We start from the raw sequence: 115,343 nt of genomic DNA, 5'->3' as shown, positions 1-115,343 counted from the left end.
CGCTGCACCAAGAGCGTCCGCGTCGAGCACATCACCTTCGACGACGCGGGCCCCGTCGGGAGCATCGACTTTGGAAGCGTTGCGGGCAAACAGTGTGAGGCTATCCCCGTGGTCGGCCTGGTCCGCGATCATGGGGATGGCGTGGCGGGCGATCTGGCCGCTGGCGCCTAGAACGATAACGTTGGTCATGCTAACTCCTTTGTTGTCTTGCTTTGTTGTGACATAGCAACGCTGACTTTGCAACGTCTTTGTGCTCGAGGGTATCGACGATTCCGAGTGGTATCCAGGGGTTGACAGTGCCTGTCCGAGGAGCTGTATTATCAACAGCATCAACCCCAGCCGTTGACCCTCCACCATACGGAGAGCGCCGATGACTGGGGTTTCGTCGTCGCAAAGGGTTTCTCCGTCCCAGGGGGCTTTGACAGAAAACGACCTGCAGTATTTTCGCTCTCTGGAATCCGTGCTCGAGCGGCCAACGTCATAGAGTGGTACGGACGATAACTCGCGGCACACAACGGCTCGCGGTATGTAACGCACACAGAGCCAAGAAAGAGGACCACATGACGTCTGCTGAATCCGACGGCAACTACCCCGTCATCGCAGTGGTTGCCGGTGAAGGGCCCACCGCAGTGTGGCATATCGACACCGACCCGCTAGCCAAAACAGGGCAGTTCGTCGGTGCGTGGATCGTCGGCACGGGGAAAACAAGCATCCAGCCTGGTCAAACGAATAATTTGTCCTGGGCGGGAGCTAAACTCGATCAATCCGTTCTTCCCATGCTTATCGACGGGCACCCTGTTGTGGCGACCGATAGCGGGGAAAAAGCACTCGCCGCCATTGAAGCCGATGACGAAGGAAGCGCGATCTCCGATAAGGGGAGTGCGACGTGGAGCGTCGTCAATGTTGATGACACCGTCGCCGCGATCAAGGAAGCAGTGACCTCGTATAAAGAGGCGTTGAAGGACGAAAATGCGCGGCGGAAAGCGGACGGCAAGAGCACCTTGAAGGGGCAAACGTACCCCGACGTCGCAGACGTGGAACCTGCTTATGATGCCGCGGACGCGCTCGGCGTCGACAACCCGCTGGCCAAAGAGTGCTGGGCCTGGGCGGAGGGAATTCGGAGGTTAGTGGACACCTGGAACGGCATCGATGCCCAGCGCCGGGCCAAAGCCACCGATTATTTGCAGCACTTTGGCAGCAAGGAGCCACAGCCGATTCCCCTGGTCACGCGCACAACTGAAGGCTAGCAGGCGGCCCGACGAACCCAAAGTAGGGAACAATTGGCGCACCAGCCCCGGGATTTGTGTCTACCCTGGGTTTTATGAGCACAAACACCGCCCGCGACGATGACAACGTCATCGAACTGAGCGACTATGCCAGTCGCGCGCGCGGCGGTGACGGTAGCCATTTTTCTCAGAGCCAACGCGAACCCGTCCTCGATGGGAATGAACCTGTCGCGCGGGAAGCCGCCAGCCTGGTGCTCTCCGTTCACCAAAGCGGTGGCGATGGCCCTCAGTACCGAATTATCGGGATTAACGACGCTCTCCACGTCGCAGATTTCTTCACCGTGCTGGACACGTGCTTCGGGTGTGATGGTGACGCAGAATGGACAGTTCATGGGGGCGACGGGGCAGAGGGAGAACGCGAGTCCGTCGTTGGTGACCAGTCGCTGTATGAGCTGCTCAACGCCCCCGGCGACACGCTCGATGTGACCCGCCGCCAACGCTCGGATACGGATGCGAATACTGGAGGCACGAACGTCGGCGAAGCGAGCACCGGGGACGCAAACGCCGGCGTGGGGAGCAGTGAGGATGTTAACGCCGGCGAGGGGAGCGTCGATAAGAACGCCGATGACCCCGATGACCTGCACTTTCATATCGACGTTGCCGAGTGCTATTTACGCGACCATGGGACTCCCGACGCGTTGTGTGTCGGTGGGGACGAGCACGCTGATTTAGACAGCATCAATGCAGAGCTAACGGGTGCGGCGACGACGCAGCACATTTTGCACGCGACGAAACCCATCATCCGCTCGGCCATCGAACGAAGTGGCATCTTTGACTTCATTCCGCTGCTCCAGGCCTTGGACTTAGGCCGAGAAACGAATGTGGATGCGGACACGCTGGCGCTATGCCGATGTCTCCCTAAAGAAAAAGACCCGGCCGGCCGCGATGCGGCGGTTGCTGAAATCATGGCCCAAGCTGCCCTGGTTGAAGGTCCTCTGCGAGCGGACATTATTGAAACGATGATGGAAGCGATCGGCTGGGTAGCCGACGACGGATCGGAACTGAAACTTCCTGAAATTGACCATCTGGCCAGCGAAACTTTGCAGGCCTTTGAGCATATAGGGCTCACGGGGGATAAGCGATTGTCCTCGCTAGAACGGCTTGAATTGTGCCGCGCGATCATCCGCGCGGACTAGGTATCGGAGGGCGGACTAGGTATAACAGGCCGGCCTAACTATGACGGCGACGAGTCGGCGGGCAACGGACACGAGCCGGGGGAGGACCGCGAAGCGCGTTGAAGAGTAAGCTCCCAGGGCGTGAGTGAAACCAAGCCTGACCACCCAACCGATGATCACGCCGAGCCGGAACTGCTGACACCTAACCTATCGGGGGCTTTAGCTGCCGAGAGTGCCGCGATGGACGACGTTGATGCGGCGACGGAAAGCGGTGCCACAGCCACAGATGCCTCAGCATCAGCCGACACCGCCACCCCCGGAACCGCAGGCGTCGACGCACCGGCTCCGCAGGGAGCGAGCGTCCTCACTCACCTCTATAAATTCGTGATCGCAGGCGGAATCTCCGCTGTCGTGGACTACGGCCTGACCATGATCATTCAGCATGCGTTTGGGCAGTCATACCCGCTGGCGAAGGCCATTGGCTTCATCTTCGGCACCATCACGGCCTACATCATCAACCGACGCTGGACTTTCGAGGCGGAACCGTCGGCAAAGAAGTTCCTCCAAACGATGTCTCTTTACGCGCTGATGTTCGCCGTGCAGTGGGGGCTAGCGGTGTCGGTGAACCACCTCTTGCTTAACGCCGGGGCCAGCGCGTTTATCGCCGGTACCGTCGGTTATGTCATTGGTCAGGGGGTGGCCACCGCCGTGAACTTCGTTGTCCAGCGGTGGGTCATTTTCAAAACCAACTAGGGGGCCGCTCAAGGGGCCGGCTAGCGGGCTTTACCTCATTTCCCCAGCGTGTGACGCAAGGCCTCCTCTAAATCAGTGAAGCGGAACGTGTACCCGTTCTTCTCCAACGCCTCGGGCTCCATCTTGACCGACGAGAGAGCGAGCTGATCTGCGCCCTCCTTACCCATCAGCGCATCTGGCCCCACACGCGGAGTCGGAATAACGGACGGGCGGTGAAGAACTTTCGCCAGCGTGGAGGCGAACTCTTTTTGCTTTACGGTGTTGGGAGCGGCGGCGTTAATCGGCCCCGACACCTCGGGGTTAAAGGCGGACCAAATGTAGATCTGCGCAAGGTCATCAATACCAATCCACGGTTGCCACATCTCACCACCGTTCAGCGGACCGCCTCCACCCATGAGGTACAGCGGGAGTTGCGCGCCCAGAAGTCCTCCGCGGGCGGATAGCACCAGGCCAGTGCGGACGAGAACCACACGAATACCAGCCTCTTCGGCCTTCAGTGCGGCGCTTTCCCAGCGCTGGCAGACGTCGGCGAGGAAGTCATCCCCGGCGGGCGAATCCTCCATGACCGTACCCGCGTCGGCACCATAATATCCGCTGGCAGACGCGTTAATAAGCGTTGTTGGGCCGCCATCCGATGCGGCCTCTTTCATCGCGTCGACAAGAGTTGTAGTGGCGTCGATACGCGAATCAAGGATCGACTTCTTGTGGTCGTCAGTAAAGCGCCCCATGATCGACGTCCCGGCCAGATTGATCACAGCCGACGCACCCTTCAGGAGGGAGGGATCAAGCGAACCCTTGCTGGGATCCCACCGCTTATATGTCACGCCGGGGACCCGCGAGGTGCGCGAACTGCGCGTCAACGCGACAACATTGTGACCAAGCGAGCGGAGGAGCGCCGAAATTGCCTGCCCTACCAGGCCTGTTTCGCCCGCGATGACAAATGTCTGGGCGGTAGTCGGGTCGATGGCCCCATCTTTGTTAGCGCCCCCACCCTTCTCGGCCGCGTCACGCAACTGCTGCTGGAAAGTTAGATCAGCCACAATCTGGCGCGTGCGGAATTCAAATGTCCGCTCCAGTTCCTTATCGATCTTCCGCTTGACCAGCCAATTCTTACCCAGAACCGACGTCTTACCCGGAAGCTCCGCGGTCACCTGATCCTGAACAAGCGAGGACCCACCACCGGAATCGGAAAACGTGTCGTCCGAAAACGTGTGGGTGTGCTCCCACGAATCCAGAGGCCCCTGCACCATCGTGTCCGTAAACGACTCGCCTGGCGTGTACGCGGTGTGGCGCGCTTTCCACTTCACCGTCGTCGAGACCGGCGCTAAGCCATCTAACCAGGGCAAACCCATTTCTAATTCAGTTTCAGAGCCCTCCGCGAGCCCCTTGCTTGGGCCCGACGTGAGCGTCGTCGAAAAGTCAGGGCACAAACGTGCTGCGCCACCAGCTGATTCGTAATACTTAACGACGTCGCGACGGGGGAAGGGGATGCGTGCGGTGTGTGAATATTCGATAGTCATAATTCTGCTCGTCCTCCTCGGTGATTGGGTTATGGACGGTGTGTGGCCCATTGTTGCAGAAACCCAGGACACGCGTTGCCGGTACGACGAGGGAGGGGCCCGCGCGACGACGAGGGCCGTTGCGAGTTAATCGGTAAAAGCTCGGCCGTTGCGGAATACCCATGGGGGGTATAGCGTTGAACCTATCGGATACCCCAGGAGGGTATGTGATCGCCCACGTGCCCGCGTGGACGTCGGTCAATAACAGCAATATCGAGGAGATCGTGATGACCACACGTAAGTACAAGATTTCGGGCATGTCCTGCAGCCACTGCGAACGCGCTGTTCGTGACGAAGTCAGCGAAATTCCTGGCGTTCACGTCGATGAGGTCAGTGCTGAGACTGGCATGTTGACCGTCAGCTCGGATGACGACATTAAAGACATGAAAGTTCTTGAAGCAGTGGAGGAAGCGGGTTACTCGGCCACGCGCCTGTAAAAACTGACCCGCCACACTAAAGGGAAGCGAGAGAAGTGCCACAATCAGTGACGACAAGTCCTGACACCACATCACAAGGTGCCATCGACGGTGTGACCATACCCGAGGGTTCGGTCATCGAACTCGACATCGGTGGAATGACCTGTGCATCGTGCGCAAACCGCGTGGAACGCAAGCTCAACAAGCTCGACGGAGTGCAGGCCACTGTTAACTTGGCGACCGAAAAAGCCAAGGTCACAGCACCACCGACCGTGACCGCTGATGACCTTATCCAGACAGTGGAAAAAGCTGGCTACACAGCGGCGCTCGACCAACCCGCCACGCCTGCTCATGAGAGCATCGACGATTCCACTGCCGACGATGATCGCGCGCCACGCAGCGGGGCCGCTGGATCTGCACAGAGCGAAAGCCCGATTGAGCGAGAGACGGCGAACTTCCGGCAGCGCCTGATTGTGTCCGCATGGCTGGCGATCCCTGTTATCGCTATGGCCATGATCCCTGCCCTGCAGTTCCGAAACTGGCAGTGGCTGTCCCTAACGTTGGCAGCGCCTGTCATCGTGTGGGGAGCGCTTCCCTTCCACAAAGCGGCCTGGACGAACCTTAAACACGGCGCGACCACCATGGATACGCTCATTTCGATGGGCACGCTGGTGGCATTCGCGTGGTCGTTGTACGCCCTGTTCTTCGGCAAAGCCGGCGAACCAGGACTGAAGCACACCTTCACCATGATGGCCTCGCATACCGACGCGTCGGCCAATATCTACTTAGAGGTCGCCTCCGGTGTCACGCTATTTATACTGGCAGGACGCTATTTCGAGAAGAAGTCGAAGCGAGAGTCCGGGGCTGCCCTTCGGGCGCTACTTAATATGGGCGCCAAGGAAGTCACGCTTCTTGACGACGGGCAAGAAAAACGGATTCCCGTCGAACAGCTCCAGGTTGGAGACATGTTCGTGGTCCGGCCCGGTGAAAAGATCGCGACGGATGGCGACATCGTAAGTGGCTCCTCGGCTATCGACGAGTCCATGCTCACCGGAGAGTCCGTTCCCGCGGAAGTTGGCTCTGGCGACCACGTCACTGGTGCGACGGTGAACACCAGCGGGCGGCTCGTAGTTCGTGCAACCCGAGTTGGGTCCGATACCCAGTTGGCGCAGATGGCGCGCATGGTCGAGGACGCGCAAACCGGGAAAGCCCAGGTCCAGCGCTTAGCGGACCGTATCTCCGGTGTTTTCGTCCCCACTGTGATTAGCATCGCCCTGCTCACACTCATCGTCTGGCTCGTATTGGGGCACGGATTCGCTGCCTCCATGACAGCCGCAGTCGCGATCCTCGTTGTGGCGTGCCCCTGCGCCTTGGGACTGGCGACGCCGACAGCGTTGCTGGTTGGTACCGGTCGCGGTGCGCAGATGGGTGTACTGATCAAGGGGCCGGAGGTCCTGGAATCCACCCGGAACATTGACACTGTTGTGCTGGATAAAACAGGCACAGTCACCACAGGAACAATGGCGCTGACCAGTGTTCATGCTGGTAGCACCTCATCCGACGATGAAGTCCTGGCCATCGCCGGCGCAGTGGAAGACTCATCCGAGCACCCCATCGCACAAGCTATCGCACAGGCGGCGAAGTCGAAGGGACTCGAGGCCCACGAGGTCACCGACTTCCAGAACAAGGAAGGCCGTGGCGTGCGGGCAGTCGTGGACGGCCGCGACGTGCTCGTCGGTAAAGAATCCCTGCTCAATGAAGCCGGAGTCCCTTTGGACGATGAACTCCGACGCGCGAAGAACGATGCTGAACACGCTGGGAAAACCGCCGTCGCCATTGCGTGGGACGGTGAAGCACGCGGGATTCTGGTTGTCGCAGACACTGTGAAACCCACCAGTGCCACGGCAATAAGCCAGCTGAAAGGACTCGGCCTCAACCCCGTCTTGCTGACTGGCGACAACAAGGTCGTTGCCCAGCGTATCGCCAAAGAAGTAGGAATAGACGACGTCAAAGCCGACGTTCTTCCCGCCGACAAAGTGCAGGTCATCCGCGGTCTTCAGGACCAAGGGAAAACCGTGGCCATGGTGGGCGATGGCGTCAACGATGCACCGGCGTTAGCTCAAGCAGACCTTGGTCTGGCTATGGGCACCGGTACGGACGTCGCTATCGAAGCCGCCACCATCACACTCGTTCGCGGAGACCTCACCAGCGCCGTTGATGCGGTGCGCCTCTCCCGGGCGACGCTCGCGACCATTAAGACCAACTTGTTCTGGGCCTTCGCCTACAACGTCGCCGCTATTCCGGTGGCAGCGCTGGGGCTTCTCAACCCCATGATTGCGGGAGCGGCCATGGCGTTCTCGAGCGTGTTTGTCGTGGGCAATAGCCTCCGGTTGCGCAGGTTCACCAGCGTTAATAGGAACGTCGGCACTCACGCTGATAAGACTGATAGGAATGCCACTGCACACACTGTCGAGGAGGAGCGGGCGAAATGACAACCTCATCAACCATGGATAGCGCGGCTGAGCAGCAACTATGCCACGAGGCCCACGCCCCCCACGGCTATATCTCGGAAAAAGAGCGGTACCTTCACCGGATGAAGCGAATTGAGGGGCAAGCGCGCGGGATCACAAAAATGATCGAGGATGAGAAATACTGTGTGGACATCCTGACGCAGATCAGCGCGCTCACGAAGGCACTGCAAGCGGTTGGCCTGGGGTTACTCGACGACCACCTCAATCACTGTGTACTCAATGCCGCCCAAGCCGGTGGCGATGAAGCTGAACAGAAACTCCACGAGGCATCACAAGCCATCGCCCGGTTAGTGAAGTCATAACCCCTGGCGTTGTTCCCCTGGGGTTTCCTCGGGCGCGGTCTATTCAAATAGTCGCTGGCCAACCATCGAATCGCCCTCCCTAATCCCACCAGGGACAGCGAATAAAGCAGACGCCTGGTGCTGAAGGTACTCAGTCATGGCGTCCTTTTCCGTCATTTTCTTCAAGATCGGATAGAACCCCTTGCGCGGATCCTTCGAATACGCAATAAAGAACAATCCGGCGTTCAACCTGCCCAAGGAATCATTCCCATCGGTGTAGTTGTATCCACGCCGAAGCATCCGATGGCCTTTGTTGTGTTCCGGGGCAACGACAGCCACATGAGAATCCGCTGGTACAGCCAGCTTCCCGCCGCGCCGGGCAGTGTAATCAACGTCGTCAAACTCGTGATCATCGGAGGGGTCCTCAACAGACAGGGGAGCACCGTAGCGCTTATCACGCCCGATCACATCCTCCTGCTCCTCCAAAATCACGCGATCCCACACCTCGAGATACATATGGATCTTCCGGGCGACGAAGTAACTGCCGCCGGCCATCCACCCATCCGTCACCCACACGTCTTTATCCAGCGCATCGGTTTCGTCGCTCTTGATGTTCTGAGTGCCGTCTTTAAACCCAAACAAGTTCCGGGGAGTGTCCTGATCAGTACTGGTCGACGACGTCCGCCCGTACCCGATTTGCCCCCACCGCAGCCGCACAGTGCCGAAACCGATCCGCGTCAGATTCCGGATCGCATGCACGCACACCTGCGCATCATTGGAGCACACCTGCACCAAAAGATCGCCATCGCTCTGCTCAGAACGCAGCGCCTCATTGGCAAACTTGGGCATCCCCTCCTTGATGACATCCGGCATCTTCGCCTTCAGACCAAAGCGATCCTTACCGTCGTCGTCGACAAAAAGCCCCTTCCCGAAGCCAAAAGTAATGGTCAAACCGCCGACGGGGTAATTCCACGCCTCGCCAGTGTCCCTCGGGACGGCCTTAGGGTTGGCGTTCGGCTCGCCACCAATCAGCTCCCCTGCGCACATTTGCTCCGACGCCGACGTCCACGAGGTCAGCATGTCCTTGAGGTCGTCGACGTCGTCCGTCGTGATGTCGAACGCGGCGGTGTACATGTTGTCTTGCGCAGGAGTTGTTATTCCCTGCTGGTGCTCGCCGCGGAACGGGTAGACGAGCGAGGTTGGGTCGGATTTGTCCTTGTTTTCCGCAGCATGGACGGCTAACCCGCCGATGCCCGCGCCGGCGATTCCGGCGAGGCCAGCAAACCCGGCGGTAGTGAAGAGTTGGCGTCGTGAAATACCCCGCGTACGGCCCTGTTCCTCGGTGCCAGACGTGCTCGACGTGCCGCTTGATGCGTCCGTCGAACCTGCCGGCTCATGCGCTGGACTATCAGGCCCGACGTCACCGCGGCCTTGTCCGGCGACATCGCGGCCCGATTCCTCGCGACCACCACGGTTCGGTTTCGAACCACGCTCAGGGTTGTCCTTGTGGGGTGACACCATTTCCTCCTCATCACGTGCCTATAACCCTTGTCAGGGGTATGCGCGCCCGTTCACATGCGCCCGCTGAGCGGCACCCGCTCAGGCGCGCCCGCTCGTCTGCTAGTGCAGAATCGTGCCCGCAACCTGCGACAATGGCTCAGACAAACCGTTGATCGCGTCAGAGAAGTCGCGCTGTGTGTCAGTGTAATCCGACTCCTTAGGCGCCTCGCCCGCGTCCTTTTGAACGGTGGCGATCTCGTCATACGGCTTGTATGTCGGGTCGCCATCGAATTCGTCGCCCAGGCCAGTAACCTCGCCGGTCTTCTGGTCGTCGATAAGCTTATTGACCTTGTCGAACGCGCGGGTGATCTTCTTGTCCAGGTCCGCGTCCTTCTTCTTCACCAGGTCAGCGACGTTGCCGTAGGCAACCGTGGCACCCTCAACATTCGCTTTGAAGTCGTAGAGGTCGGTGTGCGAGAACGTGTCCTCTTCCCCGACGATCTTCGAGGTGGCCACTTCCTCCATCAAGCTGGATGCGCCGTCAACGACGTCGGAAAGGTCCAGTTTGAACTTGCCGTCGGTTCCCTCAAGGTTGCCGTAGACAAGGTCATACAGCTTCTTCGTGTCCTCATTGAGCTGGTCAGCGGCCTTCTTCCGGTCCTCGTCATTGGCGAAGTGGAAGTCATCCCCGCCCCACAGGTCAGCCTCGATGCGGTGCCAGCCGGTCCACTTCTTGAGTACGTCTTTATCGGTGACATCTTTGCCAGCGTCCGCGGCGAGGTCCTGGATGCGGGCATCGAGCGCGGTGTCGAGGTCGCCCGCTTCCTTGATACCGAAGGACTCCGCGGTGGGCTCGATGCGCTCATAATTCGCGCGGGCGAGCGGGAACAGTTGCTTGGCCTTCTCGGTATCCCCGCTGGTGTAGGCCTCGGTAAACGCCTGCGTCCCGGTGAGCAGCTGCCCGACCTGGTCCTTCACATACGCGGTGTAGTTCGTGATCGCCCGGTCCTCAGCCTCTTTTTCGTCGTCAGTGAGTGTGACTTCTTTGCCCTTGGTGACCGTGAAATCCTTGAGCCCGACAAAATCGCCAACCATGTTCGGCTTGCACGCCGTGTGGTACGACCCCTGCTTCAACGCGGTCGTCAGGTTTGCTGTGGTTCCGGGGCCAATGTTTTCTTGCTCTGATTCAATCTGGAGTTTGTTTTCGGCCAGAATCTCGAGCTCGTTGGGCTTTGTGCCGTTATTAGTGATTTCAAACTTGACGACGCCCGACGGGACTTCCGACGTGGACAGTTCGCACGAATCGTCGGTGATGGTGACCTGGATGGTCTGGTCGGCTTTGGTGTTGTCATCGCTGGACGAGTTCTGGGGATTATCCGTGCACGCGCCGAGCGTGAGAGCGGTGGCGACGGATGCGATGGTCGCGGCGATGATGCGTGGGGAGCGCGAGTGAGATGTCATGATGGCTTTCTCTCGGGGAACGGGGGAACAGTGAACGGTGAGGGAACAGGGCTATTTGTCGGTGGCAGGTGCTGCAGACCGCGCTGAGGCTGAAGAGGTTGAAGGCGCTGAAGGAGCGAAAACCTTGCCCCTGATCTGCAGGATGAACAGCACGAGGACAGGCACCAGGTACACCCACCAGGCAATAACTTGCGCGACGGTGGGCTGCACGTTGATTTGGAACATCGCTTACCCCACCACATAAATCCAGTACAGCGGGGACGTGTTTTCGGGCAGGAGATGGGAAATATTCCATGCGTGGTTCATGACGCCCGGAATGACCCCGGCTTCTTGGAGGTCTCCGATGCCGTAGGAGCAAATACCAGCGGCGACGAAAATGAGGAAAATGCCGGTGACTGCGAAGAACATGCGCATGTTGATGCGAGCTGCACCTTTGTACACTGCCCACCCGAGAATGATGGCGATAATCAGCCCGAGCACGACGCCCGTCGTGGTGGCCGCCACGTTGTTTTCGATCGACGACCTCACGGTGGCCCAGATGAACAGCGCGGTTTCCATGCCTTCGCGGCCGACGGCGAGGACGGCGATCCATACGACGCCCCAGCCGGATTCGTGTTCGCCGAGGGTTTTCGCCATGGAGCCCTCGAGTTCACCTTTCATCTGGCGGGAATTCTTCCCCATCCAAAAAATCATCCAGGTGACCAGAGCTACCGCGACAAGGGAGAGGCCTCCGCCGATGATCTCTTGTGCCTGGAAGGTGAGTGTTTTCGGTCCCCACGTCAGGATGGCGCCGAATGATAGGGGTACCAGGGCTGCAAGACCGATACCTAGCCATAGTTTGGGGTAGACATCTTGCCGGCCAGCTTTTTTAAGGTAGGCGAAAAGGATTCCCACTATAAGGGTTGCCTCAAAGCCTTCTCGGAGAGCAAGCAGGAGATTCGCAATAAGCATGACGTTCCTTTTCTGTCCGTGCATGGTTAATGTACTCGGACAAGATAGGTCAGACAATGCTTAAAGAATGAAGAGGGGGCTATGCACCCCCGCCCTCTGCGCTAAGGGCGAGTGAAGCGCTCATGACGCCCCTGGCGGTGAAGCTTCAACCAGGAGGCAAAACCTTTGGGATCTTTCCGCTGGATAAGGAAGAACCAGGCGAAACGCGCATATTCCTGGGGTATAAGTTTCCTCATGCCGGGCTGGTTCATCAGATAACCACGGTTGCGGTACGTGAAATACCGCTTGTTCTCGTTATCGGGATACTGCGTGTGCATTTTCCCGAAGAAAATGGGTTTGAACTCGTCCGCCCCTGTTGGGTGCAGGTAGGCGGCCTCCAGGGTCGTCCCATAAGGGAGGCCGGACCGGTTGAGCCGACGGTTGTATTCAACCTCGTCGCCACGGATAAACAGGCGAAGGTCGGGCACTCCCAGCTGGTCGACGGCATTCGCGCTGAACAACGCTCCGTTAAACAGCGATGCGATGCCGGGGATGAATGTGCCGTTCTCGGTACCTTCCAGCTCGCTCCGCTTCCGTTTCCATTCGACGGTGCCGGGTAGGCGAACTGGAAACGCCAGCTGGTCGGGGTTCTCAATCCCGGCAACCACGGGGCTGACTTCCTCAAGCCCGTGCTGTTCCGCAACACGCATTAATGTGGCCAGAACCTCGGTGTTTTCCGGCCGGCCGTCGTCGTCGGCGCAGAAGATAGCGTCGGCACCGAGGGCGAGTGCAGTCAAGAATCCGTAGGCGAAACCACCGGCTCCGCCGAGGTTGTGCCGCGAGGGGAGGTAGACGGGCGTCGGCGAGGTCGGGCTGTCGGCGCAGACGCTCTCTACGAGGTCTTTGACTTCGGGCTCATTGCCGTTATCCACCACGACAACCCACTCCGGTGCCAGGGTTTGGCTTGCGACAATGTGCAGCGAGTTAGCCAGCAGGTCACGGCGTTTATGCGTCACGATGACAGCGGCAATGCGGTCCGACGAAGAAAGAGGCATGCGGTTAGTATCGCACATGCCCGCGTGGGCAAGGACAGGCTGCACAATAACCTGCGAAATAACCCGCTAAAAGCCTGCGGAATTGGGCGCCGGATAACGGGTTATAAGGAACGCGTTATAGGGCAGTTTCCGACGACGGGCTCTGCTCGGAGGTCTTCACGTTAGACACCGGCACGCTACCGTTCTTCTGCGCGTGTTCAATGGCCATATCGCGCATCACGTGACGCACCTGTTCAGCGGCTTCGGGCCCTTCGTATTGTTCGACGATATCGTCCACCTGCCCAGCCTGGCGTATTTCCCCGTGGTCCACCCACAACGCGGATGTACACAATTGCGCCAGGAATTCGTCCGAGTGGGAGGCGAACACCAAAATCCCGGAGCGTTCCACCATGTCGCGGAGCCGGTCACGTGCTTTCGCCATGAACGCGGCGTCAACAGCGCCGATGCCCTCGTCGAGAAGAAGAATTTCTGGTTCGATGGACGTCACGACCCCGAGTGCGAGGCGCACGCGCATACCGGTGGAATAGGTGCGCAGCGGCATGTCGAGGTAGTCGCCTAGCTCGGTGAACTCGGCGATCTCATCCATCTTGGCCTGCATTTTCTTGCGCGTCTGCCCCAGGAAAAGGCCGCGAATAATGATGTTTTCGTAGCCGGAGATCTCGGGGTCCATGCCGACGCCCAGGTCAAACACCGGGGCCACGCGCCCGCGAACCTCCGCAGACCCGCGGGTGGGTTCGTAGATCCCCGACAGCAAGCGCAGCAGTGTGGACTTACCAGCACCATTATGGCCGACGAGCCCCACGCGGTCGCCGTCCTGAAGGTGGAGGTTGACGTTTTTTAGCGCTTCCACAACGACGACGTTGTCGGCGTTCCGGCCGATGGCTCCGCCGGCAGCTCCGAGGAACGCTTTCTTCAGCGAGCGTGATTTGGCGTCGAAAATGGGGAAATCGACGCACGCATTGTAGGTATCAATACTGACCATGATTGTGGCTTCTCCTGTCCCCATGATCCGTTGTGTGTACCGCGGAGGCGGCTATGCGTGTATCGGACATCGCGTTTACACCCAGTAGCTCACGCGGCCACGCCATTGCCGCATCGCAATCGTCGTGATGAGCAGGCCAACGACGGTACACAGACCGACGATCACCCAGCTGTACCACATGACCGGAACACCGGTGAGCGGGCCGCGGACGATTTCGAGGTAGTGCATGAGGGGGTTGAGCTCGGCAATGCGGGCGCGCTCACCGGCGGCACCGCCACGATCGCGCAATGTTTGCATCGTCCACACGATCGGCGTGACATAAAACGCCAGCTGAATGAGCGATTCGAGAAGTGGCGCAATATCACGGAAGCGGGTCGAGATAATCCCGAAGAACATGCCAACCCACACACCATTAATGACGATCAGCGCCAGCGCGGGGATGGAGAGGAACCAATCCCACCCCAGCGGACGCGGGAAAATGATCATCAGCAGAACATAGATCACGAGGTTGTGCAGCAAAAAGAGGAACTGTCGCCACACTAACCGGTAGACGTGAACCGATAACGACGCTGGTAGCTGCTTAATTAACCCCTCATTCGCGATGAATGTTTGCGCCCCCTCGATCACGCACCCGGAGATAAAACCCCAGATGATGAGCCCGACGGTCACGTGCGGGAGGAAATCATGCAGCGGAATGTTGAACAGCAATGAATAGAGCAATCCGAGCGCTAAGGCCATGACACCAGTAGCGATCGTGATCCACAGTGGGCCAAGGACTGAGCGACGGTAGCGCTGTTTGATGTCTTGCATCCCCAGCGACAACCACAGCTCGTACGACTGGAAGCCGCGCACAAGGTCGGCCCATGCTGCTCGGAGGGTCTGCGATTGCGACGGCGGTATAGAGCTGGTGGGCTCTTTAATCATCCGATCGATGTCGGCCTGAGGGGCTCGGTGAAGCGCAATTCCCCCGGCTTCAGCGGAACCCGCGCCGGCGTTGTTCGCGGCCGTGCCCTCAGTTGGTTCTATGTCAGCCATAATCCGTACCCTACCTGTGTGATGGGACAAGCAGTTATTAATCCCAGTGGTGTGCCTTGCTGATGTTCATCGTGTCAGCAGCGACGGGTAGATTACCCTGGAGCTACTAAACCGTTATTGTGTGCGGTGGGTCAGTGATCATGACGCGTCGCGGTGTTAAGCGAATAGCGGTAGAGGCCTGCATGAACCGTGTCCCCAGTTCGTCTAAGGAAAGGTGTGCCATGTTCGACGTCGCCCACGCGCGTGGACTCTATGTTTGGTTAGGCGAGGGCTGGGTGTACTTAAACGCGCAGGAACAGGCGCAGATTCCGGAGCGAGTGAACACAGCGGCGACGTATTCGTTCAGGAACGCCCACTTGCGCACGGCCGTTGAGGCAACGTCGGGTAGCCATTCTCAAAGTCAGAAGTCGGGTGCGCCGATTGGCGATTCCTATGTGGCCTCGGCGCGCCGGGCTGTTGCCGACCTGGTCGGTGCCCGGGCCAACCAGGTGGTCCTGGGCCCCTCCCGCGCGGCGCTGCTCCGTAACTTGGCGGACTGCCTGAGCCACCGCGTCGGCATCGGTACCGAGGTTGTACTGGCCCGCAGCAACGCGGATTCGGCCATCGATCCGTGGGTGCGGTCCGCTCATTTGTATGGGGCGACGGTGAAGTGGGCGGAGGCCGATCTCGCATCGGGTGCGCTTCCTGCCTGGCAGTTTACGTCGCTGGTATCGCCGTCGACGGCGATTGTGGCCCTGCCCGCCGCCCATGCGTTGGTGGGTGCGGTCACTGATGTGGAGGCTATTTCTAGCTCGGTGCACCGCATTTCGCCGCGAGCGTGGACCATTGTCGACGCCACCGATGTGCTGCCCTATCGGCATGTGGAGATTCAGTCGTGGGGTGCCGACGTGGTGGCCCTGGATTTGGCTCCGCTGGGCGGGCCTGAGCTCGGCGCACTGGTGTTCCGCGATGAGGCAATGTTTGATCGTCTGCGTCCGCCGCGGCGTCGGGGATGGAGTTCTTCCTTGTCTGTCTCCTCGTCTTCGCTGGGTGTTTCTGCTGTTCAGGGGCATGGCCGTCATGCCGGTGCCGGCCTGGTGGAGTGGGATCCTCCGCAGGCGGCACTGTGCGGGTCCTTGGCGGCGCTGGTTGATCACTGGGCGGGTCTCGACGATTCCGCGACGGGCACGCGGCGCCGACGGTTGCAGTCCACCATGCCGAAGATCGACACCTATCTCGCGGCTCTAGCAGCGCATTTGGTCTACGGGTTGAAGGATTTGGGCGTCTACGTCATCGGTTTTGACGACGAGTCCTCGCATGTTGAACGCGTGCCGCGCATCAGTTTCATCATCCCCGGGATGTCGGCGGAGGCAGCCCAGGCGCGCCTGGCCGATAACGGAGTGATCGTGGGCGTGGCGGACAGTGATTCGCTCTTCGACGCTATGGGTGTCACGGAGTCCGGTGGGGCCTTGACGGTTGGGCTGGCGCCGTACAACACCGCCCACGACGTCGACCATCTGTTGAGATCGGTCTCGGTTCTCCGCTGATCAGGGCTGGCCGGGTCCCACACCCAACCGTCGGGCCCTATTCCACGGTCAACACGATTTTCCCGGTGACCTCACGGGATTTCAGTAGCCGGTGAGCCTCGGCCGCGTCGGCAATAGGAAGTGTTTTCGTGACCTGCGCGGATATGGTTCCATCCTCCAAAAGAGGCCAGACGTGTTTGATCGTGTCCGCCACGACGGCGGCTTTGTCGTCGAGGGAGCGGCCGCGCACATTCGTCGCTGTGATCGACCCTCTCTTGGATAGCAGCCGGCCGATGTTCAGCTCGCCCTTGACGCCGCCCTGCATACCGATGATGACAAGGTGGCCTTTCTCGCCCAACGCTTTTACGTTGCTGTCCAGGTATTTCGCGCCCATGATATCCAGGATGATGTCGGCGCCACCGTGCTCTTTCATCACCGCGACGAAGTCGTCGTCCTTGTAATTGATGAGGATATCCGCGCCCAGCGAACGGCAAAGCTCCAGGTTGTCGGCGTTGCCTGCGGTGGTGGCGACGGTCAGCCCCATCGCGCGAGCCAGCTGAATGGCGAACGTGCCGATGCCGCCCGACCCGCCGTGGATCAGCACGGTCTGGTCTTTCTGCATGTCAGCGACCATGCCCAGGTTCGACCACACCGTTGCGGCAACCTCAATCACCCCCGCCGTGTCGGTGAGTGACCATCCGCGCGGCACGGGAAAGAGTTGGGTTACAGGCACCGCGACACGTTCCGCATATCCGCCGCCAGCCAGGAGCATTCCACATTGATCGCCGACGCTCCACTGTTTGACAGGTTGCGTGCCGGATTGTTCGCCTGCCGACGTCGAGCCTGATTCATGTGACGACTCCACGGGAGGCCCGAACGCTTCGATCGTTCCCGCAGCTTCCAGCCCAATGATGTCCGACGTGCCGGGCGGCGGTGGGTAATGCCCGGCGGCTTGGAGAACATCGCCGCGGTTGACACCGGCGGCGTGGATTCGGACGAGCGCTTCGCCCGGTCTAGGCGTGGGGTCGTCGGTGTCGGTCCACGCCAACGAGGTTGGGTCCGTGGTGTCTTGTTGAATAATTGCCTTCATGACGTCGAGTGTAGAGGCGTGGGTTCGTCGTGCGCAGGCGTATATTTCGATACGCTATAGGTAAGTCGTGCTAAGAGCCAGCTGTGTTGGTTCCGGCAACCGGTACAGCGATGAACAGAAGGAAAGCCCATGCCTCGCTCCTCGGATAACTGGAATAACGATAATTCGACGTCTGATTCGGACGGTTTCGGGTATTCGCACTCGTCAGATGGGAGTGGCGACGCGTGGGGCGATGCGGGGGAGAGCTCCAACGGAGGCGTCCCGCCGAAATACGGTTACGAACCAAATGGCAACTCCCAACAGTCGGGTAGTGGCAATGCAGCAGCCAAGGATGCGAACTACGACCTGACCGAAACGACGGAGTTTCAGCCATCCCCTCCGGGGGCGTCTGCTGCTCAGCAAGGGCAATATGGGCAGAGCTATGGTCAGGCCCAGAATGGCGCCCAAGGATATGGGCAGGGCTACGCGCAGGGGTATGGCACGTCGCAACAGGGTCAGTACCAGCAGCCGAATCAATATTCGACGCAATACGGGCAAGGCCAACAGTACGACCAACAACAGTACGCCGGTAATGCTGCGTATGGATCCCGCGCCGGTCGGAGCGGGTTCGGGGACATCGGGATTTCCGCTCGGAAAAGTTTTAACGCTTATCACCGCGGTGGTCGCGCTTGTGGCCGTGGTGGGTCTGTTCTTCTTCGGGCGTGAACAGGGTTGGTTCAATACGTCGAATAATGAGGCCAGCTCTACCCAATCGCGCGACGCGGGACAGAATAATGGCAATGCTCAACCTCCCGGCAATCAAGGACAAAACACCACCGCGGGTCAGAACGACAGCAATAGTAACGGCGGCCAAACGTCGGGCGGAGATACGAGTAATGGAGTGGACGGTTCGTCGGGACGCCCTCAATACCCCGATTTGCCGTCGGGAGTCTCTCCCGCAAATAATTCGGCGGAAAACGATGAACCAGCCGGGAATTTAAACAATGTGTATGTGATGGGTGGGCGAACAACGGCGCCTTTTGCAAAGAATGTTCGGGATGCATTCGTACGGAATTATCTTTCGACGGGCGAATTGAATGCCTCGCTAAAGGATGTGTATAGCCCAACAACTCACCGCATGTATGACATGGATTGCGTTGATAATGGCCAGTTTGTGCGGTGTGACGGTGGCAATAATGCGATCGTCATTATCTCCTAAAACCTCGCCATTATCGATGGTGGCGATGCCGACGGCTGGACGCGTTTAAAGCTCGCGCTAAGAGCACGCGCTTGGAGCGCCTGTATTGGGATGCTCGATTCGCCTGGGTATAGGCTTGTTTGGAATGCTAATGCGCGTCTGCATTGTATAAATTGCTATAGATTGCGCATAATAAAGCTTTCCGGAAAGGTGACGACCGCGTAGGGCACAGGTGACTCATGGGCAGACATGCGAATAAGCACGCACGTTCTGCTCGTGACGAATCTAACCAACGGTGGTTCACCAACCACATCGAGCAGGCGGATTTCGCGTCACAGAACGACGCTGACCAGGGCGAATCGAAGAAAAATAGCCGACGGTATTCCTCGCATCAGAGCACGTCACGCGGTGGTAGACAGGTCACCGTCGCGGAACTTCTGGCCCGCGGCAAGCAGGGCGCCGAGGCTCCCAGTACGTCTCCCGGCACGTCGTCCACCACGACGACGCGTGGCAAAAAGGACGCGGACGCTCGTGGCAGACACAAGGCGCAGGACAAGTCTGCTCCGCACACTCCCCGCACACTGTCTCCTGAGGAATCAGGGGCACCGCAGCGCTACATCCCGGAGCGGGCCCGCTCGGCGTCGTCGAAGAAATCGACAACAAGCCCGACTTCGTCGAAGAAACCTCCGACGACCCCGGCCTCCACAACTGAACTGGATAAACGGGCACCAACCCCACCCAGCCCGACAAAGCCGGAGACACCGGCAAAACCCAGCCCGACAAAACCCGCGGCATCGAAGAAACCCGACACCTCCGATTCCCACGTCTCTCGTCGGCCTTCTGGCTCGAGACCAGCCAAATCGTCCGTCCCGGTGGGCCCGTCGAAACGGCGTCGGCACTCAGTTGCTGCAGCCTCCATCGGTGTGGGTGTTGTTGCCTGCGCGCTATTCGGCGGAACGTTCGCCGCATGGCAATCAGGCGTTTTAGGGACCCCCGGGGCCTCGAATAGCCACCACACGGCGTCGAATACCGCGGATGACCAGAACGGCGATGAAACCGGCGGCGGCGATGGGAACAAACAAGGCGGTTCCACACACCAACAGGGCGATGGCGAACCGAAAGGCGATCAGGAGGTGCGGCTGTCCACCATCAAGAACCGGCCGACAACAGCTCCGCTCCCCGACGATGCTATCCCCGCCAACGCGGCCGCCATCCAGGATGACGAGGCCGGGCAGTTTAACCTGGCGTACACCGGGTCCGACAGCACGCCCGCAGCGTTTGCGGTGGCGACGCGGAGGGTTTTCGCCCAGCAATACGTCAAAACGCTGAACACAAACATGACGGTGGACGTGAAAAGCCCAGTTAGTGGGCGGAATATCGCCATGAACTGCCGCGATAATGGTGGTTTTGTCACCTGTGAGGGTCCGGACGACGAAAGGGTTTACATTCAATGATGGGCAACTTACCTGGAAGGGCTGCGTCACGCTCGCACCGTCGTCGCCGGTTTCGCATGTGTGTCGCCGGGCTGGTCGCGTCGGGAGTGATGCTCTCATCCTGCACAATCGGTAACCCGGACCGAGCCGATTCCACACCATCATCGGTGCCAGAGAATGCCGATACGTTGCCGCCCAGTGTGCCCGGCCCGCACCCATCCATCGAAAATACGGAGGCAGGCACCCCGGAGTTATCCGGTAAAGCCGACGCACCCATGCAAGAAGCCGTTGACCAGGTCATTAAGAAATACGGGGGAATGGCGGAGTTGGCCGTCTCCGATGGCAAGCAGGTCCGACGTTTCGGGCACGTCGATCCCTACCCCGCGTGGTCATCCATCAAGGTCCCGCTGGCTATCGCTGCCCTCCGCAATAACAATTCCGACGACATCCAGGCGAACGTTCAGGATGCCATTCGTGCTTCCGATAACGACGCCGCCGACGCTTTATGGCGATCCTTGGGCGGCGGAGAGGCTTCCGGACAAGCCGTCCACCAAGTTTTAGCTGACGGTGGTAACCCCAACACAAAGGTGCAGATCGACGCGATCCGTCCGCACTATTCAGGGTTTGGGCAGACACAATGGGCCGTGGAGGACTCTGCTTTGTTTGCAGCGAACCTTCCCTGCGTGTCGGGCGCGGAATTTGTCATCGAACAAATGGGGCAGATTAACCCCGACCAGCGTTGGGGGCTGGGCACTATTCCTGGCGCTCACTTTAAAGGTGGATGGGGGCCAGATGAAGATGGTGCCTATCTGGTCAGGCAGATTGGGTTTTTCGACGGTCCGACGGGACGGATAGCTGTTGCTTTAGCAGCTCACCCGTCGGACGGAACGTATGAGACAGGACAATCTGCTCTGAATGACCTCGCTGCTGTGGTGAAAGCGCATCAGAAAGAGTTCGCGCCTGCTCAGTGTGGCAAGTAGGTGCAACAGAGAGTTCGCGCCTGCTCAATCTGAGCAAGTTATCCCGTCATGTACCACACTGGGAAGGAGCTTCTCCCGAGCTTGGTGTTGCCGGTATGGATGGGCTAACATAGTCACGTTGTGCTGAGAGCACCCCCATGTCATGTCGTTCCTCGACGTTTTCGATGGTGGGGGAGTTGACGTACAGCACATATGTAAACCCTTGGAGGTATGGCAGAGCGGCCGAATGCACTCGCCTTGAAAGCGAGCGTCCCTAACACGGACCGGGGGTTCAAATCCCTCTACCTCCGCAATGATCCCCAGCGTGCGGGCCGGTTATTGGCCTCTACGCTGGGGATATTTTGGGTTATTCTGACTTCATTATGATCAGCCAGCTCGCCACGTTGGTGGCTCGGGCTGATTTTTGTTATGGGGAGAATCGTGATGCCGCGTTATTGCAAACCCCGTTTCAGTATTGAAGGCTAAATTCAGGAATTATTCCACCGGGGGCCTCGTTATCAGTGACGTATTCCGAGCTAGAGAGGGGATTCGCCGGATCGGCTACTATCGTCTGACCGGCTACTTGCATCCTTTTAGGAAGAAAGACGTAAGACGCATGTCGAGCTTGGTTAGTGGGATAAAACAGTCTGGATAGTAAACTGCAGAAGAGTCCTAGTAACTCAGACAGCGACAGGAGTCACGAAATACTGTCTCCCAAGGTTCAGTACGCAATTCAAGCCCGCCTGATCCTCGGAAGCTTGCTGGTCGTCTATATTATTGTCATCGCCGCTGACATAGAGGAAAGCTATAGGAGCCGAGTCCTCCTCTTAGGAGTTACAGTCGGGGCCATCGTCGCGGTTCCCTTCAATCTCGCGGTGGATCGAAAGAGACGTAAAAACTCTCATAATCCGAAGCAGGCAAAGACGGCAATGCTTTAGTAGCGGGCTTATTGGCGTCTTCGGCAAAAGTGCTCCTGTCAGTTATAAAATCTTGACACTAGGAGTACACCATTAAACAGACACTGACCACAGCAGGGAAAAGAGTTCTAATTATTGTGGCATTCGCCCTCATTGGTGTAATCCTTTGTTGGCTGCGCGCTGAATTCAACATCACGCTGACCTATAGAGCGACACAGAGTGATACAGAGGATATCGACTTCACTCTTAAGAGTTGCCTCCTATGGGCAGCGACTGGAGCCTTGATAGGCGCTACATCTGCTTTCTCGATAAAGCCTTCTGAGAAGAAATAGGCGACTGAAGCAAATTATTGGGGGCATCGCACTCTTATGTCGGTTTAACCCCAGAGAGCAAAATATGAATTCACCCGTAAGATCGTGCAATTGAGCAAAGAAGAAAGGCCGACTCATCCAACAACTCACCCAACCAAAATTGCACTGCCTGGCCATGGTGAGTGGATTATCAGGCAGTTGCGGTTGTGTATGCAGTCACCATTTCAGCATTTTTCTTTGGTATTTTCGACGAGATTCTGGATCACGATCAGTCACAAGTAGATTCCAGAGGGAACCCTCTGCCATCGCTCGACACATTAACGGCTTCTACTTGACTGGTAAATTCCCTAGGGACCGTCTCTTCGCCCAAAGCTAAATCACGCCATAGCCGAGATACACTAGCCCCTTCCATGGCGGGTTCGTCAACGTCTTTAGCCACACACGAAAGGCTGTACAAACCCCATTCATCTTCATCAAATGGGTAAGTGCCGAAGTCTCGCATATCCCTACGGAAATCTTGCATCATGACTTCGCGAATTACTTCATCTCCTCCATGTGTAATTTCGTCAGTTACATAGAGTATCTCTGTGATCTCTCGAGCCTTATCTATCCTTTTTAAATACTGTTTATGAAATCTTTCAAGATCAGACTCTCGAGCGAGGAAGTAAGTTGTAAAAAGAAGAGTTTCGCCCAACATATTAAATCGGATCACCGCCTACCGTGAAAGCTTCAGAATTATTTTACCTCGACGGGGTATCACAATGCCTTCAATAGTCAGCAAGCGAGGTAGCCCGTGGACCACCCAATATACCTGGTCAGTGCACTTAGGCAGCGGTCTATTGTTCAAGAATCGAGAAAGCATCTACCGCATAACCTCATCGGGGTTGACACCGTGCCTGGCAGCGTAGGTGCCACGGGCAGTGCTCAGTTCGTCCGGCAGGTGTACCTGTCGGCGTAGGGAGGGCCCTATTTTGTGTTGGCTTCTGTCTTCTAGCCGAGGTCGGCCTGACGAAAAGCCTCAGGGGGTGAACCTTCCCTCGGCAGTATCGCGGGGAGTGGTGCTGTTTTCCAGGGCCTCGATTGCGGCATCAGATTCTGCCCACGCGGAAAGATCGCAGGCGCATTCCTCTCGGTTATTCTTCTGAGTCATGGTTAGTCCCCTCCTTTCTTGACTATCCTTTTGATCTTTGCTCGAGCCTCCATGTAGCGGAAGATACTCACCTGCTCAGCGGGATGGACCACGAGCATCACGCCAATCTCGTCCCCATTCAGGGTAGGACCAATCGCAACATGTGGCGACGGGGTTAATACGACAAAAGGTGGTGCGGACACTTTTTGGACAGGTTATGCCGTCATCATACGGCGGTGTTCCTCGATAGTTAGTCCGCCCAGCATGTTGGTGATGCGATCTTCGTTGTAGAACTTCAGATAGTCTTCGACTGCGGTAACTAACTCGGTCTTATTTTCCCAGCGGTAGTCGTGGAACGTCTCGACCTTCATCCGGCCGAAAAACCTCACATGCAGCGTTATCAGCGCTGCATCCTCTCCGTGACATCGATTTGTGGAAACCCGCTGTCGTGGCAGCATCACATCAGTTCCGACTGAGGTACTGACAACCCCGATCGGAGTGGATCACCATTTGCGATGGATCATCGGGTGGGTTGGCGGTGGACATAGCGAGTGGGTTAATCGGCGGTACTGCACGTTGACGCCTGAATCAAGAGGTCGATCATGGCGTTTATCATATGGATATTTCGTTGAAGTTCTGGATCACGATCAGTCGTCAATGGATTCCAGAGGGAACCCTCTGCCATCGCTCGACACATTAACGGCTCTTACACGACTGTTAAATTCCCTAGGGACCGTCTCTTCGCCCAAAGCTAGGTCATACCATAGCCTAGACACGTTAGACCCTTCACTGGCGGGCTCGTCAACGTCTTTAGCCACACACGAAAGGCTATACAAACCCCATTCATCTTCATCAAATGGGTAAGTGCCGAAGTCTCGCATATCCCTACGGAAATCTAGCATCATGACTTCCCGAATTACTTCATCACCTCCGTGTGTGATTTCGTCAGTTACATAGAGTATCTCTGTAATCTCTCGAGCCTTATCTATCCTTTTTAAATACTGTTTATGAAATCGTTCTAGATCAGACTCTCGAGCGAGGAAATAAGTTGTGAAAAGAAGTGTTTCGCCCAACATAAATCGGATCACCGCCTACCGTGAAAGCTCCAGAATTATTTTACCTCGACGGGGTATCACAATGCCTTCAATGTACATCATTTTCGAACTGTTCCGTGTAAAAATCCGCGCCGGATTTTGACTCTTAACCCGGAGATATTTTCGCACATACCCGCATGGTTTATACAGCAAAAAGGTAACCCGGGCGATGTGACCGTTTTTCAGGTTCAGGGATCGCTCCGGGGCTTTCGTCAAAAACTGTAGCCCGATGAAATGCGTGACCTTCAACGATCTTGAGCAGTGGTCTTCCCACCCAAGTACCCGCACATATGCTCACCATCGTGATCCCGAAGCGTTCTATGTCTGGAACACTCAGCCCACCACAACCTTTTAAGCGGATACCATCCACGTGAAGGTGCTTCTGCGTAACGGGGTTGATACCGCAGTCAGCCCGTCGCTGGAAGATTTTAAGACGGAGTTTGATGAGGTCTATCGCCTGCGAAATCGGTGTGCGCACCATGAACCCCTCGTAAAGCAAGACTAACAAGAGGAATTGGCGGATCTTGACTGCGATGAGACTGCTATCAAGAACGTATCTAACTGGATTGATCCCGCAGCACTCCCGGATCCCTGATATCCGGCTTTCGCACCCAAAGAATATTTGGTTACTCCGGACCTACAGGGGCTTTCAGACGAAGATTGTACTCCGCTACACCGGGTAGGGAGAACGTTGGGGCCCCTCAGGCCTCAGTTGTTGCCCTTAAAAATGAGCGCCAACAGAGGCTGTGTTCGGTCGGCGTGCAGCTACCCTTCGTATGGCTCACTCTCTTGGCGGTGATAAGTATTTAGCCATTTTCTAGAGTCGAAGAACTCGAGGGGATGCCACTCTAAAAGCATTACTCTGCGGAAATAGTCCGATATCAGACAAATTAGCGCCCCAAATTACCCCCTGTATAAGTGAAGAATCCCTTCTAACTAATGCCAGCTAAGTAAACCTATCCTTAAACTGGGTAGTGTCCGAGTGCTTACGACTTTGATAGATTGCGCATTGGCTCGAAGCTGACGTTCAGTCCGGCGTCTCCCATGAGTGGGAAGGGCATTATGGGCGAAGACTGCCTCATGCTTCTGTTCCGTAGTGCATCGAAAGAAAACGTGTGTTCCTATGTAATCCCCACGGTTGGCACCGTACATGAGCTGTTTTGGGCGGACGTTTTATCTATCGCTGCCGTTCACTTGGTCATAGCGGAATTAGCTGCCGTCGGAGAAACCTTCTTTTGGACGTGGGTAGCAAGCCCTGCCATTGAAGCCCTCACGAGAGATTAAGGAGCGGGATATGCCACTATTCGTCGTCTTCATCGTGGTCTTAGCAGGAGGAAGTATCGGGTACGCCCTTGGTCTCATCAAACGAATGAGAGACAACCCCGAGCTTCAAGGAAAAGGTCTAAAAATATTGTTCCAGAAGGACAAGGGTCAGGCCGAGCGCCAATAGTCCTATGATCCGAGCTTATTTACAGAGAGTTCCACGCGGAGCAAAGGGTTAAGATGCCGGGGCGGTGTGGGGTCTTTCTTGTGGCCAGGGTCTTGGATTAATGACTAAAACTTTTCCCCGTCAACCGTTTGTTATTACTTAATAGCTTCTGTGCTGGTTAGTGGTGTTTTCACTTATGTTTGACAGATGTGGGTACTGCGACCTTTCTGTGTGCCCTTGGAGAAACGGTCTCGCGGGAATGAGCAGTAAGCCTGTATTGATAAAAATTCACGATAGTTAAGGAGCAGGCCATGCCTTTATATGCCATTTCCATAATTGTTTTATCAGGAGCCGTTATCGGGAGGATTCTCGGTCTCAGGATAAGAATGCGTGAGAATCCTGAGCTTCAAGAAAAAGGCTTTAAAGCCTTTTTCCAAAGCGGCAAAGAAAAGACCGAGGAAAAATAGCTCTACTTTCCGAGCTTCACGCCAGGGAGCCCACGCTCAGCGAACAAGCATCATTAATTCGCTATTGCAAATCAAACACAAGGTGTTTCGCTGAATGCGCTGATTAGTATCAAGCTCGCATCGGCCTAAATGTCCCTCTATGCCGACAGTGTTGGTTCAAGACAGGGCCTTGGAAAGAGTAGAAGATAGAGTAAACGCCTAGGATCACAGCCCACGGCACGTCGGAACGGTGCCCATTGTAGGCATGATTAATGTGATGGTTATCTAGTCGATCAGTGGTGTTCGTCGTTGTTGGGTCGAATTCTATTCTGACCTGCCTCCCACGCCTCGAGCAGGTCGTGGACGGAAGCATCGCCACCTGGAATGAACGTTTTTATCATGTTCTTTACTTGATTGGCGTCGATTGTTCCTCCGTCTGCATAGTCGTTAAAAAGCGCAACGGTTTCGTGAGGAAATGGCAGTAAACCCTGATTGATGTCAACCTTTTCACCTTTGTTGAAAGCGCTTACCGCTCCTAAGAGTTTGATAGCTAATGTCTCTTGTTCGAAAGTGAGGGCATTTAACATGGCTCTTTTTCGAAACGGTGTCAACGGCGATGGGAAAGGGTTGTGCAGGTCAATGAGGCGTTCGACTTGGATAGATAGATGCTCGATCCTCTGCTCCAACTCGGCAATCTTCTCTGAATCTTCTCCCATTGAAAGAATCTCCTTAACCAAAGACAAGCATCAGCGCTTCACATATGCCGAGAGCTATGTCCGCGGACAAGTACTACACCGGTCACATAAATAAATTTTACCGTGAATCATGAGCTACTTTATTAGCGATAATACCGCTAGCCATTGAAGCTGAGAAGAGCAGCAAAACATAAATTATTTTATTGACGCTTGGTCTCCTAAATTCCGAAGGGACGAGGGCAGAGAAAGTGTAGCAGTAGACGCATATACGATAATTAACACGAGAGTAATAATTTGTGACTTCATTATTCTCCTCAATGCAGTGGGTAGTTGCAGTCATATCTTCCGAATATGTCCGAGAGAACTTTAGATCAACCGAGAGTCGATAATTATTCACCAGGAAAACGGTGAGGTGCACGCTACCGCGGTATCGGCGCACCCTCGTCTCACATCGTCAAACGTCTGTGGTCGCACAGTGACTACCGCCGCATTGGGGACCATCGCCGTAAAATCTCGTCACTACCTTTTGTCAATGACAATCAACGAGTAGGCGGGTGGTAAACAGCATGGATGCAGGAGCGTGGTTTCGGCTCGTGCAACTGTTCATCGCCGCCGGCGGCCTTGTGGCCGTATTCCTCACACTATGGCAAAAATGGCTTAGCGATAACCGAGCTGAGTGGTGGAAACGATTCACCTGGGCAGTAGAAAACGCGAACAATGAAAATCAACACATGAAACGAGGAAAGCAGCTGATATCGAGCTGGGCGATCTCTACGACAGGTCCTTAGCGGGTCAAACCGAACGAGAGCTGATAGACAAGTTTTATCAGTCGCACCATGATTGCACTGAAAGCGATCGTATGAACGGAGAGGATGGTGAAGACAATGATTGATTGGACTGATACCCACCGTAAGGCCATAGCACAATCTGAGAGCCTCGGAGAAACACTACCGCGACAGTCCTACATTTCTGCTGGTCTAACACCCCTGGAGAAAGCGACCGACGAACACCAACCCGCCCCACTGTGGCGACGCTTCATCAATTCCCTAAAACCCGTTTGGTATCCATATAACACCAAATCCCCGCCGTGGTGGCGGGGATTTGGTCCTCCTTGTCTTCGTTTGCTGATTGAACCCGGCCGTCTCGGCCTAGGGACATGGCCTCGGCGGAATCGGCCCACTGTTGGCCCACTGTTATTGTTGCGTCAGACGCGCACCAATCACAGTGCCGCCTTATGCACAGAGTTGGCGCTTTATTTAGGCAGCGTCGAAAGTTCCTGCCGGGGTTATGTCGACAACCTTGTTACCGCCGTCAGCAGTGATGTGGATGGTGCCATCCGTCTCGAAGGAGAAAGTGTAGTGACCGACAGTTTGCGGACTGCTTCCGTCGAGTACGGTGGTGTCTCTCGCGAACCCTTGGTGGGTGCACGATAGCTTCACGGAGTTAGGGTCGCCCTGTTTGGTCTCGAAGGCGGGGCGATCAGCGTTGAGGTCAGGTCCACAGACAGCTCCATCACCAGCTTGCTGTGAGTTCTGGCTTTGCGCGGCAGGTGTGTTGCTTCCGCATGCGATGGAATCTGGATTCTCAGTGACCTGGCAGTCGACTTCGGGGGTATTGAATACGACGTGGTGAACAGCCTGGGCTGCATCTTCCGGAGCGGGAGCTGGAGCTGGTGCGGGTGCTTCTTCCGCCTGGGCAGCAGTTGCACCCATGAGGCTGGCACCGGTCACAATGGCGGCGGCTCCGGCGGCAATACGCCCGACGTGTGGTCGGGTGCTGCGGATTGTGTTGTCGCGATCGATGGAATCGGACGTGACGTTGGCTGGCATGGATAGTCCTTTCTCTGGGGTTGGTGATGGTGCCCTTGAGGGGCTGACCACCTGGGTCGAAAGTGGTTTCCGTGTCGAGGCCAACGGTAGCAATGGTTCTTAGATACTTCAGTAACCGAAATATAATCGAAACTTTTAGTGGAGAAATATCCCCTTTTGTTGGAGGATGTTATCAAAAAGAAACAAGACCACCTTCGACGCCCTAGGTTCCGAGCTTAGCCTTCCGCCTAGTGCGTAACCCCCGGCTTAGTCTGTGTCTGCGCCGGCTTGGCCGTCCAGAGGAGTTCCCGTCGTTGTTTTGGCTTTGCCCGTGTAGCCTGCTCCTTTGCCCATGGTGGCGCTTTGTCCACGCCTGATTTGCTCGGCGTGGACGGAACGTCCCATCACGAAGGATCCCACTGAGGCCACCATCAGACACGCGACGATTGCAATGACGGATTTCACTAGCACGACGTACCATTCGTCGCCGTCGGCAATAGAACGAATCATGTTCGCAATAATTAAGAGGGGAACTCCCACGCCTGTGGCTGGACCTGTGAGGTTGACGCGCGTGAGAGCATCGGGAGCTCGCCACATTTCGATGACTTCGTCAAGAAATGCTATGGCGGCAATCAAGATCAATACAGAAATAATGATATTGATAATCATCGCTGGCCCCCCACCATCATGCGTGAGTTGGCAACTGAACTCAGAACGCTCAGGACCCCGGCGAAGACCGCAACCTCATACGTGATAGTTGTTCGGTTTCCCAGCGAATACACCAGGAATAGTCCGACAGCTCCGAAGAAAATAACATCAGATAACACCGTGCGTGACAGATCATCACATCGTGCCATCAGGAATAACGCCGCTAACAAAGCAGCAGTGATTATCGCGCTCACAAGAATTAAGACGAATGTCATAGTTACCTCTCCTTCTGCGGAGCATCCCTGCGTGAAGACCTGGCCGATTCCCGAACAATGGACTCAACAGAGAATCCGGTGGCATCCGTATCTCCTCCGGCATAACCAGGGGGAATGCTCGGCCCTCCGGGTTTAGTGAAGGACTGCGGTCCAGGGCCGCCATTTGGGGCGTCATCTGAGTAATACAACTTACTGGTGTAGCCATTAGCACACCGGGGGTGTGTACGCCGACAGACTTGTGGGGCAAGCCGCTGTTCCATTTCTGCTAGCTCCTGCATAATGGCCTCCGGGTCGCTACCAAACGCAGCGTGCACCAGAAGAATTCGCCCATCTGGAGCATCTTCTGCCGGCATCGGTTCATGAGGGCCCGGATAATCGGAAACATCCTGGGGCAGGGCATCCCCCACTTCAAGAAGCCCCAACGATAATGTTCCCGGTGTCATGGTGATCGACGTCGTAAACAGGCCGACCTCGCGGTCAGTTTGTACACGCAACGGGTATGCCACAATGATCGGATCAATCTCTGAACGACGCTTGTTGGCATCCACAATGATGGACCACGTTGCTAGTAACACTTGTTCAACGAGCCAGGTACCGTACCGTAGGACATGCAGAGTGAGACGAAGTACTTTCATTCTTGTCCTCCTGTGGGACCCGCGACGCTTGCCGACGCCTGACGGTTATGTGAATCGGTGTGATGGTCAGCCTGAGCAGCGTGGTTGGTGCCCTCATCGGCTGCGTGAGCGTCCTCATCATCGTGATGAACAATCATGTCATCGGGGACGTCGGCCGGATCATGAGAATCACCGGTCAAACCAGCACCACCGGTGTTCGCAACGCCTACGGCGTCGTCGCCAAGAACGGCACTCTGGTAGGCCTTCACGTTGAGCAGCGAATCCGCTGCGTGGTTTGTCGCTGAAATCGCCGGGCCAGCGCCTAGCAGTAACCCAGCCGACATCAGGGCCATCACCGCGGACGGCAAAATGAACCGCACCGGAACAGCCAGTTGGCGGTCAACATACTGCGGGTTCATGGGTTTGCCCCAGAACACTTCGCGCCACAGCCGGAGCATAGAGAGCAGCGCACCCATACCGGCGATGACGATGGCCGCCAACACGATCCACGACTTCACCGAATAGTCACTGGCCACAGCCATAACAACACCTAATTTACCGATCACACCGGAAAATGGGGGCAAACCGACGATTGACAAAGCCCCGGCGACGAACACGGCCGCGACCAACGGGTCACGACGCATCAAGCCGGACAGGCGCTGCAAACGGCCAGTTCCGTACGTTTCCTCAATCGAGCCGATGGATAGCGTCAGCGACGCAATCACCGTCATATGGTGAACCGCGTAAAACACTCCCGCTGCCAGCATCCGACGGGGATCATGGTCCACAAAGGCAAGTCCCACCAGCATAAATGGCATACCGTTGACCATCTGGTAGGCCAAAACTGAACGCATTGTACGTTCACCCAAGCCTGCCCATGACCCAACAAGCATGGCTGCCACACAAATCACCAGAATGAGCCACGACCAGCGGTCATCCAGGCCAAACATGACAGCATAAATACGGAAAATCGCGTAGAACGCCACCTTGGTGTGCAGGCCAGAGAACAAAGCCATGACGGCCGGCGACGTGTTCGGATAGGTGCGCGGCAACCACGTGTGAACAGGGAACAGACCAGCTTTAATAGCCAGCGCCAGAAGAATCAGACCACCGGTCACCACCACTGGCCCATTGCCCCGGGCCGCACTGGCCAGTGCGGGCAGGTTCGACGTCCCCGCTGTCGCGTAGGTGAGCGTGACACCAACAACCAGCACCGCCGACGTAATCAAGTTCACCAGCACAAACAAACGGCCAGAACGGAGACGCTGCAACGTACCCGTCATCGCAAGCAACGCGTACGATGGCAGAAGCATGACCTCAATGCACACGAACAGGTTGAACAAATCCGCGGTGCTCATCGCCCCGTACACGCCCCCCATCAGCATGCACACCAGAGCAGGATAGAACCGCGCATTCATTTCTCCGACAGCCGTCGCAAACCACACAGAGACCAGACACACGATCGAGGTCATCGTGATCATTAACGACGAGAACGAATCTGATGCGAACGGAATCGCGATACCAGCAGCGTAACCGCCGACGTTTTCGGCGATGGCGGGGTGGTTCCAGTGGTAGATCATGAGGCTTAGGCCTGCAGCGAAACCAACGATGGGCACGACGAAAGCCAAAGCAATGCGCAGTACTTTCCACGGCGACATGGCGGCAAGAGCGGCGGCCGCCAACGGCCCGGCAAGGAAGAGCGGCAGCAGCGCCGCAATGGTGGATGTTCCCATTTATTCGATGCCCTCCTCGCGCTCTTGGCGGCGTCGATACTGGTTCGAGTCGGTCGAAATTCGACGCGCACTGCGGCCCATCGTCTGTAGCGCTGTCACCTCGTTGGTGAGGTGATCGGGCAAAACGTAGGCGTCGTCGGTAGGAGTATGGTGCTCCTCCTGCGAATCCTTTGCCTGGTCCTGTGCCACCTTCTCCTTAGCGGGCACGGACTTTTCCTCCGTGCTCCACACCGAGTCCTTAAATGCTGCAAACAAATCGGGGAACTCCTTGACCGGGTCGCTCAACGTGTCATCGGAGCGACCTAATGCGGCCAAGGCCAGCATGAATGCGGTGGTGGCCATCGAAATAACAATTGCCGTCAGCACGAAAGCCTGCGGCAACGGATCGGCTGCATCGTGCGGGTTCGTGCCACTCATAATGGGCTCCGCCCGCCACGCTCCAATGCCGGCAGCCAGGAGCGTCAAGTTGGTGGCGTGGCCAATGAGCGTCATTCCGAGTATCAACCGGACCATTCCCCGTTGTAGAACCAGGAACACACCGCCGGCGGTCAGCACACCAATCGTTATTGCGATAATCATTCTTCCACCTCCACGGTGTCGACGGGTTTCCGGCCGGACGTATCGCCACCACTATCGGACGCCGATTCAGACACGGTATCGCGATCAGTGCCCTGAGTAGACGGTGCATAATCTGGCTCATTAGAGCCGAGGGGAGAGAACCCACCGTGCGAGCGCACAGGCCCTAGCGGCGCTTCCGCGCCGGGGCGGATTGGCCCACCCAATTGCAAGAGTGCGATGGCCACTAAACCAAGGACGGCTAGGTAGACGCCGGCGTCGAAGATTTGGGCCGTCGTCAAAAGTTCGCCACCAACATGGGCATTGAGCGGTTGGAGGAAGGAACCGCGGGAGCCGTGCCCGCCTTCTTCACCAGAGGCATGCCCGAGGTAACCGGCGAGACCTGCAAGGACTGCTAACGAAATACCTGACCCCACAAGGATGTAGGGGAGCCGGTTGTTGGTCGGCGCCTTATCTGCCGGACGGGACAGGTAGTAGAACATCAGCGCGCCACCACCGATCAGGGCCGCGATGAACCCGCCGCCGGGGTGGTTGTGTCCGCGCCAGAACACGGCCGCGCTGATCAGAATGAGGACGGGGATGAGAAGTTTCGCCATCCACCTCATCGGTAACGAGTTCAGCTCCGGGCGCGGGATAGCGGCCAAGGATCCACGGATGTCGTCGCGCACACGCGGCACGGAGAGCACCACCGCGGCGATCGCCACACCACACATACCGAGCACAGAAAGCTCGCCCATGGTATCGAAAGCACGGAACTCCACCAGGATTGTGTTCACGACGTTATTACCGTGCGAAATCGTGGGCCCATTGGTGAGGTACCACTGCGAAATCAACGGCTTTCCGTGGTAGCCGACCAGCGCGATCACGCCGACCGTCGTCGTCAATCCCATGAGAACCGCGATCGTTCCGGCCCAGCGATCGCGCCGTGCGGATCGGGCCTCGAAATCACGCGGTTGCAGCCGGATAACCAGCATGAGGACCACGGTGGTGAGAAGCTCAACCAAAATCTGGGTGAGCGCCACATCCGGGCTGCCTAGGGTAAGAATCTGCAGGGTAACGCCGACACCGGCAGCGCTGACCGCAATGACTGCCGACAAGCGACGTCGCGACAGAACCGCAGTGGCCACACCAATAATGACCGTGACCAGGGCAACGTAATCCAGCGGACGGTCAATTCCGCCCACCCGGGAACCCATATCGACGCCATCGATGGCGCCACCATTAAATAGCGCCCCGACGCCCACGGAACCCGCGAGGGTGATAACCGCTAAGAATGGGAGGGCCAGGTGGCGCGTCGGTGAGACGGAATCCGCCATGGAGCCGGCCAGCTTGCCCCAGCGAGAACCACCGGTAATGACACCTTGGAGCACGTGTGCTCCCGTGAAGGGGGATAGTTCCTTACCGACGAGAACCCGCGCAATAGCCTTACGGAAGACAACACATGTGACACCGACGACGATCACCACGACGCTGATCGTCAGCGGCACGTTGATGCCGTGGAACAGGGCGAGGTGAGTGTGCGTCGCGTGGTGCGTGCTCAACGCAGAATCTGCTGCGGCGTCCACGAAGGAATCCATGAAGCCCGGAACAAAGCCCAGCGGGAGGGACAAGAAACCGGGGATTGCTGCGGGTAACCACAGGGACAGTGGTGCTTCGTGGACGTCGCTGACATCACGTGTGCCGTCGACGAAACCGCCGAAGACGTAACGGTAGGAGTATGCGAACGTCAAAATTGCGCCCACCGTCGCGCAGATGAGCAGTAGTGCGGTAGCGGGCGTGGCCAGTTCGCCCTCTGCCATGGCGTCCAACATTCCTTCTTTAGAGATGAAGCCGAATAGTGGCGGCACTGCGGCCATTGAGGTTGCTGCAATGACAGCCATGCTGAATGTCCAGGGCATTTTCCGCCAGATGGGTCCGAGGCGACGAATGTCGCGAGTTCCCGTTTGGTGGTCTACTACACCGATAAGCATGAACAAGCTGGACTTGAACAGGGCGTGCGCCAGCGTGTGCACCACCGCCGCCGCCATGGCGAGCGGTGTGCCAATACCAATGGTGCACACAATCCAGCCCAGCTGAGACACCGTTGAGTACGCGGTCAGTTTCTTCAGATCATTCTTCTGGAGGGCAAACAGTGCCGCCATAATCGCGGTGAACATACCAACGATAATGAGCAGACCGCGCCACCACGCGTCGTCATGGAAGAGAGCGGAGAAACGTAAGAGCAGGTAAATACCCGCTTTTACGACGGCTGCTGCGTGGAGGAAGGCGGACACCGGAGTATCTGCCGCCATCGCTTCGGGGAGCCAGAAGTGGAAGGGGAACTGCGCCGACTTCGTGCATGCCGACGTCGCAATCAACACGGCAATGACAGATAGCAACGTGGGGTGATGCGCCCATTCTGGCGAATGAATAATCCCCGACAGGCTGGTCGTGCCCGTCACACCAGCGCTAATGCCCAAACTGGTTAGAAGCGTAAGCCCACCGAAGAACGTCAGAATGATCGTGCGCATTGATCCCAGCTCGCCGCCGGGGCCTGACCTCGCGATCAGGAAGAACGACGCCAGTGACACGAGCTCCCATGAGATGAACATCAGGATGACGTCGTCGGCAAGAACAAGAGTGACGACGGCTGCCATGAAGGCTGTCATGAGCAGGTAGAAGCTCATGGATCCGCGGCCACCGTGTAAATACCGTGTTGAATAAATGAACACGGCTGCACCGATGCCCAACGCGAGCAGGGCGAAAAAGGTGGATAGGGCGTCGGCGCGGAGTGAGAAGATCACATCGGCGCCATTGGGGAGGAAGTCCTCAATCCACGTGACCTTCCAAGTCCAGGGATTGCCGTCGATGATGTCAGGCAACTTCCGGAGGAGCGGGATAGCGGACGCGATGAAAATAAGGGCTAGGGGCCACCCTGCGTTGCGGTCGAGTAATCGAACAAACAGGGGAACCAGGATGAGGGCGAGCACCACGAATAAGGGGATCGCGATAAGCTCCACGAAGCATCAACACCTGCGGTTTAAGTGGACATAAACATATAATAAACAGTTTTCCAGGGTATCAGTTGCAGTCCAGAATTCCACGCTGCGACGATTGCTCTTGTAGTGGGGAATGTCGTTGTGGTGATGATGTGGGGGTGTGAGCTGAGATTATTTTAGGAAAAAGCCTTGTCGTATCGGGTGGACGGGTGTTAGGGTCAGAATTATTGAAAACGACGACGGCGCTATTGAAAACAAAGTTGCGTGGCGAAACACCCGTGGCGGAGAGCGTGACGGTGGCGAGCACTATGGCCGATGACGGCTGTCATGTCATGACGCTCACTATTGCTTGAAAACTCCTTCTGGTGCCCGAATACTTCTTTGGAGACGATCATGGCTCACAACATGTCCCTCGGACACGACCACGGGGAGGCACACCATCACGATCACGGGCACGGAGATGGGTACGGACATAGCCACGGCCACTCTCACGATCATGGAGCTTCATCACGAGGTCGATTAATTGCTGCCCTCGCGGTCACGGCAACAATCCTGATCGCAGAGCTCATCGGTGCGTGGATCTCCGGTTCGCTGGCCCTCGCAGCCGACGCTGGCCATATGTTGGTTGATTCGTCGGGCCTGGTTATCGCCCTGATCGCCGTGCATCTGTCGCAGCGGCCACGCAATAACCGTTTCACGTGGGGATGGTCGCGAGCGGAGGTACTTGCAGCCGCACTGCAAGCAGGCATGCTGATTATTATCTGCGGAATTGTCGCGGTGGAGGGAATATCTCACCTCATTAACCAACCCGATGTCGAACCCGTGCCCATGCTTATCATCGGAGCTATTGGCCTGGTGGCTAACGCTGCGTCGATTATCATTCTGGCAGGTGGGCGCGAGAGCTCGCTCAATATGCGCGCCGCATTTCTTGAGGTGGTTAACGACGCTTTGGGCTCGCTGGCTGTCATTCTTGCCGCGATTATCGGTTTAGCGACGGGGTGGGTGCGCGCTGACTCGATCGCGTCCCTGTTTATCGTTGCGCTGATGGTTCCGCGCGCATTCACGCTCCTCCGCACAGCGATCCGAATTCTGATGGAGGCCACCCCCGACGAAATCGACCTCGATGATGTTCGCGAACATATTTGCGGCGTCAATGGCGTTAAGGATTGCCATGACCTCCACATCAACACGATCAGCACGGGTGTGGTAGCCCTCACTGCCCATGTGGCAGTGGATAGTGGTCTTTCCGTGGCCGAGCATCATCGGATCCTTCATACCCTGGAAGATTGCACGGCTCAGCATTTTCCGGTGGCTATTAAACACACGACATTCCAGTTGGAAGCGAAGGATCACAGTGGGCACGAGCGCTTACATCACGGCGCGGCTTAAGTAGTGCCTCGGGCCATTGGGTTGCGTCGGCTGTTCCGCTATGTACAGCTCAAGCACTATGGCCGACGTCGTTCTGCCTGCATTGCTTGATTCGTCCGTTTCTCAATGGCTGCGGCATTCTTTGCGACGTTCCGTGCCGACCGCAGACCCAAAGCGTCGTAAATAGGACGGCATTTAAAGATCACGGCGATGAACATCGCAACTGCGCACGCTCCTAAAAGTGGCGGAAGGAGCACAACGGCACCTGTCATCTCGGTGGTCAGAACAAGCCCGGTCACCGGCGCCCCCACACTCGCGGCAAATAATGCCGCCATGCCGACAATTGCCATGGCCGACGGATCCGGCGCAACCTGCGGGAACAGTGCGTGGCACACGAGTCCAACGATCAGCCCGAGCTCAGCGCCCAACACAAGCATGGGGGCAAACAAACCGCCCGGTGTGAGTGCGACATAAGAACCGATCGCCATGATGAAACGCAAAACCAGGAGGCCGAGGAGGACCATGACAGTGCCTCGCCCCATCAGAGCATCCATTGTCAATGAATCTCCGCCACCCACCAGATTGGGGCCGAGATAACCGACGATACCGATGGCCGCTCCGATCATGCCCGCGCGAAGTTCCACAGGGAATGTTGATGCATCGACCACTGCCAGAGTCCGCATGAGTGTGCGGTTATACAGCAGCCCAGCGAATCCAGCGACTAGTCCCACGATCAGGAAAAAAGGTCCGTTATCCAGCGTTGGCGGGGCTGGCTCGGGTAGCGGGAACACGTGGTCATCCCCGACGATAATATGTGCCATGGAATACGCCGCCCCGGAGGCCGAGAGAACCGCTACCGTCATTCTCGCCTCGAAGCGCTTGACCAATTCTTCAAGCACAAACACGGCACCGGCCAGGGGTGCGGAAAACGCCGTGGTGAGTCCGGAGGCCGCTCCGGCGGCGATCAGTAAGCGCAGGTCGGCACGGTTGTTGCGATAGGTCCGGCCCAGGATCGTAGCCACCGACGCACCAAGGTGCACTGACGGGCCTTCGCGCCCGAGTGCCAGGCCTCCTCCGATGGACATCAGCCCCCCGATGAACTTGATGGGCAACAGGCGCATGTGGGTGGGATTAGCGTTGCCCTTCACGATGGCTTCAACGCGGGGAATACCGGATCCCTCCGCCACCGGTTCCAGGTGGCGAACCATCGCTGCTCCCACCATGGCCAATACTGCCGGTGCAACAATGGCAACGATCACGCCGATAACCCCATGATCTTGTGACCACTCGAACACTGTGGTCCTCCACGCTTCCGCGTGTTCGAGGCATACACGGAAGAGGGAAGCAATGATCCCCGTGCCCAATCCCACCATCACAGCCGTGATGGTTAGCGGAACCATCGACATAGAGGGTCGTTCTTTAGCTTCGTTCCACCATTCGAGACTGTGGTACCCGGTTGCCCACCTGATGATGCGTTCGCGCCGGGTGAGGGGGTGGCCGCTCCCATTGCGGCCGTTCGTGTCGTGCTCGGAGTTAGTCACGGGAGTCCGTCGCTACTTGCCACTGGTTGATATTGCGGTCCACTGCGTAGCGGTCAATCGTGCGCAGCTCCTCGTCGGTAAATGACAGGTTGTCTAGCGCGCCGAGGCTGTCGTCGAGTTGCTCGACCGAGCTTGCCCCGATCAGTGCCGATGTCACCTCTGGCCGTCGAAGTGCCCAGGCGATCGCCATTTGTGCCAGCGATTGGCCACGTTCTTCGGCGATGGCGTCGAGGGCACGGATGCCCTCGAGGGTGTCGTCGTTGAGGAATGTGGAGTTCATCTTGTGGTTGCCCAGGCGTGAGTTTTCCGGGATACCGTTGAGGTATTTGCTGGTCAGCAGGCCTTGGGCAAGGACAGAGAACGCGATAACTCCCATGCCGTTCTCTGCGCATGTTTTCAGCAGCGATGTCTTCGCGGCGGGGGATACGGATGGGTCGGTGGGGCCGTCGGGGCCTTCGATCCACCGGTTAAACATGGAATAGCTGGGCTGCATGATGGTGAGCGGTGTGCCCAGGTCGCGGGCGATGCTCTGTGCTTGCCGCGTGAGTTCGGGCGAGTATGAGCTGATGCCTACGTAGAGCGCGCGCCCTGATCGTGCGATGTGGTCGAGCGCGCTCATTGTCTCTTCCAGAGGCGTGTCGGGGTCTGGGCGGTGGTGGTAGAAGATGTCGACATAGTCCAAGCCCATCCGCTTCAACGACGCATCCAGGCTTCCTACCAGGTACTTTCTGCTGCCGCCAAAGCCGTATGGGCTGCTATTCATATACCAGCCGGCCTTGGAGCTAATCACCATTTCTTCGCGGTATGGGCGGAAATCCTGGGCGAAAATGCGGCCGAAGTTGGATTCCGCGGATCCGGGTGGTGGCCCGTAGTTGTTGGCCAGGTCGAAGTGGGTGACGCCACGATCGAACGCACGGCGGAGGATTGCGCGTTGCGTTTCCAGCGGGCGATCCCCACCAAAGTTGTGCCACAATCCCAGTGTGATCGCGGGAAGTTTCAGGCCGCTATCCCCGGAGCGGTTGTAGGGCATGGGGGAGTGCGCCTCGGGTTCGTAGCGGTCATCTGCAGCTCGGTACACGTTCGGATAATGTGCGCTACTCATAGTTTCCAGTGTAACGACGCAGGTGCAGAGCGGTTAACGGTGTTGGGGCGTGGCCACGCATAGGTTTGCGGTGGCCATAGTGGTCGCGGTGGTCGGGCCCGGATACACCAGTGGTCGCGGTTCTATTCCTTGGGAATGAGGCGTGATGGAATTCCCATCTCTTGTATGTCCTGGGGCGTGAGTGCGTTTTCCTCTAGTACTTTCTTGACGACGAACCGTGCGCGGTCTTCCGGGTCGGGGATTCGTCGGGCAGCGCTGAGGAGAGTGGTTAACGTGCCGGCGTTGTGTGATGCGTCGGTGTCGTGTTGCTCGACGGAGGATGACGCCGGGCCGAAAGCACGCCACGCGACCGCCGTCGCTAATGAAAGAAGTGTGATTCCGCGGGCTTCGTGAGGCTCAATGCGCCGGTTGACCACACGAGGGGACGAACCTCCACGTTCCTGCTCGCGGTGTGAGCGTTGTGCTTCTTTACCCTTGCGCAGCCGGCAGTGAAGTTCTTGCTGTCCAATGCCGACGGTAGAGCCGTCGTCGTTGGTGATCACCGTGGTGTACGGGATATTGCAGAAGCCGTCGGATGCGATTTCATGTTTGATTTGCTCGACCATGGCGTCCGTGACCCGGATGGTGGCGTGGGCGTTATTGCGGCCGGGGTTGATGTATTGGAACGTGCCGGTGCGTGTCCAGGCTTCATACTCCCGCCCGAGGCGCTGCATCACGAGCATGCCGAACATGGCGTCGGTCATGGAGAACAGCGAGCCGCCGAATGCTGCCCCGTGCGCATTGCTGTTGAGCCGGTTGACCTTGAGTACGAGGTGTGCCGACGACCAATCGTCGGGGATGTCCCGGATTCTCACTCCTGCAGCAAAAAGAGGTGGATACGCGCTCATGGCGGCGGCGAAGAGGCGCGGTGAGCGGAAAACACGTTTGACGAGGAGGGCTGCAGTGCGAGTATTCATGTGATCTAAATTACTCAAACTTGGCGACGGCGGGGAGGTTTGTGGAGAAAACGTGGATTGGCGTGTAGACGGGCGTCGAGAATTCCCGACGAGGGCCTCCGGTCGCAATTCGTTTATTTGCTCGTGCTCTCGTGATAGTTATATCGCTCGCTGTTTATGTGGCTTTCTGATTATTCACATCTAGTTAACGTAAACGGAGTTATTTAACGTTTACAATCGTTTTCATCTTCCTATTTCCTATCGTTCTCTAGGGTTGCAATGAACAAAATTGGATACGTCACGGGCCTGCTTTTCCTAGCTATCATCATCTCGATGAGAACAGGGCACGAAACGATGGGAGAAATTATTGCGGTTTTCTCGCTTGTATTCGTGGTGTGTGTTCAAGGGTATTACCTATGGAAAAAGAAATCTGACTAGCTAAACCGTAGGTGCAAAACGTCACCCATCGACGTACTGATGGAGTTTTATTCGTAGCTTCGGTTCTTCTTCCGTTGCTGGGGTGCCTTCTTCTGGCATGTGACCTTGTTGTGCTCGGTGGCCTATCTCTACCTCGTCGCCGACGACGGACGTGGGGGCGTCGTGGTTTATTGATGGGCTAAGCACACGCGAGTTTTAACCCTCTGACCAGCGCTTTCTCTACCTGTTTCGTTTTTGCGACAGTCTCACCTGTTATTTAAGGGGTAAGTTAGGCTGGATATATTGGCTTGCGACGCTCTGTCGCTTTATTTATGAGCCAGCCAATGCTTAATATGAGTTCATGAGCATCGTAGTTACCAACCAGCTGACCATTACGTCAGATCGCGCGGACGAAGTTGTTTCCCGCTTTTCCCAGAACATGCAGTCCTTGGACACGTTCGATGGATTCGAAGGCTTCGAGCTGTGCAAGCCGACGGAACCTGCCGACGACCGCTGGATCGTGATCACTCGGTGGCGCGATCAGGAAGCTTTCCTGGGATGGCGCAATTCCCGCAAGTTCCGTGAAGACCACGGCTGGCGTGAGCGCGAATCCAGCAAGGAAGAAGAGGCGAAGAGGCCACCGCACGGTTCGATGAACTCGGTTGTCCGGAACTATGACGTCATGCTGACTAAGGACGCTGCTGAATAGTTGACGCGGTAACCCTCGCACGCGGCAAGCCCGGCCAGAACCCCCACCGCATACAGCAAAACCTCCGCTGCTTTCTTAATGAAAGTGGCGGAGGTCATTTATTTGTCGGGGTAGCGGGATTTGAACCCACGGCCTCTTCGTCCCGAACGAAGCGCGCTACCAAGCTGCGCCATACCCCGGTGCAACTCGACTAAGGCTAGCGCACGCTCTTTCGTACTGCCAAATCACTACGCAGGCGCGCTGCCTAAAGTTCCTTAACTACAATTTCTCGCTCGATGAAGCCGTCTCCCACTTCGATCTCGTCGACAGTGGGCTCGGGGAGGTCGTCGGCTCCACCGCCACCCTTTTCGACGATGCGCAGCAGCTGTGCGGTCGGTGGGCAGAATGTTCGCACCGGTGCAAACTTGGACGTTCCCAGGCCGGGCGAAACGTTGAGAATGGAGTCCTTCCACTCGGAAACGCCGGAGGCATGCTCGCGGTCGATCCCAGAGTTCGTCACGATGGGCTTCCCACCCGGCAAGCACAACTGCCCACCATGCGTGTGGCCAGCCAGGATCAGCTGATACCCATCCTTGGCGAAGGCATCCAGCACCCGCGGCTCGGGCGAATGCGTCAACCCGATGGACAGGTCTGCGTCCTTATTCGGCTCCCCAGCGATCAGCGAGTAGTCATCCAAATCCCCGTGCGGATCGTCGACCCCAGCAACCGCAAGTCGGAACCCGTCGACGGCGAAATCATGCCGCTGGTGTGTGCAATCTTCCCACCCGTGCTCCTTGAACACCGCACGCAGATTCTTCCACGGCATGCCCTGGTCACTGTGCTTCTGCTTTTTGCCTGTGAGGTAGCGCAGCGGGTTGGGAGCCGTCGGTGCCCAATAATCGTTGGTGCCAAAACAGAACAGGCCCGGCGTCGTCAAGAGAGGGGAAAGTGTCTGAACGACGGCAGGCACGGCTTTAGGATCGCCCAGGTTATCCCCGGTATTGACAACCAGGTCCGGCTCCAGCTCGGCGAGCTCACTGACCCACAGCTGCTTGAGCTGCTGGTGGGGCAGCATGTGGAGGTCCGAGATGTGCAGAATGCGGAATTCGTTACGACGCCCCCGAAAAGTGCCTTTCTCCAGCATGGGGATGGTTGTGACGGCGAGGCGGAACCGGCTAGCGCCGAGCAGCGCAGCAGCGGCCCCTGCAGCACCCGCAGCACCCGCGGTGGCCGCAATTTTCTTGCCAATGGACCGGGGAAAAATACTCACACGCCCATGGTAAAGGTGGCGGGACGCTTTTCCGATTCGGCTGGTCAGTGTCCGGACGGGCGCTATCCTCAAGGGCATGGGTATGAAAGCAATGATCCGCGAGGATCTCAAGCAGTCGATGAAGAACCGCGACAAGGAAACGACCAGCACATTGCGTATGTTGTTGGCCGCGATCCAGGAGGAAGAAACGTCGGGGAAGGCGCATGAGGCGTCGGACCAGGACATTCTCCGCGTGATTGCTCGTGAAATTAAGAAGCGGCACGAATCCGCTGATGTGTATGCGAAGGCGGGTCGCGATGAACTCGCGGACTCTGAGCGCGCTGAGATTTCTGTTCTGGAGCGCTACCAGCCGAAGCAGCTCTCGGATGAGGAACTGAATGCGCTGGTAGACCGGGTAATCAAGCAACATGAAGCCGACGGCGGCGAGGTTTCCATGAAGGCGATGGGCCAGATAATGAAGGCTGCCACCGCAGAGGCCAAGGGCACTGCCGACGGTAAACGCTTATCGACGGCTGTTCGCGCGCAGCTTCAGGGGTAGCGCGCTACGGCCGGTGGCTCCACGCGCCGGCCACTTCTCCACGCGCCGGCTCCGTCGCTACGGGAGGAATCCCTGCAGCTGGGGTGGGACATAGGTGTGCAGGAAGTCGTTAATCATGCCGGGGATGTCGGGCAGTGCGGGTGCGGGCGCTGGAGCGGGTACTCCGCCCCCGCCGCCGGTACTGCCACCACCACCGGTGGCACCTCCGCCGGTGCCTCCCGTCGAACCGGAATTAGTGGGTTGGGGGAGCACCGCGCGTGAGTATCCGATCGCCTCGGGGTTGGTTCCTGCCTGGTAGGAGGGGTTCATGGGCGGAAGTGTGTGCCCGCCGTAGGCGTCGATAAGAGGTTTGGCCGCGCTGAGGTAGATATCAGCGGGTTCCTTGCCACCGAAGAGGTTGCCATCGGGGCATTGGCGCAGGGGGCCGGTGCAGAGCGGTGAGCTGGTGCTGCCGTCGTTGAAGATGTATACGGCGCCGGCAAGTCCGCTGGTGAGCCCCATGAATGCGGCGGATTGGTTGGTTTCCGTGGTACCGGTCTTTGAGGCCAGGGTGCCGTCCCACCCGGTCTGCTCGGCGGCTTCGTGGGCCGTGCCGGTGCTGACGTCGTCAGATAGGCCGTTGGCCAGTGCGTTTGCAACGTCGGTGGGGATGGCTTGTTCGCACTTCGGCGGCGTGACGGGGACATCTTTGCCGTCGTGATCGGTCACCTTCAGGACGGGGTTGGGCTCGCACCACGTTCCGCCGTTGGCGATGGTTGCCGCCACATTGCTCAGTTCGAGGGGATCGACGGCGACCGGGCCGAGCACGAACGAGCCTTGGTTGGTCTCTTTAATCGTGTCGGCTTGGGATTTCTCGTCCTTGTTGTCGCCGTTATCACCGTTGTCGGAACTGGGTTTGTCAGCCAAGCTGCGTAGCCCCATTTTGACGGCGGTATCAACAACGGTGCCCACACCAAGTCGCTTTTCGAGGTCGATAAATGGCGTGTTCGGCGACTCGGCAAGCGCCTGCTTGAGCGTCATTTTCGACGGGTACGCGCCGACGTTTTCCACGCAGTATTTGTCGGCGGGGCACCCCGGCGCGCCACCGTGGCCCATGTCGGATACCTCGATTCGCGACGGCACGTCCATCACCGTGTCGATCCCCATCCCCTTTTCCAGCCCCGCGGCTGCAGCGAACACTTTGAAAATGGAGCCAGCCCCATTGCCGACGGGGTGCGATGCTAATGGCAAGACGGATTGTGAATTGCTGGCGTCGAGCCCATAGTGCCGTGAGGCGCCCATTGCGAGGACTTGGTGGCCGTCGGGCTTGATCAGGTTCATCGCTCCGGCAACCCCGGGGGTAGTGGCAGGGGCATATTGTTCAAGTGAGGCATTGACGGAATTCAACGCGTTCGGGTCAAGCGTGGTGGTCAGCGTGTAGCCGCCCGAAATGAAGTCGTCCTTCGAGATCCCGTGCGAGTCCAGGTAGCGCAGCGCGTAATCGCAGAAGAACCCGGCGTCGTCGGCCCCGATACATCCGTTGGTGGGGGCTTCGGGCTTATCGACGACACCCAACGGCGAGTTCTTCGCGGCGTCGGCGTCGGCAGTGGACAGCGCCCCCGTGCTGGTCATGGCGTTAATGACCGTGTTGCGGCGCTGCAGCGCGGCGTCGGGGTGGGTGAACGGGTTATAGGCCGACGTGGATTGAACCATCCCGGCCAGCAGCGCGGCCTGCGGCACCGTGAGGTCTTTGGCGTCGACGTGGAAATACGTCTGCGCCGCGGTCTGCACGCCGTACGCCCCGTTGCCGAACTCCACGAGGTTCAAATACCTGGTCAGAATCTCGTCCTTGGAGAGGTTTTTATCCAGGTCGGACGCGAGTTTCATCTCGCGAAGCTTGCGCGCGACGGTGTCCTCGTTGGCAGCAGCTCGTTCGTCGTCGGTCTTGGCCTTGACCAGCATGAGGTAGTTCTTGACGTACTGCTGGTCCAGGGTGGACGCGCCCTGGGCGACGCCCCCGTGTGTGATGTTGGCGACGACCGCTCGGGCAGTTCCGCGCAGGTCAACGCCGTGGTGCTCGTAGAACCGTCGGTCCTCGATGGCGACGATCGCTTTCTTCATCGGTTCCGAGATCTGATCCGACGCAACTTCTTCTCTGCGCTGTGTGTAGAACGTGGCCAGGGGGTTGCCGTCCCGGTCGGTCATGGAGGAGACCTGCGGAAACTTGGCGCTGGCGATGTCGTGATAATTGGAGTCCATGGCGTTGTGGCCACGGTTGATCGTGGCTCCGGCTGCCAGGGCGACGGGCAGCGCGCTGAGCGCCACCAGCACGGTGGCGAGGAGTATGGCGCCGCAAAGGATCAGGCTAGGTGCCGGAGCATCAGATCGTCGGTTCACGCTTACACCCTACCCAGTGATTGGCCTTGTGAAGTGAGTCTCACCGATTATGGGCATGTGCTCAGGGGAAACACAGATGGATAAAAACCTACTCTTCCGTTAAGTAGTTAGTGCGACTACCCCCGAAATGTGATGTAGTCGACAGTTTGTTTGGCGTGTGAATAGACTTACAGTCAGCTAAGCAGGGTGAATATCCACAAAAACACGGTATCTCGGAATACCAGGGTGACGCTCACGGCTTCGCGAGCATGCAAACGTGACCACGGAGAGGAGTGCACAATGACTGCATCGCTGACCCGACCGGCTGATACATCGTTGGCCACAACCAAGGACGGACGAATCCAGCAGAAGGTGGATTCGCTTACGGATCCGTCGTCGTTCACGGAGCGTGGCCAGTGGATCACTCACGCCAAGTGCCGTGATATCGATCCTGAGGAGTTGTTTGTCAAGGGGTCGAAGCAGCGACAAGCCGCAGCGATTTGCAGACATTGCCCCGTCGTTTTGCAGTGCCGTGCCGACGCCTTGGATAACCGCGTGGAGTTCGGCGTGTGGGGTGGCATGACCGAGCGGCAGCGTCGGGCATTGTTGCGGGAGCACCCTGAAGTGGAAAGCTGGGCGGACTTTTATGCGGGGTATGCCGGCCGGTCATAACAGGCCACCCCGTCTGCACTGTTGATTGAGCCGGCGATGGTGATTAAGCCCAGTGCAGCTGATTCTTGTTAGGCTAGGTTCATGACAACCTGGGAATATTCGACAGTTCCGCTGTTGACGCACGCGACGAAGCAGATTTTGGACACATGGGGGGCCGACGGTTGGGAGCTGGTGGCAGTTATGCCCGGCCCAACAGGCGAGCAGCACATTGCCTACATGAAGCGCCCGAAGGAAGACTAGTTTTATGACGACCAGCGGACAGTCCACTCAGAGCCCCCGGAAGAACCTCGCTGACCTCGGGATTGAACTCCCGGAGGTGGCGGCACCGGTGGCCTCCTACGCCCCGGCCGTGATCGCGGGGGACACGATTTACGTCTCGGGCCAGCTCCCCTTCAAGAACGGCGAACTCCCGGCGACGGGCAAAGTTGGCGCCGGCGTCTCCGCGGAGGACGCGACCAGCTACGCCCGCCAGGCAGCACTCAACGCATTGGCCGCGATTAATTCCCTCGTTGACATTGACTCAGTGTCGATTGTGAAAGTCACGGGGTTTGTGGCGTCGGCACCCGGATTCGGTGGCCAACCCGGGGTAATTAATGGTGCGTCGGATCTTTTCGGCGACGTTTTCGGTACGGCCCACGCGCGCTCGGCGGTGGGGGTTTCGGACTTGCCCCTGGATGCGCCCGTCGAGGTCGAAGTTATCGCGCGACGTAGCACCGGCGCGGAGTAACACAGCCGCGGCCTAACACAAGCGAGTAACTCCGCGACGAAAGCCCGTCGTACCCCGGGGGTTTGCCGAACGTGTGCTAAGTCGTGCTCGGAATTGCCCCCGTTTCGGCATTTTTTCGGTCGTCTCTGACCCGATGAGATTTTGACAGACCGCGCGAGGACGTACACTGACATGCATGGAGCATCCTGCGTATAGCCAGTTGCGTCCCGTTACCCCCAACGCGGGCGTTGTTTTATGTCCCAATCCCAGCTATGGCTCGCTAGAGGGCACCAATAGTTGGGTCATTAGAGCTGATGGTGATCCGCGGTCGATCGTTGTGGATCCGGGCCCTCAGGATGAAGGCCACCTGAATGTTCTTAACCATCATGCGTCGGAAATCGCGCTGATTCTTTTGACTCACCGGCATCCGGATCATGCTGATGGGGCTAACCGGTTGTCGCAGATTACGGGGGCGCCCGTCCGGTCTGTCGATAAGCGTTTCTGCAAAATGGGGGATCCGCTCGAGGATGGTGAAGTGATCACCGTCGAGGGCGTTACTCCGGCCGTGAAGGTCGTCGCCACTCCTGGCCACACTGCGGACTCGGTGTGTTTCTTCCTTTACTCGAGTGCCGACGCTGCTCAGGCCGATGATGGTTCGGGCGATACGAAGCCTGAGGCGATTTTGACGGGCGATACCATCGCCGGCAAGCACACGACCATGATCTCCGAGACCGATGGTGATTTGGGTCAATACTTGACGACGTTGGAGATGCTGAAGAAGCGTGGCGCTGGTGTTCCGTTGTTGCCTGCGCATGGGCCGGACCACCCGGATCTGGAGCCGTTTGCCGAGAAATACCTTGATCGACGCCACCACCGCCTTGACCAGATCCGTGAGGCCCGCAAGAAGCTGGGGGATGATGCTTCGGTGGACCAGTTGGTTGATGAGATCTACACAGACGTGGACCCGGTGTTGCGTGGGGCTGCTGAGCAGTCGACGCGGGTGGCGCTGCGGTATTTAAGCGCTGAAGAGAAATAGCGTTCGGGTGCAGTAGCGCTCGAGAAAAGCCACGCTGGAGAGAATTAAGCAGCCCGGGAAGTCTCGGGCTGCTTTGCGTTTGTTTAAGTTCTGCGCGTTTGTGAGTTATACGACGAGAATGTGTCCGCGTGGCTGAAAACTGCGGGGGAATATGGGCGAAAAATGGCCGAAAAATAGCCATATCCCCCCGCACTTTTATTTTTGGGCGCATATTCCCCCACACTTTTCGGGTTCCACGCGGGCTCCAGGTGCAGCTTCCCCGCAGTTTTCCGTCTACCGGCTTCGCCGCCGACGTCGTGGCTATCACCCGCCGAACGTCCGTGCGTCGGTGTGGCTACCTAATTACCGCGCGCGACGTGCCAGGCGTTCGCTGTCGCAAATAACGACGGTCTTGCCCTCGAGCCGGATCCAGCCACGGTGAGCAAATTCGGCGAGCGCTTTGTTGACAGTCTCGCGCGATGCACCAACAAGCTGCGCGATTTCCTCTTGAGTGAGGTCGTGGTGAACACGCCAGTTCCCGTTGTCCTGAACACCGAAGCGGTTGGCAAGCTGGAGCAGCGCTTTCGCTACGCGCCCGGGAACGTCAGTAAAAATAAGGTCCGCCAGAGAATTATTGGTACGACGCAGGCGACGCGCGAGCACCCGAAGCAGCTGCTCAGAGATGGCCGGGTGGTCATTAATCCACTGGTGGAGTTTCTCCGAGTTCATCGTGGCGGCGGACACTTCAGTGACACAGATAGCCGACGATGTGCGCGGGTTCGGGTCGAAGATGGACAGCTCGCCGAACATGTCCGAGGGGCCCATGATGGTCAGAAGGTTTTCACGACCATCGGCTGCGTGGCGGGCCAGCTTCACTTTGCCCTCGGTAATGATATAGAGGCGGTCGCCGGGCTCACCCTCGTCGAAAATGGTGGTGCCTCGCGGGAATCGCACCGTCTCAAGATCATGGATGAGGTTCCGGACGGCAACTGGGTCAACGCCTTGGAAAATGCCGGCACGGGAGAGGATCTCGGTGACGTCGCTCAACGTAGTCTCCACTTCTCGCAGTAGGGTCGAGTGCCACGGTGCGCGGCCGTCTGTGTTAGATACTAAATACCGCACCCGTCGCTGTATCGCACCTCACATTACTACGTGGCACGCCAAAAGTGAGAGCTTTGTCCGATTTAGGAATAGCCTCACGCGGGAGTTTTATAGAGAGGAATAATCAATAAAAAGGCGGAAAGTTCGTAAAAAATGCCCAATTTCAGGGATGAATTGACAAAACCGCTGCTTGTGCGGTTGGTCACGTTTTCAGAAGTAAACTCCCGTTGATAACGTATCCTACGTTATCGTAGCTTCCATAGTGGCGAAGAACACACTATTTTTTGTCGACGGAACCAGCGAATTGCGGTAAGAACTCTCCGCTTGACGACGTGACGCGGGCTCGGGCTGCCGGGGCGGGTGCTTCTCTAGTACCTAGTGCGCCTCGACGCCGGGACTCGACGCCTTCTTCCTCCCGGCGTTCTTCGCGAAGAGTTCGTAGCGTTCCATGCCAATGGCGAATCCCATAAGAATGAATGGTGCGAGGAGGGCAAATAAACCGGCCATGTGGTCTACCATACCGACGTTATGTCCGGGGCGCCCGCTATGGTGTTGGCATGGCCACTACCGAGACTCCGCTTGCCAAGGTCCGTCGTGCGCGGAGGATCTCCCGCGCGCTGCACCGCGCGTATCCGGACGCTAAAGCGGAACTCAACTTTGATAATCCATATCAGATGGTCGTCGCCACGATTTTGTCTGCTCAGTGCACGGATCGTCGGGTGAATACGGTGACGCCGGCGTTGTTTCAGCGGTTCCCCGGCCCGGAGGATCTGGACAACGCCAGCGTCGAGGAAGTCGAAGAATACATCCGCTCGACGGGGTTTTACCACAACAAAGCGCGGAATTTGGTTTCGCTGGGACATGAACTCGTCGCTCGTTTCGACGGTGCCGTCCCGGACACGATGGCGGACTTGGTTTCGCTGCCGGGGGTGGGGCGCAAGACGGCGAACACTGTCCTGGGGAATGCGTTCGGAAAGCCGGGGATCACGGTGGACACTCATATGGGCCGCCTGATGCGTCGGTTCGGATTGACGGACGCGAAGGACCCGAAAAAAGTCGAGCAGGACGTCGCCCAGTTAATTGAGAAGAAACGGTGGACACCGTTCTCCCACGAAGTCATTATTCATGGCCGACGTGTGTGCCACTCTCGGAAGGCCGCGTGCGGTGCGTGCTTCTTGGCGAAGGACTGCCGCGGTTTTGGTGTGTGGGGGCCGACGAATCCCGACGAGGCTGAGAAGCTGGTCAAAGGCCCAGAGCGTGACCGTATCCTCGATCTCGCGCTAGGGGGCCACTGATGGGACGACAACAACGCTGGACCATCCTGATCATCGCTGTGCTCACGGGTTTGGTGATCTGCGCGGTTCCTCTCATGCTGCGCTCGACATCCAGCCACAATGATGCACATTCGGGTGCGGCGATATCGGATAATCCCGCTGGTCAGGGCTCTGGTAGCAACGATAGTTCGGAAGGCGCAGATTCCCCCGCCTCCAACCCCACCACCGGCCGACCGGCATGCCCCACTGAGGGCTCCGACACCGCGGCGACCAGCGCGGAAGGCTCGGGGAACTCGGAAGACTCGGGGAGTTCGGAGGGCTCGGACGACGCCAATTCGCCTCTGGGGTCGGTGACACTGCCCTGCTTGGGTAACTCCGCAAGCGAGGCCGGTGCCCAACCATTAAGCCGCAACCTTGCGGGCAAGCCCACCGTCATCAACCTGTGGGCCTTCTGGTGTCAGCCGTGTAAGAAGGAACTTCCGATCGTTGACAAAGTGGCCCAGTCCCATCCGGAGTGGAACGTCGTCGGCGTGCACGCCGATAAAAATGGTGACGCTGGCGTCGGCGTGCTCTCCGACTTACACGTGGACCACTTGGCCAGCTTCCAGGACTCGGGTGGCGACGTTGCCCGGGCGTTGAAGTTGCCGTCGGTTATCCCTATCACGGCGGTTCTCACACCGAATGGAGAAGTGGCCAAGGTGTACCCACAAACATTCACCAGCACCAGCGAATTAGAGTCGGCGGTCACCGCAGCGCTCAGCTAGCGGGCTCGCGGCCGATCGGATAGCCCGGAAACTCCCACCGAGCGCGACCGCCAGGCCGTATCCTGATCAGAGGCGTTGCGAAGTGTAGGAGGTCACACGTGAAAACAGGGTTCCCCATGTCGTTCTCAGAGCCCACTCAGCCGTCGCTGCCCGACGCGGTTCCGCCGTGGCTTCGCGCGATCACGCAGCGCGCCCGCGATGGTGGTATTCGTCGTCAACTCTCTGACTTATCCCGGCGGAGGCCACAGCTTAACGACGCAACCCGCCCGTCCGCAGTGCTTATGCTCCTGGCCGGCGACCCCGCATACGAGCCCACACCCGGCACGCCCTACCCCGAGGACGCCCGGCTGCTCCTGACCCACCGCGCGCCCACGTTGCGGTCGCACTCGGGCCAAATGGCGTTCCCTGGTGGGCGGAAAGACCCCGAGGACGCCACGCCCATCGACACCGCCGTACGAGAAGCGCAGGAGGAGACAGCTGTCCGCCCCGACACGATGTCGCCGCTGGCGGTCCTTCACCCGATCCTCATCCCCCGCACGGGAAACGTCGTCTCGCCGGTGTTGGCGTACTGGAACAACCCCACCCACGTCTACCCCGCCAGCCCCGCCGAAGTGGCCGACGTCGTCGCCATACCTCTGGAACACCTGGCGGACCCGTCGACACGAATAACCGTCGGCAGGCAAGGGTGGACCGGACCCGCCTTCTGGATAGGAGACCTTCTACTTTGGGGTTTTACCGGCGGGTTAGTGGATGGGCTTCTCCGCGAAGCGGGTTGGGAGAAACCATGGAACGCTTCACCTGTGTACGATCTTGCAGAGACGCTTGCTCGGTCGGCGAACAATGAACCGGTGACTCGGTGGCGGAGAAACACCCTCCACCAACCTGATAACCCCAACCACAAGAACTGAGAGACACTGAATGAGCGGATCCACCATTGTGGACATCGTCATTGTGCTCATCGCACTATCGGCGATGCATTCCGGATGGAGACAAGGCGGCTTATCCTCCATCGCCGCCGTCATAGGCGTTCTCATCGGCGGCATGGTCGGCATGTGGGCTGCCCCGTACGCGATGGCCCAGACCGACGACAACAACACCCGATTCCTCTTCGCCCTAGGCATCGCGGTTCTCGCCGTCATCATTGGGTACGCCATAGGGTCCTCCATCGGCATCGCTCTGCGCAACATGATCCGCACCCGTGCGGTGTATAAGGCCGATGCAGCCGTTGGTGCTGTTGTTCAAGTCTTTACTGCGATCGTCGTCGTGTGGATGATCGCCGTGCCCGTGGTCTCAGTGTCCACGGGCGACTTCTCCAAAGCCCTCCGCAACTCGAAGGTGTTGGGGGCGGTGGACTCCCTGGCCCCGCAGCAGGTGAACAACTGGGGCAGCCGGGTTGGCATGTTCCTCAACCAGAACGGCATGCCGACGCTGACCGATCCGTTCGGTGAACTGCCGAATAAGGATGTTCCCGCGCCGGCGGATTCCGTTTTGTCCACTCAGCGTTTGAACGAGATTCGGCCCTCGGTTGTTCAGGTCTTATCGACGGCACAGCAGTGCCGAAAGATGCTGGAAGGCAGCGGTTTTGTGATCGCCCCCGACACTGTGGTGACCAACGCCCACGTCGTTGCCGGATCCAATGAGGTCAAGCTGCGGACAGTTAACGGTGAGGATGTTGCCACTGTCACGTATTTCAACCCCGACAAGGACATCGCGGTGCTGCACGCCGTGGACCTGGGCTTAAGCCCGCTGGAGTTGGATGATGTGCCCGCGACGACGGGGTCCGATGCGGCAGTGCTCGGGTACCCCTTGGGCGGGCCGTTCGATGTGGAAAACGCGCGCGTCCGTGACCGCTTGACCATTGACGGGCCGAATATTTATTCTACCGACCGCGTCCAGCGCGAGGCCTATACGCTGCGCGGATTGGTCCGCGAGGGTAACTCCGGTGGGCCCGTTGTCGATGGCGACGGTGAAGTCCTCGGGCTTATCTTCGGTGCCGGGGTGGACGACCAAGACACCGGATACGCGCTGACCAACCACGAGATCATGGAATCGCTGGGATCGGTGGAGAACGTCCAGAACTTGCGGTCCGCGGTGGACACGAAGTCGTGCGTGGCTAAGTAGGCTACGCTTCCTCCACGGCCGCCACAGCATCGCGTACCGCGTGGGGCGCCTCCATGTGGACATAATGCCCCGCGCTGGGAACGACGGTGACGTGGTCGGCGTCGGCAATAGTCTCGCGAGCCGTCTTCGACGCCGTGATCAAAGGGTCCTCGGCACCGTGGAGGACGCGCACAGCCGGGGGTGTCGAGCACTCAAGTTCATTCCAGCCGGACCAATCGGCCAGCACGGTTTGCGCTGTTCCGCGGGGCATTGTCGCCACCGCGGCCTTTCGGTGGCGCAGGCACGCGTAATAGGCGACGCGCTCAACGCCCATGGCGAAGCGTCGAATCGCAAGATATTCGTCGAAACTGTCGGAGTACCGGAACGCGGAGCCAGCTAGATGGGCGACGATCTGCTCAAGGAACAAGCTGTGATCGGCTTTCAGCCAGCGTTCACCCAGCCGCGGGAAACGAGTGGCCATGCCGACCTTGATCCGGTCGCGGTGCCGGATCGGGTGGCGGGTAACGACGTCGACGTTTTGGCGCGGATGCGAGGGATTGAGGGCCACGACGCGCTTAATGCGCTGCGGCTCGGTCAGGCCAGCGATCACTGCTGCGGGCACGCTCTCTCCGTGGGCCACCACAGTTGCCGACGTATGCCCCAGCGCGAGCACGAGTCCGGCGATGTCTAGCGCCGTTGTGCCCAGGTCGTAGCCGTGAGGGGGTTTGTCGGAGAGGCCGTAGCCGCGGAGATCTATGGCGACGGCGTGGTGATCCTCCGCGAGCAAGGGGAGGACGGATTGCCAGTCGAACCATCCGCCGGCGAAACCGTGAACCAGCAGCACTAAGGGGGCGTCGGGGCTCCCGCTGTCCGCGCAGTGAATGCGAACTCCCCGGCTGTGGTACAGGTGATGGGTCCACGGGCCATAGAGTTCAATGGCGGAGGGGTTCGTCGGGCGTTGAGGCACACACCAGGTTTACCAAATCATGAGGTTCGACGGTAGACGGAACCAAAAAACCGACGATGCAGCGGGGCATCGTCGGTGGTGTGGTGTCGACGTGGCTGAACCCACGTCGGTGCTGAGTGTTTCTAGCGTTTAGCTGTAGAGACCTTCAGCAGTTTCGACGTTCTTCGAGCTCGCGGTCTTGGATGAACCGCTAGGGACGACCTCGGGGATTTTGCCGAAGGAATCGATGGTCGCTTCTGGCTTCTTCACCTGCTTGACTTGCTTGAGCCCGATGAGCGCGAAAATGCCTGCGAGTAGGAGCATTCCGGCGAAGACGATGGCGAATGCTGCCCAGCGGTAGAGCCAGATGTCAAGCACTTCTGCCAGGGTGAAGAAGAGGAAGAACGCGCTGAAGAAAGCGATAATGCCGGCCACGGCGAACATCGCTCCACCAATGGCGCCCTTCTTCACCGACTGGGTGAGCTCCGCTTTGGCGAGCTCAATCTCGGTGCGAACGAGGGTAGTGATCTGGCCGGACGCGTCCTTGACCAGGCGATTAATGCTGCCTTGACCTGCTGCGTGAGTATCCGCATCGCGGAGAGGGATGCTACCTACCTCGGGGAAAACCGAGTTTGAGCTATCGGTGTACAAGCCATTTTTGTTCGTGGAGCTCACGGGCATCCTCCTGCGCATTAAAACATGGGGAAATCAAAACTTTCTCACCTAATTGTGCCATGCGCTAGGGAAAATAGCGATTGAGGCCGTATTAAGAAATCCTGGACAGAAAAGTTTGTACATTGTTGGGCTTGTTAAGAGATTTAATAGCTCTAACGGGGGTGGATTACGGCAATAGTGACTGAGGAAACGGGCATTGTTTAATTCGACGGCTGTGGGGACGAATTTCCAGACAGGGGTGGCCATTGTTTTCTTCATGTCCGGGTGGAGGGTAAACGGGGGCATTGTCAGTGGTGAGCGCGATTTTCCGCATCAGAGCGGGGGTATTTAGAAAAGGTGTTGCATTCTGCGCCTTTGATGTGCCAAAATTGTTGGCGCAGGCCCCCCTCCCTTGAAGGGTGAGGAGCGTGGCCCGCCCCGGCCATCCCCCCGAGCCGGGTAAGACGGCCCGCATCGATCCCCCCCTGATGCGGGCCGTCGCTCTATATCTGTAGGCGGTTGCTCGGCATCCCTAAAGGCCACTGTTCCAAGTTGAACCGGTGCTCTGTTGTGTGCGCCTGAAACCTGTGGATAACTTTTTTTATCCACAATGAGGCCGATGTGCCGCCACTTTTTCGGCACGATCTGCCGCCGGTTTTTGCCACGATGGCGCCATGTCCTCGAAAGAAATTGTGTCCCTGGTGGCGGACCCCCACTTGTTATCAGAAGTCGAACAATGTGCGGCTGTTCTGGGATTTTCGCTTATCGACGGTCTGATGGATGCAGCGTTGGCGTCCCGGTGGCGCAGTGCCGACGCCGTGGTGGCCGATTGCGGGGGCCTGGACGAGGTGTCGTCATTATCGCTCCCTCCCCGGCGCGGCATGTTCGTGGTGTGCGCGGGCACTCCGCCTTGGGAGCGCGGGGTCCAGGTGGGTGCCGAGGACGTCATGGTGTTGCCTGCACGGTCGGGCGACTTGGTGGAAGCATTGTCGACGCGATGCTCCCGAGGTGCTGTATCGGGCGGTTGCATAGCGGTCGTTTCTGCTGTCGGTGGCGCAGGTGGGAGCACTGTTGCGGCCGGTCTGGCGTTGTCATGGGCTCGATCAGGGCGTGGGTCTGTGGTGGTGGACGCGAATTGTGTGTCCGGCGCGGACGATGTCCTCCTCGGCGTGGAAAGTGAGCCGGGCATGAGGTGGGGTGACGTGAGCGTGCGAGGGTGGGAAAACGGTGGGGTTGACGGGCGTGCGGTGGCGGCGAATATCCCCGCGACCCCAGAGGGCGTGGGTGTGTTGTCGGTGGGGCGCGGTACTCCGACGGCCGTGGAGTGGAATCAGCGAGGGGCATTGGTGCAGCGGGTGGCCGGTTCGCTCGCTCGTGAGGGCTTATCGGTGGTGGTTGATGTGTCGGGGGCGATGTGGTGGGAGGCATCGGGCTTCACTGGCTGCGATTGCGTTTTTGTAGTCGTTCCTGCGACATTGCGTGGTTTAGGCGGTGCGGTGCGGTGGTCGAGGGCGGCGCGTCAGGGCGGTGCGGACCCGGTGGCTGTGGTGAAGCATGAGGCGGTCTCGTCGGTTGGGGCCAAAGACGTTGAATCCGTGACGTCGATGCCGGTGGTGGCTGAGTTCACGTCCGAGAAAAAGATCGCGAAGGAAATCGAGGAATCGGGCCTTCGGCTGTGTGGGCGGTCGAGTTTCGCGCGCATGGTGTCCGGGTTACGTGAGATCGCGGACGGCTACATAAAGAACAGCATGCCATCGTTGCCGGTCGACGAGTGCGCCATGAGCAGTGCTCAGAGCCGTGCCGCGAGCATGGGGGAGCTAGCAGCATGAGCAGGGTTCGGAGTTTTGTGCAGGCGTGTCATTCGGGCACTGATAATTCGACCGCCCATACCGACGACGCTTCGGCGCCGGCAGTAACCCAGGCGCAGGCAGGGGGCCCGGCGCAAGCGGGGGCAGTGAGCGACCGAATCCGCATGAGGCTTGCGCAGGGCAATGGCGATACGTCCACGTCGGCAATTGCCGCAGCGGTACGGGCGGAATATCCCGGCATCGGGATGTCGGGCGTCGTGCAAGAAGTTCGTCGGATTCGTGAAGAGATCCACGGTGCCGGACCCGTGGAGCCGCTGCTGGATCTGCCGGATGTGACTGACGTGCTGGTCAATGGGGCTTCGGAAGTGTGGGTTGATGGCCCAGCCGGTTTGTGTCGGGTGGATTCTCCCTTCCGCGACGACGACCACGTGCGGGCGACAGCCGTTCGGTTAGCTGCTGCATGTGGGCATCGCTTGGATGACGCGTCGCCATATGCGGACGGTTTTTATCGACGCGACTCTGCCGGCGGGAGTGTTCGTGTTCACGCTGTGCTACCGCCTGTCGTCGAGTACCCGTGTTTGTCGTTGCGCGTGCTGGGGACGGCGTCGACCAGCCTTGATGATCTTGTTCGCAGTGGCAGCGTGCCGCCCGAAATGGCTGACGAGTTGCGCTCGTTGGTGCGCAGCCGTCAGGCGTTTGTGGTGTCCGGTGGGACGGGCGCGGGCAAGACGACGCTGCTGTCCGCCCTGCTTGCGGAGGTGTCGCCGGACGAGCGGATCGTATGCGTGGAGGACACTCGTGAGCTGCACCCCCGGCACCCGCATGTTGTCGCGTTGACGACGACTCCGCCCAATGTGGAAGGGCAGGGGGAGATCACGTTGCGCGACGTGGTGAAGCAGACGCTGCGGATGAGGCCGGATCGGATCGTGGTGGGTGAAATCCGTGGTGCCGAGATTCAGGAACTTTTCGCGGCTTTAAACACTGGTCACGACGGGGGTTGCGGAACTATTCACGCGAACGGGCCGGAGGAAATCCCGGCGCGGTGCGAGGCGCTGGGTGCGATGGCGGGGATGTCTCCGGAGTCGGTGAAAACGCAATTCCGCGCCGCGATTCGGGTTGTTGTCCACGTTGAGCGGGCCTCGTCGCGTCGTCTCGCGAGTGTGGGAGTGGTTCCGCCAGTAGGGATGAATTCGTCCTTAACCGACGGGAAGGGGAACGACGAACAACCGCTGTATCCAGGCATTTCATCGTCTGGAGTGGTGATGGTGTGGGCGGCGGATGGTGGCCGCACCGATGCATGGCCATTGTGGGAGCGCGTTGTGCGAGGTGGTGCGCGATGATCCCGGTGGGTGTCCCGCTGTCGTGTGTGATCGCGGTGGTGGAGGGCCAGCGAGCCCGCAGCGATAAGCAGGTTCGCATTAACCAACGCCAAGTAATAGCTCAGTGGGCGCAGGCCAGCAGCATGATCGCGAGTGAGCTCCTGGCCGGTGCAAGCCCCTTGGTAGCGGTTCGTCACGTTGCCGACGAAATGGACGGCGCGGACGACATGGAAGGCCAGGTCGCTCGCCAGCTTCGCACGATGGTGAACCATTGTGCCTGGTTGGGCGCTCCTTGTGCTCCGTTGAGCACGTGGTCCTGCGAGCCGGATCAGGTGGGGCGCCAGGCGATCGCCCGAGCGTGGCTGGTGTCGCACCGCACTGGCGTGCCTTTGGCGGAGGTCATGCAGGCCACGGCCGCAGATCTCCAGGCGAAGCTCCATCACCAGGAGCGGACCGAGGCCTCGTTGGCGGGCCCTCGAGCGTCGACTCGCGTGCTGATGTTTCTGCCCCTCGTTGGAGTGGCGATGGGTCAGTCCATGGGTGCAGGCTCCATTCAGTTTTTATTGACGACGCAGCTCGGCGGCCTGTTGCTCCTGGTGGGGGTTGTTTTGGAGGTCATAGGGCTGGAGTGGTCTCGCGCGCTCATGGCGAAGGCGGTGGCGGTATGACTGCGGTGAAGAAGAACGTCGGGAGTGCGGGGCGTGCGGGGGCCATGTTGAATGCGGCCGCTGATTTGGACCTGGTGAAAGCGTGTTTGTCGTGTGGCCTTCCGGTAGGCGCAGCGGTGGGGGCGGTTGCCGATAGTGGCGGGTCCCAATTTGTTGACGTCTGGAAGGGCACGGCGAACCGGTTGGCGATGGGGGTGGATTCCGACATCGCGTGGGCATTGTGCGCCGAGAATGAGGTGCTCGGCGATTTTGTTCGGCGTGCGCGTCGGAGTGCCCGCTCGGGTGCCCGGTTAGCAGCCGATATCGGTGCGTTGTCGATGCATATGCGGCATCGGGCGACGGACCAGGCGGTGGCGGAGGCCGAGAAAGCCAGCGTGTATGTGGCGTTGCCGTTGAGTTTCTGTTTCCTTCCGGCCTTTATAGCGGTGGGGCTAGTTCCTATCGCTATCGGATTGCTATCGGGGTTGTCATGACGACGGGGAGTTTCATGATTCAGAGGCCGATGGGTGGTCGTGGACCACCGCAGTATTCCGCTTGCTGGTTCTCCTCGGTTTTATCTCTCCATATTTATTGACCTGGCGTTTTAGGTCTCACTGTTGGGGTGCGGCCTGGAATTCGCCATCTTTTCGAAAGGACTCATTATGACTTGTGCAGTAACTACCCACGCAGTATCCACCAACCAGATTGCTGAACTACCGGCAGATACAGAATCGCCACACGCTGAGCAGCACACACCAGAGGCCACTGCCCTTCAACTCTCTTCGCGATCCGTCGATTCTCCTTCGGATGACATCTCTATCTCGGATATCGCGGACGAGCCCGAGTCCTCGCCCATGAGGTGGTGGGACCGGGCCCGCGCGGCGCTGTTCAACGAGCGCGGTATGGCCACCTTGGAATACGCCTTGGTATGTGTAGCTGCGGCCGCATTTGCCGGGCTGCTCTACGTCATCGTCTCAGGCGGCGAGGTAGAAAATGCCCTCAAAGGAATCATCGAAGCTGCTCTGAACAGCAAAAAGAAGTGAACCGGGCATCAATAAGCTCGCGGTTGACCGACGACATCATGCCGGTCTCCTCCGGCCCGTGCATCGTGGAGAACAACGAGCCCGATTCTGACGCTCCTCAACCCACCGCCACGGCGTCGTGGTGGGCGAGGGGAAGCGTCACTATCGAAGCCGCGTGCGCGATCTCCATGGTGCTAGTCGTCGTGGGAATGGTCATTGTGGGGGTTATGGCGGTGGCGAATCAGGTGGTCGCAACGGAGGCGTCGGCCAACGCGGCGCGCGCGATCGCACGAGGAGAAAACCGCTCTGAAGTCGAGAAACACCTGGCTAGCGCAGTGAAAAACTCGACCATGACGGTGACGACAACTCCCGGCGCGGGAGGTCAGCCCGGCTTCGTGAAAGTAACGGTGACAGTGAAGAACCCGCTGAAAGATGCGGAGTCGACGTCGGTGGCCGTGAACGAAGAGAGCATCGGAAGTTCAAGCGACGCTGATTGATCCGGTTAAGTCCAACTGATTGCGATACGTGCGCGCTAGATACGTGGGTACGAATGACTAGTGCCGTAACAACAGACACAATATGGAGGGGGAACGCACCGTGGGCACACGTGAATTCTGGTGCCGGGGGTCGATGACCGTTGTGGGAGCGATGGTGTGCACAGTGGTCATTGGTGTTTTCGGAACGCTGGTCGCCGTTGGGGCTAAGGTAGTCGACTCCAGAAAAGCGGATAGAGCAGCGGATTTGTCTGCACTCGCAGCGGCGTACGCACTACAAGAAACCATTGCCGACGGTGACCACGCCATTGCCTCCACGGTGCCTATAAACGCCGGGTCGGAAGACGCGGCACCGAGTCCCGGCCCGGATAACGTGACACCCGAGTTCTCGACGGCGAGCACAACGTCAACGCCGTCCGCGGTTGCTGCAACGTCAGAGTCCTCTGGGGCCTGTGCATTGGCCAAGCAGGTCGCCGCAGAAAATGACGCCTCGCTGCGTTCATGCACGCTTGAGGTGGAAGACGTCATCGTGTCTGTCGAGGTATCGGGAGCGCACTCACTATTCACGGCCAGCGCGAGTGCCCGCGCCGGGCCAGCATGAACAGGATGTCCGTAGAAGCAGGGACGCGGTAAGGCGCATACTCACCGGCTTCCGCTCATCGGCTCTCGCTCACACGCTCACCCCCACCGCCTCACTTACCCAGCGATTCCAATCCTCGGAGCACCCGCACAGAGCCGGCTTTATCCAAAGGCTCATTCCCATTCCCACATTTGGGCGACTGAACGCAGGAAGGACACCCATTTTCACACTCGCAATGGGCGACAGCCTCCGCTGTTGCTGTAATCCACTCGTGGAAGCGTCGGTAACCGCACTCGGCGAAACCCGCCCCGCCCGGGTACCCGTCGTACACGAACACCGTCGGCAAGCCAGTGTCTTGGTGCAGCGCAGTGGACACGCCGCCGATGTCCCACCGGTCACACGTCGCGATCAAAGGCAACATTCCGATGGCAGCGTGCTCAGCGGCATGCAACGAGCCCGGCCAGTCCCGCTCCTCCACACCCCACTGGCGAAGGGTGGAGGGCTCCACCGTGTACGCAACGGCCGTCGTCGTCAATGTTTGTTCAGGAAGATCAAGAGATACGACATCGAGGACCTCGCCACTAGGCATCCGCCGCATGTAGTCAACAACCTGGTGAGTGACCTCAACCTCCACAAAGGCCAACCACACGCCATCGCCCAACTCGTGGGAAGAAAGAGTAGAAAGAACGCGAATGTCGGTGTTTTCCCGAGCCCAGGTTGTCCACGCAGGAGCCTCGCGGTGAACCAGGGCCAGGCCATCGTCCACACTGAGGTCATCCACGACATAACTATCGCCCTGGTGCAGATAGACAGCGCCGGTGTGCGTCTGACTCATGGCCCGGCCCTGATCGATCACGCCCACCAGCCGGCCGGTATCGCCCTCCACAATGGCGACATCACCACCATCGTCGCCGCGGATACTCACCACCGAATGCGCGTTAACCGGGGAAATATTGGGAGGAAGAAGAGCACCCAAGCCAGCTGCCTCAGCCCCACGGGCCGAAGCATCATCCGGCGCGCTCAACGCCTCAATCGGCCTCTCCACCGCAAACCAACCACGCCGTCGCCGGCGCAACAGGCCAGCGTCGCGCAAATACTCAGCACTCGACCACGCACCCCACTGGTCGATTTCCTCATCGGTCAGCGGACGTTCCACCGCCGCGCAGTACAAATGAGGCACCATCACATACGGATTGTGCGGGTTAAACACCGTTTGCTCCACCGGCGACCCCAACAACACCTCGGGGTGATGAACAAGATACGTATCCATCGGCTCATCGCGGGCAATCAGCGTGACCAGCGACCCCTGCCCCCGACGCCCAGCACGGCCCGCCTGCTGCCAAAACGACGCAATCGTCCCCGGATAACCGCAGGCCACAACACAATCCAAGCCACCGATGTCTACCCCGAGCTCCAACGCGTTAGTCGTCGCAACACCCAGCAGCTTGCCATTATCCAAATCATGCTCAAGCTTCCGGCGGTCCTCCGCAAGATAACCAGCACGATAAGCTGCAATCCTCGCAGCATCCTCGGGGCGACCCAATCGTCCAAGGGCCTCCGACGCCCGGGCAGCTACCGTCTCAGCCGACCGACGCGACCTCACAAACGTCAAGGTCCGAGCACCTTGCGCAACAAGATTCGCCATCACATCCGCAGCCTCTTGCGTCGCGGGCTTGCGCACAGGCGCCCCATGCTCGCCCTCCACGTCGGGAAGGAAACTCGGCTCCCACAACACCACCGCCCGCTCCCCAGCGGGAGAAGCGTCGTCAGTGACCTCCACGAACCCCTCAGCATCATGACCACACAACCGAGACGCATGAACCGCAGGACGCGATGCCGTCGCACTAGCCATCACAAAGACCGGAGAGGCACCATACGCCCTGGCCAGGCGATCAAGACGTCGCAAAACAAGAGAAACATGGGCGCCAAACATCCCGCGATACGCGTGACACTCATCCACAACGATGTACCGCAAGTTGCGCAACAAACGCCCCCACCGCGCATGCGCCCCCAGCACCGACAGCTGCACCATGTCCGGATTAGTGAAAACCCACTGCACACTATCCCGAATAGCGCGCCGGGCCTCGGGCGGAGTATCGCCGTCGTACCCACCGATACTGACACCGCGGAGGGAACCAACCTCACGTGTCATCCCCGCCACATGAACCAATTGGTCATTCGCGAGCGCCTTCGTCGGGGTGAGATACAGGGCGGTCGCGTTCTTTTCCCCAGCAAGAGTGGCCAAAATCGGCATCTGGTAACCGAGGGACTTTCCCGACGAGGTGCCCGTGGCCACCACCGTGTCATGCCCCTCCCACAGAGCATTGGCGACGCGCACCTGGTGGGCCCACGGCCGGGAAATGCTGTGGTCAGCGAGGTGGTCGCGGAAATCCCGGGGTAGCCACGACGGCCAATCCCCGTGCCGCCCTTTGCGCGCCGGGAGAGTCTCGGTATGCAGGATTTCGGATCGGGGGAATGTTGCGCGGATGCTCTCCAGGAGCTCCTCGCCGAAACTGTTAGGGTGTGCCACCACTTCTATGTGCTACGCCTCGTGCTGTTTGATAAAGCTAATGGCAGGAATCAGGTTCTGCGGGAGATAGTAGTTGTAGCTGTGGACCGATCCGCCTTCCCTGCGGCTGGGTGCCTGGGCAATAAGGTTGGTAATCGTAGGGGGATCAAGTTTAGAAACAATCGCGGGAATATCTATCTGCCCTGTGAGCAGGGCGACGTCAGCCGCTTGGTCGCCGAGAACGTGGTGGAGTAATTCAGGTGCCGATGCGGACGTATCGCACGCAAAGTCCTTGGCGTCACAGATCTCCATGACCTTGCTTGATTGGTCACCATAATCAAGTGGCTTGAAAAGAGGTTTGTCGTCTAGCGGAGCGGTTCCGATATTAGTAACCCCATTAGTTTGCCGAACGGGGTTACCTTGCATGACTGAGGATCCCAGCTGACCTTTGCTAATGGGGCCGTTCCCTTCCGCAATGGAATTGACGAGGTGAGCAGCAACATCGGCTCCCTCAGAATATCCGTAGAAATGGAAGCGCGTCTGCGGGCATTGGGAGTCGATTTTTTTAATAAGTTTCTTCGCCTGCGATATGCCACTATCACGAGTTTCCCGATAAGTCTTGAGATTGGTAGTTAAGACGGAATCGTAGGGCAGCGTATAGACCTTGTTATTGGCATTTGATAGCCCGAAATACTGCGGAATATCGGTGTAGTGAGGGAGCTCTGCCGGGTACAGGCTGGAGTTTGTCCCCATCGGCGCCATGTAGATAGTTGCATTCGCGGGGCATGAACTCGACAGTGAGGTCGGCCGGGTGGGCTGAGCAGCTGCAGTGGCTGAAGATGCGGAAATGACAGCCAAACCTGCGATGGTTACTGATGTGGCCGATGCTGCAATCCGCCGGAGTGAGGGGAGCAAGGGAATGCCTTTCACTAGCACGACAATCGTCGTTGAACTGCGATAAAGATAATGTGCGCTACACCGATGCGCGCATGACATCAACGCACGCTACACCGATGTGCGAGCTACATCTTAGCGCTACGAATCAACCACATTGTTCCATGGGGTCGCGACGTGGCAGCCTTGCTGGAAAACCGTGCGGTCTCAAGTCTTTCGGCCGTTAGTCTCTGAAATACTCGGATACGACATTCGCCGCATCAGCCGCGTTACCGGCAAGAACACCGTGGCTGTAGCCCGTGAACATGTGCAAACTGCCACCCATGGCGTCACGCATCTCGGGAGCGCCATGAGGTGTCACCGCCGTGTCCTTGTCATAGCCCAGGCTGAGTGGCTTGACCGCCAATTTATCCCCGTTGACCTTCATGATTGGTTTGTTATTTGGCCACCCGTCGCACTGTTGGCCGCTGGCGATCATCTGGTCCACGGCGACAAATTGATCCCCACCGGTGTACTGATTAATTAGCGCAGGAATATATTCGTTCCGGGCTGGAGGGTTGGCATTTTCATTACACATGATGGTTTGGTTCACCAACCCCATTTGGATCGACTGCATAAAGAGGTTCTTTAGCGTCTCATCCTCAGCATCGCTTTCATCCGCATCAGGGTTATCTGCTTCCTCTGCGTTCTGCTTAGCCATTTCCTCCAACCTGGCAAGCTCAGGCATGTGCTCCTTTTCCTTCTCTACCAAGATTTCATCGAGTGGCCTAACGGGATCCGTGGAGGCACTTTCTGCGATTGCGGCCGCGGTATCTGGCCACGATTGCTGGGAATACAGAGCTTCAGTCAGCGGAGAGAGTGCTTGCTGAGCGCCGAATCGTTTCAGAAGGTCAAAAGATTCGGTGAAGGTGTGTGATCTCCAGTAGGCATAGTCGACGGCGCTGAGTAGCTTGACGGCATTATCGGCGTAGTCATCGGGAACGGCGCTCACGTCGTCGCGATTGGCGGGTGGGGGTGTCAGTGGGGGGGTCGCGTTATATGTTGCTTTGATTACCCGGGTGAAAGATTGGTACACCTCGCGAGGTGTCTTTCCTAAGTGATATTTATCGTCATTGTGAGCAATCCAATCGAAGAAAGCGTTGATCGCTTCTTTCCGGATGCTTATTCGGCTCCCACCGAGCCCGAACCACGCGTCATTAGGCGACATGCTGGAATCAAGCACCATTTTGTTGGTGTGCTCGGGGAACAATGTGGCGTAAGTCGCCATGAGAAGGCCCCCGTAGGACACCCCGTAGAGATTGAGCTTGTCCTCACCCAGGGCTTTCCGCGCTTCCTCCAGGTCGCGCGCCGTGTTTTCGGTGGTGATGGTATCGACGTACCCGGGCTGCGTACGCTGGCACGCCCGGTACAGATTGCCCCCGCCGGGAACGAGTGACTCGAGCAAGCCTTCGTCACATTCGAGTGGTGTACCAAAGGTCAGCCCTCGGGGTTCGACGGCGACCAGGTCATAGTGCTCGAGGACGTCGGTAGGCATCTGAATATGCCCAGCGCTCTTGTTTTGTGGCGCCTTGTCAGTGAACATCGCGAGCGCGTCAAGCCCGGGCCCACCGATATTCCCTGCTATAGTCCCCTTTTTGCTTCCTTTGGCCGAGATTTTGCTCATGGTGAGCTCGATGGTTCCGACGTTAGGGTTGTTGTAATCCTTGGGGACGGTGATGGTGGCGCATTGTGCGCGTTCGACTGTCATGCTGCCCGGCGGGCACGGGCCCCACTCCGCCTTGTGAGCCGCAGGATTCTCCTGGGGCTTCGTTGTATCCGACGACGTGGTCGGCGGGGTTGCTGAATCCTGCGGTGTGGGGTGTGGGTAGGGGCCGGCCTGTGCGAGGCCGGATGCGGAGAGGGTGAGCGCCGCAGCGATGATAGTGGTGGTGATTGTTCTTGACGGGGTGGTGCCGGGAATACCAGGTTTGCGGTGCGGGGACTGACGGCGGTTGAAGCGGGCGAGCGGGTTGTGGTGTGTTGTCATGGGGGAGCTTTCGGGTGGATGGGGAGAGGTCCAGGCCATTTACTCAGCATGGCTACATTAAGTGTCTTTGAGTATAGTGAAAATGATGATCAATGGGGAGGATATGTGAGAATGTACGTGATCAGTGAACCGTACAACCCCACCTTGACCTGCACATTTCGTTGGAAATGATGACCGCCGGTAGTCAGACGTAGCCGCATTGACATAGATCGAGTACGCTTGGTCTTCGACGATAATCGTTGAGTTTGGTTGTCGTTTTGCTGCACGATAGAAATTGGGTACAAGGTATGGCACAGGGAACTGTGAAGTGGTTCAACGCGGAGAAGGGCTTCGGCTTCATCGCTCCGGAAGACGGCTCGCAGGACGTCTTCGTCCACTACACGGAGATCCAGGGAAGCGGCTTCCGCACCCTGGAGGAGAACCAGAAGGTCGAGTTCGAGATTGGTGAAGGTGCTAAGGGGCCTCAGGCTCAGCAGGTTCGCGCTCTCTAAGAACTCACAAGTAAGTCCTCACCGGATCACCGCCATTACGGATGGCGTGCGATGTCGACTATAAAAATGAGCCCTTCCGCCGGTTGTGATCGGTGGAAGGGCTTTTTTCACCCCCTTTACGTGGTTTGCATATGTAATTTTGCGTTTGTCTACGGTGCATGGTCTAAGGTGGCACGGAAACACCCAGTTGCGATGTTTAAGTAGATATCGTGTTGCTTACCTGGAGCGGTGGTGCCCAGTCTGTGCCATGTGGGTTCATGCGCGATTCGGTGGTTGGATCGGTCTGTCATGGTCAGTTCATGGTGAGTTGTGTGGCCTAGCTTTGGTTCGGAACAATTTAATGGGCTTGTGTGAAGGGAAGGCGAGAACCCAACGTGGCAGCATCTGGTAGCGCCGGAGGAGACGGTGTGAAACGGCTGGTCATCGTGGAGTCGGCGACGAAGGCTCGAAAGATACAGCCGTACCTCGGTTCGGATTACATTGTGGAGGCCTCCGTGGGCCATATCCGCGACCTGCCGAGGGGCGCAGCCGATGTGCCTGCGAAGTACAAGAAGAAACCGTGGGCTCGTTTGGGTGTCGACGTCGAGAACGACTTCGCTCCCCTTTATGTGGTTAACCAGGACAAAAAGAAGAAAGTTGCGGACCTCAAAGCGAAGCTGAAGCAGGTTGATGAGCTATACCTGGCCACAGACCCCGACCGCGAGGGTGAGGCTATTGCATGGCACCTTTTGCAGGTTTTGAAACCGAAGGTGCCGGTGCGCCGCATGGTGTTCCATGAGATCACGAAGCCGGCGATCCTGGAAGCGGCGAAGCATACCCGTGAGCTGGATCAGAACCTGGTCAATGCCCAGGAGACCCGTCGTGTACTGGACCGATTGTATGGTTACGAGATTTCGCCGGTGTTGTGGAAGAAAGTGATGCCTCGCCTGTCGGCTGGTCGCGTGCAGTCGGTAGCTACCCGCGTCATTGTGGAACGTGAGCGGGATCGTATCGCGTTTACCTCCGCTGATTATTGGGATTTGACGGGCACGTTTGCTCTTCGTTCGGGTGCCGACGCTGGTACGCCGGGTTCCTCCACCGCGGGCGCCGCCACCGCGTCGGGCGAACCACGCTCCTTCCCCGCTCGGTTGGCTGAAATCGATGGTCAGCGCGTCGCACAGGGACGGGACTTCGACGACAATGGCCAGTTGACGTCGAAGGCCGTGGCTCTCGATGAGAAAGCCGCCAAGGATCTGGCCGGCCAGTTGTCCGGCGCGGCGATGTCAGTACGGTCTGTTGAAGAGAAACCGTATACGCGACGTCCGTATCCTCCATTTATGACGTCGACGCTCCAGCAGGAGGCCGGCCGGAAACTGCACTACACCTCTGAGCGGACGATGCGCATAGCGCAGCGTTTGTACGAGAACGGCCATATTACGTATATGCGCACGGATTCGACGACATTGTCGGAGTCGGGCATCAATGCTGCTCGCGCGCAGGCCCGGGAGCTCTATGGGGCGAAGTATGTGGCGAGTGCCCCGCGTCAGTATTCCCGCAAGGTGAAGAACTCGCAGGAGGCTCACGAGGCTATTCGCCCTGCTGGTGAGTCCTTTGCCACTCCGGGCCAGTTGGGTGGCCAGCTGGACGCGGAGGAATTCAAGCTCTACGAGCTGATTTGGCAGCGGACGGTCGCGTCGCAAATGGCCGACGCGAAGGGCACGTCGATGAAGGTGTTCGTGGCGGGCGAGTCCACGGATGGCCGCGATTGCGTCTTCACCGCGACGGGCCGCACCATCACCTTCCCCGGCTTCTTGAAGGCCTACGTGGAGGTATCCCGCACTGCCGACGGCCGCAATGTAGCCGACGACGCGGAAAAGCGGTTGCCTGTCCTGGCTGAGGGGCAGGGCCTGACTGCTACGGACGTCGAGGCTGATGGCCACTCGACCACTCCGCCGGCTCGCTACACTGAGGCGAGCTTGGTGAAGAAGATGGAGGACCTGGGCATTGGTCGTCCGTCGACGTATGCGTCGATTATTAAGACGATCCAGGATCGCGGCTACGTGTATTCGCGTGGTAATGCGCTGGTGCCGTCGTGGGTGGCGTTCGCCGTCGTCGGGCTCCTCGAGCAGAACTTCGGTTCGCTGATTGATTACGATTTCACCTCGTCGATGGAGGATGTACTGGACTCTATCGCGAATGGTTCCGAGGATCGTTCGCACTGGTTAGAGGGCTTTTATTATGGCGACGACGGCGCTTCGAGCGCAAAGGCGGAGACGATTGCCCGCCTGGGTGGCTTGAAGCACCTTGTTGGCGGCAACCTGGAGACCATCGATGCCCGCGCGGTGAACTCGCTTCACATGTTCGACGACGAGGACGGCAACCCGATTGTCGTGCGCGTCGGCCGCTATGGGCCGTACCTGGAGCGCACGCCAGCGGGCAGCGACGAGCCCCAGCGCGCTAATCTGCCCGACACGGTGACCCCGGATGAGCTGGACCTTGCGTTGGCGGAGAAGCTTTTAGCGACGCCTCCGACGGGCCGTGAGCTGGGGGAGAACCCCGCCAACGGTCGGATGGTCGTGGCGAAGGAGGGGCGCTATGGCCCGTACGTCACGGAGCTGGTCCGCGACGATGAGCGCGAGAAGGCCGAGGCGAAGGCCTTGGAGACCGTCGACGCCGAGTGGGATGCCGATGATGAAGCCCGCAAGGCGGAGGGTAAGAAGCCGCTGAACCGTGAGACGAAAACGGCGGCGAAGAAGCGCGAGAAGCGCGTCAACGAGCTGGTCACGGAGATGCTGAAGCCGAAGACGGCGTCGTTGTTTAGCGGCATGGAGCCCTCCACGGTGACGTTGGATGAGGCTTTGAAGCTGATGAGTTTGCCCCGCGAAGTAGGCGTGGATCCGTCGGATGGTGAGGTTATTACTGCTCAGAATGGCCGGTATGGGCCGTATTTGAAGAAGGGAACGGATTCACGTTCTCTGGCTGATGAGGAGCAGATTTTCACTGTTACTCTCGATGAGGCCCGCCGAATTTATGCTGAGCCGAAGCGCCGTGGGCGTGCTGCGGCGAAGCCTCCGCTGAAGCAGCTGGGCGACAATGACGTGTCGGGCAAGCCTATGACCGTCAAGGAGGGGCGTTTTGGTCCCTATGTGACGGATGGTGAGACCAATGCGAGCTTGCGGCGTGGTGATACTCCGGAGGCCATGACGGATGCCCGGGCGTGTGAGTTGTTGTCGGAGCGGCGGGCCAAGGAAGCCGCTAATGGTGGAGTGAAGAAGAAGTCCTCGAAGAAAGGCGCGAAGAAGTCGACGAAGAAGTCCGGCCGGAAGTCCACTGCTAAAGCGTCCAAGAAGACGTCGAAGAAGTCAACGACTAAGAAAACGGTGAAGTCTTTATGACGTGCACTGCACGGGGCGCTCAGATAGCGCGTTGTCGACAAGTTCGTGGCTCGGGGCTTTGTCCCGCATGTCGTCGTGGCTGTAGTAGAGGTCGACGTGGCACACGTCTTGGATCATGACGTTGTGCACGGTCGCTCCGGGACCGGCGGTGAGGTAGCCGGCCCGGGGTGGCGTGGAGGCGATGTCGGTTTCGGTGGCGAGGACTGTGTAGTCGACCCCAGGCTCGGTGTCCGGGATGCTATTGAGATGCGCAACGACGTCAGAGTCAGTGACTTGCTGCATCGGAGCTGTTCCCAGAATGTTGTTGCCCGCGGTGCTCAGCAGTGGGTCGCGGTTCGGCTGGAGAGCGGAAACGCCAAGTTCCGTCGTCCCGTGGTTGGTGCCGGACAGGGTGACGACGTGCGAGACCTCCTCGGCGCCGTATTCGTTGAGCATCATGCGGGTTATCGCTCCGCCTTGTGAATGGGCAACAATATCAACTTTCCCGGAGGCTGCCCCGGCGTCGGTATTGGTGGCGACGTTGTGCACGAAGTCGTGTAGCTGGTCGGCGGAGGCATACATGTCTCCTAGGCCACCTGCTGGGTGCGAGGTGATGGTTCCCTTGATGTCCATGGCTTTTCCGCTGATCGAGCTGTTATCTATGCCATAGGTGAGGGAATACACGCAGTAACCGTGGCCCTGCAGATAGGTCCCCAGTGGGGCCATGTCATGCGCTCCGGCCCACGTTCCGGGGACGAGGACAACGGGGTTGGGGTGCTCGGGCGCGGGCACGCAGGTGGGGTCGTTCCCCCAGTCGAACTTTTCGACGGTGGGCGCGCTGCTCAGGTAGTGGGACGGTTCTGGCGTTGCGGTCTGCGCGTCACCAGCGAGTGCAGGTGCCGGGGATATAGAAACCAACGCTGCGGCGAGGGCGCCTGCGACGCTGGTCGCAAGGGCATGCGTGAGTGACATGGGGTTTGTCGCTTTCAGGAGGATGGGAGGATGGGAGGACGGGAGGTTTGGCCGGTGCGGCCCAGTTCGAGATGGTCAGGTCAGCGCGGCACAAGCCGATACCGCCAGGGTGAGCTGGCCAGGACCAACGCCTGGCTGGTTGTTATTTAGCTAGTAGTGGTTCGCGCGGCCCGTTCGGGTCGGCGGGCTTGGTGCATGACGAGGGGAGCGCGTCGAAGGAGCACACGGCGGGGGCGTGGTTGAGTTTCGCGTCGGGCCGGACGCCGTCGTTGGCTGTGATGTCGCGGTAGGTGTCGACGGCGGGGGTTGGTGTGCGCTTCAGCGTGGGGTCGTCTTTGATGTTGACGGTCCATAGGCCGAACCGTGAGCTATAGTCGCCCCATTCGTAGTTGTCGACGAGTGACCAGTGGTTGTAGCCGATAAGCGGGATGCCGTCGGCCTTGGCGCGCTGGAGCCAGTAGACCGTGTCGTGCAGGTAGTCTCCGCGCTCGTACCCGTCGGCCCGCGGTGCGCCGTTGTTGGTGGGCATACCGTTTTCCACGATGTACAGCGGTTTCGTCGGGAAGAGTTCGTGGTATTGGCGGAGCGCGTAATAGATGCCTTCGGGCTCCGGGGTGACCTTGGCGAAGTCTCCGAACGCGGCGTTAATCGCGCTGAGGTTGGAGGCGGAGACACTGTAGTAGAAGTCGATGCCGACGAAGTCGACGTCGGGCTCAACGCGTTTCTGCAGGATTTCGCGCTGCACAGGGGCGATGGTGGGCAGGAATGCGTAGTTCGTGCCTGTTTGGGCGTTGGGGTCGGCTTTGTGCGCCGCGTCGTGGCCAATTTTGTTGAGCCGGACGATGGTGTCCATGTATTTGGGAAGGCCAGTGGGTTTGGCGAGCCCGATTTCGACGTCATGCCCGAAGAATACGAAGGGTTCGTTGAGGGTAACCCAGATGGTGTTGTTGCCTCCCCACCGGTCGGTGATGAGATCGGCATATTTCTGGAAGTGCTCCGCGGCGTAGTCGCTGGTGATGCCGCCGTTGTCCTCGACCCACCCGGGGTAGACGTAGTGCATCATGGTGATCATGGGCACCATGCCGTGAGCGCGGATCTCCTTGACGACGTCGTCGTAGTACGCGATTTCTTTCTGGTCGAAGTGCCCGGGTTGGGGTTCGATGCGGGCCCATTCGACGCCGAACCGGAACGTGTTGACGCCGAGCGACGCGGCGTTGGCGATGTCTTCTTTGTAGCGGTGGCGGAAGTCTGCTGCATTGCCGACGGGGTCTACGTCGGGATCTTTCGGGTCGGTGGCGTAGCGGCTCCAGTTGCTGTCGCGGTTATCGCCTTCAACCTGGAAACCAGAGGTGGCGACGCCCCAGTGGAAGAGACCTTGTTCACCGGGTTGCCCGGTGCGGAGGAATGTCTTCGGGTGTGGTGCGTCTCCGGCGACTGCAGTGCCTGTTCCGGTGACGAGTGTGGTGCCGGCGAGCGTTCCGGCCGCGAGGACGGCGGCAGCTGTTGTGGTGAGGAATCGCCTGCGTGACACGGGGGAGCCGTAAAAACCAGAAAACATGGTTTCAGATTATCTGTTTTTGGCTCACTTTTGGGGGTGCATGTTGTGTGTTTGTGCTGTGGGAATAGTCACGTGGCGGTGTCGCTATCACACTGCGCTCGCCGCTTCTGTGTCTATGGTGGAGGGATGAACGATTCTGTTAATAATTCGCATATTTCTGACGCCGATATCCCTGCCTCTGACATCCCCGAATCCGACGTCATGCACGACGTCTGGGTTGCCACAGGTTATGGCAAGCAGCTGACACTGAAAGATATGCCTGTTCCGCAGCCGGATCCGCATGACGTGGTGATTAGCGTTCGGGCAGCATCGCTCAACCCGGTTGATCAGAAGATTTTGGATGGGAAGATGCGGGCCTTGTTGTCCTTTGATTTTCCGTTGATCCCGGGTAGCGATGGTGCCGGTGTGGTGTGTCAGGTCGGCTCCGAGGTGACCCTCTTTAAACCGGGGGATCGCGTGTTTTTCCGTTCCCAGTCGGACCGATTGGGTGCGTTTACACCGTTCTTCGCCACCCACGAGGACACAGTGGCGCTGGCGCCTCAGGGGATGTCGTTCACCGATGCCGCGAGCCTGCCCTTGGTCGGCTTGACGGCGTGGCAGGCGCTGACGGAGAAAGCCGAGCTCAAGCCGGGTGATCGCGTTCTCATCCACGCTGGTTCGGGCGGGGTGGGTAGCTTGGCTGTCCAGATGGCGCACCATTTGGGCGCCTTTGTCATCGCGACAGCGTCGGGCAAGAACGCGGATTTCGTTCGCTCTTTGGGCGCAGACGAGGTCATTGATTACCGGACTCAGCGATTCGAGGAGCACGTGAGCGACCTCGATGTGGTGTTTGATCCGATTGGTGGGCCCCAGCTCAAGCGCTCGATTTCGGTCACGAAGCCGGGTGGCATCGTCGTGGGTATTTCAACAGACCCGACGCCACAGCTGGCTAAGGAACAGGAGCTGAACCCTGTGCTCCGCCTGCTCTTCGGAGCTATTAGCTTATCGACGCGACGCGCGGCGGAGAAGGCTGGCGTGCGGTACGAGTTCTTGCTGATGCATCCCTCCGGTAACCAGCTAACGCACCTCGCGAAGCTCTGCGAGGACGGCGTGCTGAAACCGGTGGTGGGCCGCACAATTAATTACGCCGATATCCCGCATGAGCTGGAGAACCTGTCGGGTAACGGTGTTCGCGGTAAGGTTGTAGTGGATATCCAGGGTGAATAGGTTTTGAGGCCTCGAAGTCCGGGACCCGCAGCCTTATACGCACCGAGGCCTTCACAACGTTTGGTGGGAACCTCACGTCGCGTGAGGGGAAATACTTGATATATGACGGCTGATAATGATGGAGACAGTGCCCACGTGTTCACGGTGGGGGAGCTTGCGGAACGCCTGGGGGTATCGGTCCGGACTTTCCACTATTGGGAGGAGAGAGGAGTTTTGTGTCCCTCGGAATAAGGAGACAATCGCGACACGGCCTCAAGACCTCGTTATCGTCACCAATGGTTCACTGACAGAGTCCACGGGCTACGGGGACATGGACACGGTGCCGGAGTTTAAGACGCGGTACCGGAGTTTAAGAAAACCCCTGGACCAGCGTGGAGTCTATGGAAGAATATTGTCGCCAAGGCTCCGAATTGCGGCCGCCCAGAGCGGTTCTGCTCGGACCCAGAATCCACGGTGTGGGAATCAATCAGCTTCAACTTCTACGAGGGCTACGACAACCCGTTCACTGCGAAAATACGGGAACTCACCGATCGCGACGTGCTCAACGGACGAGTAGTGAATGCAGGAATCATCACTGCCGGCGATTCTTCCTGGTTGTGCTCTCTTACTGTTCACCGGCAACCGCAGTTCCCGGGTCAGCAGGACGGACTGTGCGTGGTGTGGGCATATGGTCTTCACTGGTGGAAGAAGGGCACTGTAACAGGAAGGCCCATGTAGGAATGTACTGGTGAGGAAGTTCTTCGCGAGTTCTACTATCACTTCGAGGTTGACGAAGTAGAGAAAACTATCAAACACACCAAAGTTCGCCTTGCGGTGATGCCGTACATCACGTTCAAATTTGTTCCTCGTGACGCAGGGGACCGGCATGATCCAGTGCCTGCTCGATCCACCAACCTGGGCTTTACTGGTTAGTTTGTTGAGACTCCGGATGACTTGTGTGTTCACCACCGAGGGCTCGACACGCACAGGCCAAATGACAGTCTATGGAATGCTAAAACCTCAAGCGCGATATCCCGCCGATCTACCCAGTGCAATACGATATCCGGGCTCTGCTCCATTCAGCTTCAGCGATGAACGATGGGAAGCTACCAGGGAAAGCCCCTTAGGGAGTTCGTGAAGACCTGTCCCAAAAGTATCCGTACCGCCTCCTGCTACTTATTCCTCATTGAAACAGCTGCTGATGACCGGAAGTTCACCTGTCGGTGTCTCCCTCAAGGGAGGGCTTGGTGGTATCAGTATGTGGAATGGACTGGTGACAAATTCGCCAGAGTGAGATCGTAGCTGGTGATTTATTTTGATCGGAACTGTCGTAACCGTAGTAGGAGTTGGTACGCTGCTGCGGAGGTCGGCTTTTACTACATCGATACAGCGGAAGACGGGCAGTGTCGATAACGCTGCTAAAGCGTTCGGCGGGTCGGAGGTCGAAGTGTTCCCGTGGGTACCATCGCAAGCGCTAAGTTAAGTTCGCTGTCCTAGTGGATAAATATTCAAGGTTCGACAACACGCAACGAATCGCACGCCCACTGGGCGACCCACCTTCGAAGAAAATTCCATAGTCTGCTGCAAAAGCGGTCCAAAAAGCCTTACGCGCTGCCGATCGTGTTGTAAGCGTAGTAAGCCTAGTGTATTGTCAAAGTCATCTAGGCCCCCGGCGGCTTGCGTCCTATCTACGTCTACTTTTACTGCTGTGTAACAGATGTGATTCGCTTGTCGATTCATCCCGTAAGGGAGGCGTAGTGCGCGCCAACCAAAACCATCCGCTCCGAAGAGGTAAGAATTGTGACTAGACTCAAAACCCGCGTTAAAGTGATCGCTGCCACTGCGATAGTGTCCGCCGTTGCAGCAGTCGGAGTCCTCGCAACTTCGGGCAACTTTGAGGCAAAAGCTGATGATGGAAATTACGTCAGCTTTGGTGATTCAATCCCATCAAACCCAACACAGATTCAGCTTTCCGCACAAGCTAACGACCAGCTTAGATCCCAACTGAATATTCCTGAGGTTGCACCCGGCCACTGTGCCCTGGGTAAAGATAACTTCCCGAATCGCATCGGCCACGACACTGGTATTGAGACAAACAACTATGCATGTGCCGCTTCTCCAGCTGCGGCCGAGCATCCGCATAACTTCCGGGCGCAGGTAGACGCAGCTCTTCATGAAGGTAAATTGAATAATAACACGCGGTTAGTCAGCGTTTTCTTTGGGTTCAATGATGTGTATCAGAACGCCAACTTGCCTTTCGAAGAGCACAAAGCGTTGTTCGTGAATACCATGGCTGATCAGATTAATCGGGTTCGTCAAGCGGCTCCCAACGCCAGAATCGTGGTTGGCGGATACCCTGATCTGACCGACGGAAATAACAACATCTGTCCTACTAATCTCTTTGGGGTTGCAGGCCATGTCTATGGCGGGGGTTGGGCACCCGTGCAGGACTTCGTCCGTGACTGGCAGCGGTCAGCTGCAGAAAAGGCCGGCGTCCCATACCTTGACATGATGGCCGAAATCAATGCGGCGAATAATAACAATGGTTGCACCGATAATCCCCACCGCTTGTCGGCTTCCCTAGTGGATGATCAGGAGCACAACCTATGGGGACACCTGACGGCAGACGGTAACCAGTTCTATGCGGACAAAGTTCGTAGCTACATGGCCTAACTCTGTGTAAGCAACTTCGGTGAAGCTGCCGTAAACAGTAAATTCGAAATTCTCCTGTTCGTTTGAAAGGTTGAAATGGATTTTCAAAGTTTTTGGGAAACATACGCCCCGAAAGGCCCGCTATTTTTCACCACGGGCACTTGGAATTTTGACGATTGGGTAACGCGATTAATGAATGCGGCTCCCGATATCATGTACTTCTTCAAATAGCCTTAGTTGCCAGGTCGCCCGGGTCACTCAATTAATCGCTTGAGTCCAAGTCGTTAAGAAGCTAATTCAGCACATCAAATCGGCTTTTGAGTTAGGTCCGGGCATTGGCTAGATTTCGGCGCACGCTCAACAGAGCTTGTAGTTCCAGCCGGGCATTGGAAGCCTAAAAACCATTCGATCGATTACTTGATACTCACTGTCATCGCTTTTGGAAATATAATTTTGTTACCCTATCAAACATAGGGGTCTTCAAGCGGCGGACAATGTGACAGCAAACGGCTCTACACCTCGTTTCGCCCTGCACCGCCGAACTTCGAATGGAGTCGGTGTCTCGAGCTTCTATATTAGGATTGGAATTCAATGAATACCCAGGTTCCCGGACCGCGACCGTTACCCGGCATTGGGACCTTGTACGCGATAAATCCAGCCAAAGTGGTTGAATCCGCGCAGAAGTTGGCTCATGAATATGGTGGCATTTATGTTCACCACCTGCCGAATAAACCACCGCTATATGTGATTACTTCCTTCGAGCTGGCTAATGAGTTGGCTGATGAATCTAGATTTCAAAAAGATATTCATGACGCCTTGGCTGAGATTCGGGCTTTCGCTGGAAATGGTCTCTTTACCGCCGATCAGGAAGATCCTGAGTGGGAACGTGCTCACAGGATTCTGATGCCGGCTTTTACCCCCGTTGCTTTAAAGGGCATGTATGAGGGAATGGCGGACATAGCTGACCAGTTAATGTATAAGTGGTCGCGGACCCGTGGTGATGCTAGGGTTGATCTACCTAGCGACTTTACGCGCCTGACGTTGGATACAATCGCGCTAACATCGTTTAGTTACCGCTTCAATTCGTTCTATTCTGAAAAGCTTCATCCTTTCATTGACGCCATGGCGGATGGTCTTGATGAGTCGGGGAAGCGCGCGCACCTGCCGGACTTTGCGAAGAAGATGAATGTCCTCGCTGATCGTCGCTTTCATAACGATGTCACGGTGATGGAAGACCTCGTTGACTTCCTTATCGCCGAGCGCAAACAAAACCCCTCTCCGGAAGGTGAAGAGGACGTGTTGGATCTTATGCTGTCGGCAAAAGATCCTTCGTCAGGAAAGGGGCTTAGTGATCGGAATCTCCGTTACCAGTTAATTACCTTTTTGATCGCTGGCCATGAGACTACGTCAGGACTTCTAAGCTTCACCCTTTATGAGCTTTTGAAAAATCCTGATGTTATGGCAAGAGCTCGTGAAGTCGTTGATAACGTCCTAGATGGCCGGTTCCCTGAGTATGACGATATTAAAGATCTGGGCTACCTTGACCAAATATTGCGCGAAACGCTACGGAAGTATCCACCAGCGCCTGGGTATGCCGTAACGCCTCTTGAACCCACCGTCCTAGGAAAAGGGTCCAAAGTGTTACCGGAGGGCGTTGGAGTTGAACCCGGTGATGTTCTATTAATAGAACTCAGCCTGTTGCACCGTGACCCAAGTGTCTGGCCAGACCCTGAAAAATTCGATCCAGACCGTTTCAGCAGCGAACGTGCAACGGAAATCCCGCATAATGCCTGGAAACCATTTGGGAACGGACAGCGTTCATGTATCGGCCGCTTCTTCGCCCTCCAGGAAGCTACTTTAGCGTTGGCCCTGGCACTTCAGCATTTCGAATTCGAGTTTGAAGACCCAAATTATCAACTTCATTTCCTTGATGGTCTGACCCGTAAGCCCAAAGACTTCTTTGTACATATCAAGCCGAGGCAGGGACGGCCTTATCTCGGTATGGCCGGTACTTCGAAGAAGCACCAGGATGAGACGGCGGAAAACAGCAATCTTGGGCAGAGCCTTCAGCAGAAAGAGCCAAATGGCTACGGTCTAACCATTTTGTATGGGTCTAATGCTGGGACGAGTAAAAACTTTGCGCGACAGCTAGCCACCTTCGGCCAGGCACAAGGTTTCGACGTAGCTTTTAAGGAGCTAAATGAAGTAGTGGGGCAAAAGCTTCCTACTGATCAGCCAGTTTTAATCTGTACAGCTTCATATGAGGGGCTTCCCACCGATAACGCCCGAAAGTTCGTAAATTGGCTCACTTCCACGGTTGATGCGGATCTTTCCGGCGTCAAATACGCAGTTCTTGGTGTTGGCAACAGTGAATGGGCAAATACATTCCAACGGATCCCAACCTTGATCGATGAACAGCTAGAAGCCTTGGGTGCAGAAAGAATTCTGGACCGCGGTGTGGCTGACGTCCGGTCGGATTATGCTGGTGCCTTCGAAGACTGGTCCCAAGAGCTATGGGATCGGATCTCCACTTTGACCGGAGTCGACCTGGATGCAGGTGAGATTGGTGACCAGGTTTCTGTCTCTATGATTTCTGGAGACAGGAATACCGTGCTTCGTGATGAACCTGAAAATGGTTTTGTTAACGCTGTTATAGAAGAAAACCAGGTTTTAAGCACTGAAGCTGATGGCCCAATTAACCACAAGCGGAAGATAGCAATTCGCCTGCCTGAGGGGACGGAGTACAAGACCGGTGACTACCTCGAGTTCGTGCCAAGAAATCCGGCCGAACAGGTAGAGCGAGTGCTATCCAAATTCGATCTGTCCGCCGACCAACAAGTTCGCTTAGCCGGAAGGTCAAGTTTTCTTCCGCTCGATGTCCCCGTCACGGTGAGTGAGCTAATTGGGGGCTATGTCGAACTCAACACGCCAGCCTCTGTTCGTCAAGTTCGCGAATTGGCTAGCGAATGCGTATGCCCTCCTGAAAAAGCGAAGTTAGAAGAACTAGCTGACGACAAGAACTATCAACGGGAGATTCAAGACAAACGCCGATCGGTATTAGACTTGCTAACCGAGTTTAAATCGATCGACACAACATTCGAGGCTTTTCTCAGTATGTTGCAGCCCATGAAACCACGGAAGTATTCCATCTCGTCTTCGGCCCTCAGGGACCCGCAGTTGGCAGAACTTACTATTTCCCAAATTGATGCACCAGCATGGTCAGGTTTTGGAAGGTATAGAGGGGTTGCTACCACGTGGCTGGCCAATAAACCGGTAGGTTCCCGGATCTCGGTATCTGTAACGCCGGGTAATACGCACTTCCGTCCTGAAAAGTCGATCGAGCGACCAATGATAATGGTTGCAGCCGGTACCGGGATTGCTCCCATGCGTGCTTTTCTCGAAGAAAATGTCGTCCGCGCGAAGAACAGTGATGACCAATTGAGTCGGAGCCTGTTTTTCTATGGCTGCCACGGCGCATCCTCGGACTACCTGTATAAAGACGAACTCATGAAGTGGGAAGAAAGTGGTGCCGTCGATGTACGCGAAGCCTTTTCGCGTCACCCGGAGTCAATGGGAACCGAGAATATCGAGGTTAAGCATGTTCAGGACAGGTTGTGGGTAGACCGTGATGATGTAATTGAACTACTTGAGCAAGGGGCACGAATCTATGTGTGTGGTGATGCCGAACACCTCGCCCCGGCCGTAAGAGCAACAATAACGAAGATTATTGCAGATAAAGACGGTTTAGATGTCACCACTGCCCAGGAAAAGGTTGAATCGATGGAACGTGAAGACTTCACATACGTTTGTGACGTTTTCAGCTAATCGATTTATGGACCATTAAAGGAGAAAATTCTATGGCCGACTACACCCTGCATCCCGAGACTGATCTGCATGTGTCAAAAAAGCAGTTAGTTCAGCAGTTTTTGTTTTTCCTAAAACAGGTAAAGCGTACTGACGTTTTCGAATTAGGTGGCATAAGAGGAATACGCGAAAACGCGAAGTTCCTAAAGCGCTGGGGTGCCCTAGAAGCAGGAAATCTTGCGATAAGCGCCCGCAAGGATCCCGACCGAACGGCACTCATCGACGATAAAGGTCAGTTCACGTACAAGGAGCTTTACGACGAAACTCTAAGGTTGGCACATGGTTTCCAGGATAATGGCGTCGTTGCGGGACAGAATGTAGCAGTACTGGCTTTAAATGGACGGGATGTCCTTCTCCCCCTATTTGCACGGCAAATGGTCGGATATCATATTTTCATGATCAACGCGAATAGCTCGGGACAGCAAATCGAAAAAGTTCTTGAGTTTCACGAGATCACGACAATTATTGTTGATAGTAATTTCTACGGACGCCTCACAGAGAAAACTAAAGCCACGGTCCAAGTGATTATTGGATATGAAGAAGATGGCTTTAGCGCTGCCGATGAGGGTCTGAAAACGTTACAAGATATCATCAACGGCGCTTCGGTCCCAGAAACAGCTTATCGCTTTGGGGAAGACAATCTTCCCAAGAATCCTCCGAGGTCAGTTCATGTGGTGATGACGTCGGGAACTACCGGTATGCCCAAGGGCGTGGTGCGACGGATGCTTAGGTCACCCCAAGGGGTTGCTCCTGCATTGGCTGCATATCCCCTACACCGCAACATGCGTCTCCTTCTTACCTCCGTATTGTTCCACTTTTACGGCTGGGGAATGCTCGTGCTTTGCTTGCTAACGACGTCCACGATAATTACCCAGCGGAAATTTGATCCGGAAAGAGTTATCAAGGAAATCGATAAGTACGACATTGACAGCTGGGCTAGTGCAGCCTCGAGGCTGAGGGAAACGTGTGCTTACCTTGACAACGCTGGAATCGAGCGAGTCAACGGTCTCGACTTCATAATTTCCTCCGGTAGCCCCTTAATGCCGTATGAGGTCGAAGAGGTTAATTCTAAGTTCGGACGTATCCTCGTTAACGGCTACGGAAGCACTGAAACCTCTATTCTGGCGGGATCGAGCGCTGAAGAGCTAGGAAACGATCCCACGTTGACAGGGGCCGTTTACCCCGGGGTTCGTGTTGAGATTCGTGATGAAGATGGTAATCCGGTCCCGGAGGGGGAAACTGGTGAGGTTTGTGCTTCAACGTATGACATGTTCGCAGGATATACAGACCCGAAAATTAAGATGAGAACAGTTGACGGCATGTTGCGAATGGGCGACAAGGGTTACTTTAGGGACGGTAAGCTCTATGTGCTTGGCCGCGCCGATGATTTGGTAATTACTCAGTATGGCGAGAAAATTTTCCCATCTGAAATTGAAGATCTCCTCGTTCGAGATGATCGGATTGGTGACGTACACGTACACGGGGTCAAGGATCCGAAGTATGGGCAGGCTCTCGTGGCTTACGTGATTCGAAGTGAGGGCGTAGCGCCAAGCGATTTAACTGCAGACGATATTCGTGCTACCACGAAGGCTCATCTCTCCGAGGCTCATGTTCCGAGGGACGTGTTTTTCGTTGATAGTTTTCCGAGAAATCCCATGGGTAAAGTTATCCGACACGAGCTGCCTGATCACTCGACGGCTCCAGAATCTTAAAGTCAAACCTGATTTCGACTTATGCTGGTGATTGCGGTGCTGGGCGTATATCACCAGTGGACTTTGATGAGCTAAATTTCCATACGGATCTTTGGTATTCGTGCATAGCCCATTATAGCTCCTGGTGTGAAGCGTCAAAATAATTGGAAAAGGAACCGTTTCTGTTGTAATGACAGGCGGTTCCTTTTCGATTTTAAATAGTAAAGAAAAATATAAGTCCCCAGTGCAATTCTTCCGTGTAACCCTATTTAAAGGTGAAGAGGTCTTCAGCCAATGAATACTAAATCCTATACCTTCGAAACGCGGGTTCCTCGGGTACTTTCCAAGAAGGAAATCTTCAAGCAGCTTGCCCTGCTCCTCAAGCGGTCTCGCCAAAAAGAGTTTGTTAAGTTCAATGGTTGGGCTGACCTCCGAAAGGATCTAAAGAATCTTAAGCGTTGGGGCGGGTTAGAAGGCTTTATAATTTCCCGAGGAGCTCGGCAAGTTCCTAACCGCCTGGCTCTCATCGATGACGACGGCACTCTGACATACAAAGAGCTATACGATTCCGCGTATAAGTTAGCTCAGGCTCTGCACTCCCGTGGCTTGGGTGACGGTGCCAATGTTGCGGTTATGGCCCTTAATGGTCGTGGTTCGATTCTTCCACTCTGCGCACGTCAGATGGCTGGCTACAACATTTTCATGATCAACGCGAACGCGTCGGCACCTCAAATCGAGCAGTACCTCGACTTCCACCAGGTAGACGCCCTCATCGTGGACGAAGAATTCATTCCGCTGCTGACAGATAAGACCCGGGACCGCACTGTCTTTATAGCCCATCGTGATAAACCGTCGTCGAGCAAGAGTGGTGCGAGCGACACCTACGTATCGATAAGCCAGCTTATCCACACCGCTCCCGCCGATTACGAGCTGCCTGAAAAGCCTTATAAAGGGATGCATGTGGTGATGACGTCGGGAACCACCGGCACGCCCAAGGGCGTGGTGCGTCGGCCATTGAATTCACCCCAGGGTTTCGCATCGGTCGCAGATGCTATGCCATTAGAACGTGGTATGACCGTTCTCTTAACGGCGGTCCTATTCCACGCCTATGGCTGGGCATACATGGGGTTTGCCTTTTTCGCCCAGTCCACTGTCATAGCCCGCAGACATTTTTCCGGAAGCCAGGTTATTCATGACTTCAAAAAGTATGACGTCACGATGTGGGTGACGGCGGCAACGCGCATCCGCGAAGTCATTGGTTACATGGATGAACAGGGCATGGAGCGGTATGATGGCCTGAAAATCATTACAAATTCCGGCAGTCCCCTCATTCCTTATGAAATCAAGCGGGCCAATGAAAAATTCGGTCCCGTCCTGTACTCAATGTATGGCAGCAGTGAAACATCCGCCGTTGCCGTCGCGCCAGCAAATGAATTGGTGAAAGACCCGGAGCTGACAGGAAAAATCTACCCCGGATGCATTGTCAAAATCTTCGATGATGAAGGAAATGAGCTTCCAGAAGGGGAAGAAGGCCTCGTCGCCATTTCCTGCTTCGACCTTTTCGCTGGTTACACAGACCCCAATATCTCTATTCCCTTAATTAAAGGTTATTGGCCAATGGGGGATCGCGGGGTCGTTCGCGATGGAAAGCTGTATGTGCACGGCCGTGCGGATGACCTTGTGATTACTCAGTATGGGGAGAAGATATACCCCATCGAGCTTGAAGAAAGCATTATGCAAATGCCAGGAGTGCAGGATGTCACCGTACTAGCCGCTGACGACAAAACAACCGGCCAAGCGCTTCGCGCCTACGTCATCCGCGATACTGGATCAGAACGGCCATATGCCGACGAAGTGAGAAAATGGGTCGAAGAACACCTCTCCAAGGCGCATGTTCCTCGAGATGTCGTCTTCGTGAAAAACTTCACCCGTGGACCAGCTGGAAAAGTTATTAAACGCGAGCTACCACACTACGGGGAAGAATATAGCGATTAAGTAGAACAGTTAAAATAACTAGCTATCCGTGTCTGCATTAGGTAGGCTAATTCCGGTTGTAGAAAATGTGAAGTATTTGAGAGTTGTTTGATCAGGTTATAGTAATTTTGCGGTAAAAAGTAACGCTTGATACGCTCATTCCGATTTGAACACTGCAGCTGTTTCCCTAATTTTGCTGTCAGATAAGGCTTAAAGGAATGTAGATTTGTCAAATTTTACGCTTACTCCACGGATTAACCACGGAGCACCTGCTAAGGTCAAACTTCAGCAGTTTGGCTACTTTTTGCGTATTCTCAAGGACCTCGAGGTCCTCGAGCCCATGGGGCCTGGCGACATCGCCGCCGCAGCGAAAAGCTTCTACCGCTGGGGAGCACTGGAAACGACCATGCTATCCATGGCTGCCTGGATGAATCCGGACCGATTAGGGCTCGTTGACGATGACGGCGAGCTCACTTACGCCGAATTTTGGGAGTGCACCAACCGCCTCGCCCTTGGCCTGCAGGCTCGCGGAGTCAAGGCCGGCACCAACGTCGCTGTTTTAGCCCGCAATGGTAGGGCAGCCATACTCCCCCTTACGTGCCGCCACATGCTGGGCTTCAACATCTTTATGATCAACGCGAACACGTCGGCAAAACAGCTCGAGCACGTCCTGGCATTCAACCACATTGACGTCTTCATCCTGGACGATGAATTCCTCCCCATGCTCGCAGATGATGCCACAGATAAATATGACATCATCCTCGGCCACGTCGATAACTCCGACAACGCTGAACGTTATGAGACCATGGATGACATCATCAGGCAGGCCCGAGTAACAGACTCACTACCCTTAAGACCGAAACGTGGCTTCCACGTTGTTATGACGTCGGGAACCACCGGAATGCCGAAGGGCGTGATCCGTGGGGCCTTCAAGTCGCCGCAAGGGGCGGCACCATTAGCCTCAGGGATTCCCTGGAAGCGGGGCCTCACTGTCATCCTCACCAGTGTTCTCTTCCACGACTATGGGTGGGCCAACCTCGTCTTATCCTTATTTACGCAATCCACCATCATTGCTCGACGGGGCTTCTCTCCGGAAGAAACACTGCGCGACATCCAGCACTACAACGCCACGGCGATGTGCTCGGCTGCATCGCGGCTCCGTTCCATCGTCTCCTATATGGATAACGAAGGAATTGACCACGTTGACGGGCTTCGTTTCATCGTCTCAGCAGGTAGCCCCTTGGCTGCGCATGAAATCGAAAAAACCAACCAAAAATTCGGCGGCCTAGAAGGTGGCCCAGAAGCGCAACCCGTCCTGTGCAACCTCTACGGAAGCTCAGAATCCGGCCCGATCGCCGTCGCGCGGCCCGAAGAACTCGCCGCGGACACCGCACTCAGTGGCCGCATCTACCCCGGCGAAATCGTCGACATCCGCGACGAGGACGGCAACCCGGTACCTGAAGGCGAAATTGGCCTTATCTGGGTTGCCGTGTACGACCTCTTCGCTGGGTACACCGACCAAGACATCGACATCCCCACCATCAACGGTGCGATCTGCATGCACGACCGCGGGTACATCACCGATGGCAACATGCTCCACGTGCTCGGCCGTGGGGATGACCTCATCATTACCCAATACGCCGAAAAAATCTTCCCCATCGAGATTGAAAACGCCCTTGTTTCGCACTCGCGGATCCACGACTCCTATGTCCACGGCGTCGCGGACGACCGATACGGCCAGGCCATTCGCGCCTACATCATCAGAGAACAAGGCACCGACCCGATCACCGCAGACGAAGTCCGCGAGCACGTTGTCAATGAACTCTCCGAGGGGCACCGCCCCCGGGACGTCTTCTTCGTTGACGAATTCCCCCGCAACCCCATGGGCAAAGTCATCCGCAAGAAACTCCCCGGGCACTCCACCGTCGAGTAAAGCTAGCAGCAACGAGCATCGGGGACCACCGAGTGAGTACCGGGCTTTACCTCTCCGAGCGGTCAGCCAGCGTCGGGCGAATAGGACGTGCCAGCTGAGTCATCTCCTTGCGCCCGCGCAACTCTACGGACTTCAGCGCAGTCCACCGCGCCTGCTCCGCCTCATTCGCACGACGCAACGTCGCAGCAGAGGTCAAAACACGGCCAGGAGTGTCCTTAGCCAAATCCGTCAACCGAGCGGCCTGGTTCACCGCGTCGCCGATCACCGTGTACTCAAAACGGTCATGGGCACCAATGTGACCAGCCACAACGTGCCCGGCAGCCACACCAATACCCGATTGCAGGCGCAGACCGCGCAGCTCTGCCCGAAGCTCACGCGCCGCCGCCAACGCGTGGCCAGCGATGTCGTCAAGCGGGAGCGGAGCCCCGAAAACAGCCAGCGCAGCGTCGCCCTCAAACTTGTTGATAATCCCGCGGTGCTTGTGCACGATCTCCACGACGCGATCAAAGTACTGATTCAGCGTCTCCACAACATCTTCCGGCGAATGATTCACCGCGAACGTCGTTGAACCAATCACGTCGACGAACAGCACCGCAACCAGACGGTCTTCACCCCCCAACACCGGGTTCTCCTCCATCGCCTGGTGAGCCACCTCGATGCCCACGTACTGGCCGAACACATCGCGCACGCGCTGGCGGTCGCGCAGACCGCGCATCATCTCGTTGAAGCCGGCCTGCAGAACACCAATCTCCGAGCCGTCGTAGATGGGCACGTCGGTATCCGTCTCGCCGCGACGTACGCGGAGGATAGCGTCCTGAAGCTCATCAATGGGGTCCGCGATGCTCATCGAGAGCAGCGCAGCGCCGGCCCAGCCCGTAACCAACGACGTCACCGCCAGTGCCACCACCGCGGGCATCAGGCTCGCGGCGTCGCTGGAGAAAAAGCCCTGGCGAGCGCCCACCGCCAACAACACAATCCCCACCACGGGGATGGCCGTCGTCGTTACCCATACTTGGCGAATACGCCCGCTAATCGACGGCTCCAGGAAGGTGCGATCCGCGTTCACCGCCAGGGCAGCGATCGCGATCGGGCGGACGCGACGCTCCGCAATGAAATACGTGAGCATCGTGACCAGCGCACCGCCCAGAAGAGCCGTCACGCACACCGACACGGCGAGGCTCGCGGAACGAGTAGTGGCCACCGCAGTGAAGATGACCACGCCGATGAGCCACAGCGCCGCACCCAGGAACGCCTGGAAAGCGGGGATGCGCAGCACCAGATGGCGGATCATGATCGGATCGAAGCGGTCAGGATGGCGCTGCCACCTGAGTACCGACTGAAACAGGAAAACAGTGCAGCCGATGCCCGCCACGACGGCCGTGACGAAGTATACCGCGTAGAGAACGCCCACTGAACTGGAAAAATCCGTGAGATCGTCGCGCTCTTCTAGGGGCAACAAGAACCGGAGGAAAGCCCCCACCGCCAGCGCGCCGACCACATTAGCCAGAAGTACCAAGGCCGCATACAAAGGCCACGACGTCCCCCGAAGCCACCGCAGATACTCCTGAATAGTCATAATCAATAGGATAACTGGTCAATCGGTGCGACGGGCGGTGTCTCGGCCGGGTATATCGTGCGGTGTCTCGGCCGCGCACATCGCCGGCATGGCATGTCCGGGGCGCAACGTACACTATTCCCATGAATTCCCGCGCCACCGACCGCCCCGAACCACCACTGCTGCGGCAGATGGTGGGATCCCCAACTGTGCGCGAAACTCTCACCAACGCTCTGTACGCTGCCCGTGAGATCACTGCTCGGGGGAGTGACATTGGTGGAAACGGTGTGGATAGCGGTAGCGAGCTAGGCGGGGGCAGCGTCAGTAGCGGGACCACTATTGAGTCCGGGGACGCCTCGCACGCCAGCCAGCCTGCGTCGGCGCACCAATCCGCCCACATGACCCACGCCTGGCTCTTCACCGGGCCGCCCGGCGCGGGCCGCTCCGTTGCTGCAAAAGCATTCGCCGCGTCATTAATGTGCAAAGAAGAAACACCTGGTTGTGGGCAATGCGAGGCCTGCCGAACCGCCCTGGCCGGAACGCACACAGACATCGTCACGATCGTGCCCGAAGGCGTTGTTATCCCGGTCAAACAGGTGCGTGACATGATCGAAGCCGCGTCGCGCATGCCCACCACCGCACAGTGGCGCGTCGTTATTGTCGAGGATGCGGATCGGCTCAACGATGCTGGCGCCAATGCCCTGCTGAAATCCATCGAGGAGCCGCCGCCGCGGACGGTGTTTATCCTCTGCGCGCCGTCCACTGACCCGGATGATGTCCATGTCACGATCCGTTCGCGATGCCGGCATGTCTACATCCCCACGCCCTCAATAGACGAGGTCAAACACATTCTTGCCGACGACACAGCCCTCGGGCTCACCGACAAGCAGATTGATTGGGCGGCGTCTGTGTCGGGAGGGCACGTTGGACGGGCCAAGCGGTTGGCGTCGGACGAACAGGCGCGCACGCAGCGGCAACGGGCACTGCGGGTCCCGGAAAAGGTGTATCAGGACGGGGCCGCGTATCTGTACACCGGGGAGCTGGTGGCGTCGGCGAAGAAGGAAGCTGAGGCGGCCACTGCTGAACGGGATGAGGCTGAGTTGGCGAAGTTGCGGGAAGCCCTGGGCGTCGGAGCGAAAGGGCGTGGCGCGGCGAAAGCTCAGCGGGGGAGTGCGGGCGCGATGAAGGAGCTGGAAACGAAGCAGAAAAACCGCCGAACGCGAATGGTTATTGACCTGTTGGATCTCTCGCTGATGGATATTGCGGGGCTGTACCGCGATGCACTCATGGTGAGCGTTAATGCTGGTGGCGGAGGTGTGCCCGCTATCCACCCTGACCATGCGAATACCGCAGCTGAACTGGCCCGACGGAATACGCCTGAGCAGCTACTTCAATGTGTCGATGCGGTCCGGATGGGGCGAGAGCTACTCGCTTCAGGGGTTCGGCAAGAAGGAGCCCTTGACGCGATGGTGGGCAGGTTGCGTCAAATATGTGTGACCGGCCCTGTTGATTAGGGCGAGGGAAGTCGCGGCGGGGCCGGGAATTTATCGCACGAACCTCGAGGTGAGGGCTACGTTTTGGTCCCGCGACTGGTTCAGGTAATATGCGTCGAGGTACTTCATGCCGCCTTAGCTCAGTCGGTAGAGCATCTCACTCGTAATGAGAAGGTCGTCAGTTCGATTCTGACAGGCGGCTCCACGTAGCCCCAGGCGCAATTCTGGTTCTGCCTGGGGCTTCACGCATTTTCGCGGACCGGGGGGGAACACGAGGCACCACGCCTGGTTTTGCGGCGGCGTTCGGGATCTTTCCGTAATAATTCCCGAACACATCACGGGTGGGATAAGGGGGTATACACGTGATGCAGATTGCTAATGGGGACGACCTAGTCTTGCCAGAGCCAAAGGTCCTCACATGGCTGGGTACACGAGGGACGTTCCTCTCCGAGATACTCTCCTTCGGAGGCACCACGGCCGCTGGTGCAGCGTTCGCCTTCGAGGGTGCTACAAGGGGATGGGTGCTGGCGGTTGGAATTGTTGTCGCGGTGACTGCAATCGGGTTTCGAGCCTTCAGAGAGCGACACCGGAAGGAACTCACGAAGTACAAACAAGGCGAACGGCGCGATATAGTCCGAGAGCTGCTGTCGGAGATCAACATGCTCGATGCCTTGATATTGAGAGCTTCGGACCCTGAGCTCGGGGCCAGGGATCGAAAGGAGCAACTGTCAGGCGCACGGCACATAGTGCTGACGGTCGCTAACCGCAGGTTGGGGCCCGACACTGGTGTGTCGGTGAACTATTTTGAAGTCACCTCGCCAGAGCACGCAACCCTTACTGCGGCAGCATGGGGAAGGATCGGCGGAACGGGGCGCGTATCTAGCCGAGTGTTCACTCACGAATCGCCGACACTCATGCTCGCGCTGGCGGGCGAAGGGCGACTAGTACAGGACACCCGTCAGCTCACGGGGCCGGAAGCGGATGAGGAGCTCGAGTACGGATCGTTCGCGGTGGCCCCTGTTTACGCAGGTAATAGCCTTTTTGGCCTGCTCACCGTTGATGCTAAACCGGTTAATGGCCTCACGAGCTTTCACCAAAAACTTCTGATGAAGTACGGCTCGTCATTGGCCACGACCTTCGTGGCGCAAGGAGGAGTGCCGAAAATTAACATGGATTCTTTCAGCCGTGCGGGTAGAATTGTCTCTGACTTACGCCATGGAGGTGAGCCGAAGTGACCAGCCCAAAGAACACCACATTCGATGCAACCTATTCGGAGCGCATCAAGCTCCTTGAGACGGACCCGGAGCAGTATTTCGCCAAGTACCGCTGGCCCCGATTCGACTTCTCGGATGACGAGAAAAATCAGTCTGTTCGGCGGAAGAAGCGTTGGTAGGCGCACTGCGTCGACAAACACCCGTCATGAGAATATCGCCAGTTCGATTCTGACAGGCGGCTCCACATCCCGCCTACCCGAGCTTGTAGCTCTTACGGATAAAGAAATCCACAGCTCGGTCGGGGAGTAGGCGGCGTAACAGCACCGTGAGTTTCGCTAACGGCCCCACCGCGTACCTCGTGCGGGGCCGCTCAGTCGTCGCGGCCTTCACAACAACACGCGCCACAGTCCCAGGCCGGGACACCATCCCCGGGCGGTGCTTAAACTCAACGGACTCTGCCACCGCGTGCGCCATCTCCGCATACGCCCCACCATCACTGGTTTCCTCCATCGATTCCTGAGCAATATGCGGCCACTCCGTCTTCACCGGGCCCGGCTCCACCACGGACACATCGATTCCCCACGGCTCCAGCTCCAAGCGCAGACAATCGCTCAGCCCCTCCAGGGCAAACTTCGACCCGTGATACCAGCCGCCGAGCAGAGCAGGAACCTTCCCCGCAATCGACGACACATTCACAATCCGGCCCTCACCCTGCTCCCGCATATGCGGCGCAACCAAACGCACCAACGCCATCGGGCCGAACACGTTAACCTCGAACTGTCGGCGGGCATCCTCCGGATCGACATCCTCAATAGCGCCCACAACGCCATATCCAGCGCAGTTGATCAGAACATCAATGCGGCCAGCGTCGTCGATAATGGTGTTGATCCCCTCTCGCATGGAGTCTTCATCGGTCACATCCATCCGCAGAGTGCGCACCCCGTCGCGCGCCAGCTCGCGCAAACGATCCTCGCGCCGGGCCGCTCCGTAAACCACAAAACCCTTCTTGAGTAGCTTGAGCGCGGCCGATCGACCGATACCCGACGTCGCGCCCGTCACCAAAGCAACCTTCTTGTCATCCAGTGAGCTAGAGCGATTGGTATGGGATGTGTCGGGAATCGTGCGAGCCATCATTGTCCTACCTTCCGGCGAATCATGCGTTTTAGGAGATGCATCGGAATGCTTCCTTTGTTTTCAACGCTACCTGTGAATCGTCGCTATGTACTCGAGTGTTGCCGCATCTCTGCTACCCTGCAAAAACATGATCCATACCACATATTGGTCGTTTGTGTGAGAGTTGCGTAATTTCGGCCTAAAATCGCGATTTTATTTCGTTGGAAAACTGGGCACTCCTACGATAAGGCCATGTCCTCCCCGAAATCGTCTGAGAGCGACAGCTCAGACGCACATCTTGACCCTGCCCCACATACCGCTGACAGCAGCGTCGCTTCCGCAACGACGAATGCGCGAAGTAGCACGCAACAGGACCAGCTTGCCGACGTCACCCCCCACGAACTCCGAGCCGCCACGCCGACCACCGCGAACGCTTCGGATCGCTACGCATGGGTTTTCGTCGTACTGGCAATGTTCGTGATCGCCTGGGGTGGCAACGAATTCACACCGCTCCTCATTTTTTACCGTGGTGAAAGTGTTTTCTCGCCGGTCTTCGTCGACTCCCTGTTGGGTGCATATGCGATCGGGATTATGGCCGGTTTGGTTTTCTTAGGACCTCTCTCGGACCGCTACGGACGTAAGACGGTGATGCTATGGGGGCCGGTCGCGGCCATCATCGGCTCGATCTTGATTGCCGTCGGCGAAAAGTCTGAGATCCCCATGTTTATCGGCCGACTCCTGGCCGGCCTGGCCGTGGGAATTGCCATGACTGTTGGCGGGTCCTGGGTGAAAGAGCTCTCTCAGGCACCGTTTGACCCGCACGCGAAAAAGTCGGCTGGCGCGGCCCGAGCAGCGATGGCCCTCACGGGTGGCTTCGGAGTTGGTGCCGGCGTTGCTGGTCTTCTTGCGCAATGGGGGCCGATCCCAGGGCAGCTTTCCTACATTTTGCAGATCATTCTGTCTATCCCCACCCTGGTTTTCCTGGTGAAAATACCGGAAACTCGCCAGTCCGCGCACTTGAAAGTTCATGGCAGCTTTTGGTCTGACCTGGCCGTTCCCACCGCGAAGCACCCACGGTTCTTGACGGTCGCCGTGCCCATCGCACCCTGGGTCTTCGGGGCAGCCGGCGTTGCCTACGCGGTGACACCCGCACTCATGTCCTCGCACGTCAAAGCCCCCGTCGCCTACTCCGCACTCCTCACGGTGGTGTGCTTGGCATTCGGGTTCGGCATCCAGCAAGTCGGCGACCGCATCAACACCGACTACAGCGCGCGCGGCCCCATCTTGGGCATTATCTTCGTTGCCATCGGGATGGCATTAGCGGCTTTCGTATCGACGCGACTCTCCATCGTCGGATCCATTTCTGTGGCTGCTTTGCTGGGGCTGGGGTACGGGCTTGTTCTGATCTCTGGCCTGACGGAGGTCCAGCGGCTCGCTGGCCCGGATGATCTTGCCGGTTTGACCTCAGCGTTCTACGTGCTGACGTACGTCGGATTCTTCTTCCCCATGATTTTGACGAAGCTCTCCGGGGATTTCGACTACGTAGACATGCTCGCGTTCGGCGCCATCGAGGCAACACTGACGCTGATTCTTCTGTTTATGGTGTCGCGTAAAAACCTGGACGACGTGACGGCTGAGGAGTAGCCGGCGGGTTGGCGCTTGGGAGCCAGCCCCGATCACCGGCCCTTTCCCGCCAGCCCTTGACCGTGACGTTTAGAGAAGCATACTGTTGGGGTGGTGATTCACTCACCACACCGCCGCGCAATAGCCACCGCTGTCGTGATCAGCCTCGTTATTGCAGCTCTCTTCGCCGTCATCGTGACCCGGCGACGATCGTCGTCGCCCAGTGAAGATGAAGAACTCAACGGACCATCGAGCTCCGCCATCACCATCAAGTCGGGTGGTCTCACCCGCTCATACCGCTTATCCGTACCCAGTACCGACGCAACCGCCGCGCCGCTTCCGGTGATCTTCGCCTTCCATGGACACAGCCAAAATGCCGCGCTCATGGAGAAATACACCGATCTCGACCGACTCCCGGCCCTCGTCGTCTACCCCCAAGGCGAAAAAGATAAAAGTGGCACCCAGCGCGCGTGGGAATCCGCGCCCTACGCCACCACTAACGACGGGGACAAGGATTCGCAGCTCGTTCGCGATATCCTTGCCCAGCTCGACCGGAAATACCGGATCGACCACACCCGGATCTACGCGACCGGGAAATCCAACGGAGGGGGATTCGCCACCAAACTCGCCTGCACAATGCCGGAGACCTTCGCCGCCGTGGCGCCCGTCGCTGGTGCCTACTATCCCGCGACGCACATATCATGCGCGACCGGGTCGGCGCCGAACGGCGACGTGTCCGTGTTGGAAATACACGGAGTCAAAGACGGAACCATGCACTACGACGGAGGCACAAGCCACGGCGAACGCTACGTTGCAGCACCCGAACTGGCGGGCACATTCGCGCAACTAGAGGGATGCACATCGGAACCGACCACATCGCCGACGTCGGCGGCCAACGTCACCCGCATGACATGGGGAGGCTGCCGCCCGGGAGTCGACGTCGAGCATCTTGCCGTCGCTGATGGTGGCCACAATTGGCCGGGATCGCCATACCAAAAGGAAAGTGGCGAAGGGCCATATAACCACACGCTCCAAACCACCGACGTGGTGTGGGACTTCCTGAGCCGGCACCATAAATAAGGTGCGCGGGGTCCACGCTTCCGTGTTTACGCTTCCACTTCCGCTTTGCTAGACAGCTGCACGCACGCCCCCAGCACCGCGACGAAGCCGACCACCGCCAACCACATCAACCCCGGCCGGACTTCATCGCCCAGCCAGATCAACCCGATCGTCGACGGAACAATGGTCTCGCACGCGAAAGACAGCGCCGCCACCGTCGTCGTCGGCAATCGATCTAACGCATAGCCATAAGCAACCACAGCAAGGCCGCCCATCAGCACCATCGCCCAGACGAACGCGTCGCTGAGCCAGCCGAGTATCGACGAATGTACCGTGACCAAGCGGGCGGCGACGCCGACGAACCCGAAGCCCAGGCCCGAGATGACCGACAGAACGATCCCGGTCGCCATTGTCCACCGGGGTTGAGACGCGACGACGCACACCGCCGCGACCGCGGCAAGGGGAATCGCGAGGGCACACAGCCCCCAGCCAACCCACCAAGCGACGGCCCGCGCCGGGCCTTCCTCGGCCGTCACTCCCAGCACAATCAGGCCCGCGACCAGCACAGCAACGGCAATGACCTCATGTGCGGTGAGGCGCTGATGCAGCACAACCACTGCCAGCACAGCGGTCACCGCAACCGACGACGCCACCGTCGACTCGACAAGAAAAAGAGGCAAAGAGTGCAACGCCAGTGCCGACATGAGGAAGCCGAGGAAGTCGCACACCAAGCCGAGGCCGTACAACCATCCGGCGCGAATACGGCGACCCCACGACGAGCCGGCCGGAAGCGCGACAAGCCGCCCCACCGCAATAGCCTGCAAAATCGTGGCCCCGCCGTAGGCAATCGCGGCGCACACGGCACCGATGTAGGCGAACATAGTGAATGTCACAGGCTGATACGCTACCCTTTGCGCAATTGTCGACGCATTCGCCGGACGTATTTACCGACGGAGTAACTCTGCGGCAACGGGCGCTCCACAGAGCGCAGGGTTGCCTAGGACGTCGTCGATCATTCGGAGTGGTACAAGCCCATTTCTTCCGAGAGCGCTGTTAATTCGTCGGCAGCCTTGCGCGTAGTGATGTCCTGTGCGCGCTTGTACTCTTTCACGTCGCTCGCGTAGACGCGTCGGTGAGCACCCACTTTGTGCCCGGGAAGTGTCCCCTCGTCGATAAGTTTCACGACATAGGGGGGAGAAACGTTGAGGAGATCGGCGGTTTGCTGCGTCGTCAATTCTGCATGTTCAGGAACGATGGAAATCGGCTGGCCAGCAGCCGCATTCTTGAGTACCTCTCGTAATTTGAGAACGACATGGTGGGGCAAGGTGATGCTTTCTCCCGACGGCTCAAGAGCGACGTCGATGGATTGTTGCGGGGATTTATCTAGCACGTGGGTGAGCTTGCGAAGCGCCTCGCGTGAGACAGTGGCATCGTGTTTTTGCTGTGTGTCGTTGGTCGCCATGGAGAAAATTACCAATAAACGAAATAAACGAAGCGGGACGGTGGGGGGAGGGAATCACACGCGAGCTCAAAGCCGTCTGAACGAATCCCCCCACGGCTATTGCCCCCATTACCTGAAATCTCGGTGGCAGCGTCGTATCCTAAAAACCGTGGCTGAACATTATGACGTAGTTATCCTTGGTGCAGGTCCCGGCGGATATGTGGCGGCTATTCGCGCCGCTCAGTTGGGCAAAAAAGTTGCGATTGTAGAGAAGAAGTATTGGGGCGGTGTGTGCCTGAATGTGGGCTGCATCCCCTCCAAGGCGCTCCTTCGCAATGCTGAATTAGCGCACACGTTTACGCACGATGCCAAGACATTTGGCATCTCAGGCGACGTGTCGTTCGACTTCGGCGCTGCTCACAAGCGCTCCAGGAAGGTGTCCTCCAACATTGTGAAGGGCGTCCACTTCCTGATGAAGAAGAACAAAATCACCGAAGTTCACGGTCAAGGCACCTTCACCGACGCTCACACCATCGAGGTGTCCGACGGTGACGACGCCGGTAAAACCCTCACGTTCGATAACTGCATCATTGCGACGGGTTCCGTCGTGAAGACGCTCCCGGGGATCGAGCTCAGCAGCAACGTCGTTTCTTATGAGGAACAGATCCTTAACGACGAACTCCCTGAGTCCATGGTCATCGTTGGCGCGGGCGCGATCGGCATGGAGTTCGCGTACGTCCTGGCTAACTACGGCGTGGATGTCACCATCGTCGAGTTCATGGACTCCGTCCTGCCCAACGAGGACAAGGACGTCTCCAAGGAGATCGCCAAGCAGTACAAGAAGTTGGGCGTCACCGTCCTGACCGGGCACAAGACCACAGCCGTGCGCGATAAGGGCGATTCTGTCGAGGTCGACATTGAGAAGAAGGACGGTTCGAAGCAACAGACGCTGACCGTGGACCGCGTTCTCGTCTCGGTTGGGTTCGCACCCCGCGTCGAGGGCTACGGCCTGGACAAGACCGGCGTCGAGCTCACCGACCGTGGCGCAATCGCCATTGATGACTTCATGCGCACCAACGTCGACGGCATCTACGCCATTGGCGACGTCACCGCGAAACTGCAGCTAGCCCACGTGGCCGAAGCACAAGGGGTCGTGGCTGCCGAAACCATCGCCGGCGCAGAGACCGAAACCCTGGGCGACTACATGATGATGCCTCGCGCAACGTTCTGTAACCCACAGGTTGCGTCGATGGGCTACACGGAAGCCGCCGCGAAAGAGAAGTTCTCCGACCGCGACATCAAAGTGGCCAGCTTCCCCTTCACCGCGAACGGAAAGGCGCAAGGCCTTGGCGAACCCGCTGGCTTCGTCAAGATCGTGACCGACGGCGAATATGGGGAAATTCTCGGCGCCCACATGGTTGGCTCCAACGTTTCCGAGATGCTGCCGGAGTTGACCCTCGCGGCCCGCTACGATCTGACCGCTGAGGAAATCGGGCGCAACGTCCACACCCACCCGACCCTCTCTGAGGCCATCAAGGAAGCAGCTGAGGGCACACTGGGCCACATGATCAACCTCTGAGGCGGGCCTGCCGCGTCCCGGCAGGACACTCAGGAGGGTGCCTCCGCTGAGGGGCACCTGCGCCCTCAGAGAAACCCCCGCCCCCAGCGGAACTCCAGTTCAGCAACGCCGGGCAGAGGAGCTGCACATGATGACCAGGGGAAACGTCCTCGGCGCCTGCGCAACTCGCGTCGGCGAAAAAAGAGCCACCCCGACGCGCGCTGCCCAATCCGGTTCGGCGAACCCTGCACCGCGTGCCAACCCGGAACCAGCGGTCCGGCCGACTGCCAACTCGTGCAAATGGTGCGCATGGACCCCGAACTCATGGAACGCATGCGCCAAATGAACCTGGCGCACCGGCACACGTCCTAAGCCACGTGACGCAGGCCGCGACCACCGGTGCCCGCCTGCGTGCGATTACTCCGCCTACGTGCGGTTACTTCTCGACGAAGTATTCCCTCCCGGCCAGAGAATCCGGCAGCTGAACGTCGGTGTGGATATCGCTCTTCGGCATCAACCCGAACTTCTCGTATGCTTTCCGCATGTACTCGGCCGCGTCGATATTCAGAGGACCGGACGTCCACATGGCGTACGGAAGGTTGACGTACCGCTTCTGCTTTACCGCCTCCAAGTTCTTCGTGGACGGGTTGGACTCCAGGATTTTCATTTTCTCCTCGAAAGTTTGTGAAGGATAGTCCACGAAAGCGATCACATCCGGCTGGGCAGAGGCGATTTTCTCCCACCCCACCGTCGTCCACGTGTCATCGACATCATCGGTCGCATTCTTCCCGCCGGCAGCTTCAATAATCGCCTGCGGCCCGCCGAACTTGCCGGACGTGAAAATGGTGTCCTTCGCGGAGTCGAACACGAACGTCACCGGCGGCTTACCGGAGCCCTCAGCCGCGGGAGCCTTCTTCAACGCGTTCAGGCGCTTATCCACGTCCTTGACCAAGTGATTCGCCTTATCCTCATGACCGGTCAGTTTCCCGATATTGGTGAGGTCCGTCTTCGCTGCCTCCCATGGATCCATCGTCCCGCGCTTGTCGGACCTACCCTGCCGGCATGACTCGGAAAGAATATAGGACTCAATCCCGTGATCTTTCAGCGCATCCGGCGTCAAGTTCTTGGATTCCGAAAAACCATAGTTCCACCCCGCGAACACAAGGTCCGGCTTGGTCGCAATAATTCGCTCCAGCGATGGAGACTCGGGCGCATCCACCTTCAACTTGTCGACGACATCCTTGCCATATTTGGCCTCAAGGATTGCCTTATCATCCTGCAGGCTGCTGACATTCGCGATATTGTCGGCCGCGCCCACCGCTAGCGTGGTGGCAATCATGTTCCCGTCATTGACGTACATGTGCTTCGCCGTCGACGGATAGGTGGCTTCCTTACCACAATTCTTGACGGTGACCGGACCCGAGTTGCTGCCCTCATTTCCGCCGCTAGCGCTGGTGGAATTGTCCGAGCTAGAACACGCTGCCAGCGGAATCATGATTAGGCTGGCCATGAGCGCCGAGGTTGCGATGGTCCCCGCAGAGCGACGACGTCGGCCCCCTTCGGTGAGTTTTAGCCCCTTGGTGTGGTTCGCGGCGCTGCCGTCCACAGTGTTCTGCTTCACGGTGCAGTATCCTTTCGTAAGCTTTCCACCACGAGATGAAGAGAATCGTTCGCGGTAGAAATATGGGTGGAATTCACGGAAAAGCCGTGCGCAACGGTGCTCTCCGTTAACGTTTCTTCGGGCGGCCCGGCCGCAAGAACACCACCGTCGCCGAGGACGATGACGTGGTCGAAGTGCGTAAACGCCAAACCCAGGTCGTGAATGGTGGCGCAGATCGTGCGCCCCGACGCCCGCATCACGTCGAGAAGCAGCAGCTGATAGCGGACATCCAGGTGGTTGGTGGGCTCGTCCAGAAGAACAAGGTCCGTATCCTGCGCCAATCCGCGGGCCAACATCGCTCGACGACGCTCCCCGCCGGAAAGCTGGTCACACCGGTGATCGATTTTGTCCGCCAGGCCGACGACCTCTAACGACGACGTCACAACGTCGCGCTCCTTCTTCCCACCGGTTTGCCACGGCTTCAGATGCGGAATCCGCCCCAAGGCCACCATTTCGCCGAGCAGGAGATCATCCGGCGGCGCTTCCTCTTGGCCAATGAACGCAATGCGCTGCGCCCGGTCACGCGGGCGAAGAGAGTGGACGTCGGTACCGTCGTCGATAAGAACACGACCAGAATGAGGGCGGTGAATACCCGCGAGGACCCGAAGGAGGGTGGATTTTCCGACGCCATTAATGCCGACGATGGCTGTCATGCCGCCAGACGGGACGGTGAATGACACGTCCGGGAGGATGACTCGGTCTGAACGTGCAATGGAGCACGAGACGTTGCGCGCTTCGAGTGTGGTCATTGGTTGCCCCCAAACATCACTCTTGACCCCCGAACCTGTAGTGCGAGCGCCCCATAAGGATCAGGAACACCGGTGCGCCGATGATACCGGTCACGACACCGAGCGGGATCTCTTGCGGGATGGCGGCGACGCGCGCCAGAACATCCACCCACACCAGGAAAATCGCGCCGCACAGCATGGCGGCGGGAACAAGCCGACGGTGGCGAGGGCCAACGAGGAGCCGCGCAATGTGGGGAATCACCAGGCCAACAAAACCAATTCCACCCGAAACCGCCACCAGCGCACCCACCAGAATGGCTTGAAGAAAGAACAGGCACTGGCGGAGCACAGCAACATTGATTCCCAACGCAGCGGCCGTGTCCGGGCCGGCAGCTAACGCATCTAGCTGCGACGATACCGCCATGAGGAGCGCAAAAGTCACAGCCACAATAGCCGACGGGATCCACAGCTTGGACCACGTAGCGCCCGCGACAGAACCCAGCATCCAAAACATCACGCCCTGCGCGGCCTGCCCATAGGGCGACTTAAAGATCATGAAATTGGCGATCGCGCTGAACGCGGCGCTGATGACCACGCCGGAGAGGACAAGCCGCAGCGGTGTCAGTCCACCTTGCCCCATAGCGACGAAGTACACCGTGAGGGTGGCGGCTATCGCCCCGGCCAACGCCCCGCCGGTGAGCGCGAAAAGGCCGAACGACGAAAACCACCCCAAGGTGATCACCGACGTTGCCCCCACGCTGGCACCCGACGAAATCCCCAACAAATACGGGTCAGCCAGCGGATTCCTGACCAGAGTTTGGATAGCAACGCCCGCCAGCGCCAGGCCGGCGCCGACGATCGCGGCTAACACTCCCCGCGGAGCACGCAAATCCCACACCACGGAATCCAACGACGTGTCCGGTGTTCCTGCGCCCCCGAAATGCGCGCGGATGACAGACCACACTTGGCCGACGTCGTACTGGGCTGAGCCAAACGTTGTGGATGCAATAAGGCTGATGATCAGTGCAGCCGCTCCGATGAGCAGGAATAGCCAGAGCGGAGCGCGCCGGGGCGTGTGCTCGGACGGATCCCGGTGGGAGTGACGCCCGAACGAAACCCCGCGGATCCGTCGTCGCGACGACCTGCGGGGTGGTGACGATGTACAACCGTTATTCACGTGATTCCTTGGCGAAATCTATAGCAGGGAGCGGTTCAGTGAACCTCCAGAAAAACACTCACCGAAAGTAAAACACATTTTCTATAGAAGCTGAAATGGGTGGATGAGCAGCGAAAATGCGTCTCGGGTGCCAGTTAAAATGTGCCATCTGCGCGTGTTATTGATATGCGCGCGCTTTATCTATTGATATACATGGACGGTAACTCAGAAAGGTGAATTATGAAGAAACACGGCGCAGCTTTTCTAGCCAGCACATTGTTGATCTTTTCCGCCGCGGTTCCAGCACATGCCGGGGATGCGCAACAACCGTCATCGCCACTGAAGTGGGGGCCATGCCCAGAAGGATCAGGAGTAGCTGCCCGTGCGACGTGCGCAACACTCACCGTTCCGAAAGATTACGACGATCCGTCGTCGGGGACCATCGAACTCACCATGAGTAAAATCCCCGCTAGTGGGCAGAAGAAGGGTGTTATTGCGGGTAACCCGGGTGGCCCTGGTGGCGACGCGCTGGGCATGTTCAGCGACCCCAGCGATAAAGGCGAAGGGACGCAGGCGGTTCATCTGCCTGAGAGCGTCGGCAAGAACTATGACCTCATCGCGGTGGAGCCACGTGGGTTGACGTGGGGCACTCCGCTGAATTGTGAGCCGGAGATCGCCACGCCCTATATGACGGCGGGAATGCTTTATGATGCGTGCGAATCGCATAATCCGGGGTACACAAAAACAGTAAATACAGAAAATACGGCACGTGACTTAGAAGAAGCGCGGAAACTTTTGGGCGAAAAGCAGCTCAATCTTTATGGGCTTTCCTATGGAGGGCCGCTGATGAGTACGTATGCCACTTTATTTCCGGAACATACTAATAAAGCGATTTTTGATTCAAGCGCATCCCCCAATGACCTTGTTTTCCGCCTCGCAGAAAAGCGACAAGCTATTCGTCATGAAGCGATACATGAATTCTTCTCGTGGGTCGCTGAGCGGGATAGCGACTACCACTTGGGGACCACACCGCGCGAGGTGTATCAATCCTTCGCCGCCGTGATTCATGACGAGTACGGAGTGTCGGCCCCTGTTCGCCCGCAATCGGCGGACCGTCGCGATGTTGCAGCAGTTCCCGACGATTACGCACAGGCTGCCGTGGCTCTGGTGAACGCGGCTGACCTCGTCGCGTGGCGGACCGGCAGGGTGGTCGATGCGGTCAAGCTCTATACCGACGCGGTTTCGCCGGATCAATTCGCTGACCCGAACTCGATGGTGATGGGGACGCTGTATAGCCAAAAATCGTGGACCAAGCTGGCGGAATACTTGAGCACGAAGAAGACGCAGGCGGGGGATGCGAACGCCAACGCGGGAGAATCGTCGGACGTGGATGAGAGCGATAACGGCCGCGAACCAACGCCGGAGGAGCAGAAGCAGCTGGAAATTCAGCAACAACTTGTTCAGGCGATGACTATTCAGGGCAACGTCGTCTCCTGTAATGAGAACGCGACGGCCCCCGACCGATCCAAGCTGATCCCCTATTACACGTCCCTTATTGTGCCGGGGGACATCATTGATTTGAACGAAAACATGCTGGCCAGCGGCGCGTACTGCGATGGTTGGCCGACGAACACACCGTTCAAGAAGGTGTCCGGGGACAAGCTGAAAGTTAAGCCGCTTCACCTCGGTTACGACAAGGACACCGCGGTCACCGGAACGGGAGCCCCCGAGATGCGCGACGCGATGGGTGGCGACCTTCACATGTACCCGGGTTACAGCCACGGTGTGCTGGTGAATGACTTTGATCAGGCTGCCGACGTTGTCGCTGAGTATATGAATGGGGAATAGACAGCCCTGTCTTTTCTCGCTGAGGGCCGGGCGCTACCGTGGCACTATGCGAACGATAGCGATTGTTGGCGGCGGACCACGCGGGATCTCGGTCTTGGAGCGCCTCGGTAGTTTCTTGCGAGACTCGGCAGATCAGGCGTCAGCCGGTGACAAGCCCGTGACCTCCGCTGGCAACGTCGCTATTCACCTTATTGACGACGTCGAACCCGGCGCGGGCCGCGTGTGGCGGACCGACCAATCATCCACGCTATGCATGAACACGCTGGCAGACGCGGTGACGCTCTTCACCGAGCCGGGATCGACTGTGCGTGGCCCCGTCCTGGAAGGGCCGACTCTCTACGAGTGGTTTCAATTGCTCCGTGGGGAGAACCTGCAGCCACGTCCTACGGATTCCGATCCCTCCCGAGCGCGTAAGAAGACGGAGCTGTTCCGCGAATTCCCGCCCACCATGCCGGCGGAATACGAGGCAGAAATCCGTCAAACGCGTCCTGAATCGCACCCCTTGCGCGCGTTATATGGGCATTACCTGCGGTGGGTATTCGACATCGCCGTGGACCGACTGAAGGCAATTCCCGGCGTTACCGTGCATATTCACAAGGCCCGCGCTGTCGATATTCGGCCTAGCGACGCTGGCACGGATGGACACGAAGGCGCGGATGGTCCCGTCGGCAAGCAAGAAGCACACGCTGGGCAGCAGAGTTCTCAGGACACCATCACGCTTTCCGACGGAACATCCATCGACGCCGACGCCACCATTTTGGCGCTCGGGTGGACGGACACCACCGCGAACACCGCCGAATCGGTGCTGGCCGCGAGTGTTGACGCGCACCCGAACCTGACCTGGATCCACCCCGGGCACCCCGCTGACCAGGACCTTGAACTTGTTGCTGGTGGGCACGACACCACTGACTCGGCGCAGGATGAACCACAACCACACCGCCCCGATGTCATCGTGCGAGGACTGGGCATGGGCTTCTTTGACCTCATGGCCAGGCTGACCATCGACCGCGGCGGGGAGTTCCAGCGCACGTCGCCCTCCCCGTTTGACCTGACCTATAACCCCTCCGGCCGGGAACCGCGGCTCATCGTGACGTCCCACCACGGCTACCCCTACCAGCCGAAACCCGTGTTTGGGTCGCTCCCGCCAGCAGCCCCGATGCCTCGGCTGAAGTCCGCGGTCCAGGCGCTCCCCAGTGATCCGCCAGCGGGCAGCATCGATTTCTCCACAACCCTCTGGCCGGCGATCCTGCGCGACGCACAAGCTGCCTACTATCGCGTCCTTCTCTGCGACTCCGACGAGGCACTTCGTCGGGTTCTCCGCATTATCGACGACCCAGCCGCAGACCCGTGGTCGCTTCACAATGATCCACGGCTCGACGAGCTGGTCGCCCCCGCGGACCGCTTTGACCTGCCCTATTACGCCGATCCGATGTCTAGGATCACGGCCGAGCTGCCGGAGGAGACAAATCCAGACACGACAGACGCCGAATCTGCCATCCGCGCTCTTACCGCGGCGGTCAAAGAGGCGTTGAAGAATGACCTGGCCGAAGCGCGCCGGGGCCGGGAATCCGCGGTCAAAGCGGGGTTGCAGGTCATTGGAGTCGCGCGCAAAACCGTCGCCATCGCTGACGAGCCAGGAAAATTCACGCCCGAGTCACGCAGAGGGGACTACGCCGAATTCGTGCGGATCGGCGCCACCGTCGGCTCCGGGCCTCCCGCGTTCCGTACCGCGGAGCTCATCGCTCTTATCGACGCTGGCCTGGTTGTTTTCGCGGGCGCAGATCCGATCGTGGGCGTCACCACGGACCACGGCGACGAACCGCAGTTCGTGCTGACTTCGCCGACCACCGGTGCGCACCCGATGTACTCAACGACGCTGATCGACGCGTGGCAGCACAAACCGAACGTCAATAGGAGTACCGATCCGCTGACGCGAGCACTGGTGGCGTCGGGAAGAATGAGGCCATTTGCGCTGCATACACCGCATGAGAGTGAAGCAACACGTGGCGACGGCAGTGCGAACCGTGAGGACAGCGCCAAGACCCACCCCACCCCGACTCGCGCGCCCGAAGTCGACATGGAGACATGCCGGGTCATCCATCCCAACGGCACCACCGATCCGCGCGTCCACATGCTGGGCATTCCGCTGCAAGAGATGCGGGCGGATACCACCATTTCGCCGATGCCGGGCACCGATCCGCTCATGCTGCAGGAAACGGACGCGGCAGCGGCAAGCGCGCTCGGCATCGCGCGTGGGTAGCGTCGTCGGCAATCAGTCTCGACATCATTGGCCACACTTCCTCTACACTGGCCCACACCATGACCGGAGCCATGAACGCTGACACACACGCTCGCACCGCCTCGCGCCGCAACCACAGCTTCCGCGACGCCTGGATTGTTGAGACCACCACCGGCCCGATCAAAGGGCATGCCGAGACAGGCGTCGTCGCTTTCCGCGGAATACCGTACGCGCAACCGCCGCGCGGGGAGCTGCGATTCCGGCGTGCTCAACCGGTGGAACCATGGACAGAACCGCTGATCGCGGACCATCCCGGCGACTATTGCGCTCAGTACCGCAACAAGTCCGTCGGGTGGGTGGGCTCGGAAGACTGCCTGTGGCTCAACGTTGTTGTCCCGAACACGGCTGCTCGGACGGGTGACGGTCGCTCGGACCAACGCCGACCGCACATGATTAATCGGAATGCTCGACGGCCCATCGTCGTGTACTTCCACGGCGGATCCAATGTGCACGGCTCTGCCAACGAACCGTTGCTGACCGGCCAGTATTTCGCGCAAGCCATGGACGCGGTGGTCGTCGCGGTCAATTATCGTGTGGGAATCCTGGGGCAGCTGTCGCTCAATTACACGGCCGACATTGCGAAAGCCGACAATACAGCGCATACCGGAGCAGACGGAAGTGCCGGCACCGTCAGTACGAAGTCCGCGACCAGGGCAGACTCTAACCCCGGCTTATCAGACCTGGTCACGGCGGTGCGGTGGGTTCACGATAATGCCGAAGCCTTCGGCGGCGACCCCGCGCGCATCACGATCATGGGCGAGTCCTCCGGCGGCGCCATGGTGACCGCGCTGATCGCCCTCCCGGAACTCCGCGGGGTCATCGCCGGAGCCATCGCGCAATCCCCGCCCGTCGCGATGGTCCATTCGCCCGCAGCCGCCGGCCGGTGGGCAGACCGTGCGCGGGCCGAAAATCCGGGCCTCAACGGCATCCCTGCCATGGAACTCGCGCACCTGACCGAACGTCTGAATGTCATTAACGACGAGTACCTCGAGTTTTCCGGTCCTTTCGCGCCCACTATCGACGGGGACCTGATGACTCGGCATCCTCTGGCTGTTCCCCAACCGTCGTCGCAAGAACCACACGACGAACGTCGAAAAGCACCCACCGACGACGGCACACCGGCGGCGAACATCCCGCTCTTGATCGGGACGAATGCCGATGAATACCTGGTCATGCGGTGGGAGCGCATGTCCACCCGCGCCCAACGCGCGCGTATTCGTCGGCTGGCCCAATCCATCGGCGGGGACGCCCCGGATATCTTGGCAGAGTTCTACCGCGGGGGCCGGACCCGCGCCGAGTGCGGAAGGTTCGCCGGCGACGCCTTGTTCTTGGCGTCCTCACTGCAATTAGCGTCCCGGTGGCCACAGGGGAAAGCCTGGATGTATCGGCTCGATATGTTGACGCCGTCGCTCCGGTTGTCCGGGCTGGGTGCCACGCACGCCCTCGACCTACCCCTCTTATTTGAGCGCTACGATTCCGGCAAAGGGCCCGATGCGCTGTATTTGGGCGGCCACGATCAGATGCGGGCAACAAGCGCCGTGATGCAAAGTCGGTGGAAGAATTTTATTCATTCCGGTAATCCAGAATTTCCGCCATTTAGTGACGGCTTTGCTACTCAGATTTTTAATGCGGGCGAGCATACAGCGGAAGATCCGTCGGGTGAACTACGTCGGGCATGGTCAGACGTTGATCTAACGAATTAATTTCGCCAAATAAGAAATCTTTAGTTCGCTGCACTTACTATAATTATCAATGTGTCAATTCCTGTTAACGATTCTTCTTATCTAGCTTCACCGCATAAACGGTCATTTCGCGATAGCTGGACCGTGAATACCACCACCGGGCCGGTCGTTGGCCATGCGGAAACGGGCGTGGCTGCCTTCCGCGGCATTCCCTATGCCGCGCCACCCACTCGAAATCACGCCCGACGCCCCCGGGGTTGCCGGAAAAGTTCCGCTGCTGATCGGAACAGTGAGCCATGAATACTACTTCATGCGGCTTAGGAAAGCCTCGACGGCGACGCAACGCCGCCACGCCCAGATTTTTGCGGAATCCATCGGCCCGAACGCCACCGAGGTGTTCCGCGACATGTACCGCAATGGCCGCTCACGCACCGAGTGCGCAGAGCTCTTTGGCGACGCCGTGTTCTGGGGTCCGTGTATCGCGCTGGCCGAGCAGTGGTCGCCCAGCAATGTGTGGATGTACCGCCTCGACGCCTCCACTCCGTTCTTCAAAGCACTCGGACTCGGAGCGACGCACACCTGGGACCTCCCGCTCCTCTTCGGCCGGTACGACGCCGGAATGGCATCGAAAGCGTTCACGTCCGGCGGGCTCGACCGCATCAAACAAACGACGGCAGCAATGCAGCGTCGCTGGCGGGACTTCATTCACGACGGAAACCCCGGCTTCACCCCCTACGCCGACAACCGATCAACGCACATTTTCGGCGGTGACGGCGAAACGACCGTGAACGATCCACGCCATGACATGCGTGAGGCCTGGTTGAGCGTGGACTTCGCGAACTTCGGGTGAAGGTAGCGTAGTGCGGGGTTGCGCTGACCCTCGCGGCTTACGCCGTGTTGCCTTTGCCGGTTAGCGCAGGTCTTACCGTGAAAGCGCTGCCTGAGCAGCGTAAAAGCCGCACAACCCGTGTGCCCCCGCACCGGGAGGCGTCACCGCCGAACACAGGTACACCTGCGGCCCATCACTTCGGCCAGTGACCGCGTAGGGGTTCGTCGACAATCGCGGCCTGCCCAGCAACCCGCCGAGCGTGTTCGCCCCGGTCGTGATGTTGCCACCCACAAAATTGGCATTGTCATGCTCAACATCCGCGGGAGTTCTGATTTTCTTAGCGACGATTCTCTCGCGGAAGCCCGGTGCGTACTGCTCAATACAGTTCTCGATAGAAGCGCATAACGCGGACTCGTGGCGCTGCTCGGAGCTACCGCGTATCGCGGAGCGATTTCCTACGTATCCCGCGGGTACGTGCGCATAGGCGTCGATGGGGTGGAGGTTTCCCCTGCTCCGCGACGGATCGACAACGTACTGTTGGGTGACCAACACGAAAGGTCGCTCTGGCAGGCGACCGCGGTTGATTTCCCGCTCAGCGGCGTGAATATCGCGCACCGAACCACCCAGATGTACACTTCCCGCCTCGCGTGCCGGCTGGTATGTCCACGGAATCTCTCCGTCGATGGCGAAATTCACGACGGCAACGCCCGGCCCGTACTTGTACCGCGAGAGAGCAGCGCGAACATGCGCGGGCACGTGCGGCGGGCGTCGGCTCGCGTCGATGATGCCCAGAGCGGCCTGAGGTGTTGTGTCCAGCATGATGATGTCGTTTGTGCTGGCAGGAAGGTCGTCCAAAGATCGGATAGGGCTGTCGGTTGCGATGCGCCCGCCGGATTGTTCCAGTGCGTGAACAAGGGCGTTCGTGATGTTTTGTGAACCACCCTTGGCGAAGGGCCAGCCGCTAGCATGTGCGGCGGTGGTGAGCATCATCCCGACGGCTGAGGAGCCGGTGCTCGTCAACGGCCGAAAGGCGTGTGCAGCGACCCCGGCGAAGAGTGCGCGGGCCTCCGCGGACAGCAATAACCGGGACGTGGCCGCGGCGGGGAGACCTGCGAGCACGCCGAATTGGAGAAGATCTCCCCATCTGTGTCCGTCTGTTTGGCGCTGGGCTAGCCGTAACGGTGGCTGAAGAATATCCGACGCAAGCTTTGTGAAATTGCTGGCCAGAGGGCGAAAAAGACGTTCCCACCAAAACCGATCGTGTGCAGTGGGAAACTGTTGGGCCGTGGCGTGGACATCGCGATATAGCGCGGCTCCGCCCCGTGCGCCACGAAAAAGCGGGTGCGCACATTGCACCCGCGGCCATAACCACTCCAAGCCCACACCATCGTCGCTGTTCAAAGACCGAAGGAGTGGATTCTCCATCGCGAGCGGGTGGATCGCCGCGCAGTGATCGTGGATAAGTCCGGGCACGGTCAGTTCGGCGGAACGGACACCCCCGCCGACAGTGCTCTGAGCCTCGACGACAGTGACGGCATACCCAGCGCGTGCAAGAGTGACCGCCGCCACGAGTCCATTCGGGCCGCTGCCCACAACAAACGCTTGAGTCATGGGCACTCCCTCCACCCGAAAATCGCCCGAAGCCGAAGCCTCAGCTTAAGTCACGCCGAATTATACGGCGCGTGAACCTGCGAGGGCTTCCTCACCCGTTTCGGATTTCTGGACTTCCTCCCAGTCATGCTCGCCAGCGTCCCACGTCGCCGTGTCCAAAATCCCGGCGCGCTTCGCCACCACCGTCGTGGCCAGGGACTGTCCAGTCACATTCACAGCCGTGCGTCCCATGTCGATAATCGGCTCGATAGCCAGCAGCAGGCCGACGCCGGAGAGCGGGAGACCCAGCGTCGATAATGTCAATGTCAACATGACCGTCGCACCGGTCGTACCAGCCGTCGCCGCGGAACCAATAACCGAGACGAAAATGATCAGCAGGTAATCAGTGAAGTTCAGCGGAGTGCCATAGAACTGGGCGACGAAAATCGCGGCCACCGCGGGGTAGACGGATGCGCACCCGTCCATTTTGGTGGTCGCACCCAGCGGGATAGCGAAGGACGCGTACTCCGACGGCACACCCATGCGCTGCTCAGTGACGCGCTGGGTAACGGGCATAACCCCCATCGACGAGCGCGTGACGAAGCCCAAGCTGGTCACAGGCCAGACGCGGCGGTAGAAGCCCGACACGGAAAGACCGTTCGTGGCGAGCACAGTGGGGTAGATAATGCCCAGCACAATGGCCAGGCCGACATAAATAGCCAGCACAAATTTGCCCAGCGAACCGAGTGCGTCCCAGCCGTAGTTCGACACGGCGTGCCCGATCAGCGCGGCCGTGCCGATCGGCGCCAGTCGGATGATCCACCACAGCACGGTTTGAACAATCTTGAGGACGGACTCATTAAACCGCAGGAAGGGCTTCGCCGCGTGGCCAGTTTTCACGGCTGCAATGCCGATGGCCAGCGAAATGACCAGTAGTTGGAGCACATTGAAGGACAGGTCAATGCCATCGCCACTCGATGCGGTTGATGCGCCCAGGCCCAAGATATTCGACGGAACGATCCCCTCGATGAAGGCCAGCCAGCTGCCGGTATGCGACGGATCCGCGGCGGTGGAGGCGTCGATACTGGTACCTTCACCGGGCTTCATAACCAGCGCCACAATAATTCCGGTGAGTACGGAGAAGAAAGCGGTGATCGCGAACCACACGAGTGTGCTGATCGCGAGCCGCGCCGCGTTGGTCACTTTCCGTAGGTTTGCCACGGAGGTAATGACCGCGGTGACGACCAGCGGCGGGATCATCACTTTCAGAAGCTGCACATAGGCAGTGCCGACGCCGTCGAGCAGCCCGCCCAGCCATCCTTCCTTGTCGCCGCCGAGCCCGTTGCTTTGGGCGCGCGCGATAAAACCGAGGATCAGGCCAATAATGAGGCCGGCGATCACTTGCGCGCCGAACCCCGTCATCCACCCGGGGAGGAGCTTCTTCTTCTCGACGTTGGTGTTGCGTTCGGCGTCGTTGTCGAGTTGTGTGTCGAGTTTCGTGTCAGCTGAATCGGCCATGTGTTTCCTTCGCTGTGGGACCTGCGTGCGGGGCGGCGGGAGGTGTCATGGCTGGTCAAGCCGGAGCCCGTGCAGACTGGTCTGTCTATTTATAACCGACGCACATATTACGTGGTGGCGTCCCTGGTTCCAACCCATGACAATGGCCGACTATTCCTGACGTGACATATCACTCATCGACATGGAAATCGTCGCCTGGCAGACACTTCGCGCTAATACGGGTTGACTGACGAACTATGCGTATTAATCCGTATGTCATGAAGAATCGACGGAAATGCGCGTTGAGGACACTCGGTACGGCTGCACACTCGACACCCCGGCCCGATCGGCGTCGCCGCCGCCAGGTCCGAAAGGTCCAACCCCTCGGCATACACCGTGCGTTCCGCATGACGCGCTTCGCACCCCAGGCCAATGGCGAACACTTTTCCCGGCTGGCCGAACCGTCGTCGGTAATGTTTCACCGTCCGCGCCACCCACATATATGTCCGCCCATCCGGCATCTGCGCTAGTTGGCGCATCACTTTCCCCGGGTAGGAGAACGTTTCGTACACATTCCACAGTGGGCAGGTGCCACCGGAATGCGTGAAATGAAACCCCGTCGCCGACTGCCGCTTGGACACATTCCCCGCGCGATCCACGCGAACAAAAGTCCACGGTATTCCCCGCAGCTTCGGGCGCTGCAGGGTCGATAAGCGGTGGCAAATTGTCTCGTAGCCCATGCCGTAGGCCGTCGACAAGTACTCGATGTCATATCCGGCGCGCTCAGCCTGAGCGTGAAAATTCGTGTACGGCAGCACCAGGGCCGCCGCGTAGTACGTTGCCGCACCCCGCACCGCGAGTTGTCGGGATTCGTCGGACGTAAACCGCGGGTCCTCGTCGACAAGAGAATGAAGCTGATCGCCCACCTCTAAATAGGCAAGCTCCGTAGCCATCCGGAAAGCCTTCTGCCCCGATGTGAGATGCGCGTCGATAGTGAGCACGCCGGTGTCGGGGGAAAAGCGGTGCTGGACCATGTGCTCGGCGGTATCCGGGTGCCCATTCTCAGCGCTATCCAGGTGCGAAATGTAGCGAACCTCGACACCATATTTTGAGGTCAGCCGCGTTGCGACGCAGTCTTCGACGTGGTTGATATTGGGCACACCCAGACCCAGCGTCCCGGCGAGTTCCTCGGCCGCAACATCAAGCGAATCAATGTAATTTTGGCGCGCATAGAAGAAATCACGAACCTCTTCGTGAGGCATCGTGAGTGCGTCGGACCCCGTCGACGAATCCTCCATATCCGACCGGTTCCGCTCCTCGGTGACCAGCGACAACTTGTCCGACACATTGCGATAGCGGCGGTGAATGTCCACCAGCGCGCGGGCAAGCTCCGGGTGAGTGTGCACGAGATCCGCCACCTCTTGCACATCAATGCTGGTGGGGCACACCTCGCGGTCCAGAGTGACGTCGTGAACCTCGGCGACCAGGCGGGAATCGTCTTCGCGCGAAAAGAAAGCCTCGTCGATTCCGAAAACATGGGTGATTTTCCGGAGAACCGACGAGGTCAGTGGGCGACTGTCATTTTCAATTTGGTTGACGTAACTGGCAGAGAGACCGAGAGTATGCGCAAGGGTTGCTTGGCTTAACTCCCGTTCTTTGCGGAGCTGCTTGAGCCGCGTCCCGACGAATACACGCGAGGACGGGCCCTCCTTCTCAGCTCCAGTGGTCATGCGACAACAATAGAGCGTCGTCGCGAGCGATAAAGGGGTTTTGCGCAGATTTGTCGACGCGGCCTAGTGGAACTGGCCTTCCTCCGTGGAGCCCTTCAGCGCAACGGTGGAGGAGTTGGGGTCGACCGTGGTGGCAACACGGTCGAAGTAGCCGGCGCCGACCTCGCGCTGGTGCTTGACGGCGGTGAATCCACGCTCCTTGGCGGCCTCGAACTCGCGGTTCTGCAGGTCCACGAAGGCCGTCATCTGCTCGCGCGCATAGCCGTAGGCCAGGTCGAACATCGAGTAGTTCAGCGAGTGGAAACCAGCCAAGGTGATGAACTGGAACTTGAAGCCCATCTTGCCCAGCTCGTTCTGGAACTTCGCGATCTCGTCCTTCTCCAGGTGGGAGGACCAGTTGAACGACGGCGAGCAGTTGTACGCCAGCAGCTGGTCGGGGAACTCCTCGTGGACACCGTCGGCGAACTTCTTGGCCAGCTCCAGGTCGGGAGTGCCGGTCTCCATCCAGATGAGGTCCGCGTAGGGGGCGTAGGACTTGGCGCGCGCGATACACGGCTCGATCCCGTTCTGGACGTGGTAGTAGCCCTCCGCGGTGCGGTCGCCCGTAATGAACTTCTGGTCGCGCTCGTCGACATCCGAGGTAATCAGCGTCGCGGCCTCGGCGTCGGTGCGGGCAACGATCATGGTCGGCGTGTTCAGAACGTCCGCCGCCAATCGCGCCGACGACAGCGTGCGGATGTGCTGCTGCGTGGGGATCAGCACCTTGCCGCCCAGGTGACCACACTTCTTCTCGGAGGCCAGCTGGTCCTCCCAGTGGGTACCAGCCGCACCGGCCTGAATCATGGCCTTCTGCAGCTCGAAGACGTTCAGAGCACCACCGAAGCCGGCCTCGGCGTCGGCAACGATGGGGACCAACCAGTTATCGACGGCGGTGTCGCCCTCGATGCGCGCAACCTCGTCGGCACGAAGAAGCGCATTGTTGATGCGGCGCACGATCTGCGGAACTGAGTTGGCGGGGTACAGAGACTGGTCGGGGTAGGTCTGAGCGGCCAAGTTGGCGTCGCCCGCAACCTGCCAACCGGACAGGTACACGGCCTTCAGCCCAGCGCGAACCTGCTGGACAGCCTGGTTACCGGTGAGAGCGCCGAGGGCGTTGATGTAGCCGTCGCCCTCTTCGTGGATGGCGTCAAAAAGGATTTCGGCGCCGCGCCGGGCGAGGGTGTTTTCCTCGACGACGGTGCCCTGGAGCGCTTCGACATCTTCCGCCGTGTAGTTGCGGGTGATGCCCTTCCAGCGAGGGTTGGTTTCCCAATCCTTCTTGATTTCTTCAGCGGTACGGGCCTGTCCAACCGTAGACATTGTGCTCACTCCTATGAGGTCTAAGTTCTGGAGACATTGACACCCACATATCGGGCTAAATCCGTAGAAAACCGGACATTGCGATGTCGGTGAATGTCTGTGTAGCCGGTGGCCGTGGTGGCCTCGTTGGCGTGGTCTTAACCTTTATCGATGAGAAAACACACGTCAATGACTTTTCGGATCGTATCTTTGTGCGGGGGTAGTGGGGGATTTTGCAAAGTTTGCAAACTTACGCCACCGTATGTTTCAGGTCACAAAAACGGCAACCGGCAATGAGCTGCATTAATGCAAAATATGATCTAGATAACTGGGTGCTGTGGCTCGCGTCACTCCACAGTGTTTTGTGGATCACAGCAAAAAAGAGCGGGGGGAGCTGACGGGATATCTGGCACCGATTAGCTAAAAAGTGTTTCGCCGCACACCGAACTCCCTTAGGGTTAGCCACACCAGTGTTAGCAACACCACCGAGAACAGTTGTCGTTCCGAATGTTCCGAAGGAGAAGCTATGACAACCGCCACGTCCGACACCACACCCCGCACCAAAGTCGCTGGCCTCCAGGTGGCCACCACTCTTTATGACTTCATTACCGGCTCGGTCCTTCCCCGCACCGGCCAGGACCCCGACGCCTTCTGGTCCGGCTTCGCGGACATCGTGAAAACCTATACGCCTCGCAATAAGGAACTCTTAGCCCGTCGCGAGGAACTGCAAACCAAGCTCAACGTGTGGTACACCGAGCACCCCGGCGAGCAAAACATCGACGATTACGACGCCTTCCTCCACGAGATCGGCTACGTGGTGGACAATGATGATGACTTCCAGATCGACCCCGTCAATATCGACCCCGAAATCTCGGAAACCAGTGGCCCCCAGCTGGTCGTTCCCGTGCTCAACGCCCGCTTCGCCCTGAACGCCGCCAACGCGCGGTGGGGTTCGTTATATGACGCCCTCTACGGCACCGACGCCATCCCCGAAGACGGCGGAGCAGAAAAGGGCAACGGTGGTTACAACAAGATCCGTGGCGATAAGGTCATCGCATGGTCGCGTGACTTCCTCGACAAGGCAGTTCCCCTGGTCGACGCATCCCACCACGACGTCACCAAGTACGACATTTCCGACGGATCCTTCGTCGGCTATGTCAACGATGAGAAGCATGAGCTGCGCGAACCGGAGGTTTACGCCGGATACGGCGGGGACAAGTCCAACCCGACGTCGATTTTGTTGCGGCACAACGGGCTGTACATCGACATTTTGATCGACCCCGAATCCCCCATCGGATCCACCGACAAGGCCGGAGTCAAGGACATTATTCTCGACGCCGCCGTCAGTACGTTGATCGACTTTGAAGACTCCGTGGCCGCCGTCGATGCGACCGATAAAACCCTGGGGTACAGCAACTGGTTCCAGCTGAACACCGGTGAGCTGGAAGAAGAGGTGACGAAGGGGGACAAGACGTTCACCCGTCGGCTCAACCCCGACCGCGAATACACCAGTCCGGACGGCGAATCCTTCACCGTTCACGGCCGCACCTTGATGTTTACCCGCAATGTGGGCCACCTCATGACCAACCCGGCGATCCTGCTGGAAGACGGGTCCGAGGTGTTCGAAGGCATCATGGACACCGTCATGACCGCCGTGTGCGGCATCCCGGGGATTGACAAGAACAACCCCATGTACAACTCCAGCAATGGGTCGATCTACATCGTGAAGCCCAAGCAGCACGGGCCGGAGGAAGTGGAATTCACCAACGACCTGCTGGGTGCCACCGAGAA

Annotated in this window: 102 protein-coding genes, 3 tRNA genes and 2 pseudogenes (2 of these 107 running past the window's edge); 58 read left to right on the top strand and 49 right to left on the bottom strand. The window is 58.2% G+C overall.

The window, feature by feature from the left end:
* Positions 1–189 carry the start of an SDR family oxidoreductase gene (locus tag JMN36_RS04500; RefSeq protein ID WP_204087698.1) on the bottom strand. It extends 450 nt beyond the left edge of the window, so the window shows 189 of its 639 coding nt (coding positions 1–189); its start codon is at positions 187–189; its stop codon lies beyond the left edge, outside the window.
* A 371-nt stretch (positions 190–560) separates the two neighbouring features.
* On the opposite strand from JMN36_RS04500, the gene JMN36_RS04495 reads away from it, so the two are divergent.
* The 3 genes from JMN36_RS04495 to JMN36_RS10885 all read left to right on the top strand — a co-directional run bounded on the left by JMN36_RS04495 (position 561) and on the right by JMN36_RS10885 (position 3,154).
* The gene (locus JMN36_RS04495; protein WP_012732644.1) at positions 561–1,247 is read left to right on the top strand and encodes a hypothetical protein; all 687 of its coding nucleotides are present in this window, start codon (positions 561–563) and stop codon (positions 1,245–1,247) included.
* A gap of 74 nt (positions 1,248–1,321) precedes the next feature.
* A complete protein-coding gene (locus JMN36_RS04490; RefSeq protein WP_204087697.1) occupies positions 1,322–2,422 on the top strand; it encodes a pentapeptide repeat-containing protein in 1,101 nt (366 codons plus the stop codon).
* Positions 2,423–2,542: 120 nt separating this feature from the next.
* Positions 2,543–3,154: a GtrA family protein gene (locus JMN36_RS10885; RefSeq protein WP_236881682.1), complete on the top strand. Its 612-nt coding sequence runs from the start codon at positions 2,543–2,545 to the stop codon at positions 3,152–3,154.
* Between the two features lie 35 nt (positions 3,155–3,189).
* Here the strand turns inward: JMN36_RS10885 and JMN36_RS04480 are convergent, their stop codons facing one another.
* Positions 3,190–4,674, bottom strand: a complete 1,485-nt coding sequence (locus tag JMN36_RS04480; RefSeq protein ID WP_204087696.1) for a TIGR01777 family oxidoreductase — start codon at positions 4,672–4,674, stop codon at positions 3,190–3,192.
* A 206-nt stretch (positions 4,675–4,880) separates the two neighbouring features.
* On the opposite strand from JMN36_RS04480, the gene JMN36_RS04475 reads away from it, so the two are divergent.
* From JMN36_RS04475 to JMN36_RS04465, 3 genes are all read left to right on the top strand, one after another.
* A complete protein-coding gene (locus JMN36_RS04475) occupies positions 4,881–5,150 on the top strand; it encodes a heavy-metal-associated domain-containing protein (RefSeq protein ID WP_328145830.1) in 270 nt (89 codons plus the stop codon).
* A 137-nt stretch (positions 5,151–5,287) separates the two neighbouring features.
* Complete coding sequence (locus tag JMN36_RS04470) at positions 5,288–7,621, top strand: heavy metal translocating P-type ATPase (protein ID WP_221923980.1); 2,334 nt, start codon at positions 5,288–5,290, stop codon at positions 7,619–7,621.
* Positions 7,618–7,962 carry a metal-sensitive transcriptional regulator gene (locus JMN36_RS04465; RefSeq protein WP_221923923.1) on the top strand — a complete coding sequence of 115 codons (345 nt, stop codon included), beginning with the start codon at positions 7,618–7,620 and terminating at the stop codon, positions 7,960–7,962. The genes JMN36_RS04470 and JMN36_RS04465 overlap by 4 nt, the downstream gene beginning before the upstream one ends.
* Positions 7,963–8,001: 39 nt before the next feature.
* On the opposite strand, the gene efeB is transcribed toward JMN36_RS04465, so the two are convergent.
* From efeB to wzm, 7 genes are all read right to left on the bottom strand, one after another.
* Positions 8,002–9,462, bottom strand: coding sequence for an iron uptake transporter deferrochelatase/peroxidase subunit (efeB, locus tag JMN36_RS04460; protein ID WP_012732637.1), 1,461 nt, complete (start codon positions 9,460–9,462; stop codon positions 8,002–8,004).
* Between the two features lie 99 nt (positions 9,463–9,561).
* Positions 9,562–10,902: an iron uptake system protein EfeO gene (gene efeO, locus JMN36_RS04455; protein ID WP_204087693.1), complete on the bottom strand. Its 1,341-nt coding sequence runs from the start codon at positions 10,900–10,902 to the stop codon at positions 9,562–9,564.
* Between the two features lie 51 nt (positions 10,903–10,953).
* The gene (locus JMN36_RS10690) at positions 10,954–11,127 is read right to left on the bottom strand and encodes a hypothetical protein (protein WP_236881684.1); all 174 of its coding nucleotides are present in this window, start codon (positions 11,125–11,127) and stop codon (positions 10,954–10,956) included.
* 3 nt (positions 11,128–11,130) lie between these two features.
* Complete coding sequence (efeU, locus tag JMN36_RS04450) at positions 11,131–11,853, bottom strand: iron uptake transporter permease EfeU (RefSeq protein ID WP_236881685.1); 723 nt, start codon at positions 11,851–11,853, stop codon at positions 11,131–11,133.
* 101 nt (positions 11,854–11,954) lie between these two features.
* Positions 11,955–12,887 carry a galactofuranosyltransferase GlfT1 gene (glfT1, locus tag JMN36_RS04445; protein ID WP_041628948.1) on the bottom strand — a complete coding sequence of 311 codons (933 nt, stop codon included), beginning with the start codon at positions 12,885–12,887 and terminating at the stop codon, positions 11,955–11,957.
* 115 nt (positions 12,888–13,002) lie between these two features.
* Entirely contained in the window at positions 13,003–13,869 is an 867-nt protein-coding gene (gene wzt, locus JMN36_RS04440) for a galactan export ABC transporter ATP-binding subunit Wzt/RfbE (protein WP_012732633.1), read from the bottom strand.
* A gap of 75 nt (positions 13,870–13,944) precedes the next feature.
* Positions 13,945–14,793, bottom strand: a complete 849-nt coding sequence (gene wzm, locus JMN36_RS04435; protein ID WP_204088814.1) for a galactan export ABC transporter permease subunit Wzm/RfbD — start codon at positions 14,791–14,793, stop codon at positions 13,945–13,947.
* A gap of 332 nt (positions 14,794–15,125) precedes the next feature.
* Here wzm and JMN36_RS04430 point away from each other — a divergent pair, with 332 nt between their 5' ends.
* Positions 15,126–16,430 (top strand): aminotransferase class V-fold PLP-dependent enzyme, encoded by a 1,305-nt coding sequence (locus JMN36_RS04430; protein ID WP_041628947.1) that lies wholly within the window; start codon positions 15,126–15,128, stop codon positions 16,428–16,430.
* Positions 16,431–16,467: 37 nt separating this feature from the next.
* On the opposite strand, the gene JMN36_RS04425 is transcribed toward JMN36_RS04430, so the two are convergent.
* Positions 16,468–17,499, bottom strand: coding sequence for an NAD(P)H-quinone oxidoreductase (locus JMN36_RS04425; RefSeq protein WP_204087691.1), 1,032 nt, complete (start codon positions 17,497–17,499; stop codon positions 16,468–16,470).
* Between the two features lie 129 nt (positions 17,500–17,628).
* Here JMN36_RS04425 and JMN36_RS04420 point away from each other — a divergent pair, with 129 nt between their 5' ends.
* From JMN36_RS04420 to JMN36_RS04400, 5 genes are all read left to right on the top strand, one after another.
* Positions 17,629–18,204: a hypothetical protein gene (locus JMN36_RS04420; RefSeq protein ID WP_204087690.1), complete on the top strand. Its 576-nt coding sequence runs from the start codon at positions 17,629–17,631 to the stop codon at positions 18,202–18,204.
* The gene (locus JMN36_RS04415) at positions 18,170–18,697 is read left to right on the top strand and encodes a hypothetical protein (RefSeq protein ID WP_204087689.1); all 528 of its coding nucleotides are present in this window, start codon (positions 18,170–18,172) and stop codon (positions 18,695–18,697) included. The genes JMN36_RS04420 and JMN36_RS04415 overlap by 35 nt, the downstream gene beginning before the upstream one ends.
* A 218-nt stretch (positions 18,698–18,915) precedes the next feature.
* The gene (locus JMN36_RS04410) at positions 18,916–20,130 is read left to right on the top strand and encodes a hypothetical protein (RefSeq protein WP_204087688.1); all 1,215 of its coding nucleotides are present in this window, start codon (positions 18,916–18,918) and stop codon (positions 20,128–20,130) included.
* Positions 20,127–21,089, top strand: a complete 963-nt coding sequence (locus tag JMN36_RS04405; RefSeq protein WP_148209692.1) for a serine hydrolase — start codon at positions 20,127–20,129, stop codon at positions 21,087–21,089. The genes JMN36_RS04410 and JMN36_RS04405 overlap by 4 nt, the downstream gene beginning before the upstream one ends.
* A gap of 204 nt (positions 21,090–21,293) precedes the next feature.
* Positions 21,294–21,379, top strand: a tRNA-Ser gene (locus JMN36_RS04400).
* A 1,185-nt stretch (positions 21,380–22,564) separates the two neighbouring features.
* On the opposite strand, the gene JMN36_RS04395 is transcribed toward JMN36_RS04400, so the two are convergent.
* The 4 genes from JMN36_RS04395 to JMN36_RS04385 form a co-directional block, all read right to left on the bottom strand.
* Entirely contained in the window at positions 22,565–22,993 is a 429-nt protein-coding gene (locus JMN36_RS04395) for a hypothetical protein (RefSeq protein ID WP_204087687.1), read from the bottom strand.
* A 321-nt stretch (positions 22,994–23,314) separates the two neighbouring features.
* Positions 23,315–23,446, bottom strand: coding sequence for a hypothetical protein (locus JMN36_RS10880; RefSeq protein ID WP_269091282.1), 132 nt, complete (start codon positions 23,444–23,446; stop codon positions 23,315–23,317).
* A gap of 2 nt (positions 23,447–23,448) precedes the next feature.
* Positions 23,449–23,628: a hypothetical protein gene (locus tag JMN36_RS04390; RefSeq protein WP_204087686.1), complete on the bottom strand. Its 180-nt coding sequence runs from the start codon at positions 23,626–23,628 to the stop codon at positions 23,449–23,451.
* Positions 23,629–23,640: 12 nt separating this feature from the next.
* Complete coding sequence (locus JMN36_RS04385; protein WP_204087685.1) at positions 23,641–23,796, bottom strand: IS3 family transposase; 156 nt, start codon at positions 23,794–23,796, stop codon at positions 23,641–23,643.
* A 1,767-nt stretch (positions 23,797–25,563) separates the two neighbouring features.
* Here JMN36_RS04385 and JMN36_RS04380 point away from each other — a divergent pair.
* From JMN36_RS04380 to JMN36_RS04370, 3 genes are all read left to right on the top strand, one after another.
* Complete coding sequence (locus JMN36_RS04380; RefSeq protein ID WP_148209691.1) at positions 25,564–25,803, top strand: hypothetical protein; 240 nt, start codon at positions 25,564–25,566, stop codon at positions 25,801–25,803.
* Between the two features lie 10 nt (positions 25,804–25,813).
* A complete protein-coding gene (locus JMN36_RS04375) occupies positions 25,814–25,969 on the top strand; it encodes a hypothetical protein (RefSeq protein ID WP_012732625.1) in 156 nt (51 codons plus the stop codon).
* A 290-nt stretch (positions 25,970–26,259) separates the two neighbouring features.
* Entirely contained in the window at positions 26,260–26,415 is a 156-nt protein-coding gene (locus JMN36_RS04370; RefSeq protein WP_012732624.1) for a hypothetical protein, read from the top strand.
* 272 nt (positions 26,416–26,687) lie between these two features.
* Here the strand turns inward: JMN36_RS04370 and JMN36_RS04365 are convergent, their stop codons facing one another.
* From JMN36_RS04365 to JMN36_RS04330, 8 genes are all read right to left on the bottom strand, one after another.
* Positions 26,688–27,110 (bottom strand): hypothetical protein, encoded by a 423-nt coding sequence (locus tag JMN36_RS04365; protein ID WP_012732623.1) that lies wholly within the window; start codon positions 27,108–27,110, stop codon positions 26,688–26,690.
* 1,235 nt (positions 27,111–28,345) lie between these two features.
* On the bottom strand, positions 28,346–28,918 hold the full coding sequence (locus JMN36_RS04360; protein WP_221923922.1) for a hypothetical protein: 573 nt from the start codon (positions 28,916–28,918) through the stop codon (positions 28,346–28,348).
* A gap of 246 nt (positions 28,919–29,164) precedes the next feature.
* Positions 29,165–29,566: a Na+/H+ antiporter subunit G gene (locus tag JMN36_RS04355; protein ID WP_012732621.1), complete on the bottom strand. Its 402-nt coding sequence runs from the start codon at positions 29,564–29,566 to the stop codon at positions 29,165–29,167.
* Complete coding sequence (locus JMN36_RS04350; protein ID WP_012732620.1) at positions 29,563–29,820, bottom strand: monovalent cation/H+ antiporter subunit F; 258 nt, start codon at positions 29,818–29,820, stop codon at positions 29,563–29,565. The genes JMN36_RS04355 and JMN36_RS04350 overlap by 4 nt, the downstream gene beginning before the upstream one ends.
* Positions 29,821–29,822: 2 nt before the next feature.
* Entirely contained in the window at positions 29,823–30,455 is a 633-nt protein-coding gene (locus tag JMN36_RS04345) for a Na+/H+ antiporter subunit E (protein WP_012732619.1), read from the bottom strand.
* Complete coding sequence (locus JMN36_RS04340) at positions 30,452–32,167, bottom strand: monovalent cation/H+ antiporter subunit D family protein (RefSeq protein WP_221923921.1); 1,716 nt, start codon at positions 32,165–32,167, stop codon at positions 30,452–30,454. The genes JMN36_RS04345 and JMN36_RS04340 overlap by 4 nt, the downstream gene beginning before the upstream one ends.
* Entirely contained in the window at positions 32,168–32,746 is a 579-nt protein-coding gene (locus JMN36_RS04335) for a cation:proton antiporter subunit C (RefSeq protein WP_012732617.1), read from the bottom strand.
* On the bottom strand, positions 32,743–35,742 hold the full coding sequence (locus tag JMN36_RS04330; RefSeq protein WP_204087679.1) for a DUF4040 family protein: 3,000 nt from the start codon (positions 35,740–35,742) through the stop codon (positions 32,743–32,745). The genes JMN36_RS04335 and JMN36_RS04330 overlap by 4 nt, the downstream gene beginning before the upstream one ends.
* Before the next feature lie 372 nt (positions 35,743–36,114).
* On the opposite strand from JMN36_RS04330, the gene JMN36_RS04325 reads away from it, so the two are divergent.
* Positions 36,115–37,110, top strand: a complete 996-nt coding sequence (locus tag JMN36_RS04325; RefSeq protein ID WP_012732614.1) for a cation diffusion facilitator family transporter — start codon at positions 36,115–36,117, stop codon at positions 37,108–37,110.
* A 56-nt stretch (positions 37,111–37,166) separates the two neighbouring features.
* Here the strand turns inward: JMN36_RS04325 and clcA are convergent, their stop codons facing one another.
* The 3 genes from clcA to JMN36_RS04310 form a co-directional block, all read right to left on the bottom strand.
* Positions 37,167–38,630: a H(+)/Cl(-) exchange transporter ClcA gene (clcA, locus tag JMN36_RS04320; RefSeq protein ID WP_236881687.1), complete on the bottom strand. Its 1,464-nt coding sequence runs from the start codon at positions 38,628–38,630 to the stop codon at positions 37,167–37,169.
* Entirely contained in the window at positions 38,623–39,732 is a 1,110-nt protein-coding gene (locus JMN36_RS04315; protein ID WP_269150691.1) for an aldo/keto reductase, read from the bottom strand. Before JMN36_RS04315 ends, clcA begins: the two co-directional genes overlap by 8 nt.
* A gap of 122 nt (positions 39,733–39,854) precedes the next feature.
* Complete coding sequence (locus tag JMN36_RS04310) at positions 39,855–40,688, bottom strand: DUF4442 domain-containing protein (protein WP_204087678.1); 834 nt, start codon at positions 40,686–40,688, stop codon at positions 39,855–39,857.
* 258 nt (positions 40,689–40,946) lie between these two features.
* On the opposite strand from JMN36_RS04310, the gene JMN36_RS04305 reads away from it, so the two are divergent.
* Positions 40,947–41,105, top strand: a complete 159-nt coding sequence (locus JMN36_RS04305) for a hypothetical protein (protein WP_012732610.1) — start codon at positions 40,947–40,949, stop codon at positions 41,103–41,105.
* Positions 41,106–41,126: 21 nt separating this feature from the next.
* On the opposite strand, the gene JMN36_RS04300 is transcribed toward JMN36_RS04305, so the two are convergent.
* Entirely contained in the window at positions 41,127–41,291 is a 165-nt protein-coding gene (locus JMN36_RS04300; protein WP_204087677.1) for a hypothetical protein, read from the bottom strand.
* Positions 41,292–41,445: 154 nt separating this feature from the next.
* On the opposite strand from JMN36_RS04300, the gene JMN36_RS04295 reads away from it, so the two are divergent.
* A complete protein-coding gene (locus JMN36_RS04295; RefSeq protein ID WP_012732608.1) occupies positions 41,446–41,793 on the top strand; it encodes an antibiotic biosynthesis monooxygenase family protein in 348 nt (115 codons plus the stop codon).
* Between the two features lie 105 nt (positions 41,794–41,898).
* On the opposite strand, the gene JMN36_RS04290 is transcribed toward JMN36_RS04295, so the two are convergent.
* Both JMN36_RS04290 and JMN36_RS04285 read right to left on the bottom strand, forming a co-directional pair.
* A tRNA-Pro gene (locus JMN36_RS04290) sits at positions 41,899–41,972 on the bottom strand.
* Between the two features lie 65 nt (positions 41,973–42,037).
* On the bottom strand, positions 42,038–43,042 hold the full coding sequence (locus JMN36_RS04285) for a metallophosphoesterase (protein WP_236882986.1): 1,005 nt from the start codon (positions 43,040–43,042) through the stop codon (positions 42,038–42,040).
* A 76-nt stretch (positions 43,043–43,118) separates the two neighbouring features.
* On the opposite strand from JMN36_RS04285, the gene JMN36_RS04280 reads away from it, so the two are divergent.
* On the top strand, positions 43,119–43,580 hold the full coding sequence (locus JMN36_RS04280) for a GatB/YqeY domain-containing protein (protein WP_236881689.1): 462 nt from the start codon (positions 43,119–43,121) through the stop codon (positions 43,578–43,580).
* A 57-nt stretch (positions 43,581–43,637) separates the two neighbouring features.
* Here JMN36_RS04280 and JMN36_RS04275 read toward each other — a convergent pair whose 3' ends face one another.
* On the bottom strand, positions 43,638–45,956 hold the full coding sequence (locus tag JMN36_RS04275) for a transglycosylase domain-containing protein (RefSeq protein WP_221923919.1): 2,319 nt from the start codon (positions 45,954–45,956) through the stop codon (positions 43,638–43,640).
* A gap of 279 nt (positions 45,957–46,235) precedes the next feature.
* Between JMN36_RS04275 and JMN36_RS04270 the strand changes: the two genes are divergently transcribed.
* From JMN36_RS04270 to JMN36_RS04255, 4 genes are all read left to right on the top strand, one after another.
* Complete coding sequence (locus tag JMN36_RS04270; RefSeq protein WP_012732604.1) at positions 46,236–46,607, top strand: WhiB family transcriptional regulator; 372 nt, start codon at positions 46,236–46,238, stop codon at positions 46,605–46,607.
* Between the two features lie 81 nt (positions 46,608–46,688).
* The gene (locus JMN36_RS04265; protein WP_012732603.1) at positions 46,689–46,847 is read left to right on the top strand and encodes a Sp36 family protein; all 159 of its coding nucleotides are present in this window, start codon (positions 46,689–46,691) and stop codon (positions 46,845–46,847) included.
* Between the two features lie 4 nt (positions 46,848–46,851).
* Entirely contained in the window at positions 46,852–47,334 is a 483-nt protein-coding gene (locus JMN36_RS04260; RefSeq protein ID WP_221923918.1) for a RidA family protein, read from the top strand.
* A gap of 175 nt (positions 47,335–47,509) precedes the next feature.
* A complete protein-coding gene (locus JMN36_RS04255; protein WP_221923917.1) occupies positions 47,510–48,349 on the top strand; it encodes an MBL fold metallo-hydrolase in 840 nt (279 codons plus the stop codon).
* Between the two features lie 342 nt (positions 48,350–48,691).
* Here JMN36_RS04255 and glxR read toward each other — a convergent pair whose 3' ends face one another.
* A complete protein-coding gene (gene glxR, locus JMN36_RS04250; protein WP_012732600.1) occupies positions 48,692–49,375 on the bottom strand; it encodes a CRP-like cAMP-activated global transcriptional regulator GlxR in 684 nt (227 codons plus the stop codon).
* A 429-nt stretch (positions 49,376–49,804) separates the two neighbouring features.
* Complete coding sequence (locus JMN36_RS10875; RefSeq protein WP_260623998.1) at positions 49,805–49,936, bottom strand: hypothetical protein; 132 nt, start codon at positions 49,934–49,936, stop codon at positions 49,805–49,807.
* 50 nt (positions 49,937–49,986) lie between these two features.
* On the opposite strand from JMN36_RS10875, the gene nth reads away from it, so the two are divergent.
* From nth to JMN36_RS04230, 4 genes are all read left to right on the top strand, one after another.
* Entirely contained in the window at positions 49,987–50,724 is a 738-nt protein-coding gene (gene nth, locus JMN36_RS04245) for an endonuclease III (RefSeq protein WP_041628938.1), read from the top strand.
* Positions 50,724–51,467 (top strand): TlpA family protein disulfide reductase, encoded by a 744-nt coding sequence (locus JMN36_RS04240; RefSeq protein ID WP_012732598.1) that lies wholly within the window; start codon positions 50,724–50,726, stop codon positions 51,465–51,467. The genes nth and JMN36_RS04240 overlap by 1 nt, the downstream gene beginning before the upstream one ends.
* A gap of 98 nt (positions 51,468–51,565) precedes the next feature.
* Positions 51,566–52,375: an NUDIX hydrolase gene (locus JMN36_RS04235; RefSeq protein ID WP_052292427.1), complete on the top strand. Its 810-nt coding sequence runs from the start codon at positions 51,566–51,568 to the stop codon at positions 52,373–52,375.
* Between the two features lie 10 nt (positions 52,376–52,385).
* The gene (locus JMN36_RS04230) at positions 52,386–53,588 is read left to right on the top strand and encodes a MarP family serine protease (protein ID WP_221923916.1); all 1,203 of its coding nucleotides are present in this window, start codon (positions 52,386–52,388) and stop codon (positions 53,586–53,588) included.
* Between the two features lies 1 nt (position 53,589).
* On the opposite strand, the gene JMN36_RS04225 is transcribed toward JMN36_RS04230, so the two are convergent.
* Together JMN36_RS04225 and JMN36_RS04220 are read right to left on the bottom strand one after the other, a co-directional pair.
* Positions 53,590–54,534, bottom strand: a complete 945-nt coding sequence (locus JMN36_RS04225; protein WP_221923915.1) for an alpha/beta fold hydrolase — start codon at positions 54,532–54,534, stop codon at positions 53,590–53,592.
* A gap of 129 nt (positions 54,535–54,663) precedes the next feature.
* Positions 54,664–55,188, bottom strand: coding sequence for a phage holin family protein (locus JMN36_RS04220; RefSeq protein WP_012732594.1), 525 nt, complete (start codon positions 55,186–55,188; stop codon positions 54,664–54,666).
* A gap of 653 nt (positions 55,189–55,841) precedes the next feature.
* On the opposite strand from JMN36_RS04220, the gene ssd reads away from it, so the two are divergent.
* The 7 genes from ssd (at position 55,842) to JMN36_RS04185 (ending at position 61,058) form a co-directional block, all read left to right on the top strand.
* Entirely contained in the window at positions 55,842–56,996 is a 1,155-nt protein-coding gene (gene ssd / locus JMN36_RS04215; protein WP_221923914.1) for a septum site-determining protein Ssd, read from the top strand.
* Between the two features lie 143 nt (positions 56,997–57,139).
* A complete protein-coding gene (locus JMN36_RS04210; RefSeq protein ID WP_412728583.1) occupies positions 57,140–58,315 on the top strand; it encodes a TadA family conjugal transfer-associated ATPase in 1,176 nt (391 codons plus the stop codon).
* Positions 58,312–58,962: a type II secretion system F family protein gene (locus tag JMN36_RS04205; protein ID WP_221923912.1), complete on the top strand. Its 651-nt coding sequence runs from the start codon at positions 58,312–58,314 to the stop codon at positions 58,960–58,962. The genes JMN36_RS04210 and JMN36_RS04205 overlap by 4 nt, the downstream gene beginning before the upstream one ends.
* Positions 58,959–59,435, top strand: a complete 477-nt coding sequence (locus tag JMN36_RS04200) for a type II secretion system F family protein (RefSeq protein ID WP_221923911.1) — start codon at positions 58,959–58,961, stop codon at positions 59,433–59,435. The genes JMN36_RS04205 and JMN36_RS04200 overlap by 4 nt, the downstream gene beginning before the upstream one ends.
* Before the next feature lie 168 nt (positions 59,436–59,603).
* On the top strand, positions 59,604–59,984 hold the full coding sequence (locus tag JMN36_RS10685; protein WP_236881691.1) for a DUF4244 domain-containing protein: 381 nt from the start codon (positions 59,604–59,606) through the stop codon (positions 59,982–59,984).
* The gene (locus JMN36_RS04190; RefSeq protein WP_221923910.1) at positions 59,981–60,460 is read left to right on the top strand and encodes a TadE family type IV pilus minor pilin; all 480 of its coding nucleotides are present in this window, start codon (positions 59,981–59,983) and stop codon (positions 60,458–60,460) included. Before JMN36_RS10685 ends, JMN36_RS04190 begins: the two co-directional genes overlap by 4 nt.
* Positions 60,461–60,560: 100 nt before the next feature.
* A complete protein-coding gene (locus JMN36_RS04185) occupies positions 60,561–61,058 on the top strand; it encodes a pilus assembly protein TadG-related protein (RefSeq protein WP_221923909.1) in 498 nt (165 codons plus the stop codon).
* 91 nt (positions 61,059–61,149) lie between these two features.
* Here the strand turns inward: JMN36_RS04185 and JMN36_RS04180 are convergent, their stop codons facing one another.
* The 3 genes from JMN36_RS04180 to JMN36_RS04170 form a co-directional block, all read right to left on the bottom strand.
* On the bottom strand, positions 61,150–63,567 hold the full coding sequence (locus JMN36_RS04180) for a DEAD/DEAH box helicase (RefSeq protein WP_221923908.1): 2,418 nt from the start codon (positions 63,565–63,567) through the stop codon (positions 61,150–61,152).
* A 12-nt stretch (positions 63,568–63,579) separates the two neighbouring features.
* Entirely contained in the window at positions 63,580–64,476 is an 897-nt protein-coding gene (locus tag JMN36_RS04175; RefSeq protein ID WP_221923907.1) for a cutinase family protein, read from the bottom strand.
* A gap of 187 nt (positions 64,477–64,663) precedes the next feature.
* Complete coding sequence (locus tag JMN36_RS04170) at positions 64,664–66,466, bottom strand: alpha/beta fold hydrolase (RefSeq protein WP_221923906.1); 1,803 nt, start codon at positions 66,464–66,466, stop codon at positions 64,664–64,666.
* Between the two features lie 287 nt (positions 66,467–66,753).
* On the opposite strand from JMN36_RS04170, the gene JMN36_RS04165 reads away from it, so the two are divergent.
* Both JMN36_RS04165 and topA read left to right on the top strand, forming a co-directional pair.
* A complete protein-coding gene (locus JMN36_RS04165) occupies positions 66,754–66,957 on the top strand; it encodes a cold-shock protein (RefSeq protein ID WP_046203272.1) in 204 nt (67 codons plus the stop codon).
* A 374-nt stretch (positions 66,958–67,331) separates the two neighbouring features.
* Positions 67,332–70,331, top strand: a complete 3,000-nt coding sequence (topA, locus tag JMN36_RS04160; protein WP_236881694.1) for a type I DNA topoisomerase — start codon at positions 67,332–67,334, stop codon at positions 70,329–70,331.
* On the opposite strand, the gene JMN36_RS04155 is transcribed toward topA, so the two are convergent.
* Both JMN36_RS04155 and JMN36_RS04150 read right to left on the bottom strand, forming a co-directional pair.
* Positions 70,326–71,282, bottom strand: coding sequence for an esterase/lipase family protein (locus JMN36_RS04155; RefSeq protein ID WP_221923905.1), 957 nt, complete (start codon positions 71,280–71,282; stop codon positions 70,326–70,328). The two genes, topA and JMN36_RS04155, sit on opposite strands and share 6 nt — an antisense overlap.
* Before the next feature lie 142 nt (positions 71,283–71,424).
* Positions 71,425–72,840, bottom strand: a complete 1,416-nt coding sequence (locus JMN36_RS04150; RefSeq protein WP_221923904.1) for a family 1 glycosylhydrolase — start codon at positions 72,838–72,840, stop codon at positions 71,425–71,427.
* A gap of 126 nt (positions 72,841–72,966) precedes the next feature.
* On the opposite strand from JMN36_RS04150, the gene JMN36_RS04145 reads away from it, so the two are divergent.
* From JMN36_RS04145 to JMN36_RS04105, 9 genes and pseudogenes are all read left to right on the top strand, one after another.
* Complete coding sequence (locus tag JMN36_RS04145) at positions 72,967–74,046, top strand: NADP-dependent oxidoreductase (RefSeq protein ID WP_221923903.1); 1,080 nt, start codon at positions 72,967–72,969, stop codon at positions 74,044–74,046.
* 102 nt (positions 74,047–74,148) lie between these two features.
* Positions 74,149–74,277, top strand: coding sequence for a MerR family DNA-binding transcriptional regulator (locus tag JMN36_RS11080; RefSeq protein WP_221923902.1), 129 nt, complete (start codon positions 74,149–74,151; stop codon positions 74,275–74,277).
* Positions 74,240–74,335 (top strand): annotated as a pseudogene (locus JMN36_RS11075) (hypothetical protein); the annotation flags it as partial. The gene JMN36_RS11080 and the pseudogene JMN36_RS11075, both read left to right, overlap by 38 nt.
* 101 nt (positions 74,336–74,436) lie before the next feature.
* Positions 74,437–74,958 (top strand): annotated as a pseudogene (locus JMN36_RS10680) (oleate hydratase).
* A gap of 867 nt (positions 74,959–75,825) precedes the next feature.
* Positions 75,826–76,698: an SGNH/GDSL hydrolase family protein gene (locus tag JMN36_RS04125; RefSeq protein ID WP_221923901.1), complete on the top strand. Its 873-nt coding sequence runs from the start codon at positions 75,826–75,828 to the stop codon at positions 76,696–76,698.
* A 570-nt stretch (positions 76,699–77,268) separates the two neighbouring features.
* Positions 77,269–80,502: a bifunctional cytochrome P450/NADPH--P450 reductase gene (locus JMN36_RS04120; protein WP_221923900.1), complete on the top strand. Its 3,234-nt coding sequence runs from the start codon at positions 77,269–77,271 to the stop codon at positions 80,500–80,502.
* Positions 80,503–80,534: 32 nt separating this feature from the next.
* A complete protein-coding gene (locus tag JMN36_RS04115; RefSeq protein ID WP_221923899.1) occupies positions 80,535–82,253 on the top strand; it encodes an AMP-binding protein in 1,719 nt (572 codons plus the stop codon).
* A gap of 273 nt (positions 82,254–82,526) precedes the next feature.
* The gene (locus JMN36_RS04110; RefSeq protein ID WP_221923898.1) at positions 82,527–84,227 is read left to right on the top strand and encodes an AMP-binding protein; all 1,701 of its coding nucleotides are present in this window, start codon (positions 82,527–82,529) and stop codon (positions 84,225–84,227) included.
* Between the two features lie 205 nt (positions 84,228–84,432).
* Positions 84,433–86,139, top strand: a complete 1,707-nt coding sequence (locus JMN36_RS04105) for an AMP-binding protein (protein WP_221923897.1) — start codon at positions 84,433–84,435, stop codon at positions 86,137–86,139.
* Between the two features lie 46 nt (positions 86,140–86,185).
* On the opposite strand, the gene JMN36_RS04100 is transcribed toward JMN36_RS04105, so the two are convergent.
* A complete protein-coding gene (locus JMN36_RS04100) occupies positions 86,186–87,718 on the bottom strand; it encodes an adenylate/guanylate cyclase domain-containing protein (protein WP_412728582.1) in 1,533 nt (510 codons plus the stop codon).
* Positions 87,719–87,837: 119 nt separating this feature from the next.
* Between JMN36_RS04100 and JMN36_RS04095 the strand changes: the two genes are divergently transcribed.
* The 4 genes from JMN36_RS04095 (at position 87,838) to JMN36_RS04080 (ending at position 90,580) form a co-directional block, all read left to right on the top strand.
* Positions 87,838–89,208, top strand: coding sequence for a DNA polymerase III subunit delta' (locus JMN36_RS04095; protein WP_204087644.1), 1,371 nt, complete (start codon positions 87,838–87,840; stop codon positions 89,206–89,208).
* 108 nt (positions 89,209–89,316) lie between these two features.
* A tRNA-Thr gene (locus JMN36_RS04090) sits at positions 89,317–89,392 on the top strand.
* A gap of 157 nt (positions 89,393–89,549) precedes the next feature.
* The gene (locus JMN36_RS04085; RefSeq protein ID WP_204087643.1) at positions 89,550–90,422 is read left to right on the top strand and encodes a hypothetical protein; all 873 of its coding nucleotides are present in this window, start codon (positions 89,550–89,552) and stop codon (positions 90,420–90,422) included.
* A complete protein-coding gene (locus JMN36_RS04080) occupies positions 90,419–90,580 on the top strand; it encodes a hypothetical protein (protein WP_204087642.1) in 162 nt (53 codons plus the stop codon). Before JMN36_RS04085 ends, JMN36_RS04080 begins: the two co-directional genes overlap by 4 nt.
* Before the next feature lie 73 nt (positions 90,581–90,653).
* Here JMN36_RS04080 and JMN36_RS04075 read toward each other — a convergent pair whose 3' ends face one another.
* The gene (locus tag JMN36_RS04075) at positions 90,654–91,535 is read right to left on the bottom strand and encodes an oxidoreductase (protein WP_236881698.1); all 882 of its coding nucleotides are present in this window, start codon (positions 91,533–91,535) and stop codon (positions 90,654–90,656) included.
* Positions 91,536–91,766: 231 nt separating this feature from the next.
* On the opposite strand from JMN36_RS04075, the gene JMN36_RS04070 reads away from it, so the two are divergent.
* On the top strand, positions 91,767–93,158 hold the full coding sequence (locus JMN36_RS04070; RefSeq protein ID WP_204087641.1) for an MFS transporter: 1,392 nt from the start codon (positions 91,767–91,769) through the stop codon (positions 93,156–93,158).
* Positions 93,159–93,251: 93 nt separating this feature from the next.
* Positions 93,252–94,217: a CE1 family esterase gene (locus tag JMN36_RS04065; RefSeq protein WP_221923895.1), complete on the top strand. Its 966-nt coding sequence runs from the start codon at positions 93,252–93,254 to the stop codon at positions 94,215–94,217.
* 26 nt (positions 94,218–94,243) lie between these two features.
* On the opposite strand, the gene JMN36_RS04060 is transcribed toward JMN36_RS04065, so the two are convergent.
* Positions 94,244–95,089 carry a hypothetical protein gene (locus JMN36_RS04060; RefSeq protein WP_236881699.1) on the bottom strand — a complete coding sequence of 282 codons (846 nt, stop codon included), beginning with the start codon at positions 95,087–95,089 and terminating at the stop codon, positions 94,244–94,246.
* A 119-nt stretch (positions 95,090–95,208) separates the two neighbouring features.
* A complete protein-coding gene (locus JMN36_RS04055) occupies positions 95,209–95,658 on the bottom strand; it encodes a helix-turn-helix domain-containing protein (protein WP_204087639.1) in 450 nt (149 codons plus the stop codon).
* 148 nt (positions 95,659–95,806) lie between these two features.
* On the opposite strand from JMN36_RS04055, the gene lpdA reads away from it, so the two are divergent.
* The gene (gene lpdA / locus JMN36_RS04050) at positions 95,807–97,216 is read left to right on the top strand and encodes a dihydrolipoyl dehydrogenase (RefSeq protein ID WP_012732565.1); all 1,410 of its coding nucleotides are present in this window, start codon (positions 95,807–95,809) and stop codon (positions 97,214–97,216) included.
* A 57-nt stretch (positions 97,217–97,273) separates the two neighbouring features.
* On the top strand, positions 97,274–97,567 hold the full coding sequence (locus JMN36_RS11070; protein WP_306421595.1) for a DUF6767 domain-containing protein: 294 nt from the start codon (positions 97,274–97,276) through the stop codon (positions 97,565–97,567).
* 64 nt (positions 97,568–97,631) lie between these two features.
* On the opposite strand, the gene JMN36_RS04040 is transcribed toward JMN36_RS11070, so the two are convergent.
* The 3 genes from JMN36_RS04040 to JMN36_RS04030 form a co-directional block, all read right to left on the bottom strand.
* On the bottom strand, positions 97,632–98,705 hold the full coding sequence (locus tag JMN36_RS04040) for an ABC transporter substrate-binding protein (protein ID WP_412728581.1): 1,074 nt from the start codon (positions 98,703–98,705) through the stop codon (positions 97,632–97,634).
* Between the two features lie 107 nt (positions 98,706–98,812).
* On the bottom strand, positions 98,813–99,604 hold the full coding sequence (locus JMN36_RS04035; RefSeq protein WP_204087637.1) for an ABC transporter ATP-binding protein: 792 nt from the start codon (positions 99,602–99,604) through the stop codon (positions 98,813–98,815).
* Positions 99,605–99,620: 16 nt separating this feature from the next.
* A complete protein-coding gene (locus tag JMN36_RS04030; RefSeq protein WP_204088807.1) occupies positions 99,621–100,628 on the bottom strand; it encodes a FecCD family ABC transporter permease in 1,008 nt (335 codons plus the stop codon).
* 351 nt (positions 100,629–100,979) lie between these two features.
* Here JMN36_RS04030 and JMN36_RS04025 point away from each other — a divergent pair, with 351 nt between their 5' ends.
* The 4 genes from JMN36_RS04025 (at position 100,980) to JMN36_RS04015 (ending at position 107,418) form a co-directional block, all read left to right on the top strand.
* The gene (locus tag JMN36_RS04025) at positions 100,980–102,587 is read left to right on the top strand and encodes an alpha/beta hydrolase (RefSeq protein WP_204087636.1); all 1,608 of its coding nucleotides are present in this window, start codon (positions 100,980–100,982) and stop codon (positions 102,585–102,587) included.
* Between the two features lie 46 nt (positions 102,588–102,633).
* Positions 102,634–104,847, top strand: a complete 2,214-nt coding sequence (locus JMN36_RS10675; RefSeq protein ID WP_236881700.1) for an FAD/NAD(P)-binding protein — start codon at positions 102,634–102,636, stop codon at positions 104,845–104,847.
* Positions 104,848–104,906: 59 nt separating this feature from the next.
* Positions 104,907–106,589: a carboxylesterase/lipase family protein gene (locus tag JMN36_RS04020; RefSeq protein ID WP_306421585.1), complete on the top strand. Its 1,683-nt coding sequence runs from the start codon at positions 104,907–104,909 to the stop codon at positions 106,587–106,589.
* 193 nt (positions 106,590–106,782) lie between these two features.
* Positions 106,783–107,418, top strand: a complete 636-nt coding sequence (locus JMN36_RS04015; RefSeq protein WP_221923892.1) for a carboxylesterase family protein — start codon at positions 106,783–106,785, stop codon at positions 107,416–107,418.
* A 72-nt stretch (positions 107,419–107,490) separates the two neighbouring features.
* On the opposite strand, the gene JMN36_RS04010 is transcribed toward JMN36_RS04015, so the two are convergent.
* The 4 genes from JMN36_RS04010 to aceA all read right to left on the bottom strand — a co-directional run bounded on the left by JMN36_RS04010 (position 107,491) and on the right by aceA (position 113,573).
* Complete coding sequence (locus JMN36_RS04010) at positions 107,491–109,008, bottom strand: phytoene desaturase family protein (protein WP_221923891.1); 1,518 nt, start codon at positions 109,006–109,008, stop codon at positions 107,491–107,493.
* Positions 109,009–109,068: 60 nt separating this feature from the next.
* On the bottom strand, positions 109,069–110,409 hold the full coding sequence (locus tag JMN36_RS04005; protein WP_221923976.1) for a dicarboxylate/amino acid:cation symporter: 1,341 nt from the start codon (positions 110,407–110,409) through the stop codon (positions 109,069–109,071).
* Positions 110,410–110,717: 308 nt separating this feature from the next.
* A complete protein-coding gene (gene ramB / locus JMN36_RS04000) occupies positions 110,718–112,214 on the bottom strand; it encodes an acetate metabolism transcriptional regulator RamB (RefSeq protein ID WP_204087633.1) in 1,497 nt (498 codons plus the stop codon).
* 63 nt (positions 112,215–112,277) lie between these two features.
* On the bottom strand, positions 112,278–113,573 hold the full coding sequence (aceA, locus tag JMN36_RS03995; RefSeq protein ID WP_204087632.1) for an isocitrate lyase: 1,296 nt from the start codon (positions 113,571–113,573) through the stop codon (positions 112,278–112,280).
* Between the two features lie 505 nt (positions 113,574–114,078).
* On the opposite strand from aceA, the gene JMN36_RS03990 reads away from it, so the two are divergent.
* Positions 114,079–115,343, top strand: partial view of a malate synthase G gene (locus JMN36_RS03990; protein WP_221923890.1) — the 5' portion only. It continues 937 nt past the right edge of the window; only the first 1,265 of its 2,202 coding nucleotides appear in the window; its start codon is at positions 114,079–114,081; the stop codon falls past the right edge of the window.

The sequence above is a fragment of the Corynebacterium pseudokroppenstedtii genome, from assembly GCF_019754945.1.
GTDB classification, from domain to species: Bacteria; Actinomycetota; Actinomycetes; order Mycobacteriales; family Mycobacteriaceae; genus Corynebacterium; species Corynebacterium pseudokroppenstedtii.
The sequence above is the reverse complement of the archived record's forward strand: the minus strand, read 5'-3'. Positions and strand labels throughout refer to the sequence as shown.

Coding starts and splice junctions, on each gene's coding strand:
- JMN36_RS04495 (WP_012732644.1), top strand. CDS start 561: ATGACGTCTGCTGAATCCGACGGCAACTACCCCGTCATCGCAGTGGTT.
- JMN36_RS04490 (WP_204087697.1), top strand. CDS start 1,322: ATGAGCACAAACACCGCCCGCGACGATGACAACGTCATCGAACTGAGC.
- JMN36_RS04480 (WP_204087696.1), bottom strand. CDS start 4,674: ATGACTATCGAATATTCACACACCGCACGCATCCCCTTCCCCCGTCGC.
- JMN36_RS04470 (WP_221923980.1), top strand. CDS start 5,288: ATGACCTGTGCATCGTGCGCAAACCGCGTGGAACGCAAGCTCAACAAG.
- JMN36_RS04465 (WP_221923923.1), top strand. CDS start 7,618: ATGACAACCTCATCAACCATGGATAGCGCGGCTGAGCAGCAACTATGC.
- efeB (WP_012732637.1), bottom strand. CDS start 9,462: ATGGTGTCACCCCACAAGGACAACCCTGAGCGTGGTTCGAAACCGAAC.
- efeO (WP_204087693.1), bottom strand. CDS start 10,902: ATGACATCTCACTCGCGCTCCCCACGCATCATCGCCGCGACCATCGCA.
- JMN36_RS10690 (WP_236881684.1), bottom strand. CDS start 11,127: ATGTTCCAAATCAACGTGCAGCCCACCGTCGCGCAAGTTATTGCCTGG.
- efeU (WP_236881685.1), bottom strand. CDS start 11,853: ATGCTTATTGCGAATCTCCTGCTTGCTCTCCGAGAAGGCTTTGAGGCA.
- glfT1 (WP_041628948.1), bottom strand. CDS start 12,887: ATGCCTCTTTCTTCGTCGGACCGCATTGCCGCTGTCATCGTGACGCAT.
- wzt (WP_012732633.1), bottom strand. CDS start 13,869: ATGGTCAGTATTGATACCTACAATGCGTGCGTCGATTTCCCCATTTTC.
- wzm (WP_204088814.1), bottom strand. CDS start 14,793: ATGATTAAAGAGCCCACCAGCTCTATACCGCCGTCGCAATCGCAGACC.
- JMN36_RS04430 (WP_041628947.1), top strand. CDS start 15,126: ATGTTCGACGTCGCCCACGCGCGTGGACTCTATGTTTGGTTAGGCGAG.
- JMN36_RS04425 (WP_204087691.1), bottom strand. CDS start 17,499: ATGAAGGCAATTATTCAACAAGACACCACGGACCCAACCTCGTTGGCG.
- JMN36_RS04420 (WP_204087690.1), top strand. CDS start 17,629: ATGCCTCGCTCCTCGGATAACTGGAATAACGATAATTCGACGTCTGAT.
- JMN36_RS04410 (WP_204087688.1), top strand. CDS start 18,916: ATGGGCAGACATGCGAATAAGCACGCACGTTCTGCTCGTGACGAATCT.
- JMN36_RS04405 (WP_148209692.1), top strand. CDS start 20,127: ATGATGGGCAACTTACCTGGAAGGGCTGCGTCACGCTCGCACCGTCGT.
- JMN36_RS04395 (WP_204087687.1), bottom strand. CDS start 22,993: ATGTTGGGCGAAACTCTTCTTTTTACAACTTACTTCCTCGCTCGAGAG.
- JMN36_RS10880 (WP_269091282.1), bottom strand. CDS start 23,446: ATGACTCAGAAGAATAACCGAGAGGAATGCGCCTGCGATCTTTCCGCG.
- JMN36_RS04385 (WP_204087685.1), bottom strand. CDS start 23,796: ATGAAGGTCGAGACGTTCCACGACTACCGCTGGGAAAATAAGACCGAG.
- JMN36_RS04380 (WP_148209691.1), top strand. CDS start 25,564: ATGAGTGGGAAGGGCATTATGGGCGAAGACTGCCTCATGCTTCTGTTC.
- JMN36_RS04375 (WP_012732625.1), top strand. CDS start 25,814: ATGCCACTATTCGTCGTCTTCATCGTGGTCTTAGCAGGAGGAAGTATC.
- JMN36_RS04370 (WP_012732624.1), top strand. CDS start 26,260: ATGCCTTTATATGCCATTTCCATAATTGTTTTATCAGGAGCCGTTATC.
- JMN36_RS04365 (WP_012732623.1), bottom strand. CDS start 27,110: ATGGGAGAAGATTCAGAGAAGATTGCCGAGTTGGAGCAGAGGATCGAG.
- JMN36_RS04360 (WP_221923922.1), bottom strand. CDS start 28,918: ATGCCAGCCAACGTCACGTCCGATTCCATCGATCGCGACAACACAATC.
- JMN36_RS04355 (WP_012732621.1), bottom strand. CDS start 29,566: ATGATTATCAATATCATTATTTCTGTATTGATCTTGATTGCCGCCATA.
- JMN36_RS04350 (WP_012732620.1), bottom strand. CDS start 29,820: ATGACATTCGTCTTAATTCTTGTGAGCGCGATAATCACTGCTGCTTTG.
- JMN36_RS04345 (WP_012732619.1), bottom strand. CDS start 30,455: ATGAAAGTACTTCGTCTCACTCTGCATGTCCTACGGTACGGTACCTGG.
- JMN36_RS04340 (WP_221923921.1), bottom strand. CDS start 32,167: ATGGGAACATCCACCATTGCGGCGCTGCTGCCGCTCTTCCTTGCCGGG.
- JMN36_RS04335 (WP_012732617.1), bottom strand. CDS start 32,746: ATGATTATCGCAATAACGATTGGTGTGCTGACCGCCGGCGGTGTGTTC.
- JMN36_RS04325 (WP_012732614.1), top strand. CDS start 36,115: ATGGCTCACAACATGTCCCTCGGACACGACCACGGGGAGGCACACCAT.
- JMN36_RS04315 (WP_269150691.1), bottom strand. CDS start 39,732: ATGAGTAGCGCACATTATCCGAACGTGTACCGAGCTGCAGATGACCGC.
- JMN36_RS04310 (WP_204087678.1), bottom strand. CDS start 40,688: ATGAATACTCGCACTGCAGCCCTCCTCGTCAAACGTGTTTTCCGCTCA.
- JMN36_RS04305 (WP_012732610.1), top strand. CDS start 40,947: ATGAACAAAATTGGATACGTCACGGGCCTGCTTTTCCTAGCTATCATC.
- JMN36_RS04295 (WP_012732608.1), top strand. CDS start 41,446: ATGAGCATCGTAGTTACCAACCAGCTGACCATTACGTCAGATCGCGCG.
- JMN36_RS04280 (WP_236881689.1), top strand. CDS start 43,119: ATGGGTATGAAAGCAATGATCCGCGAGGATCTCAAGCAGTCGATGAAG.
- JMN36_RS04270 (WP_012732604.1), top strand. CDS start 46,236: ATGACTGCATCGCTGACCCGACCGGCTGATACATCGTTGGCCACAACC.
- JMN36_RS04265 (WP_012732603.1), top strand. CDS start 46,689: ATGACAACCTGGGAATATTCGACAGTTCCGCTGTTGACGCACGCGACG.
- JMN36_RS04260 (WP_221923918.1), top strand. CDS start 46,852: ATGACGACCAGCGGACAGTCCACTCAGAGCCCCCGGAAGAACCTCGCT.
- JMN36_RS04255 (WP_221923917.1), top strand. CDS start 47,510: ATGGAGCATCCTGCGTATAGCCAGTTGCGTCCCGTTACCCCCAACGCG.
- JMN36_RS10875 (WP_260623998.1), bottom strand. CDS start 49,936: ATGGCCGGTTTATTTGCCCTCCTCGCACCATTCATTCTTATGGGATTC.
- nth (WP_041628938.1), top strand. CDS start 49,987: ATGGCCACTACCGAGACTCCGCTTGCCAAGGTCCGTCGTGCGCGGAGG.
- JMN36_RS04240 (WP_012732598.1), top strand. CDS start 50,724: ATGGGACGACAACAACGCTGGACCATCCTGATCATCGCTGTGCTCACG.
- JMN36_RS04230 (WP_221923916.1), top strand. CDS start 52,386: ATGAGCGGATCCACCATTGTGGACATCGTCATTGTGCTCATCGCACTA.
- ssd (WP_221923914.1), top strand. CDS start 55,842: ATGTCCTCGAAAGAAATTGTGTCCCTGGTGGCGGACCCCCACTTGTTA.
- JMN36_RS04210 (WP_412728583.1), top strand. CDS start 57,140: ATGAGGCTTGCGCAGGGCAATGGCGATACGTCCACGTCGGCAATTGCC.
- JMN36_RS04205 (WP_221923912.1), top strand. CDS start 58,312: ATGATCCCGGTGGGTGTCCCGCTGTCGTGTGTGATCGCGGTGGTGGAG.
- JMN36_RS04200 (WP_221923911.1), top strand. CDS start 58,959: ATGACTGCGGTGAAGAAGAACGTCGGGAGTGCGGGGCGTGCGGGGGCC.
- JMN36_RS10685 (WP_236881691.1), top strand. CDS start 59,604: ATGACTTGTGCAGTAACTACCCACGCAGTATCCACCAACCAGATTGCT.
- JMN36_RS04170 (WP_221923906.1), bottom strand. CDS start 66,466: ATGACAACACACCACAACCCGCTCGCCCGCTTCAACCGCCGTCAGTCC.
- JMN36_RS04165 (WP_046203272.1), top strand. CDS start 66,754: ATGGCACAGGGAACTGTGAAGTGGTTCAACGCGGAGAAGGGCTTCGGC.
- JMN36_RS04155 (WP_221923905.1), bottom strand. CDS start 71,282: ATGTCACTCACGCATGCCCTTGCGACCAGCGTCGCAGGCGCCCTCGCC.
- JMN36_RS04150 (WP_221923904.1), bottom strand. CDS start 72,840: ATGTTTTCTGGTTTTTACGGCTCCCCCGTGTCACGCAGGCGATTCCTC.
- JMN36_RS04145 (WP_221923903.1), top strand. CDS start 72,967: ATGAACGATTCTGTTAATAATTCGCATATTTCTGACGCCGATATCCCT.
- JMN36_RS11080 (WP_221923902.1), top strand. CDS start 74,149: ATGACGGCTGATAATGATGGAGACAGTGCCCACGTGTTCACGGTGGGG.
- JMN36_RS04120 (WP_221923900.1), top strand. CDS start 77,269: ATGAATACCCAGGTTCCCGGACCGCGACCGTTACCCGGCATTGGGACC.
- JMN36_RS04115 (WP_221923899.1), top strand. CDS start 80,535: ATGGCCGACTACACCCTGCATCCCGAGACTGATCTGCATGTGTCAAAA.
- JMN36_RS04110 (WP_221923898.1), top strand. CDS start 82,527: ATGAATACTAAATCCTATACCTTCGAAACGCGGGTTCCTCGGGTACTT.
- JMN36_RS04095 (WP_204087644.1), top strand. CDS start 87,838: ATGAATTCCCGCGCCACCGACCGCCCCGAACCACCACTGCTGCGGCAG.
- JMN36_RS04075 (WP_236881698.1), bottom strand. CDS start 91,535: ATGATGGCTCGCACGATTCCCGACACATCCCATACCAATCGCTCTAGC.
- JMN36_RS04070 (WP_204087641.1), top strand. CDS start 91,767: ATGTCCTCCCCGAAATCGTCTGAGAGCGACAGCTCAGACGCACATCTT.
- JMN36_RS04055 (WP_204087639.1), bottom strand. CDS start 95,658: ATGGCGACCAACGACACACAGCAAAAACACGATGCCACTGTCTCACGC.
- JMN36_RS04040 (WP_412728581.1), bottom strand. CDS start 98,705: ATGGCCAGCCTAATCATGATTCCGCTGGCAGCGTGTTCTAGCTCGGAC.
- JMN36_RS04035 (WP_204087637.1), bottom strand. CDS start 99,604: ATGACCACACTCGAAGCGCGCAACGTCTCGTGCTCCATTGCACGTTCA.
- JMN36_RS04025 (WP_204087636.1), top strand. CDS start 100,980: ATGAAGAAACACGGCGCAGCTTTTCTAGCCAGCACATTGTTGATCTTT.
- JMN36_RS10675 (WP_236881700.1), top strand. CDS start 102,634: ATGCGAACGATAGCGATTGTTGGCGGCGGACCACGCGGGATCTCGGTC.
- JMN36_RS04020 (WP_306421585.1), top strand. CDS start 104,907: ATGACCGGAGCCATGAACGCTGACACACACGCTCGCACCGCCTCGCGC.
- JMN36_RS04015 (WP_221923892.1), top strand. CDS start 106,783: ATGCCGCGCCACCCACTCGAAATCACGCCCGACGCCCCCGGGGTTGCC.
- JMN36_RS04010 (WP_221923891.1), bottom strand. CDS start 109,008: ATGACTCAAGCGTTTGTTGTGGGCAGCGGCCCGAATGGACTCGTGGCG.
- JMN36_RS04005 (WP_221923976.1), bottom strand. CDS start 110,409: ATGACGGGGTTCGGCGCGCAAGTGATCGCCGGCCTCATTATTGGCCTG.
- ramB (WP_204087633.1), bottom strand. CDS start 112,214: ATGACCACTGGAGCTGAGAAGGAGGGCCCGTCCTCGCGTGTATTCGTC.
- aceA (WP_204087632.1), bottom strand. CDS start 113,573: ATGTCTACGGTTGGACAGGCCCGTACCGCTGAAGAAATCAAGAAGGAT.